Below are 115343 nucleotides of genomic sequence, written 5' to 3'. Positions count from 1 at the left end.
ACGCCGTTCGTATAACCGAACTGTTTGGCACATTCAAGTAATTGTCCAATGAGAACCCCGCTATCTAATCCTTGAAGGCGATATGAAAAGTTATTGTATTTAAAGAAGTTTTTCCAAAACATAGTGGATACGAATGCGGCACCGAAACAATCATGTATATTACAGCGGTTACCGAGTGCGTCTGCTAAATAAGAATCGAAATTTCCTTCGCGAAGTAAAATAAGCCGGTGATGCGCGGCGTCATAATGGTAAATGCCGTCTGGATAATCGTCAATCTTTAAATAGATATACAATTCATTCGGGTATAAGGCACCGCCTGAAGGAATGGATCTACGTAATACATTTCTCCCGCTATTTAGCTGACATAATTGTGTTACACCAAATGAATACCAAAGGTAGTGACCAATCTCATTTAGAGTAGGTGTAGTAGAAGAGTTCGATAAAGATAACGGGATTTCTAAGGAGAGCGGGATGGTAGGTACATTTCGATATAATTTATAAGGAAGCGGTGCGTCTTTCCAGTCCACCTCATGATTTGGCATAATTTCATCGATAGAGAAATGGAGATGATGTAAAAAAGTATTTAGCTGCATGAAATCCCTCCTTTACTATGGAAACGGATGTGGATGTGGATTTAATCTTTCATTTGTTAAAGGTTCGTCTGTATATCCAAGTGTCATCGGTACGGTATATATCCGGTCCAGTCCTGTAACCCGAGTAAGATGGTGTCCGAACGTCATCGGTAACATACCTGGAATAATAACTTTTACACAGTGTAGTCCGTTCTTTTCTATAAGGGGAACGGTTTGATCTACAACGATTACTTCAAGGTCAGATTGATGCAAACGATTTAAAAGTTGGTGGAGATCGGATGTTAAATCCATATCAAATGATTGTGATACATTTATTTCTTGGAACGTTTGCACCGGTGCATCTTCTCGTAAAAGGAAGTGAAGACGTTCTTCCGTTTCTTTCAATCCGTACAGCATACTATGGTCTTCCATTTTATTAACGAAATAAGGATCTTGTAAGCACTTTTCGTAGTATTCTCTTTTGTGCTCGAGCTCATCGTCTGTTATAAGTAACATGCCTGCTATTTCTTGAATGGCACTTTTTAAAGCTCGAATAGGATCTAAATGAGCGCCTCCCGCACAAACAAAGTTCATTCCATTTTCACGCGTATTTTTTGCAATTACCCATAAGCTCGGGATGCCGTGTTCCATCGTCGCGTTAAAAGCGTGTAATTCATATCCGGTAATCGTACGTAACCGCTGGATCATTAATTGTAATTCTGTATCATTTGCTGAATTAAGATCAAGGCGGGGAAGAGGTAATTCGGCATACCAAGTGAGTAAGAAGGCATCACGCTCTACAATTTCTAAAATGCCGTGAAAAATCGCTTCTTCTAAACTACCGCCAATTGCACATCCATTTGATGTTTCATACACGAAAGCGTCTCGATGACCGAGGCTATAATAAGCAATTGATTCAGGAACTAAAAGCGGTCTGTTTTGTGATAAAGAATATCCCCATACCCAGTTTTGCTCATAATCAGGATCAAACGGCTTAAATGGAAAATTATCACGATTGTAATGTTCATTTGTATGTACACCGAGTGTGAGGGGATTTAGTGCATGTTCCTCTAAATCATGGAAACTACCATGCACATTTGTCTTTTTCCCGCGAGGCGACATACCGCAATATCGTTCTAAACCTTCTAAAATAGCAGTTGCTTCACTTACTGCAAATGAATGAGTTCGGCCTGCAACACCTTCATTTCCAAACATTAATGGCATGTTTATAATGACGTCAGCGAATGGTAATACAGAATGCTGCATTTTGCCGTTCAACATACCGACCCGATAATCTAAATAGTCTCTCGTTAAAAATGTGTTTAATTCATGAATGGAACGGCAGCGATACGTTTCGGTGCTTACTTTTAAACTCGGTTGTAAAGAAACTTCCGCCGCATCCGCAGTATCATCAGGTAAATTACTACATACAGGACAGAGAGGATCTGGAAGAAAAGAATGCCGCGTACATTGTAATGTTTGTAAGTTTAGTAAAATAAGTTTATTTTCTAAAGAAGAATGGTTATGAGTTAATATTTTTTCTGTTTCTGCGCAAATAAGATGGCACATTTGTAACATTCCATTTTGGGTGGCACGTACATCACGCCTCGTTACATTATCTGCTTTAAAGGCATATTTCCGCTGTAGTTCCCACATTTCTTTTTGATCAAAACCAGCGATAAAACGGCGTCCATCAGAACAATGGGAACATCCAGGCGCAAGAGGATGAATGTAAGGACCGATAATACCTTCGCCAAATGAAGTAAAACCACGTAGCCACGGAATATGATTTGACCGAAAAATTAGCTCAGCATCATGATGAATAGTAGAAGGAGATCCGTCATGTAATACGAGAGCGAGATGAATATTTTCAGGAAGTTCTTCTGGAAGGGTATGCTGACGAATGATGGAATATTGTTTGCATAAATGATCGTGTACATAGTCTGCAAGAAGGCCATCCCCTATAAGCAATATATTTTGTGTCATAGACCGTCCTCCTTTGCAATTAATACTCCGTATACACCATCTAAGTTTTCTTTCAAAAATGATTCAATTGCTAAATCAAATACGAATGGATAAAAATTATGTTCTTCTAAATGCTGTAAGGCAAGCTGTAAAGATTGCACACTTGGAATTTCTTCTTCCGCTTGTATTTCCACTCTAAAAGAATCCGTGTCATATAAAATAATAGATGATTCAGGCAAGATATTAGCTCTGTAAGGAGTCTCTTCACTTTGAATGTGGAGCAGTGATAGTTGTAGTGCGTTCCGTAAGGCTAATGTCATATTAATATTAGATGCACCGTACCATCTATCATTTATACCAACCCAAATGACTGGAAAACTGAGAATCTCTTCACTCATTGCGATTTTAGGTGTTTCATGAATTGTAGCAAGAGCATCGTAATAAAATCTACAATGTTTATCGTGAATATCAGTTAAATCAATCGTTGTAAGTTCTTCTAGCATATGTGACTGCCGTTCATACAATTTATTGTTTAAATGTTGTTGTAGTGCCCGGTAAAATCCTTCTGTCATCGTTTCTCCAGCACCGATACCGATATCGTTATGTTCAGGAATAAGGCGGTGAATGATTTCTGCTACATATGTTTCAATCCCTGTTAAACCAGCTTCTCGGCGTGCTTCATTATGAGTCAATCCACTGCAAGTCATAAGAGGCAGAAGGGGAGCTGGGCCATCTGATAATGGAGTGGCTACTTGAATATAGCATTGTGATAACGGTAATTGATATGAATCTTGTTCATCCCATACATGGAATATACCGGCTTCTTTAGAAGTTAATGAATCAAAAAATCGGAATACATCAGTTGAAGTATGTTGGCCATACCGATGCTCAAGTTTTTCAGAAAGATTTTCTATCGTATCAATTGTAAAACTTTCATCAGTTGCAAGAGGGTGTTTTATAAAAGGATGCCACGTTCCTTCAAGTGTTTCATAGTTTAATAAAAAGAATTGTGATTCTTTTTCACGATAAGAATCATCCGCGACATGTTTAAACAATTCAAAAACGATTACATTTGCTAACATGGCAGATGTAATTTGTGAGAAGGAATTCGATGAATTTTCATTTTGCAAAGTCGTTTCATGTAGCCGATGCCATGCGGATTCCCAGCATTCATCACGGTTTTCCATTACGACAGGTCCAGCTATACCGAGTGTTGATAAACAAATAGCTGGTATAAAATTCTTTTTCGTTTCTCTACAAATAGTGTGAACTGTTTTTAAACCGTCAATGTCTCCATTTTGAGAAACATATAAAATCCAATCAAAAGGTTCGAATACTTCATGTAAGGGACGGTCAATTGTAGTATCGATTTCTTGAAGGAGTACACTGTTATCAACTTCATATGCACGTTCTATTAGCTCATGTATTCTGTCATAGTTTGTTTTATCTCGATCTGTAACGAGGTAATGAAATGTAGGTAAACCAGATTCTAATAAAGAAGAAACTAAGGAAGTGAGCATATCCCCAGAACCAAGTACAAGGACATTTGCTCCGCGGTACGTTTCGAATTTTAAAGCACCTGAATGAGAATCGGCTTCTAAAAATTCAATTTGCGAAGCATATCTGTCGAGTAATGTACTGTTTAATTCATGAGGTGCATCTTGATTTGCATCGCGAACGAAACCATTTTCATATAAAATCTCTCCAATTTCAAATACCCGATTTTGATAGGGGAGAGGGAGGCCATCGGTTATTTCTGCTAAAGAATAATTTCCGTTAAACATTGGCATTAATTTTTCAATCCAGTCATAAATTCCATCACCGTCCATGCGAAATGAACTGGCGTTATTTCGAAAATAGACACCCCCGTTTGAATCGGGGAGGAAGAAAGTATCCTTATTTACTTTAAGTTTTGCATGAATTGGAAGGTTATTCATTTTAATCCTCCTTACGTTTAGGCATACATTATTAGCTTATGTCATGACATTTGTCCCGTATGAACGCAAAAAAAGGCTGTAGAATGATGTATTCTACAGCCTTTATATATTAGATTATTAATCCATCAACCTTCTAATAATAATGATTTTGGATCTTCAAGCATATCTTTAACAGCAACAAGGAAGCTAACTGCTTCTTTACCATCAACAATACGGTGATCGTAAGATAAAGCAATGTACATCATTGGGCGGTTTTCCATACGCTCGTTATCAATTGCAACTGGGCGTACTTGGATTTTATGCATTCCTAAAATACCAACTTGAGGGCTATTTAGGATCGGTGTTGACATTAGAGAACCGAATACACCACCGTTTGTAATTGTAAATGTACCACCTTGTAGTTCTTTTAATGAAAGTTTGTTATCGCGTGCTTTTTTACCTAATTCACGAATTTCGCTTTCGATTTCAGCGAAGTTTAATTGGTTAGCATCGCGTACAACTGGAACAACTAATCCATCTGGAGCTGCTACTGCAATACCGATATCATAGAATTTTTTAATGATAAGCTCGTCACCTTGAATTTCAGCATTTAATAATGGGAATTGTTTTAATGCTGCAACAACTGCTTTTGTGAAGAATGACATGAAGCCAAGACGTACATCATGTTTTTTCTCGAAAGCATCTTTGCGTTCTTTACGTAATTCCATGATCGCACTCATATCAACTTCGTTAAATGTTGTTAACATTGCAGATGTTTGTTGAACTTCTACAAGACGTTTTGCAATTGTTTGACGGCGGCGGGACATTTTCACGCGCTCAACTGGTTTTTCGAATTCCGTTTTTGCAACTGGAGCAGGAGCTGGACTCTTTGGAGCAGCTGGTGCTTCTTTTGGTGCTGCAGCATGAGCTTGTACATCATGTGGTCTCACGCGTCCAAGTGGATCTGTACTACGTACGTCGTTTAAGTCGATTCCTAATTCACGAGCCATCTTTCTAGCAGCTGGTGATGCGATAGGACGGTTTGTATTTGGTAACCCTTGTAGTGTTGCAGTTTGCTCAGCACTTGGTGCCGCAGCTTTCGGTGTTTCAGCTGTTTCTTGTTTTGGTTGCTCAGCAGCCGGTGCAGGTGTACTTACTGCAACTGGTGCTCCATTAGCATCTAAAATTGCGATAGTTGCGCCAACTTCAACTGTATCCCCAGGTTCGCCTAGTAACTTCGATACAATACCTGAATCTTCTGCAATGATTTCTACATTGACTTTATCAGTTTCAAGCTCAACAACGCTGCCACCTTTCTCAACTTTGTCGCCTACGTTGATAAGCCATTGTGAAATAGTTCCTTCAGTAATAGATTCTGCAAGCTCAGGTACTTTAATTTCGATCATTTTAAATGTCCTCCCCTTATTTGCCTAACGGTGTGTTTTTTCTTCTTTTGTCTTCGGTAATCTCCATTTGTTAGCCTGGCCTTGGGCAGAATATCTGCCCAAGGAACAAGCTAGAAACATTCATTGTTACTTTTTAGTTGCTGTAAACTTCAATTTCTTGTTTATCTTGACGGAAGTTATACTTCACATCTAAAGCGTGTGCAACAATTAGTTCTTGCTCAGCTTTGTGAGCGAATGGATCGCCGCCAGATGGACTAGAGCGATCAGGACGTCCAATGTAGCCTGTTTTCACTTTATCTCCAGCAAGTTCGAACAGAATTGGAGCCATGTAATGCCATGCACCCATATTACGAGGTTCTTCTTGAACCCAAATGATTTCTTCTAAGTTTTTAAAGCGTTTAATAATAGATTGAACTTTCTCAGCAGGGAATGGGTACAATTGCTCAATACGAACGACATGAACTTCGTCTAAGTTGTACTCATGTTTACCAGACTCGATTTCTGCTGCTAAGTCAATCGCCATTTTACCTGTGCTTAAAACAAGACGTTTTACTTTATTTGGTTTCATGCCAAGGTTTTCTTGTTCTAAAGCAGGTTGGAAACGTCCTTCGCTTAACTGACTAGCAGTTGAAAGCGTAAGTGGGTGACGTAATAAACTCTTCGGCGTCATCAGTACTAATGGTCGAACAGCTTCTGTTCCTAAGATAGATGCTTGACGACGCAGGATATGGAAGTATTGAGCCGCGCTCGTTAAGTTTGCAACTGTCCAGTTATTCTCAGCAGCTAACTGTAAGAAACGCTCTGGACGTGCACTAGAGTGTTCTGGCCCTTGACCTTCATAACCGTGTGGTAATAGAAGAACTAAGCCAGATTTTTGACCCCATTTTGCTCTTCCAGCTGACACATATTGATCAAATAATGCTTGCGCAGTATTTGAGAAGTCACCGTATTGCGCTTCCCACATAACGAGAGTTTCTGGAGCGAATACGTTATAACCATATTCGTAACCAACAACAGCAGCCTCTGATAACGGACTGTTATGAACAGAGAACGATGCATTAATGTTTGGTAAGCGATGTAACGGTGAATATGTTTCGTTTGTATCAGTATCGTGTAATACGATATGACGGTGTGCGAATGTACCACGCTGTGAATCTTGACCAGTTAAACGAATTGGCGTACCTTCTTGTAAAATAGAAGCGAATGCTAACGATTCAGCAAGTGCCCATTCAATTTTACCGTTCTCTTCAAGAGCATCTTTACGGCGCTCAAGAATTTTCTTCACTTTCGGATATACGTTAAATCTTTCTGGCCAAGATAGTAGACCTTCATTAATTGCACGAAGTGAGTCAATCTCAACACCAGTATCAATTGGTTGAATACCTTTTGCAACAACATCTGGTACTTTAACGTGAATTGTTGCGTCGCTCGTATCAGCTGGTGGTACTTGTGCATAGTCGGATTTTAATTGCTCTTGTGTAAACTGTGTAATTGTTTCAACCTCATCTGCATTTAGAACACCAGCAGCTTGTAATTGATCTGCATAAATTGCCCTTACAGTTGGATGGTTTTTAATTTTTTTGTACACTTGTGGTTGCGTAACTGCTGGATCATCCATTTCGTTATGACCGTAGCGGCGGTAACCAATTAAATCGATTAAGAAATCTTTTTTGAACAACATGCGATATTGAATCGCAAGGTTAGCAGCTGCAAGACAAGCTTCCGGATCATCAGCGTTCACGTGAACAATCGGAATATCGAAACCTTTTGCAAGGTCACTAGAATATTTCGTAGAACGAGAATCATAGCTATCAGTTGTAAAACCAACTGCATTGTTTGCGATAACATGAATCGTTCCGCCTGTTTGATACGCGTTCAATCTGCTTAAGTTGAGTGTCTCAGATACAATACCTTGACCAGGGAATGCAGCATCACCATGAACTAAAATTACGAATGATTTTGAAGTATCTTGATCTGGAAGACCAGATTTTTTACGATTCTCTTGAGCAGCACGTGCGAAACCTTCTACTACAGGATTCACGAACTCAAGATGACTCGGGTTATTTGCTAATGTCACGCGAGTGCTAACTTCTTCGTTACTAACGACTTGTTCTCTACCTAGGTGGTATTTCACATCGCCAGTCCAGCCAGAATTAGCCACTGCGCCTTCTATTTTTGCATGTTTGAACTCAGCAAACATGTGGCTATATGGTTTTTCTAATACGTGAGCAAGTACGCTTAGGCGACCGCGGTGAGCCATACCAATCATGACATCCTCTACGCCGTTCTTAGCACCTTCTAGAACAATTTCATCTAAAACAGGTACAAGCATATCAACGCCCTCGATAGAGAAACGTTTTTGCCCAACGAATGTTTTATGCAAGAATTGCTCGAAACCTTCAACAGCTGTTAAACGTTTTAAAAGAGCAGTTCGTTTTTTATTTGATAGTGGTTGACGCAATGAATTTGATTCCACCATTTGATGCAACCACGCGCGTTCTTCACTATCTTGTATATGAGAAAATTCATAAGCTAAAGATTTTGTATAAACGTCTTTTAATCTATGAATTACATCAAGTGCAGTGTGAATACCTTCTGGTGCATCTGGCCATACTGTTTTCGCTGGAATCGCTTTCAAGTCAGCATCGCTCAGTTCGTTCAATGCTTTCTCAAGAAGAGATTGTCCATTTGCAGCATCTTCCATCGGGTTGATGTGAGCCAACGTGTGCCCGAAAGAACGAATCTGCTCAACAAGTTGAACGACTTTAAGAATTTTTTCAATGTTACCTGTGTTTTGAGGAGAAAAATGTGTTGCTGTGTTGTCCCCTGTTACGACATCATCTTGAAACGAAGGAGCTCCAAAAATTTCAAAAAGCTCTTGTAATTCCGGATCAACAGAACCTGCTCCAGTTACGTAAAGATCATACTGCTCAATAACATAACCAAGGTTCGGACCGTGGAACTTGGCCCAAGGGTTTGTCGTTGTATTCTTCCTCGTCATTTGTTTAAACCTCCCAATGCATATAATCCTTTTCCATACAAAGGTGCATTTTGCTCTTTTTCAATAAGTAATAAATCAATAATCAATGTAAATGTTTTCTTTACTCTTATGTTATTACAATAATTTACATAATACCAAACACTATTACTTATCTGTTTTGTAAAAAAACATTCACAATAACTTATCACCCAAGTTAATCTTTCATGTTATAAAGTAATTTTACAGAAAAATGGGGTGGATATATTTGGTATGCCTATACTAATAGCTATAATTGGTGCATTTAAATATAGGTATAATAGTTAGAATGTTTCGATAAAATTAGTTTGAATTATGTATATTGAAATAATAAGCGCTTTCATAGATATTATACAACAATATAACGGAATATAGTATAAAAAATAAAAAATTATGAATTTATCGTAAACTTTATTTAGATAGTGTTAAATATTGAAAGGAAAGTGAAGGATTTCTACAAAAAAAGTTGCTAAACATAAAAAATGCTCCATAAACAGTTAGTTTCTATAAATATGACGAAAAACACCGTAAAACAAATAACGTATTTCGTGAAATAAAGAAATAAATGAAATGTTTTAAAAGGATAAAACAAATATGGAGATATTAAATTTTAAAAAAAGAAGTGAGGAGATATAGTAACATTTATTTACAGTGTTCCGTGTTTCGCTTCAAAATAGACGTGCTGAAATTGAAAAAAGTTTCTTCTATATTATTGAATATACTTATGGCACTTACAATGAGTACCGTCTTTATCTCATTTGTTGTTTTGGCAAAAAGATATTAAGATGGAAGAGAGAAAGGAAGATTAACATATGCAAATGATGTATGCTTTTGGCATTGGGCTTGTATTATTTTTAGCTGTATTCTTATTTATTCGTAAAGACGTTCAAGGCGGGACGTTAACGAAACGAGGATTTTATAAAATGATCGGCTGTTTAGTTGTTATGTTTATAGCGATTATTGTAATGATCGTTTTAATAAGTCAGTCACTATAGAATGAAAAAACGGAACCTTACTTCGGTAAGGTTTTTCTTTATTATTCAACCTAAAAATTACCACTAAATCCATTTACTATAAATGACTTATATTATATAATCCAATGAAATGATAGATAAGGAGTGTAGTATATGAATAAAAAAACTATCTTCTATTTATTAACTTGTCTACTACTTGTAGCTAGTACTACTTATATAATATGTAACAAAAGAGAACAAGTGCCACCTATATTAGTATGGGACAAACAAGAATACTATGTTACGAATGAACCAGCCAAAGTAAAAGAAGTTGGGCAAAAACTTGGCGAAGTAACAAAGAAAATTAAAACAAGTAGAAAACCTACTAAAAATAGAGAATCTAATACATTACAAGAGAAAACAGAAGTATTTACAATGATTGAGGAAGAAAAAAGTGATTACCCGCCTTTAATCATAAAGGAAGCTTATAGTGATGAATATAGGGTAGTGAGGCCGATGTTGAAGCAAGTATTGTGATGAAAAGGGGATTCATATGCAGACAGTAATTTCGTATCCGTGGGTGTTAAGAAAAATATTTGTCTTTTTCCTCCTATCGGTGCTGTTTACATTTTGATGAATAGAGGAGCGATACAAAAGAGAGATTTTATATTTATTATTTGCTGCTATGAATATATCACTTTGGTTATTGCTTATGATTTTTGATTGGAGTATGTGGATGGTAGTAGGGCATTATTTGTTTGGAGCAGTTGTTATTGTTTTTTCGAATATGAATAAGAGCTAAGCCAGCAACCTTAAAGTTGCTGGTTTTTATTTTGCTATTTATAATGAAGAAACAAATTTTTAATAGAGAGTAGTGGGCGTTATGAGATGGAAAGAGGGAACGTTTGAAAAAATAGACACGAATAACTCATCTGTTGAGCAACTTATAAACACGTTTAAGGAACAAAACTTAATTGGTGGAGCAATAATAAGCTGTTTTAAAGTGCATAACGAAAATTTTTTAAAGAAATACCACATTCGAAAGATGGACATGAGCACTTCTTTAGAAGAATCTTCAACTCTTTAGATATAATCAATAACTTAGAAGAGTTAAAAATACATACATCAGACAAATATAAGTTTCGTTTTAAAGAGCAGCTGGCAGTTATGCTTGATGGTAGCATTGCTGCGCAAATTTTGTGGGGCGGAGCATATGAAGGGTTTAAGGAACGACCAGTTATCGCAAAACAATTAGCAGTCAATGTATGTCAATATATGTTCCAAAATCGATACGAAGATATTAAAGTGTTCGAAAGCTATCGCCCTTGGACAGATTGGTTTTACGATGTTGCGTGGGATGTTACTTGGATGGTGTTAGATAGTAGGGAACAGAAAATGTGGTTCATTTGTGCTATGGATACAGATTGATAGAAGAGGGACCTTGTAGGAATGCTGCAAGGCCCTTTATCTTTTGGGAATTAATAGAAAACGAATCATATAAATGCTATACTAAAAAATGTTTGTAATGTCAGTTTCATAATATTGTATGATGCTGACTTACTAGAAAAGATAAGAGGAGAATGAGCGTGCAAAAGATAAAGAGATTATTGCTATTAATGATGGTAGTAGGATTAACAGCAGGTGTTTTAGCAGGGTGTGCAAATCCGAAAGATACTACAGAAGAATTTTTAACAGCGATACAAAAAGGTGATGTAGAAAAGGCTCGTACATTTGTTGAGAGTGACAAGGAATTTAATAAGCTAAATGAAAAAACAGATGATGCTGAGGCAAAAGCAATGCTAAGTGCAATTACAAAGAACTTTAAATTTGAAAAGCTAGAAGAAGTATCGAAAAAGGATGACAAAGCAGAAGTGAAAGTGAAAATTACATCTGCTGATCTATCCGTTGCTGTAACAAAAGCAGTGGGAGAAGTTATGCCAATGGCCTTCGCTAGCGCATTTAGTGAAGACAAAGAACAATCTGAAAAAGCAATCGAAAAAACAATGACCTCAACTATCATCAAAAACTTAACGGATAAAGATGCAGCAATGGCAACTCGCGAAGTTACATTGAACTTAAAGAAAGACAAAGATGGCGACTATAAAATCGTTGCTGACGATAACTTGAAAGAAGTATTGTTTGCAAATGCGAAATCTTTGGAGAAGATGTTTGGTGGGAAGTAATTGAATTAGATAAAAAAGAGACACTATATCACGTAGAAGGTTGATATGGTGTCTCTTTTTTATATGACCCCGGAGAGGCTCGAACTCACGACCTCCACCCTGTCAAGGTGGCGCTCTCCCTGCTGAGCTACGGGATCCCAACTATAAATGTTACCATCAGCAATGTATTTTCATTTCATTCGTGTAATCGGAGGATTTGTACAATTTGTTGAGTATTGTAACATTTGATGTATTCCTATAATAGCAACAAACTTTAATGGTGTAAAGATGTAATTTTCTGAATATTTATATTCTAATTTTTGTATAAAAAAATAAGCCCCGAAGAGCTTATTTTAATAATAATATCAACGCAATTATCAATGATATTTTCAAAAATACAATCATAAATAATGGAGCTTGTTCATAAGCTATCGTCCTGTAACTGTCATTCCTGCTGTGTAAATTGTATCAATAGAACCGTCAGCGCCTTTTATTTCGACTTTATAACGATATGTTCCATCCTCATAAATATCATCGCCATATCCTGTGAAAGTTGCAATTTCATCATTGCTTCCAGCTGGGACCCATTGATTTTGCCAACGGAAGTTGGTTTCAAATTCTCCCCATCTATCGCCATATTTCTTTTCAAGGCTGACATTGTAATGAATTTCTTCAGCTCGGTCATTTGTAATTCTTGCAATTACGCTGTTACCAAAAGTAACTTGTGTAGAGTGTACCTGAACTGTAACACCGTTCACCGTTTCACCAGGACCACAAATGTAATGACAACCATCCCATTCGTCAGCATGTGCTTTTGGTGTTTCAATGTTCATAACCGTTAAACCGCCTAAAGCTAATGCGCCAGTTAATAATACTTTACTAAATGCCTTCACTTGAAATTCCCCCTAAGTATATTCTCAATTCGTTCGATAGGCGTCACATTAAATAGTTTTATAAGATTAATCTAATCGAACACTTTTTTCCTCGAGTGCATTCGCTATGAATCTTTCATCTTGTAGTAATCTAATCCCTACATAAAATTTCATAGTTTTGATTTCATATATGTATCATGATTTACATAGAACAAATCTGTTAATACGTTTTGGTTATTTGCTTATCCCACTACTCTTTATTACCTTTTATTGGTAAAACGTTGGTTTTATTATATACCATTATTATCTATTTACAAGAGAAAACAATACTGTATGCAAAAATGCATAATAAAAAACACTACTTGTATTCTGAATTACAGAATACAAGTAGTGTTGGGTTTCAATTAATATTTAATTGGAACCTAATGCTAATTTTTTATGTTTAACAGTATACATATATCACTGTTTTTTTAGTCATAATTGATAAAATTTGTTCAGGGGACGCTCTTCCTGTTGAGCTATGGGATCTTTAAAAGGGAAAGTATAAGCGATTATGAGAGTAATGTATGAAGGGATAATGATGAGAAGCGAATTTAGTAGAAAGTAGTCTTTGGATGTAGAGGTTATATTACTTCCGATACCAATCCAAAGGACCTTCATCACTCAAATCAACAAGAAAAGGGAACAAGAAGTGTAAAGGTAAGCTTATAAGTTCTGGCATAGCGTTCACTGTTTTCTTTGATAGATATTGCCTCCCAAAACAATACGGACAATCTTTTTCAAATGTCAAGAGTATTGACCATACATCTTTTACTTTCCACTTCGTTTTACAATACGTACAACGCGCCATTGAGTTCCTCCTCAGTTTAAGGTGTTTTCTAATATATTCTACTTTATTGTACGAAAGTCATTTGAATTTGATGTGGTAAAATGCAAAACAAGCCTAACCTCGTTCTACATTCAGGGAGGGGTTAAGCTTGTTTTAATTCCGTTCAATGTCTCTTTGTATCAGGCTGTTTATACATTGCCTAGATAGCTTCGTGTTAAATTCGGGAGAATAATTTTTCCATCTTTACTGTATTTTTCGAATAGCTCTGATAGGAGAAAAATAAAGTTTTTATACTGTTCGTCATTTTCTTTCGGAGCATAAGATGCTGATAAATTCCTTCCCAAAAACCCTTCATAATCAAAAAGTAAATCATTTTGATATTCTTTAAAATCATACTTTCCATCTTTAAAAAAGTTGTTAAATACTTCTGGAGTTTCATCTATTCCACCGCTAAAGCCTTTAAAGTTTGGACAGGTTTTCTGGCAAATTTCTGCATTCTCTTTAATAAGTGGACTAGTTAAATCTCTACTATTCCAAACAAGTGCAACATTTGCTTTTTGTTTTAAAATTCGTTGGCATTCGATTTTGAAAGCCTCTTTATTAAACCAATGAAATGCTTGGGCAACAGTTACTAAATCTACACTATTTTCTTTTAAAGTGGTATTTTCAGCAGTTGCTTTTATGGATTGAAAACGAGAATATAGTTTTAATGATTGATCAGCCATCTTTCTCATATCATCATTTGGCTCAACTCCAATAACATGTAAACCACTTTCAAGCAGCTGGTGGCTAAATATCCCCGTACCTGAACCAATATCAGCCACAATCCGATTCCCTTTCAGTTGGTTAGCTGAAAGCAAGTAATCAATATATTCATTAGGATAACTAGGGCGATATTTTGCATATATATCGGCCCTGTCAGTAAAATTTTCTGTTGTTTTCACAGTACTACCTTCTTTCTTACGATATGATGTACAGAAATAGAAATTAAATATGAATTCCGGCATCAGTCTCTAAGTCTACAACTTAAGAGTCCAGCTAAATAGAAAGCCTCAGTTTCTTTATTCAAATATCCTTTATCCGTTTAGTATACTATTTTAGATAATATCTTCCAAAAGACTAGAATGGCTTACTCAATTATGTTTTAAAGTGTATATTTTTATGGATTTATTTAATAATTTATGAGCAATTGTATGCCGTATTACGTTTACGTAGGTAAGAGATTTTCATTTTTGCTATTTAAATTGGCCAATATATCCTTTTTACAATTTACTGAAAATCATGTATAACAGAGATACATGATTATTTTATCTCGCTATTTGCGGGCAGTAAGATCCCTTACCTCGAAATTCAGCAAAAGTAAAGAAGTTAGGTTCGGGTCGGAATGCCCGTAAAAGTCCGATTCGTGAGGGTTGATGAAAGTTTCACTTTATAAATATTCAGAAGTAGAGGGAGAAAAGTTGTAATGGTAAGAAAAACGTTCAAGATGCGCGTGTCTAAAAATAGAACGATTTTGATTAATGGATCGATTCTTGATGTGGATGTTACACATGATGAATTTTTACAAGAGTTTGTTGAGTGGGTTGATTCTAAAGGTTGGTCGTTTATGGGAATAACAGATGAGATTACGCCCGAGGAAGCTAGTCAAAAGTTAATAGATTCGTTGATTGATGAGAAGGATAAGAAAGAGTAATTCCTTCTTATTTTTATTGTATATTTATGTTCTTTATCGTAAAAGTATGATATAGTAAAAAATAGTGAAATTTCTTCCAATATAATACAAATTACATATGATTGGTAGATTTATTATTTTGTTAAGGAGTAAATGGAAAAGGGAGAGTCATATGGTAAATTTTAAGAAAATTTTGGTTTTTATTACAGTTATTTGTTCGTTTTTTTTGACGCCCATAACATTGCGTGCTGAGACGAATATTGGAGTAAATCCAGAACAAGTTGCACCACCACCTGCGGAAGGACCGAATGTTTTTAGTCAGTTTGCAACGACAATTGATGCGAAAACAGGAGATGTTTTGTATGATAAAAACGCATATCACCGAGCATATCCTGCTAGTACGACGAAGGTGTTAACAGCGATTTTACTCATGGAGCATACAAAGCCAGAGGATCAATTTACATTTTCACAATTAGCATTAGATCAAGAGAAGAGTAATTATCAAATTGAGTTTCAACCTGGAGAGACAATTAATAGAAATACTGCGCTTATGATTTTAATGGTGCTGAGTGCGAATGATGTGTCGTATGCGATTGCGGAGCGGATTGGCGGGAGTGTTGAGAATTTCGCTAATATGATGAATGAGAAAGCGAAGCAATTAGGAGCGAAAGATAGCCACTTTGTAACACCGAATGGATTGCATGATCCGAACCATTATACGACGCCGTATGATATGGCTATGATTACGAAGGGTGTGCAAAAGTATCCTGAAATTTTACAAGCGATGAATACGAAAAGAACGACAGTTACGACGTCTAGGCAGACGGTGTCTATTTTTAATAAATCTAATTTTTTTGAAAATCCATATAGCATTGGCGGTAAGACAGGGTTTACGAATGAAGCACGTAATACACTTGTTTTATTAAATGAGAAAGATGGAAATCGTATTATAAGCGTAGTAATGGCTTCTCAAAGACCTGAAATTTATGAAGATTTGAAGCAGATGGCGGAATATTCTTTCGGTCAATTTACGAAGCAAATGGTGCTTGATAAACATAATTGGCATCAAAAAACAACATATTTAAATAAAGATGTTAATTCTGAGTTGGAACAAAGTGCGGAGCTTATGCTTAAGAAAGATGAAGGGAAAAATGTGAAAACTATTTTCCGGGCGGCTTCATTAGATAAAGAATCTTTATATCATAAAGGAATACATCGTGGTGAGGTAGTTGGTGCAGTTGATATTACGAAAAATAATCAAACAATTGCGACGGTAAATGTTCTTTCAACAGAAGATGTCACTTTTACGATGCCTAAAAAAGATACAACTATGCCTGAAGTAAAAGACTCAAATGTGAAAGTAATAAGTGTTGGGATAGGTGCGATTATATTATTTGGAGCAATTTTATATGTAGTGTTGCGCCGAAATACAAAAGGAATGAAATCAGAAGATAAATAAATTACTAATAAAAAGACTGTGTAAAATTTTGGCACAGTCTTTTTTCTATATTTTAAATAACTAATAATTGTAAATTTTCTTATTGCAATAACTTAAAGTTCGTTATATCATTTACTTGTGTTCTTGTTAAAGAACAAAGTGGATGTTGCATACTTCAAATAATATAAAACAACGGAGAGGGAGAGAGACGATGAAATTAATATGGAAGATAATTAGCAACGCGATCTCATTTGTTTTATTTGCATTGATGGTTTTTTTAGCTTTTGTAGTTATTTCTTCAAAAGCAAGCGGTGGTGATCCGACAGTGATGGGATATCAATTTAAGAGCGTTCTTTCAGGATCAATGGAGCCGACGTTTTTAACAGGATCAATCATTGCAATAGAACCAAACAAAGATGGTTCTAAATATCAAAAAGGTGATGTTATTACCTTTAAAGAGAAAGATCAAAAAATTATCACTCACCGTATTATCGGTGTGAAAGATACAAATGGAAAAGTAATGTATGAAACAAAAGGGGATAACAACAACGGACCAGATTTAGAGCCAGTACTTGCAGAAAATGTAGTTGGAAAGTATGCAGATATTACAGTTCCGTATGTTGGTTATTTACTGAATTATGCGAATTCAAAAGCGGGAGCAGCATTGCTTCTTATTATTCCAGGAGTCTTTTTGCTTGGTTATTCCGCTATTTCTATTTTTGGTGCTATTCGTAGCATTGACGGAGAAAAGAAAGATAAAAAAGTAGAACAATCCGTCTAGTTCGTTTGGTTATACTTTCCGTTTAGGAAGTTAACAAATATATATTAAGGGGATATGGACATGACTTTAAAGAAAAAATTAGGAATGGGTATTACATCAGCAGTATTAGGAGCAGCTTTAGTTGGTGGAGGAACATTTGCATTTTTCAGTGATAAAGAAGTGTCAAACAATACATTTGCGGCTGGAACACTGGATTTAGCATTAAATCCATCAACAGTTGTTAACGTATCGAATTTAAAACCTGGGGATACAATTGAAAAAGAATTTAAACTAGAAAATAAAGGTTCTTTAGATATTAAAAAGGTTCTACTGAAAACAGATTATAATGTAGAAGATGTAAAGAAAGATAATAAAGATGATTTTGGTAAACATATTAAAGTAACATTCTTAAAAAATGTAGATAAGCATGAGACAATTGTGAAACAAACTACTTTAGATAAATTAAAAGGTGACACACTTACAGCTGTAGATAATGATTTATCGGCTTGGTTCTGGGATGAAAAAGGTATTTCAGCAGGTAAATCTGATAAATTCAAAGTGAAATTTGAGTTCGTTGATAATGGAAAAGATCAAAATCAATTCCAAGGCGATAAGTTACAATTAAATTGGACGTTTGATGCACAACAAACAGCAGGTGAAGAAAGATAATAATAAAAAGGGCTATCACATGGATAGCCCTTTTTCTATTTTTCTAGTATTTGTCTATCAATTTTAATAGTTCTTTACTATAATATAGATAATGTTCTGTATAAAGAACGTAATGTTCGATGGGAGAGATTAAGATGCTGAAAAGACCGCGTAATTTTAAAAAGATGCTTATATTGCCGTGTATGTGTTCTATTACGTTTTATTTAGGATCTCAAATTATGACGCATACAGAAGCGGCGTTCATTCATGAAACGAAAGTAGAAGCGACGCTTTCTACAGCAATTATATTTCCGAAAACAGTTAATACGTTAAAAGAGCAATCTGAGAAACATAAACAGTTTATTGAGCGTGAGTATGGAACGATGAAGGGGAAATCGAAAGCAACTTCTATTGAAGAAATAAAACAGGCGATTTCTGTATGGCAACAAGGGCGTGAGAAAATTGTTGCTGAGAAGGAAGCTCTGCAAAATGTATATACTGAAATAGAAGCTCCTTACAATCAAATACAAGAAGAATTAAAGGTAAATAAAGATGAGTCGATGCAGCAAGTGTCCATATATGTAAATGAAGGCTTTCGCAGTATCAAAGAGAAGCGTGACTATATTGAGAAAGAAATTAGCTTGAAAGCTATTGATGAGCAAATTCAGGCTCTTCAGCAACAATTAAACGTTGCAATTGAAGCGGAAGGACAAAAGAAAGTAGAAGAACAAAAGAAAGCAGAGGAACAGAAGAAAGTAGAAGAACAAAAGAAAGCCGAAGAACAAAAGAAAGCCGAAGAACAAAAGAAAGTAGAAGAACAGAAGAAAGCCGAAGAACAAAAGAAAGCCGAAGAACAGAAGGAAGTAGAAGAACAGAAGAAAGTAGAAGAACAGAAAAAAGTAGAAGAGCAAAAGAAAGCGGAAGAACAGAAAAAAGTAGAAGAGCAGAAGAAAGCGGAGTAACTGCTTTAGTGAAACAGCCAGAAAACAAGAATGTGGTGTAAGAGAGAGTGAACGAATAAGCAAGACTAGTAATATTTATACGAGTGTGAGGGAACGTTAGCCCTCACCTCTTTGTTTTTCTTTTTTCTTATAGTATTAAGTGATTTGAGTGTGAAAAAAGTTATAAATTATCATTATTTTTTCCGAAAAGTCTAAAAAATATTGAGAAATAAAAATAACTGAAAATATTAATAAATATGTGTTGTGTTTATATAGGGTTGTTCGTTATAATGAACATAAGGTTTTTAAAAAAGAACGCATATTAGCTAAGCTAATATAGTTTTCTTTACATCTCTTATTGAAAAATAAGTGATAAAAATATAAAAAAAAGCTAGGGGGAATTGATTGTGAGTCTGAAAAAGAAATTAGGTATGGGAGTTGCATCAGCAGCATTGGGGTTAGCTTTAATTGGTGGAGGAACATTTGCATTCTTTAGCGATAAAGAAGTATCAAACAATACATTTGCAGCTGGGACGTTAGACCTTACATTAAACCCTAAGACGCTTGTAGATATTAAAGATTTAAAACCAGGGGATTCTGTTAAGAAAGAGTTCTTATTACAAAACAGCGGTTCGTTAACTATTAAAGACGTTAAATTAGCAACAAAGTATACTGTTAAAGATGCAAAAGGTGATAATGCTGGTGAAGACTTTGGTAAGCACGTTAAAGTAAAATTCCTTTGGAACTGGGATAAACAAAGTGAGCCTGTATATGAAACAACTTTAGCAGACTTACAAAAAGTTGATCCAGATCTTTTAGCTAAAGATATCTTTGCTCCTGAGTGGGGAGAAAAGGGTGGATTAGCAGCTGGTACAGAGGATTATCTATGGGTACAATTTGAATTCGTAGATGATGGAAAAGACCAAAATATCTTCCAAGGTGATACATTGAATTTAGAATGGACATTCAATGCCAACCAAGAAGCTGGGGAAGAAAAATAATAAAAAAGCGGGTATTCCCGCTTTTTTTTATAAAGAAAAAGAAGTGCTGGTTGTAAGCACTTCTTTCTATTATTATTTTTGATTTTGCTTCCACTTTGTAAATTCAAGAAATTCACGAAATTGTTCTTTGGAGACACCAGAGTTCATTGCATCTTTAACGAGTTGTGTCCATTCGGAGTCTAGGTTAGTTTCCTTTGTTGTTTCATCATGAAGTAAAGTATCAACTGGAATTTGTAGAACTGCTGCGATCTTTTCAAGAAACTGAATGGAAGGGTTTTTTTGTAAATTTCGTTCTATAGAACTAATGTAAGATTTAGCAACGCCAGCTTTTTCGGCAAGTTCAGTTAATGAAATCCCTTTTTGTAAACGAAGGCGTTTTATACGTTCTCCAATCATATTTGCGCACCTTTCTATCAATATGTAGTTGTCTTATGATGTCATTATTATAACATAAACTTCGTTAAAAAGAACAAACCTATTGAGCCTGACTGGATGGCTTCATACGTTGGAAAAATTGCTCGATGTCTTGCATGGCGATACCAGCATCTAGAGCTTCAAGTATTAAATCAATCCATTCTTGATCCAGTGCGTCTGTCTTATCTTTGTACAAATGTAATTCCTCCCTAATTATCGGTCATAATTGCTGCTACAGAATACATGATAATGCAATCGGATTTTGTGTTTTATATAGTGAATTATCAAATATTGTGTAGATGAAACAAAGATAAAATCCCCATTAAACTCCCTCTATGGAAATTATAAATTGTTCGATAAAAACTTTCAATATTTTCAGAAAACATTGTTGAATTGTGATATATTCGTATGCTAACTATGAAATTTTTACAAATATATTAAAAATATTACATAATATGACTAAATATTGAAAAAATATTGAATTTTTAATAAAATTCAATTTGTAATACATATTATTTATTAGGGGAGGAAATAAGGGATGAACAAGAAACCGTTCAAAGTTTTGTCATCAATCGCTTTAACAGCTGTATTAGGCCTTTCATTCGGAGCTGGTACTCAATCTGCATATGCTGAAACGCCTGCGAATAAAACAGCTACGAGCCCAGTTGATGATCACTTAATTCCGGAAGAACGTTTAGCAGATGCGCTAAAAAAACGTGGGGTAATTGATTCGTCAGCTTCAGAGAAAGAAACAAAGAAAGCTGTCGAAAAGTATGTAGAGAACAAAAAGGGTGAAAATCCTGGGAAAGAAGTACCAAATGGGGATCAACTTACGAAAGAAGCATCTGATTTTTTAAAGAAAGTGAAAGATGCGAAAGCAGACACGAAAGAAAAATTAGATAACCCTGCAACAGGAACACCTGCAGCGACAGGCCCAGTTAAAGGCGGTCTAAATGGTAAAGTACCAACTTCTCCAGCGAAACAAAAAGACTATAACGGTGATGTACGTAAAGATAAAGTACTCGTTTTACTTGTAGAGTACGCTGACTTTAAACATAATAATATCGACAAAGAGCCTGGATATATGTATTCTAACGATTTTAATAAAGAACATTATGAAAAAATGTTATTCGGCAACGAGCCGTTTACATTAGATGATGGAAGTAAAATTGAAACGTTTAAACAATATTACGAAGAGCAATCTGGTGGTAGTTACACAGTGGACGGAACAGTTACAAAATGGTTAACAGTTCCTGGTAAAGCTGCTGATTACGGTGCAGATGCTGCTAGCGGCGGTCATGATAATAAAGGACCAAAAGGCCCACGTGATTTAGTAAAAGATGCATTAAAAGCAGCTGTAGATAGCGGTCTTGATCTATCAGAGTTTGATCAATTTGATCAATATGATGTAAATGGTGATGGAAATAAAAATCAACCGGATGGTTTAATTGATCACTTAATGATTATTCATGCAGGTGTTGGACAAGAAGCAGGTGGTGGTAAATTAGGTGATGATGCAATTTGGTCACATCGCTGGACAGTTGGACCAAAACCATTCGCAATTGAAGGTACACAAGCGAAAGTTCCATATTGGGGTGGAAAGATGGCAGCGTTCGACTACACAATTGAACCAGAAGATGGAGCAGTTGGTGTATTCGCACATGAATATGGTCATGATTTAGGTCTTCCAGATGAGTACGATACACAATATAGTGGTCAAGGTGAGCCGATTGAAGCTTGGTCTATTATGAGTGGCGGAAGCTGGGCTGGTAAAATCGCTGGAACGACGCCAACGAGTTTCTCACCACAAAATAAAGAGTTTTTCCAAAAAACAATCGGTGGTAACTGGGCAAATATCGTAGAAGTAGATTACGAGAAATTAAATAAAGGTATCGGTCTAGCGACATATTTGGATCAAAGTGTTACGAAATCAGCAAGACCAGGTATGATCCGTGTTAACTTACCAGATAAAGATGTTAAAACAATTGAGCCAGCATTTGGTAAACAATATTATTACAGCACAAAAGGTGACGATCTTCATACGAAGATGGAAACACCGTTGTTCGATTTAACGAATGCAACGAATGCAAAATTTGATTTCAAGTCATTATATGAGATTGAAGCAGGTTATGATTTTCTTGAAGTACACGCTGTAACAGAAGATGGTCAACAAACGTTAATTGAAAGACTTGGTGAGAAAGCAAATAGTGGAAATGCAGATTCGACAAATGGAAAATGGATTGACAAATCATATGATTTAAGTCAATTCAAAGGCAAGAAAGTAAAATTAACATTTGATTACATTACTGATGGTGGTTTAGCATTAAATGGATTCGCTCTTGATAATGCTTCATTAACAGTAGATGGTAAAGTAGTATTCTCTGATGACGCAGAAGGTACACCACAATTAAAATTAGATGGTTTCGCTGTTTCTAACGGAACAGAGAAGAAAAGCCATAACTACTATGTTGAGTGGAGAAACTATGCTGGGGCAGATAACGCGTTGAAATTTGCTCGCGGTCCAGTATTTAACACTGGTATGGTTGTATGGTATGCAGATTCAGCTTATACAGATAACTGGGTTGGTGTACATCCAGGACACGGTTTCCTTGGTGTAGTTGATTCTCATCCAGAAGCAATTGTTGGTACTTTAAATGGTAAACCGACAGTTAAGAGTAGTACACGATTCCAAATCGCTGATGCAGCGTTCTCATTCGACAAAACGCCAGCTTGGAAAGTCGTATCTCCAACGCGTGGAACATTTACGTATGATGGCTTAGCAGGCGTACCGAAGTTTGATGATTCTAAAACGTATATTAATCAACAGATTCCAGATGCAGGACGTATTTTACCGAAGCTTGGTCTGAAGTTTGAAGTAGTAGGACAAGCTGATGATAATTCTGCAGGTGCTGTTCGTTTATATCGTTAATACTGTAAAACTACCGGGAGATTTTCTTTCGGTAGTTTTTTTGTGAGCAATGAATTTTATATAGCTGAAAAAGTCATATATAATGTAACCTTAAGAATAGAAATTTGTTATATATGAAGTCTATATAAATAATGAAAGAATTGGATAAAAATAGTGGGAGAAGGTGAGTGAATGAGTATTTCCTCTATTGTAAGTAGGCAAAAGGAATATTTTTTAAAAGGGCATACGAGAAGCATCGAAATGAGAAAGAATAATTTGAAGAAGCTTTATGAAGGCATTCAGCGTTTTGAAGAAGAAATATTTCAGGCATTGAAATTAGATTTAAATAAGTCAGTTCACGAGTCGTTTACAACGGAGGTTGGATATGTATTAAAAGAAATTTCCTTTCAATTGAAACATATGTCATCGTGGAGTAAACCGAAACGAGTTCGAACAGCGCTTACTCATTTTGGATCAAAAGGAAAAGTAGTGCCAGAACCGTATGGTGTGACGCTTATTATTGCACCGTGGAACTATCCTTTTCAATTAGCAACTGCACCACTTGTAGGAGCACTGGCAGCTGGAAATACAATCGTTTTAAAGCCATCAGAGTTAACACCAAGCGTTTCAAAAGTGCTTAAGAGAATGTTAGATGAATTATTCCCAGAAGAGCTTGTAGCGGTAGTAGAAGGTGGCGTTGAAGAGAGTACATCTTTGCTGAAGGAACCGTTTGATTATATTTTCTTTACTGGTAGTGTTGGCGTTGGAAAAGTTGTAATGGAAGCAGCAGCGAAGCAGTTGACGCCGCTCACTTTAGAACTTGGCGGGAAAAGTCCTTGTATTGTACATAAAGATGCAAAGATAGAGATGACAGCAAGAAGAATTGTTTGGGGTAAGTTTTTAAATGCAGGGCAGACGTGTGTAGCGCCTGATTATATGTACGTGCATTCTTCCGTGAAAGAAAAGCTAATTGAGGCACTGCGACATGAAATTACAGAGCAGTATAGTAAAGAACCTTTGCAAAATGAAAATTATGTGCGTATTGTAAGTGAGCGTCATTTTGAACGATTATGTGGATTTTTACAAGATGGTCAAGTCGTAATTGGTGGAAACTATAAGAAAGATACATTACATATTGAACCGACAGTACTAGCGGATATTACATGGAAAGATACTGTTATGGAAGATGAAATTTTTGGTCCGATTTTACCAATCATAGAGTACGACAACATAGAAGATGTAATTGGCAAAATCCAGCAACATCCGAAGCCGTTAGCGTTATATGTATTTTCTGAAGATAAAGAAGTACAAAAGAAAGTGACGAGTAATATTTCATATGGTGGAGGCTGTATTAATGATGTTGTCTATCATCTTGCCACGCCATATTTACCTTTTGGGGGTGTTGGAAGTAGTGGATTAGGGGGTTATCATGGGAAAGAAAGTTTTCGGACTTTTTCACATTATAAAAGCATTTTAGCCCAATCTACAGCATTCGACATGAAAATTCGTTACTCTTCTACAAAAAGTGCTTTAAAATTTATACGAAAGTTGTTAAAATGATGATGGTGTTTATCAGTAGGCGTAGCCGTATGATAATAGCCCCTTCGCAATGGAAGGGGTTTTTCTGTTCGACGTTATGTATCATGCGAAAATGAATCAAACATACTACATAAAGAATAGAAACGAACGCTTGTTAAATAACCATTTTTGTTTGGATCGAAACAAAAAATAGTCTATAGAACATAAATATTTATTCATGAATATAAAAATTTAAAATTTAAGGTAGATAGGACGGGAAAATGAAAAAGATTATTAAAGTTGAAGCAGTTGAAAAACATTTTGGAAATCAAGTGATTATCCCACCTCTTTCTTTAGATATTAAAGAGGGAGAGTTTTTAACAATTTTAGGGCCGAGTGGCTGCGGGAAAACGACTTTACTTCGTATGATCGCAGGATTTGAAACTCCAACTAAAGGGAATCTTTTATTAGATGATGAAAGAATTAACGATTTGCCGCCATATAAGCGTCATATGAACCTAGTGTTCCAACATTACGCACTATTCCCACATATGACAGTAGAGAAGAATATTTGTTTTGGTATGAAAATGCAGAAAGTATCAGCAGCAGAGCAGAAAGAGCGTGCTGAAGAGGCAATGCGTTTAACGCAGTTACTTGAGTTCCGTAATCGTAAACCTGCGAAGCTTTCTGGTGGACAACAGCAGCGTGTTGCAATTGCAAGAGCGATTGTAAATAATCCGCGTGTATTACTATTAGATGAGCCACTTGGAGCGCTTGACTTTAAGTTACGAAAAGACTTGCAACGTGAATTGAAAAACTTACAACGTAATTTAGGAATTACGTTCATATACGTAACGCACGATCAAGAAGAAGCAATGAGCATGAGCGATCGTATTGTCGTTATGAATAAAGGACATATCGAACAAATCGGAACGCCGAAAGAAATTTATAATAAGCCGAAAACATTGTTCGTTGCGACATTCATCGGTGAAAATAATATTGTGAAGAACGGGGAAGGCTATGTAGCAATTCGCCCTGAAAATGTAAAAGTACGTTCGGTTGAAGAACCAATTTTAAAAGAATACCATCTTGGACATATTGAAGATATTGAGTTTGTCGGAAATATGGAGAAGCTTTATGTACGTGATGAGAAAACATCAGAATTACTAATGGCATATCAAACTGCTGAAGAGGCAGCGCAGTGGAGCATTGGAGATAATGTATATGTAGGCTGGGAGCAAGAGGACGAGGTGACCTTAAATTGAAAAAAGGGAAATTACTCGCACTACCTACAGTCGCGTGGCTGCTAATTTTCTTCCTAATCCCGCTCGTATTCGTATTAGGATTCGCCTTCATGCAGCGCGGAGCTTACGGGACAGTAGAAATGCAATTTACGCTGGAGAATATATCCCGTGTATTTGATCCATTGTACTTAGGAACGTTATGGGAAACTGTTAAGATCGCAGTTATTACAACAGTAATATGTTTATTAATTGGTTATCCGTTTGCGTATACAATTACAATTGTTGACCGCAAATACCGCTCTATTCTTTTATTATTGGCAACGATCCCGTTTTGGATTAACTTTCTTGTTCGTTCATACGCATGGATTGTTATTTTACGTTCACAAGGTCTTGTGAATACGTTGTTATTAAAGCTTGGCATTATTAGTGAACCGTTAAATTTATTATATAATACTCCTTCTGTAATACTCGGAATGGTCTATTCTTTATTACCATTTATGATTTTACCAGTGTATGCAGCAATTGAGCAGCTGGATAAGCGTAAGCTAGAAGCGGCTTATGATTTAGGAGCAACACCAATAAAGGCATTTTGGAATATAACAGTGCCGATGACGATGTCAGGAATTGCGACTGGTTCTATTTTAGTATTCGTTTCTTCTATCGGAATGTTTGTTGTATCAGACGTGATGGGCGGATCGAAAGTAGCATTAATCGGAAACGTTATTCAAAATCAATTCTTAGGTGCACGTGACTGGCCGTTTGGATCTGCGTTATCGATTATCGTTGTTCTATTCTCTGTTCTGTTAATTTACTTATATTATCGTGCAACGAAAGTATATAAATATAATGAGAACGGAGGGGAATAGGCAAAGATGAAGAAGTTTTTAGTTTCTTATTCTTGGTTAATTTTGTTATTCTTGTATTTTCCAATGATGGTTTTAATGGTCTATTCTTTCAACGACTCTCGCATTAATGCGGAGTGGGAAGGTTTTACATTCCATTGGTATACAGATTTATTTCAAAAACAAGATGTTATTGATGCATTTGTAAATAGTATTACGATTGCAGTTATAACAACGATTGTGACAACGGTACTTGGTGTATTCTTTGCAATTGCTTTACATCGTTATAAATATCGTTTCGAAGGGGCTATTAATGGCCTTGTATATTTACCAATTTTAATTCCTGATATTTTAATGGGATTATCTTTACTAATTCTTTTCAGTCAGTTAGGAATGGAACTTGGACAAACAACGATTATTATTGCACATATTACATTTAGCATTTCGTTTGTTGTTGTTATTTTAGCTGCGCGTCTTTCAAGTATGGGACGTGACTTAGAAGAAGCTGCAAATGATCTAGGAGCAACGCCTTGGCAAACGTTTCGTTATGTAACGTTCCCAGCAATTGCACCGGGAGTTATTTCGGCAGCATTATTAACATTCACATTATCAATTGATGATTTTGTAATTAGTTTCTTCGTATCAGGACCAGGATCAACAACATTGCCACTATACATTTACAGTATGGTTAAGCGCGGAGTATCACCAGAAATTAATGCTCTTTCTACAATTTTAATTGTTGCTATCGTAGGATTAATGGTTCTATCTGAAATCTTCCGAAACAAAGGTGCAGATGGTGAAGAAAACTCTGGAGGACACCTTCCTTTATAATACGAACGATATAGAAAGTACAAGGGGGTAATAAACCGATGAAATTAATGAAAAGAATAGCTGGCGCAGCAATTAGCTTTAGCCTTGTTGCTGGTGTGCTTGCTGGTTGTGGTGAAAAGAAAGAAGAATTAAATATTTATAGTTGGGCTGACAATTTTGATGAGCAAGTGCTAAAAGATTTTGAAAAGAAGTATAATGTGAAAATTAACTATGACAAGTACGCAAGTAATGAAGAAATGCTTGCGAAATTACAAGCTGGTGGCGCAAAGTATGACTTAATTCAGCCGTCGGATTACATGGTTAAAACAATGGCGAAAATGGACTTATTAGCGCCGTTAGATAAAAAGAATATCCCGAATATCGAAAATATGGTTTCTAATTTTAAAACACCTGCGTTTGATCCAGAGAATAAATATTCTTTAGTGTACACTTGGGGTGTAACAGGGATTGCATACAATAAAAAGTATGTGAAAGAAGCACCTACAAGCTGGGCGGACTTATGGAATGAGAAATATAAAGGACATGTAACGTTACTGAACGATTCTCGTGAAGTATTAGGAGTGGGTCTTAAGAAGCACGGGTTCTCAAACAGTACGAAAGACGATGCACAATTAAAGACAGCAGCAGATGATTTAAAGAAGCTGCTTCCAAACTTATTAGCATTTGATACAGATAACATTAAACAAAAATTCATTACAGAAGATGCTTGGATCGGAACAGTTTGGTCTGGAGATGCAGCATTTATCGCAAAAGATAATAAAGATGTAGAATATGTTGTACCAAAAGAAGGCGGCACAATTTGGGCTGATACGTTAGCAATTCCAAAAGGTGCAAAACATAAAGAGCTTGCTGAGAAATTTATGAACTACTTACTAGATGAAAAAGTAAGTGTGAAAAACTACGAGTCAATTGGTTACAGTAATCCAAATGAAAAAGCTCATCCTCTTCATAGTAAAGAATACCGTGATAATCACATGATTTTCTTAACGAAAGAAGAGTTAGATCGTACAGAATGGCTTGTTGATGTAGACGATAAGTTAAAAGACTATGATCGTTACTGGACAGAGCTAAAAACAAAAGGTAAATAAGCAAGGAAATGCGGTTTCTAAAGTAGAAATCGCATTTTTTCATAGTAGGAGGAAATCGTTTGAAGAAGAAGTTACATCAGTATGAGGTAATGTGTATCGGTTTGTTATTTGCTGTATTTGGTATTGTTGCTTGGCGCGTACATGCAGGTGGCGTTACAGTGATGGATACATATGTCCGTGGATTAGTAAGAGGGCTACAAACGGAAAGTTCTCTTACATTTTTCTCGTACTTTACAAAATTGGGATCAGCAATTGGGATAGTCGCTACGCTCGTTATAAGTTTGCTTGTTTTTTGGAAGAAGCGTTATTATGCTGCGATGATTGTATATCCAATGGGAATTTTAATAACACATCTTGTGAATAAAGGGATAAAAGAGATTGTAAAGAGAGAACGTCCGTCATTAAATGGAGCGCTAGATGCACTTGGATATAGTTTTCCTAGTGGACATGCAATGCTATCAATTATGACATTTGGATTTCTTACTTATATCATTGCTGCTAATTTGAAAAGCGTAGCTGGGAAATGTGTCACAACGATTTTGATGGGTATAGTAATTCTATCGATTGGATTAAGTAGAGTCATTTTAAATGTACATTACCCAACTGATATTTTAGCTGGTTACTGCGTAGGTGGTATTTTGTTAATTATCGCGATTTACTACCATCGTTTACTTACTGAGAGATTAGGGCTTAATAAAGAGAGATAGAAAAACGTCTGGAAAAACTATTATTATAGTTTTTCCAGACGTTTTTTGTTTATATCAAGATGTGATACAGTATAAGTGACAATTGAATTATGTAAAGTAGGTGAAAATGTGTGAAGACAAATGTACATAAAGTTGATAAGTGGGGGAAGTTAGGAGCCTTTTTGTATCAGTTTCGTTATACAGTAATTGTAGCGTTACTGTTGCTCGCAATCGCACTTGGGATTTTTGCTCCAAAGCTACCGGGAGTATTAGGTGGTGACGGTTTCCAAACCGAAGGCGACTATCAAAAAACGAAAGAAATTTTAGATAAAGATTTTAAGAAGTCTCAAGATACGCTGCTGCTCGTTTTTGAGAAAAATAAAGATGCTTCGCATGAGGAATTTAAAAAGCGAATAAATGAAATTGTAAAGAATGTTCAAGAGAAAGAGAACTATGAATCTTTCCATCACCCAATCCAAAATAAAGAAATGCTACAAGATGACATCGGCTATGCGACAATTTTATTTTCCGGGAAAACAAATAAGGAACGAATGGAAAAGACATTACAATTTGCTGATGAGATTGAGAAAGAAAGTAATATAGCATTAAAAGTAACACCTACAGGGTTTCCGAAAATTAATAAAGAGATTAATGAAAGAACGCAAAATGATTTAAAAGTAGCAGAGATGATTGGATTACCAATTGCGTTTCTTGTATTACTATTTTCGTTTGGTAGTCTTTTGGCATCAATTTTACCGATTTTGAATGGGGCGCTTAGTGTTATTAGTACGATGGGTATATTGTATTTCATCGGTGTTGATAAAGAACTATCTATTTTCGTGTTAAACGTTGCACCGATGATTGGACTTGCATTATCTATTGATTTTGCGCTATTATTTGTGAACCGTTTTCGAGAGGAAGTTACTAAACGAACGGTAAAAGAAGCGATAGCAATTACATATCAAACGGCAGGACGTGCGATTGTATTTTCAGGATTATGCGTATTTGTTGGGTTATCCGGTTTGTTTTTCTTTAAGATAGATTATATTCAATCTGTCGCGATTAGCGGAATGATTGTTGTCATTATGAGTATTTTATTCTCACTCACACTTCTTCCAGCACTATTATCGTTAATCGGTAAAAGAATATTAAAAAAGAATCAAGTAGCACATACGCCGGCAAAAGCATGGCGTAAATTTGCAAAATTTGTGATGAAACATCCAATTGCAATGATTATTGTTGTTACAACATTTATTGTTATTTGCTTATTACCGTTACGTACAGCTAATTTGCAGTTCCCTGGTGTTGAAGCTTTACCTGAAAAGAGTGATACAAGGATTGCATATGAAAAGTATGAAGAAGCATTTAATGAAACTGTCAAAACACACGCTGATGTTACGTTAGTTGTAGAGACGAAAAAAGATATGAAAGAAAAAGAAAGTCTACAAAAGATAGAAGAAGTCGTTCAAAAGTTAAAAGGTGATAAGAAAGTACATGAAGTAAGAAGTTTATACGACGGGTTAACTGGAATGAAAGCAGATCAAGTTGTTGGAATGTTGCAGTCGCCAGAATCAGCGAAACTAACTCCTGTATTTGAAGCATACACGCAAGGGAATAAGACGACGATAGAAATATTTTTGAAAACAAAACCACGTACAGAGACTGCAAAACAGTGGGTACGTGACTTTAAAAAGAACTATAAAGAAACGGATGTTACGTATTATCTAGGCGGAATGACGACGTTTCAACAAGAATTAGAAGATGAAATTAAAGATAAAGTTGTAATTGGTATGTCTGTTATATTTGGATCGACCTTTGTTATATTATTATTTGCATTCCGATCTATACTCATTCCAATTAAGGCAATTGTTATGAATATACTTAGTTTAAGTGCAACCATTGGAATTGTTGTTTGGTTATTTGAAGGTGGTCATTTCGGTTTAGAAGCAAGTCCGGTTCTGTTTGTCTTACCAATCTTCATTTTTGGCCTCGTATTTGGGCTTAGTATGGATTATGAAGTATTTCTTATTTCACGTATTCATGAGCTCTATGAAGAAACAGGAGATAACGATCAAGCAACGTTAGAAGGGCTCGTTTCAACAAGTAGAATCATTACATCAGCTGCTTTAATAATGATTGTTGTAACTGGTGCATTCGCATTTACTGATATTTTACCAGTAAAGCAGATGGGTCTTGGCGTTGCATTAGCAATATTTCTTGATGCAACAATTATTCGTCTTATGCTCGTACCAAGCTTAATGAAGTTATTTGGAGACTGGAACTGGTGGTTACCATTTCGAAAAAAACGAGAAAAATCATCGTAAAAAATGCTCATCAATATGATGAGCATTTTTTATGAATAGCAAAGCCTACATTTTGCAAATAGTATGTGATAAGAACATTACATAATAAGTAGGTGAAGGCAATGTTTCGTTATTTTAAGTTTAAGTTAAATGATACAGTACAGTTTGCCGAGAACGATGGGCATATGTATCGCATTGTCGGTTATCGGTTAGAAAAAGGATTTTATCCAAAAGATGAATGGACTCATATCATTTATGAACTACTTAGAGAATTTGACGGGTATACGATGGATGCAGAAGAGGAAGAACTTGTAAAGGTCGTTCAAGTAGAGGATGAGTATTACAAAATACAAGAAGTATCAGGTTATCGCTATCCAGTAAAAATGAAACAAAAACAACAAGTGATGAAAATAGAAAAGATGGACGATTTATTAGATGCTTACAATGATTATAAAAGGTTGGCGGATTTCTTTAAGGATTTATCGTATGAACAAAAAGCTGAAGAAGTATTGTTAGAAATGAAAAGACTTAGAGCTTGAGGGGCAGTCTATTATAAGACTGTCCTCTATTTTTGACGGTGCATCAAAGTGTGTTTTCCGTTACAATGAGAGAATCAATAGAAATAAGGTGATAAACAGTATGGAAACAAACAAAAAGGGTGAATGGTGTGAAATTACCGTTCCAGCTAAATGGAATGGTATAAGTATTGAATCGGTATTAAAAGTAGAATGGGAAATACCGAAAAAGCTATTACATCAGCTTCGTATGGAAAAAGGTGTTACGGTTAACGGGGAACAAAGAAGATGGAATGAGCTTTTAAAAGAGAACGATAAGTTACAAGTCCATATGTTTGCGGAGGAAGAGTACGGTGTAGATCCAGAATATGGTGAATTACATGTAGTATACGAAGATGATCACGTACTTATCGTAAATAAACCAGAGCAAATGGACACACACCCTGCTGAAAAAGGTGGAACCGGGACGCTTGCAAATCTTGTTGCTTTTCATTTTCAAATGCAAGGTTTAGAGACGAAGGTGCGTCATATTCATCGTTTAGATAAAGATACGACAGGTGGTGTCGTGTTTGCTAAGCATAGAATTGCTGGTTCAATTATGGATCGCTTATTAATGGAAAGAAAAATTAAAAGAACGTACGCAGCGCTCGTTGAAGGGAAAGTAAAGAAGAAACAAGGAAAGATTGATGCTGCTATCGGAAGGGATCGCCATCATGCTACAAGGCGTCGTATTTCTCCAAAAGGTGACCAAGCTATCACATATTATAAAGTAGAAAAGTATTTTAAGAAGCAAAACACGACTCTCGTAACGTTACAATTAGAAACGGGTAGAACACATCAAATTCGTGTTCATATGAGTCATAATGGTAATCCATTAGTTGGGGATGTATTATATGGTGGACAAACAAAATATATGTCCAGTCAAGCATTGCATGCGATGAAGATACATTTCTTGCATCCAATTACGAAAGAAGCGATTGAAGTTGATGTGCCGTTTCCTACAAAGTTAAATAATAAAATAAAAGAATTTCAAAAAGAAAATGCGTAAAGTATAAGTTTTAACTTGAAAAAAGTAGATTTTTGCAGGGATTTCTCTAAAAGAAGCGAAGCCGTTAAGAGAAAAGAGAGGTGAGAATCACTTGATTAAATATAAGTATGTACTGGGAATATTTTTCGCTTGTCTTTTACTTACTCTATTTCTCTATCCCTATTTACCAAATCGTATGGCAGTACATTGGAATGTAAATGGTCAGCCAAACGAGTTTATGAGTAAACAAGTCGTTGTAGCATTTATTCCCTGTTTTATTATTTTTTCATATGGATTTTTGTATATTATTTCACATAATATATTTAAGTTTAATGAAAGAGAGCATGGTATTATAGGCGGATTTATAAAGAAAATTACGTTATTTATGTTGTTTATTCATACGCTTATCCTCTTTATTAATTTTGGGGATTTGATATCCTTTCAAACAGGATTAACGATTGGGATTAGTATGTTTCTTTTTATGCTGAGTAAAGAATTTAAGAAAATAAAAGGCAAAGAAAAAGAAAAAGATCCAATTAAATTACAAAAAATTTGTTTAGTGAGTAGACGGATTTTTCAAGTGATGGCATGTGGCATATTGTTTTCATTGTTTTTGAACTTAGAGTGGGGATTTTATGTATTGCTTAGTGTAATAAGCTGTGGATCTATGTTGTTTATGTTATATATTTTCTATTCATACATAATAGAAAGCTATGGAACTTAAAAAAGAGTCTTCTCATTATGAGAAGACTCTTTTAATCTATTTACTTCGTAATAAATTGTTGTGTCCAGTAGTTGCCGCTTTCTACATAACCAACACCGATGTGAGTGAAGCCGTTATTTAAGATGTTTGCACGGTGTCCAGCGCTGTTCATCCAAGCTTGTACTACTTCTTCAGGTGTACGTTGACCTTGAGCGATGTTTTCACCTGCAGATGTATAAGAAATACCAAATTTCTTCATCATGTCAAACGGAGACCCGTATGTAGGGCTGTTATGATCAAAGTAGTTGTTTTTTTGCATATCTTCAGACTTAATACGTGCTACTTTGCTTAATTCAGTATCGATTTTTAGTGCTGGTAAGCCTTGTTTTGCACGCTCAGCGTTTGTTAATTCAACAACACGTTGTTCAAACTCGCTTAAAGATTTTGCTTCTTCAGCAGGCTTTTGCTCAGCTGGTTTTTGTTCAGCAGGTTTTTGAGTATTGTTGTTTTCAGCAGGCTTTTGAGTTTCTGGTTTTTGAACTTCTTCAGCAGGCTTTTGCTCGGCAGGTTTTTGCTCAACTGGCTTTTGAGTTTCTGGCTTAGCTGTTGGTTGCTCAGTTACAACATTTTCAGTAGGTTGTTGACCAGGAATGAAGCAGTTTGGTTGGAAGTTTCCTTGTTGCCATTGTGCTAACGATTCAACTCCCATAGATTGTAAGAATGCTTGTAATTCTTGTTGGCTCATTTGTTTCATCATTACTTTTGAATGCTGAATATTTTGAACCTTTATGTTAGATGGTTGTACTGTTGCAGCTTGTGCATCTAGAGAAGATACTCCTAAAGTAAGAGCTGTTGCAGCAGCTACAGATAATAAAACACGCTTTTTCATGATGTGTGTCCCCCTATATAAAGTTTTAATTTGTTTTCACACGATTTGTTTTTGACAGCCTGTCTGACTGACAAATTCATCGTAGCATACAATTTGCGAGAAAAAAGATGGAAAAAAATTCATAGACTTTAAAATTACCTAATTTATCCTAAGAGAAGAAGGGAGCAAAAATAAGAGAAATATAGAGTATAAAAGGAATTTATAGTGTTTTTATACTTGGTTTTAAGAGGGGGTTTTTGGATAAAGTTACCTAAATAGAAAATGAAGAATCCTATTGTATCAATGGTTTGAACGTTTTTTTGAGGAATATAATGGATTGATTTTTACAAAACTGTAATGTTTCTGTTGTTCTTTTTTATAATAAAGTAACATATTTTTAATGTTGTAGCAGACAAAAAAGCGGCTATCTCTTTACATAGACGAAGGAGATAGCCGTTTTCCTATTATTACGTATGTTACGAGTTAGTTTCAATTGCTTCTAATAATAAATCCACAATGTGAATTCCTCTCATTTTATGAGAAAGCCCTTCTCGCTCAATACCCAATTTCATTTGTAATAAACAACCTGGATTTGCAGTAACAATGGTTGCTGCTTCTGTTTCATGCACACGGTCCATTTTGTAATCTAGAAATTCCATTGATAACTCTGAATGAACAATATTGTAAATACCAGCAGAGCCACAGCAGCGGTCGGCATCTTTCATTTCTCGATATGTTGCACCTTGGATAGCCTCTAGTAACATACGAGGTTCAGAAGATGTGCGCATAACATTGCGTAAATGACAAGAGTCTTGATACGTAATAACTTGCGGCGTGAGTCGTAAGTCAGTTCGCTTATGGAAGTCTAGTTCTACTAGTATAGCAGTAATATCTTTAATTTTAGAAACAAACTGCTTAGCACGTTCAGCCCAATCCGGATCATCTTTTAAAAGATAATCATAGTCTACGAGATAAGCCCCGCAACCACCTGCATTCGTAATAATATAGTCGATGTTTAAATCTTCGAATGCTTTTATATTTCGCTTTGCTAATTCTTTTGCTCCACTCTTTTCACCAGCATGTCCATGCAATGCACCGCAGCAACTTTGTGTTTTTGGAATAACGATATCACAACCAGCTAATTGAAGAAGTTTCATCGTTGCGTTATTTGTTTCTAAAAACATCGTATCCATTAAGCAGCCTGTGAAGAATGCAACTTGTTTTTTCTTTGTACTTTCTGCAGGTAAAAATGAAGGACGATCTTTCATGGCTTTCATTTTAGGGACTTTTGGTAAAACGAGATCCATCGTTGCAAGTGTTTCAGGGAATAACTTCATAATCCCTGTTTTATGTGTTAGCGTTTGTAAACCAGAACGTTGATAAAATCCGATTAGTCCAGTTAATGTTCTCATTCGATTTTGATGGGGGAATAATCCTTCAAAAACGACTTTTCGAACAGCTTTTACTGGCACTGAGAATTTTTTATTTTGATTAATAATATCACGAGCTTCTTCTAATAAATGTCCATAATTTACACCAGATGGACAAACAGGTTCACAAGCACGGCAACCAAGACAAACGTTTAATGTATGTTCAACATCTTCATCTGGTTCGATTAAACCATCAACGACTGCTTTCATTAATGCGATACGTCCGCGTGGTGAATGTGACTCTTTATATCCGGATTGAATGTAGGTAGGACAAGTAGGTAAACAAAAACCGCATCGCATACAGTTTAGTAATTCATCTTCACTTAATCGTTCTTTAAATTCTTTTTGAATATTTTCTTTATTTAATGTGGTCATTGCTCAACCACCACTCTTTTTCGAGTGTCTTTCGCGAACATTTTTCCAGGATTCATAATGTTATTTGGATCGAAAGCTTGCTTTATTCCTTGCATAGCTGCAATACCTTCTTTACCTAATTTCATTTCTAAATATGGAGCTTTCATTGCACCAACACCATGTTCACCAGTAATTGTGCCACCAAGTTCAATTGCTTTCGCAAATATTTCAGCAAAAGCTTGTTCAGCTCGGTGCATTTCTTCTGCATTACGAGCGTCTGTCATACAAGTTGGATGTAAATTACCATCACCAGCGTGTCCAAACGTACAAATAGGAATATTATATTTTTTTGCAATGGCATTAATAGCTTCAACCATCGGAGCGATTTGTGAACGTGGTACAGTCGCATCTTCTAATATTGTAGTAGGTTTTAATCGTGCGAGCGCTGATAGAGCACTACGGCGAGCGGTACGAAGCGCATCTGCTTCTGTTTCGTCTTTTGCAATGCGAACATCAACTGCATTCATAGAGCGGCAAACATTAGCCATGTTTTCAATATCTCGATTGACTACTTCGGGAGGGCCGTCTTGTTCAATTAATAAAATTGCTTTTACATCTGTAGGTAAACCGATTTGCGCAAACTCTTCTACTACTTCAATTGTCGGTTGGTCTAAAAACTCCAGTGTTGCTGGAATGATTTTATTTGCAATAATAGAAGAAACAGCACGTGCAGCTTCATTAATATCTTCATATAGTGCAAGCATTGTTTTCTTTGTTTCAGGCATAGGAACAAGTTTTAATATAGCTTCTGTTACCACGCCAAGTGTTCCTTCAGAACCGATAAATAAACGAGTTAAATCGTAACCAGCTACATCTTTTGCTAATTTACCACCAGTGCGAATAATATCGCCATTTGGTAAGACAAGTTCAAGCCCCATTACATAATCACGTGTTACGCCGTATTTCAAACCGCGTAATCCACCTGAGTTTTCATTAATATTACCGCCGATTGTAGAAATTTTCATCGAGCTTGGATCTGGTGGATAAAATAAACCTTTTTCTTCTACCGCTTTAATAATATCAAGTGTAATGACACCAGCTTGTACAGTAATTGTTAAGTTTTCTTCATCAATTTCTAAAATATTGTTCATATGGCGGAAAATAAGGACGATACCGCCTTCAAGTGGACATGTTCCTGCGCAAAGATTTGTTCCAGACCCGCGCACATACACAGGAATTTTGTGAGTGTTACATACCTTTAACACTTCAGCTACTTCATTTGTATTACGAGGAGCAATGACTGCATCAGGCATTGCTTGGAAGTTTGGAGTGGCATCATAACTATAAGTTAAACGCCCCATATTGGATGTATCTACATTATCTTCGCCAACAATAGATACGAATGAATGAATAATTTGTTTTTCTAACATTGGAAATCCCCCTCAAACTGTTAACGTGTTTAGTTATAATAAACAACGTGGTAACAGTGCTTTCATTATAATGATAAAAAAGTCGAGGGATTCTTTCTATGTATAATCATCTAAAGATTAATCTGTTTTATCGTTCTTTTTTGTATGATCATCTAATAGGAGGAGTGCGAAGTATAAAACGTTTAAGTCTTTGAATTGTTTTGGATCAAGTCCTGTATGTTCTTCAATCTTTTTTAGCCTGTAATGTAATGTGTTAATGTGTATATGTAATTGTTTAGCCGTCTGTTTATAAGATTGGTTATAATCGATAAATAAGCGCAAAGTATGCATAAGCTCAGGAAATGATAATAAGTTTTCAATGGTACGCTCTAGAAATTGTTCACGCGTTTCGGCAGAAATATCTTGTAAACACATTTCTAAACGTAAATCTTCATTAAATACAATTTTTTTCGTTTCCAATGATACAGAAAGAGCGCGTAATGCTTGTTCGTAACATATGTTCATATTGTTTGAGGTAACTGTTTGTCCAATCCCGATATATAAAGAAATAGAAAATAAAGTTTCGCAGTCGTGTTTTAACCGTTTTAAAAATTGATAAGTTTGCTCTTTGGAGCTCGTTGCTGTAAATAAAATAAAACGATCATTTCCCCAACGAACAAATAGATGCTCTTTTGTTAAAATATTACGTATGTGTTGCCATATTTTACGCTGGAGCATCGTGTCATTTTTGCCAATAGAAAACAAAATAAGTTGTTTTTTCTTATATAAATCAATGCCAAGTGTTTTGGCGCGATCAAGAAAACTCGGGGACCACTCTGTATTTTGAAGCCAATCAAAGACAAAAGCTTCATAAGAACGGTGCTCAAGTTCTAGTTGCTCTAAAAAGTAGTTTTCATGAATTAATAATTCGGTCATCTTACGCAATATTTCTCCGTAGCGTGAAATATTTTCAGGTTCTCCTGTAATCCCAATGACACCAATTACTTCATCATGAAATAATAAAGGAAGATTCATCCCAGCCTTTACACCTTGTAATCGCCTTTCATCTTCTTTTGTAATGATGACGGTTTTCTTTTGTTTGGCGCAGCGGAGTGCACCTTCATGAAATTGACCAATTCTTTCTGTATCTGTACTTGCGATAATAACGCCTTCTATATTAATGATAATAATATTTTCTGTAATTAGTCTGCGTACTTCTCGTACAATTTTATTCGCTAAATCAGGAAATAGCATAATTGACACACCTCAAATTCTATTTGTTGTACATTATATATGTAAATTGAGTAAGAAAGGGAAATTTCACACTTTCCACACATTTATTTGTTATTTTACAATTATAACGAAATCATCCGAAGATGGAGGGAATCTTTTGAGAAAGTATGTTTTTCTTCTCTGTTTTTTATTTCTACTAGTAGGGTGTCAAGGAAGTTCATATACACCAATTGCTAAAGATAAAAATGTTATTATAACTACGAATATAAAAGAAGGCAGCATTAGTTTTATTGATAAAAAAGATAAAAAGTTAATTACGACATGGGAACTAAATGAGCCAATGGCCGGAATCACACTGCTTCCAAATGGCGATGAAATACTTGTATACGGTAAGCAATTAGAATATATGTATGTATATTCACTAGCGGAAGGAAGGCAAGTGGGAAAATATAAAACTGGAAAGGGCATTGTAAATGTGGTGGTATCAGCAGATAAAAAACAATTATTTGCTGCTGATCAAAATGTTCAAAAGGTAAGGTTCTTTACGATAAATGGGAAAGAGACAGGAAGTGTTTCAACAGGAAAAGGGCCTATAACGATGGTAGAGTATCAGAATCGGTTATCTGTACTAAACTTTTATGATACGAAACTAACGACAATTGATACGAAGAAAAAAGAAGTTATTCAATCCTTTATGATTCCGCCAGCATCAACAGGAGCGACGATTAGTCCTGATGGGAAAGAAATATGGATTGGCGGACATGGTGATGGAAATCAAGTAAATGAGAAAGTGTTAGTGTATTCTTTACAGAGTGGAGAAATGGTGCGTTCTTTACACGCTCCATTTATGCCTGTGAATATAACGAAGGATAGTAAGTACGTATATGCACTCAGTCATGGATCGAATACACTTAGAAAGTTTGATATTAGCACATATAAAGAAATAGCTTCTGTAGAAGTAGGGTCGAATCCATTTGCATTTTTTGAGAGCGGAGCAGAAGGGTATGTAGCCAGTTATGATAGTGATGAAGTGTGCGTTATAGATATGAAGAATTTGAAAATAAAACAAACAATTAAAGTCGGAAAAGGACCGTTTCAACTCATAGAGAGGGAAGGGAAGGACAATGAATAAATATAGAGTGCTAGTTGTAGATGATGAAAGTGATATGAGACAGCTTGTTGGAATGTATTTGGATAACTTTGGATATGAGTGGGGAGAAGCTGAGAATGGAAAAGAGGCTCTTAAAAAACTAGAAACGGATCATTATGATTTCGTTGTATTAGATATAATGATGCCAGAAATGGATGGACTTTCAGTTTGTAAAGAAATTAGAAAAACGTCAGATGTGCCGATTATATTTTTAACGGCAAAAGGTGAAGAGTGGAATAGGGTGAACGGCTTACGTATGGGAGCAGATGACTATATTGTAAAACCGTTTAGTCCTGGTGAATTGGTTGCCCGTATGGAAGCTGTGCTAAGAAGATATACAAAGCAAGAACAGCAAGAAGAGATTCAATTTGGACCAATTCTTATCAATGAAAAAAGTAGACGAATAGAGGCGGGTGGTGAGCCGATTTCTCTTACTGTAAAAGAGTTTGATTTATTATATTTTCTTTGCCAACATACAGGACAAGTATTTAGCCGGGAGCAATTACTTGAAAAGGTATGGGGATATGATTATGCCGGAAGTACAAGAACGGTAGATACGCATGTGAAAACGATGCGCTTGAAGCTTGGAGAAAGTGGAAACTACATTCAAACTGTTTGGGGTGTAGGCTATAAATTTGAGGTGTAACGTATGTTTACGATGGTACAAAAACTTTGGCTTACAGTAGTATGTGCAGTATGTGTAACAGTGTCCTTTCTTTATTTCGTATCTTTATACTCGTATGAAAAATTATACGTTGATAATTTAAAAGCTTCGTTAGTAATGGAAGGAAAAAGTCTTGCTGCTCAATATGATAAGCGTGAAGGAATATCAACTTTTGAAGAGAAAGTAAGATCGTTTGATCAAATATCTAGTTCAGACGTTATTTTCGTGTCTAATCCGCGTGATTTAAGTGCATGTTTGCCTTTTGATGTGCATCATCATTCTCTTATAAGTGAAGGAGATAGGCAAACGCTATTAGACGGGAAAACTGTGACAAAAATAGGATATGAAGAACATTTTGACCGTAATATTATGGGGGTTGTCATCCCTGTATTGGAAAATAAAAAATTAGTCGGAATTGTCTATTCGTATATTCCTTTAAAAAGTATAAAAGATTTAATCTATGATATGGGTCTTATTTTAGCACCGTTAGCAATTGCTATGATTTTAATTACGATATGGGTTGGAAGGAAAATTATAATTGCAATTACGAAGCCACTTTCGCAAATGGAGCGGGTTGCAAATCATTTGGCTACGGGAGATTTTTCGGAGCGGATTACAGTTTCTTCAGAGGATGAAATTGGACGATTAGGAAAAGCATTTAATAAAATGGCAAATTCATTAGAAACAGAAGATGTAAAGCGTAAGGAATTTTTAGCAAATGTTTCGCATGAACTTAGAACACCACTTAGTTATATAAAAGGGTATAGCGAGGCTATTTTAGATGGTGTTGCAAAGGGACCGCAGCAGGAAAAAGTAACGCAGCTAATTCATAAAGAAGCAGGTCGTATGCAGCGTCTCGTTCATGACTTGTTAGACTTAGCACAATTAGAAGGTGAGCACTTTCCGTTAAAGAAGCAACCTATCGTTTTTTCACAGCTGATTGAAGACGTATTAGATACGTATGAGATTAAGTTTATAGAAAAGGAAATTCATATTTCAACCAATTTAAATCCAGAGGTCATTGTCATGATTGATGAGGATCGTATGCAACAAGTGCTTCATAATGTGTTAGATAATGCGATACGGTATACAAATCAAAAAGGAAATATCGTTATAACTTTAGAGCAAATCGATGATTACTGTGAATTAAAAATAAAAGATACAGGAATTGGTATTGATATAGAACATTTGGAGAATCTTGGAGAACGCTTTTACCGAGTTGATAAAGCGAGAAGTCGTCAACACGGTGGAACAGGTTTAGGCCTTGCTATTGTGAAACAAATTGTTCATATACATGGTGGACAGTGGAAAATTGAAAGTGAAAAAGATAAGGGAACAACGGTTATTATTAAACTGAATGTACAGGATGAGGGGAGCATGTTCTAATTTTTAGGACATGTTCTTTATATTGAAGAAAATATTTATCCCGCTATTCGCCGGGCAGTAAGACCCTCACCTCAAAATTCAACGGAAGCAAAGAAGTTAGGTGGAGGCCCTGCTGCCCGTAAAAGCCCGATTGGTGAGAGCTAATAATCAGTGGGCGATGAACAAAACCCCACTGATTAAAGTTTCACTTTACACGTAAAATATAAATTAATATGTAATAAATATCGAAAATTTGACTATTTTATGAACAAAACATTTGTACTTCTTATCAATTCGGTCTAAAATAGTTATGATGCAAAGTTCTTATAAATCGTTTCAATTGTTGTTTGGAAGATACTGAGGTGATTTAACTGGAGTACAAATCTATTAAACCGAAAAAAATTTACGAAGAAGTATCTGAAGCTATTTTAACAATGATTAAAAATGGTACGTTAAAACCTGGTGACAAACTACTCCCTGTGCATCAATTAGCTGAGCAGTTTCAAGTTGGCAGATCTGCTGTTCGTGAAGCGCTAAGTGCGCTAAGAGCGATGGGCTTAATTGAGATGAAACAAGGAGAAGGTACATATGTGAAGAACTTCGATTCTTCTTCATTAACGAAATCATTAAACAATAGATTATTAATGAAGAAAGAAGATATTTTGAATTTATTAGAAGTACGAAAGGTGCTTGAAGTGGGGGCAGTTCGAGTAGCGGCGGCAAAACGTACGGAAGATAATTTACAAAATATGAAACATTGGTTAGATGAAATGGCAAAGAGCATTGGAGATGAAAAGGCTGGTGAAAAAGCCGATTTTCAATTTCATATGGGAATTGCAGAGTCTTCGCATAATAACATTTTGCTTGAACTCATGAATCATGTTTCAGAGATGATTGCTGAAACAATTGGTGAATCAAGACGCATTATTTTATATGGTGAACAAACGACATCAGAACGACTTATAGAAGAGCATCAAGTTATATATGATGCGGTGTTAAAACAAGATGTAGAATTAGCGCAGCAAGCAATGCTAGATCATTTAACAAATGTAGAACATATTGTCACAGGTAAAAACGATATAAATTCGTAATTTAATCTTTTAAAAATTTAATTTTCTGATAAAATAGAGAAAGATTAAGTAAGCGTTTTCTTTAGAAGAGGGAGAGGATAGGCCATGGTTGAGCCTATTTCTTCTCTACTAAGTCATCTGATGACCATATGTTTGTTGGTGAAGTTGTAAAAAGGGGGAGTAATAGTTATGAAAGTTACTTTATTTGTTACTTGTTTAGTCGATATGTTTGAAACAAATGTCGGCAAAGCAACAGTTGAAGTGTTGGAGCGTTTAGGTTGTGAAATTGAATTTCCAGAAGCACAAGTTTGTTGTGGGCAGCCTGCTTATAATAGCGGCCATGTAGAAGCAGCAAAAGAAGCGATGAAACATATGATTGAAACTTTCGAAGATGCAGAATATATTGTTACGCCATCTGGTTCTTGTGCGACAATGTTTCATGAGTATCCGCATGTTTTCAAAGATGATCCAAAGTGGGCTAAACGTGCACAAAAAGTTGCTGATAAAACTTATGAATTTACACAGTTTATTGTAGATGTTTTAAAAGTTACAGATGTTGGTGCAAGTTTACCAGGGATAGCTACTATTCATAAATCATGTCATATGACGCGTATGCTTGGAGTAAAAGAAGCACCAGGAATTTTATTATCAAATGTAAAAGGATTAACTGTGAGAGATTTACCAAACGTGCAAAATTGTTGCGGGTTTGGGGGAACGTTTTCAGTTAAGATGACTCCAATTTCTGAGCAAATGGTAGACGAAAAAGTAGATAGTGTCATGGAAACAGGTGCAGATTATTTAATCGGTGCAGATTGTGGGTGTTTGTTAAACATTGGCGGACGTATTGAGCGTTTAGGAAAAGAAGTAAAAGTAATGCATATTGCTGAGGTACTGAATAGTCGCTCATGAAGGGGGAACATAAGCTATGTCTATGAAAATCAGTGAGAAAAAATTTAATGATCGCGTTGGTGATGGAATTCAAGATTCGTTTATGCGCGGAGCAGTATCTTCTGCACAAACGCGTTTATATACGAATCGCTTAAAAGCTGCAGATGAATTAGGAAACTGGGAAGAGTGGCGTGAACTAGGTGAACAAATTCGTCAACATACGTTAGAAAATCTGGATTATTACTTAATGCAGTTAAGTGAAAATGTATCAAAAAGAGGCGGACACGTGTACTTTGCGAAGACGAAAGAGGAAGCTGCAAAGTATATTCAAGACGTTGCCAAAAAGAAACAAGCGAAAAAAGTAGTAAAATCAAAGTCGATGGTAACAGAAGAAATTAGTATGAATCATGCGCTTGAAGAGATTGGCTGTGAAGTATTAGAGAGTGACTTAGGAGAGTATATCTTGCAAGTAGATAATGATCCACCTTCACATATTATTGCACCTGCACTTCATAAAAATAGAACGCAAATTCGCGATGTATTTAAAGAAAAGCTAGGCTATGAAAATTCTGATGACCCATATGAAATGACAAAGTTTGTTCGTAAACAACTTCGTGAGAAATTTATGGATGCAGAAATTGGTGTAACTGGTTGTAACTTTGCTGTTGCCAATACTGGATCTCTTTGTTTAGTAACGAATGAAGGTAATGCAGATCTTGTTATGTCAATTCCTAAAACACAAATTGCGGTAATGGGTATGGAACGTATGGTTCCGACAATGGAAGAATTAGATGTTTTAGTTGGTTTACTATGTCGTAGTGCAGTAGGTCAAAAATTAACAAGTTATGTAACAGTAGCAGGACCAATTCAAGAAGAGGAAGTTGATGGACCTGAAGAATTCCATTTAGTGGTTGTTGATAATGGTCGCTCTCAAATTCTTGGATCTGAATTCCGTTCCGTATTACAATGTATTCGTTGCGCTGCTTGTGTTAACGTATGTCCTGTATATCGTCACGTTGGTGGACATTCATATGGATCGATTTACTCAGGACCAATCGGTGCGGTATTAACACCGCTTCTAGGTGGATATGATGATTACAAAGAGCTTCCTTATGCATCTAGTTTATGCGGAGCATGTACAGAAGCTTGTCCAGTAAAAATTCCATTGCATGATTTATTATTAAAACATCGTCAAGTCATCGTTGAGCAAGAAGGTCGTGCACCACTTGCAGAAAAACTAGCGATGAAAATGTTTAGTATGGGTGCTTCTTCAGCTGCTTTATATAAAATGGGTTCAAAAATGGCACCAGCGGCAATGAGTCCATTTACATCTGGTAATCGTGTATCAAAAGGTGTTGGACCACTTAAAAACTGGACGGATATTCGTGAATTCCCAGCTCCAAGTAAAGAACGATTCCGTGATTGGTATAAAGATCATAAGAAAGGCGGGGATAAATAATGACAGGATTAATTCAAAACCGTGATGCCTTTCTAGATAACATTGCAAAAGAACTTGGGCGCGCACGTAAAACAGAAGGTGTAGAGCGTCCAGTATGGAAAAGTAATGTGAATATAGAAACGTTAAAAGATTATTCACAAGAAGAATTACTAGAAGTGTTTAAAAAGCAATGTACAAACATTCATACAACTGTAGTAGAAACGACAAATGACCGTTTAGGTGAAGACCTTCAAAAAGTAATCATGGAAAACGGCGGGGGACCTATTTTATTATCAGCAGATGATCGTTTTGATGCATATGGTTTAACATCTTTATTTAAAGAAGAACTTCCAAAGCGAGACGTTGAAGTAAACGTATGGGATCCAGAGAGAAAAGACGAAAATATGCGTTTAGCTGAAAAAGCGAATATTGGTATTGCATTTAGTGATTATACATTAGCCGAATCTGGTACAATTGTTGTACAAAGTCATAAAGGGCAGGGACGTTCTTTACACTTTTTACCGACTGTATATTTTGCTATTATTCCACGTGAAACACTTGTGCCTCGTATTACACAAGCAGTTCAGGATATGAACTCACGCGTAGAAAATGGGGAGACAGCGGCATCTTGTATTAACTTTATTACAGGGCCAAGTAACTCGGCTGACATTGAGATGAATCTTGTTGTCGGAGTACATGGACCATTAAAAGCAGTATATTTCATCGTATAAAAGAGGGGAAAGCAGGCCGGAAAATGGCCTGCTTTTTTAGTAGAATAAAGGATAATATGAAGTAGAAGTTCTCTCCTTTTTTTGCTATGTTTTTTGGGAAAGGAGAGGAAGGGATGTTCACTTATTTATATGCACTGTTAGCAGGGATGGTGTTTGGTTCTTTTTTTATGTTAGTTGCGGTGAGGGTTCCATTAGGTGCGTCTATTATTACCCCGCGTTCACATTGTTATTATTGCAAATATGTGCTAAGGCCAAAAGAACTAATCCCCATCATTTCATTTTATATACAAAGAGGCTGTTGTACGAATTGTAAGAGGAAAATTCCAATTATATATGTAGCATTTGAATGTATAACAGGAAGTATATTTCTTCTTACCGTGTATATGATTGGAATAGAACGAGAACTTATTATCATTTTATCCCTTTTTTCGCTACTTCTTATTATTTCAGTTACAGATTACTTATATATGTTAATTCCTGATTGTATTTTAATTTCGTTTGCGGTTTTACTCATTCTCGAAAGTGTTTTTGTACAATTAGTTACTTGGACAGATAGTATAGTTGGTAGTGGTGTTATATTCCTTTTGTTATATTGCATGCAAAAGATATATCCAGAAGGGCTTGGCGGAGGAGATATAAAACTACTTTCGTTACTTGGTTTTATAGTAGGAGTGAAGGGAGTTTTTATCGTTTTATTTTTAGCATCTTGTTTTAGTCTTTGTTTTTTCGGGATTGGTATCGGATTAAAACGTATAGAAGTACGAAAGCCAATTCCATTTGGTCCTTTTATTAGTCTTGGGGCAATGTGCTATGTATTAGCTGTTTATTCAAATTAGAGAGGGAATCGAAAATGAACGTATATATGGATGATCAAAGAAGTTGCCCGTTCGGGTATGTGTCCGCAACTACAGTAGAATGTGCCTTGCAAATGGTTCGGGATTATGATGTGAATATTCTTTCTCTTGATTATAATATGGGCTGGGGAGCAAAAAATGGACTAGATTTTGTAGAAGCTTTTTGTACAGAGGGATTATATGTAAATGAAATTCACCTTCATACGAATGATGTCATCGGTATGCACAAGATGAAACAGAGAATGGATAAGGGAAAGGAAGAAGGAGAAATTAATCCTCACCTTGTTGTTAAATACGTGGGAAGCTAAAAACTCCAAAGTAAAACTTTGGAGTTTTTAGTGTTTCATATGTGCTTGTAAAGGAATAATCTCTTCTTGTTGAGCTACTGCGATTTCAGTTTCTTCCTGTTGAACTTCAGGTGTTTTCTTTGTTAAGTAGTGGTATACCATACCGACAAATACTGATCCGCCAATAATGTTACCGATTGTAACAGGAATTAAGTTATGAATAGCACCTGAAAAAGAAATTGTCTCAGGATGCGGTGAAACTAAAGATAAAGCAAAGAGTGATAAGTTTGCAATACTATGTTCGTAACCAGATAAGAAGAATGTGAAAACAAGTAGCATCATGACTATTATTTTTGCTGTGTCACCTTTAACCTGAGAAGGTAAGAAACAAGCAAGACATACGAGCCAGTTACATAAAATGGCTTTAAAGAATAACTGCATTGTAGGTGTGTTCATCTTTCCTTCAACGACTTTATTCATTAAGTGACCGTGATCAATTGCTTCAAAAATTCCAGTTGCGTAAAATAGTAAGGCAAAGAATAACGCGCCGGCTAAGTTACCTGCATAACAAGCAACCCAGTTACGTAGTGTATCAGAAATCGTTGTTTCTTTTCTTAAAGTTGCTACAGTAAAGTACATTGTGTTCCCAGTAAACAATTCAGCACCGCCATATATAATAAGTACGAGAGCAATCCCGAAAAACATAGAAGCAGCTAAATAAGTTGCTGGTGAATCTGCAATGTGAAAAAAGTTACCTAATTTAAAACATAGTACAATAATAAAACCGATATAAATACCCGCAAGTGCAGCACGAATGAAATATTGCATTGGGTTTGTATCTAGTATTTTCTTTTTGCTTTTAGCCAGTTTGACAACATAATCTAGTCCTTGTTCTAGCATGAGTAATACGCTCCTTTAGTAAATCTTCTATAAATACTCCTTATATGAATAAAGTACATGGAATTGTTCTCACTTTCAATAAGTTTGTGCAATGTTTCACAAAAAGGACATACATACATTAAGAAAACGTTTACAAAAGGTAGTATAATGGAATTTTTTCTGGACATTGAGAGGAAGAAAGAAAAAAGAAAAAGCGCTGTAATTACAGCGCTTTTTCGTCTAAATTCTTTTCTACTTTTACTTCTACTTCTTTTGAGAAGAACCAACCACCAACTGCGATTCCGACTAATACAATCCAGAATGTAAGCTTCCACGGAGTGGATTCTGGGAATGAATGTGGAATTACATTTAATGCAGGGTGTGCTAATGTATAAACTGCTAGCTTCACACCAACCCAACCTACAATTAAGAATGCTGCGGTTTCAAGTCCTGGTTTACGTTTTAAGATTTGTACGAAAGCAGTTGCTGCAAATCGCATAATGATTAATCCGATAAGTCCACCTACAAAGATAACAGCGAATTGCCCAGTATCAAGACTACCAATTGTACCTAATCCTGTTTTTGGTAAAGTCATTGCTAGTGCAACAGCAGCTAAAATTGAATCAACTGCGAAGGCGATATCAGCAACCTCAACTTTAAATACAGTCCACCAAAAGTTCTCTTGTTTTTTCTTTGCTTCTTTTTCTTCTGTTTCTTCATCTGTATTCTTTTTAACATATGTTTTAAATAAGTGATTACCAGCGATAAACATAAGGTAGATGGCACCGATTGCTTGCACTTGCCATACATCGACTAAGAACGAAATCATAAATAACGATCCAAATCGGAAAACAAATGCCCCCGCTAATCCATAAAATAGTGCTTTCTTTCGTTTTTCTTCTGGTAAATGTTTTACCATAATTGCAAGAACAAGAGCGTTATCAGCCGCTAAAATCCCTTCAAGTGCAATTAGGATGAGTAATACCCAACCATACTCCAATAATAATGATACATCCATGTACATTCTCCTCTCATTTCTATAAGTTCTAAATAAGTGAAGAATTTCCCCACTATTTAGTTTCCCCATACTCCTGCCTATTAACTTTGGAAAAATCTGGAAGTGAATGCAAAAAAGACCTCTGCCGTTAATAGGCAAAGGTCTTGCTAGACATATGTAATAAAAAATGCCAACAAAGCCGGAAGAACTAAGTTCTACGTAATGACGACTTTGTTTCCAAGAAATATTCTTGGACGCTACTCCCCTTTGGAGATATGTTATTGTATTCTCATTATATGGATAATTTATACGGTTGTCAACCTGTTAAAATATCTTCATTCGGATATTTTATTTTCAGGTTCTTTTTACGAGCAAATGAAAAAGCCAATGTTAAAGGACCCATTTTCCCGAAAAACATCATAAAGATAATAATAGCTTTTCCGATTATAGTTAAGTGGGGTGTTAAATTCATACTGAGGCCAACAGTCCCAAATGCTGAAAATACTTCGAAAGCACTCATCAATAGAGGAACTCGCTCAGTAATACTCAAAATTAAAATAGCAAAAAAGATAAATGAAATGGAAATAATAGTAATGGTTAATGATTTGACAATGAGAGTATCTTTAATGGATTTTTTAAATACGACAATATCCTCTTGTTCTTGTAAAAATTTAAATACGCCAAAAAATATGATTAAAAATGTTGTTAACTTAATCCCACCACCAGTTGAAGCGCTACCAGCACCAATAAACATAAGGAGCATCATTAATAGGAGAGAAGGTTTTGACAATGTAGAAATATCAACAGTATTAAACCCGGCAGTTCGCGTTGAAATTGCTTGAAAATAAGAGGCCAATCCTTCTTCAAATGGGGTAAAACCTCTCATAGAAAGGGAGTTATGGAACTCGAATATAAAAATAAAAAGGGTAGCAATAATGTTGACGATTAGAGTAGAAGAGAGCATAAGTTTTGAATGTAGTGTAAGGTTTTTAAAGTTTTTCTTTCTTTTTATGTCTACGATTACTGTAAAACCAATTCCACCTAAGATGATGAGAGAGGAAATGACGAGATTGACAAGAATGCTATGAGAATGGGACATTAAATTATCGCTCCACACAGAAAAGCCAGCATTGTTAAAGGCTGAGATTGAATGGAAAAAACTATAATAGATCCCTTTCATAACCCCATATTTTGGTACCCATTCAAAAGAAAGAATTATAGTAGCGATACATTCGACTGTAAAAGAGAATAAAAATAATGCTTTGGCAAGACGGATGATGCCGCCGATATTCGTTTGATTTAATGCTTGTTGCAGTAAAATTCGATTTTGAAGACCGATTTTTCTTCCGAGCATAATCGCAATTAAGACAGCAAAGCTCATAATGCCAAGCCCGCCAACTTGTATAAGCGTTAAAATGACACATTGTCCAAACAAAGTAAATACTTTTCCAGTATCTACAACACCAAGTCCAGTAACAGTACAAGCGGAAACGGTTGTAAATAAGGCATCGAGCCATGAAATGGAAGTTGTCGTAGCAATGGGTAGTTTTAATAAACATGTGCCGACAACTGATAATACAAGAAAAGACAAAGTAAGAACGCGGGGAGGGCTCATGCTAATATTAATCCGTTTCATTTTACAGATCGCTCCTTTCGTTTTGATTAGTATGTGAAAAAGCACCATTATGTATGTTGAAAATAGAAAGAGGCAGAGAATATCTGCCTCTAAGCCATATGTTATATTATTATCCACGTAATTGTTGTTGAGCTAAAGCAACAAGACGTTTTGTTACTTCACCGCCAACTGAACCGTTAGAACGAGATGCTGTATTAGATCCTAAGCTTACACCAAATTCTTGTGCAATTTCATATTTAAATTGTTCAAGTGCTTGTTCTGCACCTGGAACTAATAATTTGTTTGTTTTTACCATGTTGATACACATCCTTATGAGTAGTCCAGTTCAGCTAAGTTCTTATCTAAACTGGTAACGTTATTTTATGTGGAAACGACGTACTCATACGCGGAAGTAATCGGTGCGATTAGAAGTTCTTGGATAGAAAAAAGAGTAGCAAATTTGCTACTCTTTTTTTAGTATTGTCGCTGTTCCTTCCACGACAATATCATCTGATTGATTATATATGTTTGTTTGAAGCGTAATGATTTTTTTATCATCACGCTTCTTAATAACCTCTGCCACAACGCGAAGTGTATCACCGATTTTGACAGGGGCACGGAATGAAACATTTTGGGATAAATAAATCGTATTTTTGCCTGGGAGTTTCGTTCCAAGGATGGTAGAAATAAAACTCGAAACGAGCATACCGTGAGCAATACGTTCTTTAAACATTGTCGTTTTTGCAAAAGAATCTAAAATGTGAATAGGATTCACATCCCCAGTCAATTTTGCAAAATTGATAACATCTTCATCTGTAATTGTTTTTGTAAGGGATGCTTGATCACCGACTTGAATCTCATCATAGCGAAGCTCCGGAACAGTTTGTGCTTCTTGAAATGGATTCATTTTGTCCTCCTTCTTTTCCATATCGAAAAATGTTAGCCATCTTGATGTAGTAGGAGGAAGAAAGAGTTTTGTTTGTGCTGCGGTTAGCTCCCACATTTTTCTTACTTGATGGAAGTAAATAGATTTTTTGAGTTTTCCTCGAACTTTTTTGCGAGTTCCAACTGTTTTGACTTGAACTCTTCCAAAAAACCCTCTAACTGTTTTTGAGCCTCTTCACGTTGTAATTGTTGTTGCTCAATAAATTGTTTTGTTGTTTCTTCAAATTGGCCGCTTGTTTGGGTAAGAATTGACAATGATGTTTTTGTAGGAGAAACAGTAAGCTGATGCATATGAGCAGAAAGTTCCTTCCATTTGTCCTGCCACTCGTTAATTTGATCATTTAAGGAGTTTCCAGTTAATTGTTTCACGTAATCTGTATATTGGTTATTGAACTGAGCAGTGAGTTGTTGTAGTTCTTTTTCTAGTTCATCTACTCCTGATGTTAATTTATGCAAAGCGTCTTGTTGTTGTTTTAATGTTTCTAAAGTAAGTTGCTCTAATTGCTTCCCAGCTGAAGAGAAAAGGGAAAGTGATTGAGACCAGTTTTTCCAAAATGCATCGACTAATTCGTATGGTTTAGTTTCCATTGTTTGACCCCCAAATGTTTTTTTGCATATTGTGAACGCAGATTACTCTGCTGTACCACCAGGTGAAGATGAAGAATCCTTTTCATCCTTTTCTGGAGAAGTAGAAAATGGAAAGAATGCATTGGTGTATAACGTGAAAAACGTTCGCAACATATTTTGATAATGTTCAAAAGAAGTCGCACATGTTGTTAAATATTGCTCTCCATATTCAGTTAAAGAATAAATTCTTTTTGCCGGCCCTCCATCGCTTGTATCCCAAGTAGAAGAAATAAGGTTTTCTTTTTCTAATTTGCGTAGTGTTCTATAAACATTACCTTGGTCAACAGAAGAAAAGCCGATATCCATTAGCATTTGAATAAGTTTGTAACCATGAAGACTCCAGTCTTTTAGACAGAGAAGTAAGAAGGGAACTAAGAAGTTTTTTGGCATGGAGTTTGGTTGTTTCGCTTGGTTGCTCTCCAAACTTTCGCGTTGTTCTGGTTCATTTTGTAGCATGATTGTGCATCACCTCATGAATCAGTTAGATGGAATTTTTTGCTTATAAGTGCAATTTACACCTATCTGTTTTTAAAGTCAACACATTTGTTAGAAAATAGAAAAAAATAAAATATAGACTTGAAGTTTTATTCAGAATATTAGAAAATAGTGAATAGGTTGAATTGTTTCAAAAACGAAAAAGGGAGTGTAGGTAAAGTGATTGATCAAAAATTCGATCCACTACAAGCATGGAAAAATGCTTATGAACAAACCGAAACATTTTGGGGAAAAGCGCTCAATGAAACAATTAAAACAGAAGAATATTCTGCTTGGATGGGCAGCGTTCTAGATTTGAATTTGTTTTATCAAAAAGCATTAAATGATACGACAAAAAACTATTTAGAACAAGTAAATGTGCCGACGAAAGAGGATATCGCAAGAGTGGCTACGCTTGTTATTAACTTAGAAAATAAAGTAGATAACATTGAGGAGTTTCTAGAGGAGAAAGTAGATTCTTTAGGGCAAGCTCCTACATTAAAGCGTGATGTAACGAAAGTAAAACAAGATATTCGTACGCTTGAAACAAAAATAGATCAAATTTTAGAATTGCTAGAAAAGCAAAATGCAGTACTAGCTAAACTACAAGTACCTGTAAAAGAAGAGGTAAAGCCTGCGAATAAACCAGAAAATAAAAAATGATAAAAGCGCTTGTTTATAACAGATAAAAGAGAGAGGGAGAATCTCTTTTCACGTATAAACAGCGAAACATAATTATATATGGACTCTATAGTATGAGTACCAAAATGATTCATAACAATCGTTCACAAATTCATTTAAGGGGGAAAAGAAATGGTTCAATTAAATGGAAAAGTAGCAATCGTAACAGGTGGAGCAAAAGGAATTGGAAAAGCAATTACAGTAGCATTAGCACAAGAGGGAGCGAAAGTAGTTATTAACTATAATAGCAGTAAAGAAGCAGCTGAAAATTTAGTAAATGAATTAGGAAAAGACGGACATGACGTTTATGCAGTGCAAGCGGATGTTTCTAAAGTAGAAGATGCAAACCGACTTGTAGAAGAAACTGTGAATCATTTTGGTAAAGTTGATATTCTTGTTAATAATGCTGGTATTACAAGAGACCGTACATTCAAAAAGTTAAATCGTGAAGATTGGGAGCGCGTAATTGACGTGAATTTAAGCAGCGTATTTAATACGACAAGTGCGGTTCTTCCATACATAACGGAAGCAGAAGAAGGAAGAATTATTAGCATTTCTTCTATTATTGGTCAAGCAGGTGGATTTGGCCAAACAAACTACTCAGCAGCAAAAGCGGGTATGTTAGGATTTACAAAATCATTAGCGTTAGAACTTGCAAAAACAAATGTCACTGTAAATGCTATTTGCCCAGGATTTATTGATACTGAAATGGTAGCAGAAGTACCAGAAGAAGTACGTCAAAAAATCGTTGCAAAAATCCCGAAAAAACGTTTTGGTCAAGCTGATGAAATTGCAAAAGGTGTAGTATACCTATGCCGTGACGGTGCGTATATCACAGGTCAACAATTAAACATTAACGGCGGATTATATATGTAATGAAGTAAGAAAAAAGTGCATATCCATAGCAGGAATGCACTTCTTTTTTTTTAAGAAGGAAATCGACCAAAAAGGAGATAGAAAAATGACTACATTCGCAACAGAATGGGAAAAGCAATTAGAGCTATACCCAGAAGAGTACCGAAAAGCATACCGCCGAGTGAAAAGGGCGAGTGAAATTTTATTACGTGAACCAGAGCCGCAAGTCGGATTAACGCCGAAAGAGGTTATTTGGACGAAGAATAAGACGAAGCTTTATCGCTACATTCCAAAACAAGAAAAAACACAAAGAGTTCCAATTCTGTTAATATATGCTCTTATTAATAAACCATATATTATGGATTTAACTCCTGGAAATAGTTTAGTGGAATATCTAGTGGATCGTGGTTTTGATGTATATATGCTTGATTGGGGCACATTTGGTTTAGAAGATAGTCATTTGAAATTTGATGATTTCGTGTTTGATTATATTGCAAAAGCAGTAAAAAAAGTAATGCGAACTGCAAAATCGGACGAGATTTCTTTACTTGGTTATTGCATGGGTGGAACGCTAACTTCTATTTATGCAGCGCTTCATCCGCACATGCCAATTCGTAATTTAATTTTCATGACAAGTCCTTTTGATTTCTCTGAAACAGGATTGTATGGTCCTTTATTAGATGAGAAATACTTCAATTTAGATAAAGCGGTTGATACATTTGGAAATATTCCGCCAGAAATGATTGATTTCGGAAACAAAATGTTAAAGCCAATTACGAACTTTGTTGGTCCATATGTTGCTCTAGTAGATCGTTCAGAGAATGAACGCTTCGTCGAAAGCTGGAGATTGGTTCAAAAGTGGGTTGGTGATGGTATTCCGTTCCCAGGTGAATCATACAGACAGTGGATTCGTGATTTTTATCAAAATAATAAATTGGTTAAGGGTGAACTCGTTATTCGCGGACAAAAGGTAGATCTTGCAAATATTAAGGCGAATGTCTTAAATATTTCCGGGAAACGTGATCATATCGCTTTGCCATGTCAAGTAGAAGCATTACTAGACCATATTTCTAGCACAGATAAACAATATGTATGTTTACCAACAGGGCATATGTCTATCGTTTACGGTGGAACAGCTGTAAAACAAACATATCCGACGATTGGAAATTGGCTTGAAGAGCGTTCTAATTAAAAATAAAAAATCCAACTAGCCTATGTTAGTTGGATTTTTTTATGAAAAATAACAAAACATAGAAAGGAGAAATTTATATTTTAGGAGTATAATTATGAAACTTATGACAGGTAAGTTGTTTTGGAATACAGGAGTTTCAGTACCTTGTTATCCACCGTTAGGAAGTGATATGATATGTGATGTGCTTGTAGTCGGAAGTGGCGAAGCAGGTGCCCATATAGCGTATTCTTTAGCGAAAATAGGTATGAGTGTAATGCTTATTGAAAAAAGAGAAATTGCATGTGGTAGTACATTTGCAAATGTAGGTGTATTACAGTTTCTTCATGATAAATCGTTAACCTCACTTATCCATACATTTGGTGAAGAAAAAGGGGTACGAGCATATAAACTGTGTTACGAAGCGTTACGGACAATGGAGAAAGTGGTACCTACTCTCGATATTGATCCCTATTTTATTCCGAGAAGTAGTTTATATTATGCAAGTAAAAGTGAGGATGTCTCATTTTTACAAGAGGAGTACAATACGTTACAGAATTATGGATTTCCTGTTGAGTATTTTACAGAATCTGATATTAAGAAACGTTATCCTTTCATAAAACAAGCGGCATTATATACACACGGTGATGCCGAGGTGAATCCGTATTTATTAGCGCACAGTCTTTTGCATAAAGCAAATCAAATGGGAGCTAATATATATGAACATACAGAGGCAATACATATAAAAAAACGTAAAAATGATTTAATTTGTTACACGAAAATAGGAAATCAAATTGTAGCAAAGAATATTATTATGGCGACAGGTTATGAAGCGCTTTTTGGAAAGAAAGAAAGAAAAAATACAACAGTAGACACCTCTTATGCAATTGTAACAAATGAAATAGATCAGTTTGAAGGCTGGCATGAGCGATCGTTAATTTGGGAAACGGCACGGCCCTACTTATATTTTCGAACGTATCGAAGCCGCATTATAGTAGGCGGATTAGATGAAGCGCTGCAAATTCAAACAATTGGTGATACGAAATTATTGCATAAGCGTGATATCCTTATTAATATTGTAAAAGAGATGTTCCCGCAGTATAAAAATATACAGGCAGACTACTATTGGGCAGCCGCATTTGGTGGTACTCATGATGGTCTCCCCATTTTAAAAGAAGACGAAAAGATACATAATTTGTTTTACGCATTGCCGTATGGAGGTAATGGAACTGTATATGGAATGGTCTTTGCCAAATTATTTGAGCAGTTATTTACAAATAAAGAAAGTAAAGATTTTTCTTTATTTAATCGATAGAAAAAAGGTAGCGAAGTGATGGAATGAGAGATATAAAAAAGTTTTTACAAAAATTACGTCCTGTACAACTCATCGTTTTGTTTTATTTGTTAGCAGTAGTTGTATCGGTGATATTGCTTAGTTTACCGTTTGTTACGAAGCCTGGTGTGAAATGGACATTTATAGATGCGCTTTTTACATCGGTTAGTGCGGTAAGCGTTACGGGACTGTCTGTTATTACGATTTCAGATACGTTTACTACAGCAGGAATTATTGTTTTAGCCCTTATTCTACAATTAGGCGGCTTAGGAATTATGGCGCTTGGTACATTTGTTTGGATCATTACGGGGAAAAAGATTGGTTTGCAAAGAAGAAGATTAATTATGGCAGACCATAATCAAGGGAATTTATCGGGTCTTGTAGAATTGATGCGTTCTATTTTGATTGTAATTATTTCAATAGAACTTATTGGAGCAATCCTATTAGGTACAAGATTTTTACTTTACTTTCCGACTTGGAAAGAAGCTTATTTTCACGGTTTCTTTGCAGCTGTTAGTGCGACTACGAACGGCGGATTTGATTTAACAGGACAATCATTAATTCCTTATAAAAAAGATTATATTGTTCAAATGATTCATATGTTACTAATTATTTTAGGAGCGATTGGTTTCCCTGTGCTAATGGAAGTGAAACAATTCCTTAGTAAAAGGAGACAACAATTATTCCGTTTTTCATTATTTACAAAACTGACGACAACAACATTTTTTGCACTCGTTGTTGTTGGTACAATTATGATTTTTTTACTGGAGAGAAATCATTTTTTAGTAGGAAAGTCATGGCATGAAACTGTATTTTATACATTATTCCAATCTGTGACGACGAGAAGTGGTGGACTTGCTACGATGGATATACGTGAATTGTCACAACCGACGCTTTTATTTATGAGTATATTAATGTTTATAGGGGCATCTCCAAGTTCGGTTGGGGGCGGAATACGTACAACAACATTTGCTGTTAGTATATTGTCACTATATACCTTTGCAAGGGGTGGTAGAACAGTTAGAGTCTTCAAACGTCAGCTACATGAAGAGGATGTACTGAAAGCATCTGTCGTTATGACGATGGGGATTTTGTTATGTGCTACTGCGCTATTCATTTTATCTATTACGGAAAATGTACCGCTTATGAGCTTAATTGTTGAAGTTTGTTCTGCTTTCGGAACGACGGGACTATCAACAGGTGTTACGCCTGATTTAACAACTGTTGGGAAACTTGTACTTATTGTGCTTATGTTTATCGGACGCGTTGGTATTTTAACATTTATTTTAGCTAGTGGTGGAAGGGAACAACCACCTCGCTATAAATACCCGAAAGAGCGGATTATTATTGGATAGTATGAAACCATTCTACCTACGTTAGGTAGAATGGTTTTTTAGTCGTTAATTCCAAATTGTGGATGCATAAAAGCTTCATTTTTATTATCCGCTTCGTTTTTTAGCAACTCTTGATTTTCTTCTGAAATCCACCCAATATCATTTGTAGGATGGATCCACTCATCGCCAGCCATAATGGCAGGATCTATTTTATCACTCCAATTGTTAAGTGGACTGTTCTCGGAATTATATTTACTGTCTCCAATTACAACATCATATTGATTCACAAAAGGTTGTTGCATCGTTTTTCCTGTTCCTTTAAAAGATGGAAAATTCATTTGATGCGGGAGCGTTTCGTCTAAAATTGGTGATTGAATCTTTTCTTTTTTCTTCAAAATTATCGCTCCTTTTTATAATGATTTCTTCATACGTAGTATTTCCATCTAACGCCTCTTATGTACTTGTTAACACTTGCCAGTAATAATTATTTTAAGTTGTTTCAAACTAGAGTAGAAAGTGATTTCTTGAGAGCAGGTGAATGTATTGGTAAAAAGAAAAGTGAAACAAAATGCGGCAATCAATAATAATAAAACTCCGAAAGAAAGCTTACCAGATGCAGAATTTGCATTAGAGTATGAAGGAGAAAATAGCGCAAAGTATGCTAATCGTAATTCAAAAAAAGGGAAATAAAAATGAGGCGTTTTTTACAAACGCCTCATTTTTTTGTGGGATTATAAAGGTTTTTTTAATTATTTGTAAATTTAGTGTTTTCTATTAGCAGAAAAATGCGAAAAAACATAGAAGTAGCAACGTATTACACAAAAACAAACAACAAACAAAAGATTAATGTTGGTTTAATACTGCTTTTACACTAGTTGTTTATATTTGAGTTGTACATAAGATTTGTAAAAGGAGAGAGAAACAGTGAAAAAAACAATCTTTAAAGCTGTAGCGACTGGAATGGTATTTTCGTTATTAATGGGGTGTGGTGCAAAGAAGGAAGAAAGTGCTGGAGCGAAAGTGAAAGATGACAAATTATCTGGATCATTAACTGTTTACACAGCAATTGAAGAAGAGCTTGTACCAATTTATCTTGATTCCTTTAAAAAGAAATATCCTGATGTGAAATTGAACATTGTACGTGATTCAACAGGAGTTATTACTGCGAAATTGCTAGCTGAAGGGAAAAATACACAAGCAGATGTTGTATGGGGAACTGCGGCATCAAGTCTATTAGCTTTAGATAAAAAAGATATGTTAAAAGGATACTCTCCAAAAGGAGCAGATCGTGTTCTTCCACAATTTAAAGATGATAAGCAACCTGAAAAATGGGTAGGAAATACTGCATTTATGACGGGGATTGCTGTAAATAAAGAAGAGTTAAAGAAGAAAAATTTACCGATGCCAGAATCATATGAAGATTTAACGAAACCAGAGTATAAAGGAACACTTGTTATGCCACATCCAGCATCATCTGGAACAGGATTTTTAACAGTTTCTGCATGGCTACAAATCATGGGTGAAGATAAAGGCTGGGATTACATGAAGAAACTTCATGATAATATGGCAAGTTATACGCATTCAGGATCAAAACCAGCGAAATTAGCAGGAGCAGGTGAATATCCAGTCGGTGTATCAATGGTTTATAGTGCTTTAAAAGAGAAACAAAAAGGTGCACCAGTTGAAGTTGTACTGCCGAAAGAAGGATTAGGGTGGGAAGTAGAAGCGAACGCACTTATTAAGAAAGATAATGCGAAAAATGATAAATTAGCACAAGCATTTTTAGATTGGGCAATTACTGATGATGTAATGAAGTTATACTTTGAGAAAAATGGATTTGCGACAATTAAAAATGATTATAAACTTCCAGAGGGATTCCCGAAAGATGTTACTGAAAAATTATATAAAAAGAATGACTTTAAATGGGCAGCAGAAAATCGTGACAAAATTTTAGAAAAATGGGAAAAAGAGTTTGGCCAAAAAGCAGAACCGAAAAAGTAAGTGAGTGGGAGAGAGAAAAATGAGCGAATATTTATCAATTCAACACATTCAAAAACAGTTTGATGCATTTACAGCATTAAAAGATATTTCTTTTACTGTGAACAAAAATGAGTTTGTTTGTTTATTAGGCCCGAGTGGCTGTGGGAAAACGACGTTGCTTCGCATTTTAGCGGGACTAGAGGAACCAACGACTGGCAGTATAGCTGTGAATGGAAAAGATATTACAGCATTGCCTCCTGGAAAGAGAAACTTCGGAATGGTTTTCCAATCGTATGCTTTATTTCCGAATTTAACAGCACTTGAAAATATTGAATACGGCTTAAAGACAAAAAAATATGGGAAAGCAGAAGTGAAAGAGAAAGCGCTAGATGCGTTAAAACTTGTAGATTTGCTGAATGTAAAAGATAAATATCCTGCTCAAATGTCTGGTGGACAACAGCAGCGAGTAGCACTTGCACGTGCGCTCGCTCTGTCTCCAGATATTTTGTTACTCGATGAGCCGTTATCAGCTTTAGATGCAAAAGTGCGTGAAAAATTACGTAGGGAAATGCGTGATTTGCAAGAGAAAATAGGAGTAACGACGATTATGGTAACGCATGATCAAGAAGAGGCATTAACGATGGCTGATAAAATTGTTGTAATGAATCATGCGGAAATTATGCAGATTGGAACACCAGAGGAGATTTATCAAAGACCAGCCAATCCGTTTGTGGCAGATTTTATTGGTTCTATTAATTTCTTTTCGAAAAATAACGAAGAACATGCAATTCGTCCTGAACATGTAACAATTGTACAAAAGGACGGTATTAAAACAGTTGTGGAAAGTATGGAATTTCGCGGATCTGTATATCGGACGGAAGTGCGAGTCTTAGAAGAAAACACACACCTTTATAATGAGAAAATTGTAGTGGATATATTAGCATCAGAAGTAGAAGCAACGGCTATTAGAAAAGGAAAGCCGATTCAAATCTCTTTCTCAGAAAATCATATGTTGTCATATGGAAAGAAGGTCATTGTATAGATGGAGATGTTAGAAAACTATAAGGTAGAAAGTACGAAAAAAAAGATTAAGAGAAGTATAGGGAAAGAGGAATGGATCCAAAGGCTCGTAATTATCGTTATGATTTTTTCTTTCCTTATCATACTTGTATTACCGCTATTACAACTATTTACACAAGCTTTTTATAATAAAGATGGAGTTTTCGTTGGTTTAGCGAATTTCAGTAAATATTTCACAACACCAACTTTAGTTCAGTCTTTACAAAATACAGTATGGATTTCTGGCGCAACAACAATTATTTCAGTTGCAATCGCATTCGTTTACGCATATGCAATTGCCCGTACGAATGTTTTTGGAAAGCGTGTATTTCAGTATGTAGCGTTATTACCATTGTTCGCACCAACGATGATGCACGGTATAGCACTTACATATTTATTTGGTAATCAAGGGCTAGTAACGAAAGGAATGTTTGGTTTATTTGAAGGTATACAAATCCCTTTATATGGACCAGTAGGAATTGTAATAGCTGAAGTTATGTATACATTTCCACAAGCCTTTCTTATATTGCTAATTGCCTTCCAAGGATCTGATTATCGTTTATATGAAGCTTCTAATATGTTAGGGGCGAGTAAAACAAAGCAATTTTTCACGGTTACTTTACCTAGTGTAAAGTACGGATTAATTAGTGCAATGTTTGTTGTGTTTACACTTAGTTTTACTGATTTTGGGGCACCAAAAATTGTTGGTGGTCAATATAATGTGCTTGCTACTGACGTATACAAACAAGTAATTGGACAGCAAAATATGCCGATGGGTGCAACTGTCGGAATGATTTTATTAATCCCAGCTATATTCGCATTTGTAGTTGATCGTATTACGCAAAGAAAGCAGGCGAATTTCTTATCTTCAAAAGCAGTACCATACAGAATAATAGCTAATAAGAAAAGAGATGTAATCTCATTCATATATTGTAGTGTGATTACACTTATGATCATTCTATTATTTGTTGCAGTTGGTATTGCTGCAAGTGTGAAAGTATGGCCATATAATATGAGTTTTACATTTGAGCATTTTAATTTTTCAAGTTTAACAGGAGATGGACTTGAAGCATTTAAAAATAGCGTAATTGTTTCAGCAGTTACAGCAGTTATTGGGGCGATTTTAACATTTGTATTCGCATATGCAATTGAGAAAATAGACCAGCTACAATTTTTCAGAAAAACAGGTTACTTTTTCTCTATAGTGCCGTTAGCGATACCAGGTTTAGTACTCGGATTAGGATATGTCTTTTTCTTTAGTCAACCAACGATTCAAATTCTTGGACTATCAGTAACGAATCCGTTTCATTCTTTATACGGAACAATCGCTGTATTAGTACTAGTAAATATCATTCATTTTTATTCTGTAACATTTGTCACGGCAACGACTGCCTTAAAGAAATTAGACCGAGAGTTTGAGCTTGTTTCGCAGTCGATGGGTATTCCGTTTTATAAAACATTCTTCCGAGTAACAGTACCAATGTGTTTACCAGCAATTTTAGAAATGGTAATGTACTACTTCGTAAATTCAATGGTAACTGTATCGGCAGTTGTATTCCTATATGCAGCTGATTTTAAACTAGCTGCCGTATCAATCGTAAATATGGATGATGCAGGAAATGTAGCACCAGCAGCTGCAATGAGTGTACTTATTGTTGTTACAAATATTGTAGTGAGAGTTGTATATGAATGGGGAACGAAAGCACTTCGTAACCGAACTTCACAATGGCAAAAAAGATAAGTAAGAAGGGTGATGGACAGAATGAAAATTGAAGCAGTTATTTTTGATTGGGCAGGTACGACGGTTGATTACGGATGTTTTGCACCGCTAGAAGTATTCATGAAGATTTTTCAAAAACGTGGCGTTGAAATTACAGCAGAAGAAGCACGTAAGCCAATGGGATTATTAAAAATAGATCATGTAAGGGCACTAACAGAAATGCCTCGTATTGCGGATGAGTGGAAGCGTGTCTTCGGTCAATTACCAACAGAAGCAGACATTCATGAGATGTATGAAGAGTTTGAAGAAATTCTCTTTTCTATTTTACCAAGTTATGCTACGCCGATTGATGAGGTAAAAGAAGTAATCGCTTCTTTACGTGAGAGAGGCATTAAAATCGGTTCAACAACGGGCTATACGAGAGAAATGATGGAAATTGTAGCAAAGGAAGCAGCGTTACAAGGATATAAACCTGATTTTCTTGTTACGCCAGATGATGTTCCAGCAGGCCGCCCATACCCATGGATGTGCTATAAAAATGCAATGGAACTTGGTGTGTATCCGATGAACCATATGATAAAAGTAGGGGACACAGTATCAGATATGAAAGAAGGTAGAAATGCTGGAATGTGGGCAGTTGGTGTAATTCTTGGAAGTAGTGAGCTCGGTTTAACGGAAGAGGAAGTGGAGAGTATGGATTCGGTAGAGCTTCGTGAAAAAATAGAAATAGTTCGTAATCGGTTTGTTGAAAATGGGGCTCATTTTACGATTGAAACGATGCAGGAGCTTGAAAACGTAATGGAACATATCGAGAAACAAGAACTTATTATTTCATAAAAGGGGTACGGGATCATGAATGAAAATCACTACTTATTATTAACACCAGGACCATTAACGACAACAAAATCAGTAAAAGAAGTTATGCTATACGATTGGTGTACGTGGGATGTTGAATATAATACGATGGTGCAAGAAGTAAGAGCTAAACTTGTATCGTTAGCGACGAAGGAAGAAGAGAAATATACAACAGTGTTAATGCAAGGAAGCGGTACGTTTTCAGTTGAAGCAGTAATTGGCTCTGTTATTCCGGGAAATGGGAAGCTTCTCGTTTGTACAAATGGTGCGTACGGTAAGCGCATTGTACAAATGGCAGAGATGTTACAGATTGATGTAGTGGTCAGCCAAACAGAAGAGTGGGAACCTACTAATATTGTAGAAGTAGAAAAGTTATTGGAAGAAGATAAAGAGATTACGCATATTGCAGTTATTCATTGTGAAACAACGACAGGCATTATAAATCCAATTGTAGATGTATGTAAATTAGGAAAGCAGTATGGAAAGGTTACAATTGTTGATGCGATGAGTAGTTTCGGCGGGATTGAAATAGACATTGCTGATTTACAAATTGATTTTTTAATTAGTAGTGCAAATAAGTGTATTCAAGGGGTTCCTGGATTCGGATTTATAATCGCAAAACGTGATGAATTATTGAAGTGTAAAGGGCAAGGACGCTCTTTATCTCTTGATTTATATGATCAGTGGGAAACGATGGAAAAACAAAATGGGAAATGGCGTTTTACTTCACCTACACATGTTGTACATGCTTTTTATCAAGCGCTACTTGAGCTAGAAAAAGAAGGTGGAGTAAGAGCACGTTACAATCGATATTACAACAATCAAAAACTACTAGTGAATAGAATGGGAGAAATCGGATTTAAGCCACTAGTAGATAAGAAATATCAATCTCCTATTATTACATCTTTCATTTATCCAAAAGAGGGGTTTGAGTTTCAACAGTTATATAACGAATTAAAGCGTTATGGATTTGTTATTTACCCTGGGAAAATTTCGAAAGTAGATACGTTCCGCATTGGAAATATCGGTGATGTACATGAAGAAGATATTAATCGCTTAGTTGATAGTATTGCTAAAGGAGTTGTTATTGGGTGAAAGTATTTTGCTTAGGTGGAGCAGGTAAAATTTGTCGTGAAGCTATTTTGGATTTAGTTCAATTTTCATCTTTTGAGACGATTACTGTAGCCGATTTTAACGAGGAAGAGGGCCGTAAAGTAGTAGAATGGCTCAACGATCCTCGTGTTGATTTTGTAAAAGTAGATGTAACAAATCACGAGGATACGGTTGCAAAAATGAAAGGTTATGACATTGTAATGGACGGTACGACGATAAAGCTAAATGGATTGTCGACTCGCTGTATTGCAGAAGCAGGCTGTCATGGTGTGAACTTAAATGGATTTGGTGAAGAAAATGAATCGCATGCTATATTTGTTCAAAATGAAAAAACATGTTTGCCTGGGTTTGGTATGACGCCAGGTGTAACGCAAATGATGGCAATGCATGCAGCAAATCAACTGGATACTGTAGAGTCTGTCCGCGTAAGTCACGGTTCGTATCGTCCGATTGCTTTTTCTGCTTCAATTACAGAGACAACGACATATGAATATGATCCACATTTACCATCGCGTACAGTGTATGAAGATGGTGAATTTAAACAAGTACTTCCGTTTGCGCGTCCGAGAGAAATAGAATTGCCAGCGCCTTATGGTAAGGAAACGCAGTATATCATTCCGCATTCTGAAACGATTACGTTAGCAAAGGCACTAGAAAATAAAGGTGTCAAACTGATAGAGACGAGAGGAACTTGGCCGAAGCAAAATATGCAACTTGTACGTGCTTTATATGATTACGGCATATTGCGTAATGATCAGATTGAAATAAACGGGAAAGAAATAGGCATTATGGATTGTATTTCGCAGTATTTATTGCAATCGAAAGAAGGACAAGAAACAGAGCTTTATGGTTATGCACTTCATGTAGAAGTAATAGGTATGAAAAATAATGAGAAGCAAAGACATGTGTTATATCATACACACCCGTTATCTGATGGTTCTGTTGTAGGATGGGAAAAATTAAGGGCGTATACGAGAAACGTCGGTATTCCATTTGGGATTGCTGCAGAGTTAATTGCAACTGGAAATGTAAGTAGGGTGGGTGTTGTTACGCCTGAAGAAGCTTTTGAAAATCCACAATTAATTTTTGATGAACTAGCAAAGCGCGGTATTCATATTCATGAAGAAGTTTCTACTTACAAAGAAAATTATAACTTTGTATAAGTAAGGAAGCTTATGAGGGAGATATAAATGAGGTGAATCTATGTCTGTAGTAGGAGAAGAAAGAAAGCGAACCATTCTTGAAAAGGTAGAATTTAAAGGAAAAGTAAAGGTTTCAGAATTAGCGAGAGAATTTGCTGTATCAACAGAAACGATTCGTCGATATTTAGAAGAATTAGATCGTGAAAAGAAGCTGAAAAAAGTGTATGGTGGAGCTGTTCAACTTCCAGGCGCTGGGGTAGAGGCGCCAATGTTAGAAAGAGAAATGCTACATATAGAAGAGAAGAAAAGAATTGGTTATAAAGCAGCGACATTTGTAGAAGATGGTGATGTCATTGCAATTGATGATGGAAGTACACCGCTTCAAATGGTTCCATACCTTGTTCATCGTAAAAACTTAACGATTGTAACAAGTTCATTTCCAGTCGCAACACAATTAATTTCTTCTATTAATAAAAAGATGTTTCACGGTGAAGTTTTATTTATAGGTGGAAAAGTATCTCCAAAGCATTCGCGTGTATCAGGGTCTATTTCTCAGCAAGTAATACAGCAATTCCATTTTCATAAAGCGTTCGTTTCGATTGATGGGTTATTACCTAGTTTTGGAGTTTCCAGCTTTGAATTAGAGAAAGCGAAATTGTCAGAGGCGATGATGAAATTAGCTGAGAAGACATATATTTTATGTGATCATACGAAGGTAGGCGTGAAAGGGAATTATCGTATAGCAGCATTTTCACGTATTCAACATGTAATTTGTGATAAAAAAATGCCATATAGTTTTGAAGAAGAACTTATGAAGCATAATATTCAGTGGACAGTTTGTTAAATAAAGTGAAAGTACCTAAACTCCCGCCTAATTTTTAGGAGGGAGTTTTATTGTCTGCAAATCGTAAAATAAAAGATTTGCATTTATGCAAAAAGTGGACACATTTTCTCATCTCTTTCATATAATTTACCAATACAAAAAAAGTTGGTCGAAGGAAAGAAGGGAGAACATGTCAGAACGAATATATAATAAACTTGTATTGTACGCGAATATTTTGCAAAAAATTGGTGTCATCAATGAGAAGGAAAAAAGTGAAATTCTTCATACGATAGGTAAAAAAGCCCTTTGAATAAAGGGCTTTTTATTTTTTATCTTTAAAAATATAAATTTAATGTAATATTCTCATTGACAATGATAATGATATTCATTATCATTTATTTGTGGGTAATTGATAAGGGTTATCAATTATAAAAATTGTATATGATAGGGGATATTATTTTGAAAAAAAATTATATGAAGGCGCTAGTAGTAGCGACAACATTAGCAATTCCATTTGCTACGTATTCTACTCCAGCATTAGCGGCATTAAAAGTTGAAGCAAATCAATCGGTAGCAGCAGCGAGTGATCGCACGTATGATACTGAGATTAAAATATATAAGGACCAAAAAGATGAGCCATCTATGGTTTCTCAATATATAAAAGATCCTAAAGTAACGATTGCAGCTGGCAAAAAAATTGTCACTGTAACAATGCAAGATAGCGATTATTTTCAATATCTTAGAATAGAAGATAAAAACCAGCCTGGTGTATTTCATGATGTGAAGGTTTTGTCAGAAGATAAGAGGAAGAATGGAACGAAGGTAGTTCAATTTGAAATTGGCGAGTTTGAGAAGAAGCACAATATGCAAATGCATATACTTATTCCAGCTATTGGATATGATCACAAATATCAAGTTCAATTTGAAATTAAAGATCCAACTGTAGGTAACAAAGAAACAGAGAAACCAGATGATAACTCTAATTCAGGAAATACGGAAACGGATAATCCAGTTGATAATCAAAATATGATAACAGATAACAAATTAAGAGAACTTGTGAATAAAAAAGTATTTAATAGAAAAGATTTAAATACACCAATTACGAAAGAAGAGTTATTACAAGTAAAGGATTTATTTTTAAATACAAATGAGATACTTGATTATAGTGCATTAAAATATATGCCAAATTTAAAATCTTTAACAGTTGCGAATGCGAAGATAAAAGACCCGTCGTTCTTTGCGAACTTAAAGCAATTAAATCATTTAGCTTTGCGTGGTAATGAATTTGCAGATGTAACGCCACTTGTTAAGATGGATAATTTAGAATCTCTTGATTTAAGTAATAATAAAATTACAAACGTTGCACCACTAACTGAAATGAAAAATGTAAAAAGTTTATATCTATCAGGCAACCAAATAGAAGATGTAACAGCATTAGCGAAAATGGAACAACTAGATTACTTGAATTTAGCAAATAATAAAATTACGAACGTTGCTCCATTAAGCGCTTTGAAAAATGTAACATACTTAACTTTAGCAGGTAATCAAATTGAAGATATTAAAGCGTTATATTCATTACCTTTAACAGACTTAGTATTAACACGTAATAAAGTTAAAGATTTATCCGGCATTGAGCAAATGAAGCAATTAGAAGAATTGTGGATCGGGAAAAATGAAATAAAAGATGTTACTCCTCTAAGTAAGATGACACAGTTAAAACAATTACACTTACCTAACAATGAGTTAAAGGATATTACTCCATTATCAAGTTTAGTAAACTTACAAAAGCTTGATTTAGAAGCGAATTATATTTCAGACTTATCACCAGTTAGTAATTTAAAAAAATTAGTATTTCTAAGTTTTGTTGCAAATGAAATCCGTGATGTCCGACCAGTTATAGAACTAAGTAAGACGGCTTATATTAATGTCCAAAATCAAAAAGTATTTTTAGAGGAAACAGAAGTAAATAAAGAAGTAAAAGTACCTATATATGAAAAAGATGGTGAGATTTCTACGAAAATCCGTCTGAAGAGCGATAATGGTACGTATAGTAATGGTGTAGTGAAATGGAGTACACCAGGTGAGAAAGTATATGAATTTGGTGTGAAAGATCCATTCGCGGATACAGGAATCTTCTTTACAGGATCTGTTATTCAAAATGTAGTAGAAAGTAAAGACGGTAATACATCTAAAGAAGATGAGAAAACAGAAGTGGTAGAATTTAAAGATGTACCAAAGGGACATTGGTCAGAAGAAGCAATTAATTACTTAGCGAAAGAAAAATTATTTATAGGCTATGGAAATGGTGAATTTGGATTTGGTGATAACATTACTCGTGGACAAGTAGCACTTCTAATACAAAGGTATTTAAAATTAGAAAATAATCTAGAACAAAAAACGGCATTTATAGATACGAAAGGAAATATGTATGAAACGGCTATTGATGCAGTGGTTCAAGCTGGAATTATGACAGGCTATGGAAATGGTATGTTCCGTCCGGATGGAGTATTAACTCGATATGAAATGTCAGTAGTACTACAAAGAGTATTTCAGTTAAAAGAAAATGAAAATAGTGCAGAGAATTTTAAAGATGTACCAAATGGCCATTGGGCGAAAGGATATGTGAAAGCTTTAGTGGATAATAAAATATCAAAAGGCGACGGGGAAGGGAATTTTTTAGGAGATAATTTCGTAACACGTGAACAATACGCGCAGTTTTTGTATAATGCAATAAAGAAATAAAGTGAAACTTTATTCAGTGGGGGTTTTGTTCATTCCCCACTGATTAGTAGCCCTCACCAATCGGGCTGCCCGTTAATGCGGAATAAAAAATGAGGAAAATACGCTATTCTTTAATTAAAGAATAGCGTATTTTTTATGTGCAAAATGAAATAGATAGGAGTATAGACATATGAATAGCCTATTTTAAAGAAGAACCACGAAACTATATTGACAAAAAAGCGTTCTCATGTGATAATTCAATTAAATTTTTAGAATAATCAAAAAATATTCCTTTTACATAGAAAGGATTCGAACCTTATATGAATATTATGCCGGGGGTGACGAAATGTTATTTTTTCTGAAGAAATGGAATGAATTAAAAGATGTGAAATCTGAATTGGCACTTCGTGATTGGTTTTATGGTACCAAAATTAGCTTATCGCTATGTACGTCAAAAGAGCCGTTAACATTTTTAGTAAATGTTGAGGGAAGAGATAAAGGGCTATTTTCGGAAGAAGATTTTATTGTCGTAAATTGCATGTGCGAGTCAGTATTTGAAAATGAAGAAAAACCAGCTGCAGAGTCATTTATGCATGCGGATATTTATAAAAAAAGTAGTGCAGGATGTATTTTACAAGTGCAGACTGTAGATAGTCATTTAATATCAGAGTTATATGGGGAAGAAGGAGAAGTAACGTTCGATAAACGCAGTGTGGAGCGTGTTTTCGGAAAAGAAGGTATAACAGAAATGACAATTCCAATTGTAGAAGATGAAAAAAAATTCGCTGATTTATTAGAAAGCAATGTTCCGAATTTCATTGAAGGTGGAGGAGTAGTTCTTGTTCATAATTACGGCATGATTGTGTGGGGAAAAACGCCAGAAGAAGCGAAAAAATGGCTAGAGGGTATAGAATATTTAATGAACTATCATGTAAAGTTATTAATGATTAAGGGTGCAAGGAGCTCTGTTATATAAAAATGGATGTGATATGGATACAAGTTAATAAACAAATGAAAGCGTTTTAAAAATAATTTCACTCATAAAATATAGGTCTCCTTATTATATATAGATTACATGTTGACATGTAAGGAGGAACATATTTTGCGAGTTAAATATCATTTTCTGCCAAAGCAGCAAGTAACATTTTGCAAGATAAATGATTCTGGTGAAGAGGCACTGCAAATGATGAACGAAACGGGATTTCGAGCCATCCCGGTATTAGCAGAAGATGAGAAGAAATTCACGGGGATTATTTATAAAGTAGATTTATTAGAAAAAAAATGCAATAGCGGATTAGAGCATGTAAGTGCAGGGGATATGCTTGATGATTCCAATGCATTTATTTTTGAAAAGGATTCATTCTTCAGAGCTTTTTATGTAATTCGTCGGCTTCCGTTTTTAGCCGTGCTAAATGATTATAATGAATTTGTCGGTATGTTAACGCATTCGAATATATTTGATGTTATTGAAGATTCATTTGGTATGCGAACAGGTGGTTATATATTAACAATTGCAACACAAGATTGTAAGGGAACGATTAAAGAGCTTGGGACATTGTTAAAAGCATATAATATCGGTGGCCTATTTACGTTAGATAACGGTGATCAATATATCCGCCGCGTTATTGTAAATATATCAGATGAGTTAGATGAAACAAGATTAAAGCAATTAATCGGAAAAATAGAGAAAAAAGGATTCAGAGTGAGTCATGTAGATTATATTTAAGTTAAAAAAAGTACCTATCTGTTATATATAGATAGGTACTTTTTTGTCCCGCCATTTGTGGGCAGTAAAATCCGAGCCTCAAAATTCAGCGCAAGTAAAGAAGTTAAGTGGGGGGACGGATTGCCCATAAAAGCCCAATTGGTGAGGGCTGATTAAAGTTTCACTTTATGTGAGTAATGAACTTTATTTTGAAACAGGAGGCGGGGATAATGCTAGATCAGATAAGAAAATAAAGTCTGCATGCTCACGAATTTTAGGGATAGAAGTTTCAATAACGCGTGATGTAATTTCACCTGGAGGGCCCACATGCCCGATAGCTACCATAATAGGTTTTTCTTGAATTTTTTTGATGAGTAATTGGGCTTGTTTTGAAATATGTCCTGCTGTATACACATCATCAAAAAATAGTTGGTTTTCAATAATAGGAACTCCTAATTCTTTTCCGATTTTTGGGACGACACTATTAGGATTCGTTTTACTATCTAAGTAAAATAAACCGTGTTTTTTACAAGCAGCAAGTATAAGGCGAACAATTCTTTCATCCGCTGTTACTTTTGACCCCATATGATTGTTCATTCCAATTGCATGCGGTACTTCTTGAATCGCTTGTTCAAGTCGGTTGTTTATTTCTTCATCGCTTAAATCAGTTGTAATTGCTTTCGGCCCAAGCCATTCTTTTTTACCTTTTATAGGTTCCATTGGCATATGTATAATAACTTCATGGCCTTTCTTATGGGCAGCTATTGCATCTTCTTTTGTGGAAGGAAGAAAAGGCATAACAGCAACAGTGAGTGGAATGGGAAGTGATAACATTTGATTAGTCCCCTTCATATTATTTCCGAAATCATCAATGACAATAGCAACTTTATTCGTATGAGCATTTGCTTGAATAGGAAATAAGAAGGACGGTAAAAACAAAACAATGATGAATAATGCAATCGTATATTTTCGCATATAAATATTTCCTTTCTATTGTTATCCCGCTATTTGTGGGGAGTAAGACTCCCACCTCAACATTGGGCTGGATAGGTGGGAGATTCACTGCCTACCCGATTGGTGAATGCTAATAATCAGTGGGGGCTGAACAAAAAACACTGATTAAAGTTTCACTTTATCAATCATCATTATGTTTTGCTTTTTTATATAAATTAAACAAAAAATGTCGAAGAAAAGTAGGTGGAAAATTAAGAATCCCCGGTTTACGTAGCATTTATAAAAAAACAAGATGAAAAAAATGTCTATTATTGCGAATGTATTTACAAAGATAGAATAATTTGTAATAATTCTCAAAGTGAGGGTAAAGATTTGTAAATTACAGGGAGAAAATGTTAAAATTTCTGATTCTTCAAATTTGCATATGATTAAGTAGTTAAAAAAGTCAATGGAGAAGTGAAGTTAAGAGCATGGAAGTATAATAAGGGGGATATGGATGTTTACTGTAAAAAGGAAGTACACATTAGAAAAGCTTTCACGTGATATTCATATGAAACGTGAAGAAATGATTCAACTAGGATTAACAAGTGGGCTAAATAGTAGGGAGACAATTCAAGTTAGTCAAGAATTGGACAAGCTTATTTTACAATATCAATGTTATAAAGAAAAACAAACACCGAAATGGTTTTCAATTATAAAAATACCTATTTTCCAAATCGGGTATGAAGGAAAATCAAATAATTTTTGGCGAATGCTTGTGGCTGGTTTTATGAAATAAGTATAATTACCCTTATAGGATAAGGATAATTATACTATGTGTAACGGAATTTCGATATGAACTGTTGTTCCTTCGTTTTCTGTACTGTCAATAAAAATATGCCCATTATACATCTCTACAATTCGTTTACATATGACAAGTCCAAGACCTGTTCCAGTATCTTTATTAGTAAAGAACGGATGAAAGAGGTGTTTTTGAATATGTTGCGGAATCCCTTTTCCAGTATCTATAATCTGCAATTGTGCGTGTGTTTCATTGTTTTTTACTACAATGGTTAGTGTATCACTAGAAGTCATGGCCTCAATTGCATTTTTTGTAATGTTTAAAACCACTTGTTTCATATGGTCTTTCGAACAACGGATATGAACAGGATGGTCTGGCAGATGTAAATGGAATACAATGTTATGTAAATTCGCCTCAGATTGAATAATTAATGCTACCTCATTTAGAATTTTTCTTACATCATACGTTTGTTCGATGATGGCGGTTGGCTTTCCGAGAATAAGAAATTCACTTACAATTTCATTGATTCGCTCTATTTCTTGTTCAATTACGGAAAAGTAGAACTGATCTTGCTCATCTTTATATTTCTCTTTTAATAGAGCGACGAGTCCTTTAATTCCAGTAAGAGGATTACGGATTTCGTGTGCTGTACTCGCTGCAAAAGTTCCAACTAATTCAATTTTTTGTAGTTCATTTTGTTGCCTTTCAATTTTTGTTTGACGTTTTAACAACATATATTGAGCAAGTAAAAATAAAATAGACATTAAAAATAAAGTAGCTATACACTCTATTGCAACCCACTGGTATAAGGTTTTTTGATGAATAGGTAATGGAGAAACAGAGACCTTCCAATTTAATCTTTGGAGTGGGGTAGTAAGCATATTAGAATGCGTATCACTTGTGTCGTTATTATCATCGGTTAGAAAAACTACATCATGTTTATCAGTTACCTCAAAATGGTATTGTGGTTTAATGGCATTTAAAGAAGATGAAATGTAATCAAAGCGTAAACTAGCTAATAATAATCCTGAGAGCTCCTTCTGTTTATTAAATATGGGGGCAGCAATCATAATAGCTTTATGTCCAAGAACGCGATCAGTAATGACTGATGATACAGTGGTTTTTTTAGTTTGGAGCGCGTCTTGAATATATTTACGGTCTGAAACATCTATAGGCTTTGATTCATCTTCAGATGCGATTGTAATGACTCCTTCTGGTGTAGCGTAATATAGACCAGAAAAGCGTGCATCGTTTCCATCTGTATCATGTACAATTTGTTTAATACCATTTATATTACCAGTCTCGGTGCCTACAACTTTTGCAAGCATGTCTAAAGCAGAAATTGCTTCACCAAGATGATGATCCAAATAATCTCTATATAAAAAGAGAACTGTATGAGCAGATAATTTGTTTTCCTGTTTCATTTTATATGTATGATACGAATAAAATGTAGCACCAATCCCTATTGTCGGTAGGATAACAAGCAATATATATACAATTATGCTTTGGAATTTGACTTTCAAATGTGGTACTCCTTCTTTTTTTATTATCATTATATATAAACTATGTTAAAATTGTCATGTTTTTATTCAAGAATGATCCTTAATATATTAGGGGAGAGGAAATGGATGAGTGAATGCTCATTCGGAATTCACAGGAAGTATGAACTGGCATTTTCTTTTTATTGCTGAGAATTTAAGTGAAGGGTTGAAAGTTGTATGACATCAAATAATGAACGAGAAGATATTTCTCAATCTTTAAAAGTATTTATTGCATTATCTCGTGTACATCGTTCTGTTATGGATACTACAAATAAATCTATACAAAGTAACGGGTTAAATCCAACTGAATTTGCTGTATTAGAACTGCTATATCATAAAGGCGGTCAACCACTTCAGCAAATTGGTGAGCGTATTTTAATAGCTAGTGGCAGCATTACATATGTTGTAGATAAGCTGGAGAAAAAGGGATTAGTAAAGAGAATTCCATGTCCGAATGACAGACGTGTTATTTACGCGCAATTAACTGAGTCTGGCGAGAACTTTATTGCTTCTATTTTTCCGGGGCATGAGAAAGTTATACATCAGTCTTTTGAAATGTTAACGAAAGATGAAAAAGATGAATTACTTGATTTATTAAAAAAAATTGGGAAGTATGAAAAATAATATGTTCCAAAGGAGCTTTGGATAAATAAATCCAAGGCTTTTTTATTTGTAATGAGCTCAGGGCAATCACTGCCGAAATTTGTTGAAAATTAAGAGGGAATTCAAGAATACGTATTGAATTATAATAAAGGTATGTAATGGAGAGGAGGCCCGTTCATGTCATTTAAAGACTATGAATATAAACGCCCAAATATTGAAGAGTTAAAAGAGAAATTTACTGTTGCTTTAGAGAAGTTTGATAACGCAAAAACTGTAGAAGAACAAAAACAAGTCATTCATTCAATTAATGAGATTCGCAACGATTTTGGTACAATGGGAAACCTTTGTTACATTCGCCATTCTGTTGATACGACGGATACTTTTTATAAGGAGGAGCAGGATTTCTTTGATGAATTCTCTCCAGTTGTACAAGGATATGGTACAAAATATTATAAGGCACTCATTAATTCTCCATTTCGTGAAGAATTAGAGGCGTATTATGGAAAACAATTATTTGCTCTAGCAGAATGTGATTTAAAAACATATTCAGATGAAGTCGTGAAAGATTTACAATTAGAAAATAAATTATCATCGCAATATACACAGTTATTAGCATCTGCAAAAATTGACTTTGCTGGAGAAGAAAGAACGTTATCGCAACTGATTCCGTTTATGCAAGGAAAAGAAAGAAGCGAACGTAAAGCAGCAAGTGAAGCATACTACGGATTTTTAGCTGGAAATGAGGAAGAACTAGATCGTATTTATGATGAGCTTGTTAAAGTGAGAACGAAAATCGCAAAATCTTTAGGTTTCAAAAACTTTGTTGAACTTGGATATGCAAGAATGTACCGTACAGATTATAATGCGGAGATGGTGGCTAATTACCGTCAGCAAGTGCTAGATTATATCGTTCCCGTTACAACGGAATTAAGAAAGCGACAACAAGCACGTATCGGTGTAGAGAAGTTAGCTTATTACGACGAAAACTTTGAGTTTGCTACAGGTAACCCAACTCCAAAAGGAGATGCGGATTGGATTGTTGATCATGGAAAGACAATGTATAAAGAGTTATCGGCTGAAACAGATGAATTTTTCAATTTCATGCTAGATAATGATTTATTAGATTTAGTTGCGAAAAAAGGAAAAGCTGGTGGCGGATATTGTACATATATTGAGAATTATAAAGCGCCATTTATTTTCTCAAACTTCAATGGAACATCTGGTGACATTGATGTATTAACACATGAAGCAGGTCATGCTTTCCAAGTATATGAAAGTCGTAAATTTGAAATTCCAGAATATAATTGGCCAACATATGAGGCGTGTGAAATCCACTCTATGAGTATGGAATTCTTTACATGGCCATGGATGAAGCTATTCTTTGAAGAAGATGCAGATAAATATTACTTCTCTCACTTAAGTTCAGCACTTCTGTTTTTACCTTATGGTGTATCTGTTGATGAATATCAACATTATGTATATGAAAATCCTGAAGCATCACCTGAAGAGCGTAAGACAGCATGGCGTAACATAGAGAAGAAATATTTACCACATCGTGATTATGAGGAGAATGATTATTTAGAGCGCGGTGGTTTTTGGCAACGTCAAGGGCATATTTATAGCTCACCGTTCTATTATATTGATTACACGCTTGCTCAAATTTGTGCGCTACAATTTTGGAAACGTGCAAGAGATAATAGACAAGAGGCGTGGGAAGATTATGTGAATCTGTGCCAACAAGGTGGAAGTAAATCGTTCTTAGAATTAGTAGAGGTTGCAAATTTAACATCACCATTTGCTGAAGGCTGTGTGAAAAGTGTTATTACAGAAATTGAAGCATGGTTACATGCGATTGACGACACAAAATTGTAAAAAACATGCGCTTTTTTTCACATGTTTAACATCGACATAATGGGAAAATGATGAGATAATAAAAGAAAATTCAGAATACTAAAGGGGTGTTTCTAATAAGGAGCACCTCTTTTCACCAACAAAAGGGGGGAACAAGTATGCTTCAATCTAATATGGATGTAAGTTTAGAAAGTTTAGTAAACTCATTACAGGCTACTCGAAGCACGCTATTATCAGAAATTGAAATGTTAAATGACACAGAAGTGAATGTAAAGCCACGCCGTGATAAATGGAGTATTATTCAAATTTTACACCACTTGCATTTAGTTGAACAATCTGTCACGTCTGCCCTTGTATATGCTTTACAAAAAAATGAAAGAAACATGACTCCATTTAAAGACCTCCAACTTACGCTTGATCGCACACATAAACGAGAAGCTCCTCAGCAAATGCAACCAACAGAAACTTTAATGAAAAAACAGCAAGGAATTCAATTGCTAGAACATTCACGCCAAGAACTATTACACGCGCTTCATAGTGTTATAGATGAAAAAGATTTATTTGAAAATGGATTAAAGCATCCTGTTTTTAATGATCTGAATTTGTATCAATGGGTTCAATTTCTTGATTTGCATGAACAAAGACATCTTACGCAGTTAAAAGAGGCGAAACATGCAATTTTGCAACGCTAAAGTGGAAGAAGTGGGAAACCACTTCTTTTTTGATACGTGCATAGTTTTCTTTCTTATTTTGGAATACTACATGGAGAAATAAGAAAGAAAAGAAGGAGTTGAAAAAACATGTCTAAGAAGAAGCGAGAAGAAGAGCGCGCCTGGAAAGCACGTAAAGAAAATCAACAACCGCACGGAAAAGTGAAAGCTTTTGCTGAATTAGTTGAAGGAACAGAAAAAACGTGATGAGTATTTCATCACGTTTTTTGTATGAGTGGAAAAGTTAATAAAAAGGTTGTACCGATTCCTTTTTCACTTATAATATCAATTTTTCCATTCATAGCTTGAACAACACTGAATACGACCATCATTCCAAGTCCAGTACCTTTTTCTTTCGTTGAATAAAAGGGCGAACCAAGACGTTTTACTTGTTCTGAATCCATACCGACTCCTGTATCTTTTATATATAACTGAATATGCTTATGATCAGGAACTAATGTGAAATAAAGATCACCGCCTTTTGGCATAGCCTCAATGCAATTTTTTAAAATATTTAATAAACATTGATTTAGTTTTTGCTTTTCTCCAGCGATAAAAAAAGAAGTGCTTTGCTTTATATAATGAGTACGTACATTTGTTAAATTAGCGAGCGGTGTAATTAACGACAATGCATGTAGTAACTCTTCTTCTAGCTGTAATGTTTGTTCTTTTTCAATGCTTGGTTTAGCAAAGGTTAAATAATCTGTAAGAACATGATTTGCTTGTTCGATGCCGTTAATGGCAATGTCGATATATAATTTTCGTTCCTGCTCAGTGCATGTATCTGATTGTAACAGTTGTAAAAAACCTTTCGTTGAAGTTAATGGATTGCGAATTTCATGAGAGATAGACGCTGCCATTTCACCAATTAAATGAAACTTTTCAGCATTTATAAGTTCGTTTTGGAGACGAACTTGAGTTTGTAATATGTGTAGTAAATATAAAATTAGAATCGTACCAAGCATTGAACATAATTCATACACAATAATATGCGGTATATAATCAGTCTTATTTGTAACCTTTGAAAGAAAGAAGGGTATCCAACTAAATCCGTATGTGAGACTGTAGATAATAGCAAGTGTTATTTTTATACGATTAGAAGTTCGATTGAAAAATTTATATGTTAATAGTAGAACAATAAATAGAAGAACAGAACCGATAAGAGATGGGAAAACACCTATCCCACCTAATAATAAGCGATATATGTTTAATACAACTAAGATAGAACCACCAGCAATAGGCCCTCCCGTTAATGTACCGACAATTAATACAATATGGCGCATATCAAATTGAAAACCATTATTTGTTTTTGCTGCAAATGTAATACAGAGTACGGTAGCGAGGCAACAGAGTACAATGAATATAGCTGAATTTAATTTAGGAGAGCGTTTCCCTTTTTGATTCCAAAATAAATGATATACGAGCATTGTAATCAGGATGAATAATATATTTAAAAAGAGATAAATAATAAAGGATTTCAGTGGGATGCCTCCTCTCTTCTTATATTAAATTAATCATACTATAAAATGAAAGAAATGAAATAATAAATAGCGGAAAAATCAGAAATTTTTACGCTAGTATACAATATGTTACAATAAGCTATGTCAATGAAAGAAGAAATTCCGTGCACTGCGCGGGAGAGGTTCGCGAACTCCCTCTATAAAAAACTATGGAAACAACAATATCCTTAGGTATTGTTTTGTTTTTTTATTGTGACAGTTCAAGAACGTTCTTTCTTCTTATTTATAGTAGAGAAGGAGAATGAGTGAAATGAAAAAAGAAAAAGCAGTTGTTGTTTTTAGTGGAGGACAAGATAGTACGACATGTTTATTTTGGGCAATAGAGCAGTTTGCAGAGGTAGAAGCTGTAACGTTTAATTACAATCAACGTCATAAGCTAGAAATTGATTGTGCAGCGGAAATTGCAAAAGAACTAGGAATAAAGCATACGGTACTAGATATGAGTCTATTAAATCAACTTGCTCCAAATGCGTTAACGAGAACGGATATGGAGATTACACATGAAGAAGGTGAATTGCCATCGACATTTGTAGATGGACGAAATTTACTCTTCTTATCATTTGCTGCTGTATTAGCAAAACAAGTTGGAGCACGTCATATTGTAACGGGTGTATGTGAAACTGATTTCAGTGGTTATCCAGACTGCCGTGACGTGTTTGTGAAATCGTTAAATGTTACTTTAAATTTATCTATGGATTACCCGTTTGTCATTCACACGCCACTTATGTGGATTGATAAGGCTGAAACATGGAAATTATCAGATGAACTTGGAGCATTTGAGTTTGTTCGAGAAAAAACATTAACATGTTATAACGGAATCATTGGTGATGGTTGCGGTGAATGTCCAGCATGTCAACTTCGTAAAGCAGGATTAGATACGTACCTACAAGAACGCGAAGGAGCGAACAACTAATGGATAACTTTTTTGGATTTCGCATCGTAGAGAATTTGCAAAAAATGGACAAGGATATTCAGCGTAAACAACTCAAATACCATAATAAAAGAGTAATGGTCAGCAAGGAATTTACATTTGATGCAGCACACCATTTACACTGTTATGAAGGGAAATGTAAAAACTTACATGGTCACACATATAAAGTTGTATTTGGAATTAGTGGATATGTAAATGAAATAGGTCTTGCAATTGACTTTGGAGATATAAAAGAAATTTGGAAGAATGAAATAGAAATTTATCTAGATCATCGTTATTTAAACGAAACGTTACCTGCAATGAATACGACTGCTGAAAATATGGTCGTTTGGATTTATGAAAAGATGGCAGAAGCACTAACAAAAGAGAATAGAGTGAACGAATATAAAGGAGCTCGCGTTGAATTTGTTCGTTTATTTGAGACGCCGACTAGTTATGCGGAAGTAAGACGGGAGTGGATGCTTGATGAGTAAAATCCCTGTCTTAGAAATATTCGGTCCGACTATTCAAGGTGAAGGAATGGTTGTAGGGCAAAAGACAATGTTTATCCGTACAGCTGGTTGTGATTATAGCTGTGCTTGGTGTGATTCTGCTTTTACGTGGGATGGATCAGCTAAAGATCAAATTAGACAGATGACACCAGAAGATATTTGGGATGAGCTTGTTGCAATTGGAGGAGAAAATTTTTCTCATGTTACGATTTCAGGTGGAAATCCGGCATTATTGAAAAATATTGAGTTTCTTCTTTCTATATTAAAAGAAAATGGAATGCGAACGGCAATTGAAACGCAAGGGAGTAAATGGCAAGATTGGTTACTTCAAATTGATGAGATAACAATTTCTCCAAAACCACCAAGTTCAACGATGAAAACAGATTTTCAGAGGTTAGATGCTATTATTCAGAAACTAGCAGGAAAAGATATTAGTTTAAAAGTAGTAGTATTCGATGATCATGATTTTGAATATGCAGTTAAGATGCACGAACGTTATCCAAAGGTACCATTTTTCTTACAAGTAGGAAACGATGATACAAAAACAGTGGATGATGCGATGCTTATAAAAAAATTATTAGATAAGTATGAATGGCTGATTGATAAAGCTGTAAATTGTAAAGAGATGAATGATGCAAAAGTATTGCCTCAGCTTCATGCGTTAGTATGGGGAAATAAGCGCGGCGTATAACGAGAAGGGATGTTTAAAATGACAGGAAGATTAGATGAAGATTTAAAAGATGTAACATTACTAGGGAATCAAAATACAAAATATTTATTTGAATATAGCCCAGAAATATTAGAGGTATTTGATAATAATCATCCAAACCGTGATTATTTTGTAAAATTCAATTGTCCTGAATTTACAAGTTTATGCCCGAAAACAGGACAACCAGATTTTGCAACAATTTATATTAGCTATATTCCAGAGCAAAAAATGGTAGAGAGTAAATCTTTAAAGTTGTATTTATTTAGTTTCCGCAATCATGGTGATTTCCATGAAGATTGCATGAACGTTATTATGAACGATTTAATTAAATTAATGGATCCACGTTATATTGAGGTATGGGGGAAATTCACACCACGTGGTGGCATTTCAATTGATCCATACTGCAACTACGGGCGCCCAGGGACGAAGTATGAACAAATGGCTGATTACCGCATGATGAACCACGATCTATATCCGGAAACAATTGATAATCGTTAATAGAAAGAAAGGGCCTGTATAGTATACAGGCCCTTTCTTTCTATTATATTATGCATTTTGATTAATGACAGTATAGTTTTTATGACTTACAACTGTAAGAGGTTCCATATCTAGTTCTCTAAAATTCTTCATAATTGTTATATCAACAATAACAGAGTTTTGATTTACTTTTTGAACACGGCCTTGCATTCCACCTTTAAATTCGATGATATCTCCAGTTTCTGCGATCTGCATAAGCAACTCTCCTTGTTACAGTTTTCCCAAAAAAAGAATAAATTTGGGTTTTTTTATTTCCTCCTATTTTGAACCATATTTCCTACTTTGTAAATGTTTCCAAAGTAAAAATTCGAAAAATATTCACTTTTTGTAAGAAAATATGTAGAAAATCCATGTTTTTTGAAAAAAATAGCAAAAATGCGAGAATCTTTATATCGAGGTATAATGAAAAAGTAGAATAACCTGCTGAAGTGGGAGAAATTAGAGGCGGTAAAATGATGTTTGAATTTGTGGGGAGTGTTATAGCTTTAATTTTATTTTTATTTTCTTATATGCATTTAAAAAAGATTCGTCAATATGATACGAGTACATATTTTGATGGGATGGATGGTATCCATGCTTCGATAACACATGATAGTGGTGGGGAGATGTAAAGGTATATAACTTTATTTTCTTGCGTGGTATGATGTTTAGAACTAGTGCATAATAGAGTTCATAAGTGATGAATGGAGAGTGAAAAGAATGAAGATTTCTTTTATTCGTCATGGTCGCTTAGATTGTACTATAGAACCAATGACGGTTACATCCTTTCATGAATGGATAAAAGGATATGACTTACATACTATAACAGAAAAACAACCTATACCATTGGAAACAAGAGAAGCGGTTGAAGTAGCGAAATTGATTGTAACGAGTGATCAAAAGTGTGCTGTACAGTCAGCAGCTGAATTAATGGATTCTTTATCTTTTATACAAAATTCTCTTTTTAGGGAAGCGGCAGTTCCGGCGAGCTTTTATGCGCCAAAATGGTTGAAGTGTAAACTTAACGTATGGATGTGTATTGGACGAGCATTATGGATACTTGGTTACCATAAAAATGTTGAATCTTATAAGGAAGTAAGAGAGAGGGCAAGGCAAGCAGCTTACGTATTACATCGTTATGCTCTCGTACATGGAAGTATTGCTCTTGTAGGTCATAATTATTTTAATTCGATGATTGGAACGGAGCTGAGGGCAATGGGATGGTCTGGTTCGCCTATTTTGCATAGAAAGCCATGGGGATGTACAACATATACGTTTCACGAGGCGATGGATGGAAATATATTAAATACGAATTTAACATAAAAGCACACGATTTATATAAATCGTGTGCTTTCTTTTTAAGATACAGAAATTTTGACGTTTAATGGTTTTACGAGATGAGCATAAGGTTCGCCTACTAGCATAACAATTTCATCTTTTTTATAACCTAACTTTTCGTATAGTGAATAGGCGCGTGTGTTTTCTAAATTAACAAGTAAAGCGATTTTTTCATGCCCTTTTTCAGTTGCATAGATTTCGGCAGCTTCAATTAATTTAGAACCGATACCTTTTCCGCCGTGTGCACTTGAAACTGATAGTGTATCAATGTAATACTCATCAAGCTCAGCTTCTTTTTCTAACGTAATTGATTCATCTTTATGTAATTCTCTTAAGTGATGTACAATTGGTGCGTCAAGCTGTGTTGCTTCACTACCGTGATAAGCGACAATAACTCCAACTGCACTCTCGTCTTGTTCATAGACAAAACAGTTTTCGTAGCTCAGACGGTTATTTTCTTTTGAGAACCATGTCTCAAGTCCTAGTAATACTTCTGCTTCATCTGTGCTACCTGTGATTTTTTCAGCAATTTCATGCAGAGCATTATACAATAAAGGAGCTATTGCCATTGCATCTGTCTTTTTTGCTTTCCGAATCATAGTATCCCTCCTAGTTCTATTTGTATATTGTAGCATAGTGGTATGGAACTTTGCATAATTGAATGCCGAAATGTTTGATATAGAGAAGTAGCTATGTTAGTATATGATATTTAGTGGACATATAGTAAAACGATATTGTTTGCGAAATAACGAAAATAAAATCATGGCATAACAACGAGATAAAGTGAAACGTTAATCAGTAAGATTTTTTGTTCATTCCACGACTGATTAGTAGTCAACACCAATCGCACTACCTGCAAATAGCGGGATAAATTTACAGTTGTTGACCTATAGAATATACGATAAAATAAAATATTGCAGAGAGGTGAAATACATGGATAAAGAATTAGCAAATACAATTTTAGATCAGCTAAAAAATGGTGAAATAAAGGAGTATGTTGTTACGAAAGATGTATTTTATACGTTCAGAGAAGTTGTTGTAAATAGAGAAGACTTTAAGCATTTCATTGGTAACGCACAGCGAGGCGGGCAAGTGATTTATACATATTCAGAAACGCCACGTTCATAAAGAGGAATTTTGATCAGCAGGGCATCTCTCACTGATTAGTAGCCTTTCACCAATCGGACGTTTAATGCGGGATAAATAAAAGATAAAGGAGAGGGGAATTATGGGCGATTTTAAACAAGGCATTTTACCACATTGGGATTATATGTGGAAAGATAGAGCCGGCAATCGATTTATGGGAATGGTTATGTATCCAGAGAAACGAAAATGTTCAGCAAAAATGCTTCAGAAAATAAAAAGAGCATATGAAGAAGCAGTAGAAATTAAAGTAACTGTACAAGTTCGACATACATATCAGTACGTAGAAGGAATGATTGTATACTTTGATGAAGAGGCTCCGGTATGTACAATGATTGATAAAGATGAAAATCCGCATCATATATTTGTAAAAGATATTTTGCGCATTGAGCACTCTGAATAAACTTTTCATAAATAAATTGAAGTTCCATAATAATAATCTTTTTCTATAATAGTTATCTTTTAGTATGTAACGAGAAACGAAAGTATATGTATAATATATTTAATAAGGTAAATTTGATAAATGTAATCGTTTTTTAGAGCAGATTATAGTTTCATATCTGTTCTTTTTTGCGTGATGCTGGAGAAATATATTTCTTCAGCATCTACCGTTTTATGACAAAATATATTGTTAACTTTTTTAAAAATAAGGTTAAATTCGTTGACAACTTTTTTGAAAAGCACTTTATTGACATGAGTTTTAGAATGTTGTTTCATAGTCATTGTATTGAAAAAAAACGGCTATCATGTCGAAAAGTAAAAGTTAAAAAAAGAAAGAATTTATACATATATCTTGTGTCTTATTTTGAAACGTAATACAATATATAGAGAAATCAAGAACAACATATAGAGAATATAGATTTGAGAGGGAGGGTCGGAAATGTTAGTTGCATATGATTCTATGACAGGAAACGTGAAGCGTTTCATTCACAAATTAAATATGCCGGCCGTTCAAATTGATGAAGATCTAGTAATAGATGAAGACTTTATTCTTATTACGTATACAACAGGTTTTGGCAATGTACCAGAACGTGTTTTAGACTTTTTAGAGCGCAATAATGAAAAATTAAAAGGCGTATCTGCAAGCGGCAATCGTAACTGGGGAGACATGTTCGGTGCAAGTGCTGACAAGATTTCTACTAAATATGAAGTGCCTATTGTATCAAAATTTGAGTTATCTGGAACAAATAACGATGTAGAATATTTTAAGGAAAGGGTGCGGGAGATTGCGACACATTGAACTGAATAATGAAATCACGCAAATGCAGGACGGTTTTTATCAGCTTCATAAAGATAAAGAGGCATTAGAAGTCTTTATGGAAGAAGCTAGAGAGAATACCGTTCCTTTTAATAGCGTGGCAGAGCGAATGGAGTATATGAAAGAACATGATTACTATTACAACGTTCTGGACGAGTATAGCTTGGAGGAAGTAGAGGAAGTATATAACATCGCTTATGGTGAAAACTTCGAGTTCCAATCTTATATGGCAGCATCTAAGTTCTACAAAGATTATGCGTTAAAAACGAATGATCAAAAACAATACTTAGAAAGCTATGAAGATCGTGTAGCAATTGTTTCATTATACTTAGGACGCGGTGATGTTTCGAAGGCAAGACAATTCGCAAGCATGATTGTAAAACAAAACTACCAACCAGCGACACCAACCTTTTTAAATGCGGGAAGAAGCAGAAGAGGAGAAATGGTGTCTTGTTTCTTGTTAGAGATGGACGATAGCTTAAATTCGATCGGCTTTAACATTAATACTGCGATGCAATTATCGAAAATCGGCGGGGGAGTAGCTTTAAACTTATCTAAACTACGCGCACGCGGTGAGCAAATTAAAGGTATCGACAACGCTGCAAGTGGCGTAGTACCTGTTATGAAATTGCTTGAAGATTCGTTTTCATATGCGAATCAGCTTGGCCAACGAAAAGGTGCCGGTGCAGTATATTTAAACATTTTCCATTGGGATATTATTGAATTCCTTGATACAAAAAAAATAAATGCCGATGAGAAGAGCCGTATTCAGTCTCTATCAATCGGAATTATCGTTCCAAGTAAGTTCTTTGAGCTTGCTGAGAAAAACGAACCTTTCCATGTTTTCGCGCCTTATACGGTTTATAAAGAATATGGCAAGCATTTAGATGATATTGACATTGATGAAATGTACGATGAATTAATGAGCAATCCGAAAGTGAAGAAGAAGCCACTAGATATTAGTGCACGTGATATGCTTATTAAAATCGCTATGATTCAGCTTGAGTCTGGTTACCCATACTTAATGTTTAAATCAAATGCAAATAATCAACATCCATTGAAGGATATTGGAACTGTGAAGATGTCGAACTTATGTACAGAAATCTTCCAGCTTCAAGAAACTTCAGAAATAAATGATTACGGTACAGATGACATTATCCGTCGTGATATTAACTGTAACTTAGGATCGTTAAATATCGTAAACGTAATGGAAAATAAAGAAATTCGTGAAGCAGTTCATGCGGGAATGGAAGCTTTAACAGCTGTTTCTGATATGACGATTATTCCGAATGCACCAACTGTGAAAAAAGCAAATGACGAGCTTCATTCAGTTGGACTTGGAGCAATGAACTTACACGGATATTTAGCAAAAAATAAAATCGCTTATGAAAGTGCAGAAGCGAAAGAATTCGCTCGTACATTCTTTATGATGTTAAATTACTACTCTATTGAGAAAAGTATGGAAATCGCTACAGAAAAAGGCGAGACATTTAAGGACTTCGATAAATCTGATTATGCGAATGGCACATACTTCGAAAAGTATGAAACGACAGATTACAGCCCAGTAACTGAAAAAGTTCAGCAACTATTTGAAGGAATTCATATTCCAACAAAAGAAGATTGGACAAGTTTAAAAGAGCAAGTGCAGAAGAATGGTTTATACAACTCATATCGTCTTGCCATTGCTCCAACACAATCAATCAGTTACGTTCAAAATGCAACTTCAAGCGTAATGCCGATCGTAAGTCAAATCGAATCAAGAACATATGCGAATGCGACAACATATTATCCAATGCCGTATTTATCAAAAGATACGTTCTGGTACTATAAATCTTCTTACGATATGAATCAGTTTAAATTAATTGATTTAATCGCAGAAATTCAAGAACATATTGACCAAGGAATTAGTACAATTCTTTACGTTAATAGTGATATTTCAACACGTGAATTAGCACGTTACTACATCTATGCACATAAAAAAGGCTTAAAGAGTCTGTATTATACGAGAACACGTAAATTAAGCGTGGAAGAGTGTGTGGCTTGTACCGTTTAATGGCATATTGCCATACTAAATGAATAACCCAATAGTATGAGCAGGGTTATGAACCCTGCTCATACTTGGTTTGTTCTACTAAACGGTTAGCTTTTCATTGTTAGATGGAAATTTAACCGTTCAGTAGAACAATAATAGATATAGGGGTGATTCAATGCGCGCTGTTAACTGGAATAAAAAGGAAGATGATTTCAGTTTAATGTTTTGGAAGCAAAACATCGCTCAGTTTTGGACAGAAGAAGAAATCGCGGTTTCGTCTGACAAAAATACTTGGGTGCAATTATCGAAAGAAGAGCAAATTGCTTATAAGCGTGTATTAGGTGGTTTAACACTTTTAGATACGAAACAAGGTGGCGAAGGAATGCCACTTGTACTTGTTCATCTTGAAAATTTACAAGCGAAAAGTGTATTAGCTTTCATGGGAGCTATGGAAGAAGTACATGCGAAAAGTTATAGTCACATTTTCACAACATTAGCTACAGAAGAAGAAATTGATGATATTTTTGACTGGGTAGACAATCATCCGTTACTTGAGAAAAAAGCTGGTATTATTACTAGTTACTATCGTCGTTTATTAAAGCCTGAAGTAACGAAAAAAGAGTTATACATGGCAATGGTAGCAAGTGTGTTCTTAGAAAGTTACTTATTCTATAGTGGATTTTTCTATCCACTTTACTTAGCTGGTCAAGGTAAACTGACGGCAAGTGGTGAAATTATTAACCTTATTATCCGTTAACTTATGGCGGCTTTTGGTAGAGATACCAATTGAAAAACCCTTTTAATTGCTGGGACCCCCTATTGTAAATTTATCTGTATTATTATTGATGAATATATGCATTCAGGTTATTCTCTAACTATCAATAGATGGAAAGGAGAATAGCTGATAGGGCAATCAGCAGCGAAGCCTTTATCTAGCGATAACATGTACGGAAGTATCAGACATCGAAAACTGTATAAACAGTGGTGGGTGCGATACGTAGATAAAGGAACGTTCAACGACTATCCCAATGGCGGTGAAATTCCGCAAGAGGAGTAGGGCCAAGCGGTGGGTGAGAATCCCTTAAATCGAAATGGAGGGCTACCTGAGAAGGTAGATGATATAGTCTCTTCTTACAGGAAACTGTAAGCTGTATAAACGGCATAGGAGTAGCGAACTTATGTGAAGGTAAAGGATGAGTCAATTCACGGCGTATTCGTCGGTATTTTAGCACAACAAATCTTCGCAGAACTTTCTGCAGAAGAGCAACAAGAAGTGCAAAAAGAAACACAAGAGTTATTAATGGAACTATATGAAATTGAAATGGCCTATACAGAAGAAATTTACACTTCTATCGGTCTTGTAGAAGATGTAAATCGTTTCGTTCGTTACAATGCAAATAAAGGGCTTATGAACTTAGGACTTGAGCCGAAGTTTGAAGAAGAAGAAATTAACCCAATTGTTTTAAATGGTTTACGTACAGATACGAAAAATCATGATTTCTTCTCTGTAAAAGGAAATGGTTACGTAAAAGCAACAAACGTTGAAAAGTTAGCTGACGATGACTTCGTGTTTAACTTTTAATATAGGATTATAAGGAAAAGCTGTCTTATTGATTGATAAGACAGCTTTTCTTTATAATTTTGTTTACATAACACTATTATTTTTGTATAGCGATTTATATTTGGGAAGTTCTATTCGTTTAACGGATAGAACTTTTTTGTAATTAAATGGGTATTTACAAACTTTTTGTATCGGTGTATTATTTAACTAGTACACTGATACAAAAGGAGGGAAGAAATGAAAATAGAGTTTTCTCCAAATACACCAATTTACATTCAGGTAATGGAATACATAAAAAAAGAGATCGTAACAGGACATTTATTACCTGGTGATAAAATTCCCTCTGTCCGTGAATTAGCGAGTGAATTACAAGTGAATCCAAATACGATTCAGCGTACATTTCAAGAGCTAGAACGGGATGGAGTTGTTGTCACACGTAGAGGAATGGGACGGTATGTAACGAATGAAGGGGAGAAAATTATGGAGCTGCGAAAAGAGATGGCGAAAGAATTACTTCATTCTTTTATAGATGGAATGGACAATTTAGGTTTTTCAGAAGAAGAAATTCTTACAATTCTTCGTTCTTCATTACATGATAAGAGGGAGGAGAGCCAATGACAGAGCTATTGAAAATAGAAAACTTATGGAAGAGATACGGATTAAAAGCAGTGATCCGTGAATTAAACATAGAGATTACGGAAGGGAAAATCGTTGGGCTTGTTGGAGATAACGGGAGCGGGAAAACGACGTTATTGAAAATGATTGCAGGCTTGCAACACCCTTCTGAAGGTAGTATTACAATAGACGGTAAAAAGGTAGGGTTACAGACGAAAGAAATTGTTTCATTTATGTCCGATAAGCCAATCTTTGATGATTGGATGACTGTAAAAAACGCTTTATTTTTCTATCGAGATTTTTATAAAGACTTCGATATTCAAAAAGCGGTAGATACGATTGCAGAATTTAAAATACCGTTAGAAGAAAAAATTACAGCATTGTCAAAAGGTATGGTTGAGAAGCTGCAGATTATTTTAACGTTTTCTCGAAAAGCGAAGCTATATGTACTGGATGAGCCATTGGGCGGGATTGATCTTGTTTCTAGAGAACATGTACTTGAGTTAATACTTAAATTTTATCGTGAAGATTGTACGCTACTTATATCGACTCATTTAATAAGAGAAATCGAAAATATATTCGATGAAGTAATCTTTTTGAAAGATGGAGAAATAATATTGCATGAAAATGTGGAAGAACTACGATTTCAAAAGGGTAAAGCAGTACATGAGCTGTTTAAGGAGGCCTATGAGAAATGAGTCAGCTTTTTCTTTATCTATATAATTGTAATAAGAGAAAGATAGCCATTATTTACTTTGGTTTTATTACAGTTTCATTAATTCTTTTATTTAATATGAAAGGAGTTTCAGGAGTTAGAATTTCAGGTAGGCAAGATATAATTATTATTATATTCTTTATCGTACTAGGTATAAATGGATTTGCAATTCTTTTAACAGGTATATCGTCTTTTCGGAAAATTTTAAAAAACTCTATGCTACGTTATACTTCTATTTCAGCAAAAAAGTATATATGTGCAAATAGTTTATTCTGTGTACTACTCTTTATGATTTTGCTAGGAATAGGAATCATTTTTCTATACTATTTTTCTTTAAATATTTACAATGGAAAAACTAATTTAGGTATTCAGCAAGCAATACACAGTTTATATAATTATGGAATATTACATCATATGTTATCTATTTTCTTATGGGGACTAGATTTTCTTAATATGCTAGTTTCTATTTATTTCATTATAGTAATTGTAAAACTATTAAATGTGAAATCATCGATGAATAAAGTTGCTTGTTTAGTTTTATTCGTCATTTTTACCGCATTTAATGGAGGAATAACGTATATTTTTCAGCAAATAGAAAAGTATGTGTTTGCTATAAATAATATTGGATTTATAGATCAAAATGGTTTTTTAAATACATCATTTTATTCTGGTACAGAGGTTACAATTTTAAATCTATTTTTTAATTGTTTATTAACAATTATATTACTAGTAGTTACAGGTCACATAGTCGATAAAAAACTAGAAGTCTAAAGGAGGAATCAGCATTGGGAAACGTAGTAGTAAAGTTAGAGAATGTTCGAAAAAAGATTGGTGGAACGGAAATTATTCGTGGTTTATCATTTGAGGTTCGTGAAGGAGAAGTATACGGATTCCTTGGACCGAACGGTAGCGGTAAGACGACGACAATCCGTATGATGACAGGTCTTATTTCAATGACAGAGGGCGATATTACAATTTGTGGACATAGTATTCGCTCGGAGCGTGAAAAGGCACTAGAGCAAATTGGAGCGATTGTAGAAAATCCTGAACTATATGATTATATGACAGGAATGCAAAACTTAAAGCATTTTGCGAACATGGCCATTACACCAATTAGTAAAGAGCGCATTGCTGAGATTGTAAAGCTTGTTGAGTTAGAGCATGCGATTCATAAAAAGGTGAAAACATATTCACTTGGTATGAAACAACGTTTAGGAATTGCACAGGCATTACTGCATCAGCCGAAAATCTTAATTTTAGATGAACCGACAAATGGATTAGATCCAGCTGGTATTCGCCAAATTCGTGATTATTTACAACGTTTAGCGAAAGAAGAGAATATTGCTGTAATCGTATCAAGTCACTTATTGAGTGAAATTGAATTAATGTGTGATCGCGTCGTTATTATTAAACAAGGTAAATTTGTACAAGAGTACAACTTACATGAAAAAGTGAAACATGATGAGGCAGTCGTTGTAGCGTTTGAAGTAGATGAAGTTCAGAAAGCAAATGAAATCATTAAAGGTAAAGCAAAAGGGAATGTAATTGTAGCATCTGTAACAAAAGACAACATTCCGCAACTTGTAAAAAAACTTGTTCATGCTGATGTGCTTGTATACGGAGTTACTGTTCAAAATAAAACGTTAGAGGATGAGTTCTTAGCGATTACTGGGGGAGTGAAAGCGTAATGTTTAAATTAATTCAAAATGAATTTTTAAAGTTGCATGCGAAAAAAGGTATGTATATTTTAATGGGTGTCATTGCGGCACTCGAAATTTTAGGTACTTTAGCAATGTTGAAGTGGGGAAAAGGTGATGAGTTTAAGGGATCATATTTAGATTATGCAAACTCAGAGATTGGCTTAATTGTTTTATTTACAACGATTTTTGGGATTACACTTGCTGCCCGTACTCTTACTGATGAGTTCCAAAAAGGTACAATTAAACAATTGTTAATCCGTCCAAGAAAAAGACTTGCAGTTTTATTTTCTAAATATATTACAGTGTTATTAGCAATGTTATTTATCGTATTAGCTGGTATGCTAATTGCAATGATTATTGGCGGTATTGTAATGGATGGTAGTAAAACAGAATTAACATTAGGAATCGTTATGAAGTCCACTTTATATCAACTACTTTCACCGTTCTTTTTTGCAACACTTGCATTTTTCCTAGCAAATGTCTTTAGAAAATCTGTATTACCATTAATTATTACGATGTTCCTATTCTTCTTACAAGGTGCAATTAATATGGTATTAATAATGTTTGCAAAAGGTGTAGCGAAGTTTGTAGTATTCAACCATTTGGATTTAAGAGCTTACGATAGTAATAAATTAATCAATGGTGGAATGGAACCAACATTTACAGAATTTACGTTTACAACTTCATTATTACTTGTAGCTGCATACTTTGTTGTGTTACTTGTAGCATCAAGTGCATTATTCCAAAAACGTGACGTATTATAATAAAAGAAATCCCCGCTTGTAAAAACGGGGATTTTTATTACATAAATTTCACTTGGATTGCAACTTGAAGAACAGCGATATGGTATTTTAAGAGCTATGTTGTTTGAAAGTAATTGAGAAAAATAGGAAGGGTTTCAACTATATTCATATTATAATGTAGTTATCCGACCATTTACTTTTACTATCTTTGGAGGTGTTCTATATGCACTATGCATTTTCACGTATAAGGCTACGCAGCTTTTTTGGATGGATGATTATAGGGGTGTTCCTTATAATGATACCATTAGGTCTAGCAAATGTTTCTGAGAATACGATGGAGGTTATTTCACAAATAACTGTATTTTTTGTATTTCCATTACTTTGGCTATACGTAAAAACAAATAAAAATAATATTGTATTTAACAGTTTTTTTGATAAGCCAGGACGTTTATCTTGGGGATTAATTGTATTAGCAACGATAATGGGGATGATTTTTTCAGTTGGCATATCTCAGATTCAATTTTACATATTAGCACATACGTTACCGAATTTCTTAGTTACTATGCTAGAAGACGGAAATGTTATTAATACGAGTAACGTATATATGACGATATTTACTTTCATTTCAGCATGTGTGTTAGCACCTATTATGGAAGAGGTTATTTTTAGGGGATTTTTCTTACAGCGAATGGCTCATAAATGGGGAATTAAAAAAGCTGTAATTATATCTTCAATTATTTTTGGCCTAGGACATTTTGATGTTATTGGTGCGTTCATGTTTGGTGTCGTTATGTGTCTTTTATACATAAAGACAAAAAATATATGGACGAATATAGCTGTGCACGCTCTAAATAATTTGATTGCAACAAGTATGCAATTTTTCGGTGGAGAAGAAAGTGGTACAATCTCAATTACTGAATTACAAGCGCAAAGTAATTTATGGATTGGTATCGGTCTTACAGTTGTTGGATTACTATGGTTAATTCCGTATGTTTGGAAACAATGGCGTACAGTAAAAGAAGTTGGCGTGCCACCAGTACGTTTTATAAATGAGCAAAAAGTAGTGAATTCATCACAAGAAAATGAAGTGTATAGTCAAGTGATCGTAACCGATAGATTGATGGCCATAGAGTTACCAGATGAGGCTGTAAATAAGCTTCGGTTAGAAGAAAATGATTATGTAACAGTAGCTGTAGAAGAAGATAAAATCGTTATAAAGAAAGCACATAATAGATAATTAAAAAGTAGCTCTTAGGAGCTACTTTTTAATTTGTAATAATTTCTACACGAAAATTATTACCGTTCTTGACATATTTAATATCTGTAACAGTGCGGACTGTCTTTAAAATCTCCACTTTTTCACCAATTCGCGGGATGGTCGGAACATTGTCCCAAATACCAAGCAAGTCATCTAATTGTGCCGTTTTTTCATAAAACCAGATTTTCAATGTAAAGCCCCTTTCTCGAATTTTATGTATTTTAATACATAATATATTATTTTTATTCTTATTGTAAGGGGTTTTTTTATAATTTATGAATAAAAATAAATTAATCTTCTGGGAAGATATGTTCAATATCAGGAGTAAGAGATACTTCTGATAATACGATATGAGAAACTGTCGTTGCATATGAAGAAACATCATTGATAAATTCTTCAAGTTCAACGAGTGAAGGAACAGAAATTTTTACAATGTAGCATAAGCTTCCTGTTACTCGGTAACAAAAACTTGCAGATGGATAAGACTGAATAAACTGTTGCATACGTGTTGTATCACCATTTTTTAAAGTGATTTCTAAAATACAATCTAAAACTAGTCCTGCTTTTTTATAGTCGATATCGATTGTATATTTTTGAATAACCCCTTCACTTTCAAGTTTACGAACACGTTCTGCAGTAGACGGAGCAGATAAGTTTACTCGTTTCGCCAATTCACGCATAGAAAGGCGACTATCATTATATAATTCATTTAAAATTTTTCGATCAACACGGTCTAGTTGCATTTGTAAATATACCTCCAGTAAAATAATGATTTTTGTAAAGGAAAAATATAAATTAAGATTCATATGAAATGTAAAGTGAACGTTATTTATTTTACAATAAAACAGAAGGAAATAGGAGGGGAAATGATGGAGAGAATTTCATTATCAAATGTAGGAGATACAAAGTTTCAAAAGTTATTAGGGCATAATTCGGATATATTACACTCGTGGAGTACGTTAGAAGATACACTGTACAATAAAGGGACTCTTTCAGCAGAGTTGAAGGAGCAAGTGAGAAGAACATTAGCGTATGGGAATGAATGTCCGTACTGTATGGCAAAGGGAAGACCTGATGATGTGCAAAAGGCAGAGGAGATTGGTGTAGCCGTTACTTTTGCGCATACATTTGTTCATGACCGAAAAGCAATAGATGATACTATGTTTCACGCTTTAAAACAATATTGGACAGAAAAAGAAATTGTAGAGCTTTGCGCCTATGTTTGCTTTATTACTGCGTCACAACAACTTGGTTTTCTATTTCAATTACAGCCAAATTAAGGGGGAAATGATGACAAATCAAATAGCACTTATCATAATCGATGTACAAAAGGCATTTCAATTACCAGATTGGGGCGAGAGAAATAATATTTTTGCTGAAGAAAACATGAGAATTTTGTTAGAAGAATGGAGAAAAAGGAAACGACCAGTTTTTCATATTCAACATGTAAATAAAGAAAATGCTCAGTCAATGTTTTATGAGAGAGCGGAAACGGTAAACTTTAAAGAAGAAGTGCAACCACTACTTGGTGAAGTGGTTATTCAGAAATTCGTTAACAGCGCGTTCATTGGGACAAATTTAGAAGAGCAATTAAGAAAGAACAAATGTAATGCAGTAGTGGTTGTAGGATTAACGACAAATCATTGCGTGGAAACTACGACACGAATGGCAGGGAATTTAGGATTTACAACATATTTAGTGAGTGATGCAACGGCTACTTTTAACCGTATAGGTTTAGATGGTAAAGAGTATAGTGCAGAAGATATTCACAATATGACACTTGTAAATTTACATGAAGAGTTTGCTACGATTGTGACGACAAAAGAAGTGTTAAAATTATTTTAAGAAAATAATTGCGAATTATGTAGAAAAAAATAAGAATATTTCGTATAATCTAAGTACAATCATTTTGAAAATAGGGGTGGCATCATATGGAGCAAATTTCAGTAAAGAAATTAGAAGAGGTACTTGTTGTAGCAGGGGATGATAAACAGAAGCAAAAGGAATTTTATGAATTGCTCTTATCTACTGAGTTTTATGTTGCTGGTTCACTAGAAGCAGAGGACGGGGCAACAGAAGGAATACTTCGTTTGCGTCATTTCCAAGGAGAAGGTAGATGGATCGTTCCGTTCTTTACACAAATGGAATTTGTAAAAGATGTGTTGCCAGAAGGAACGCCCCTTATTACGATACGTGGGAAAGAGTTATTTGGTAGCATTGAGAAAGATGCTACAGCTGTATTAAATGTTGGCACTGATATAAGTAAAACATTTATTCCAGAAGAAATTGCAGATATCGCATCTGGACGAATTTTTAATTATTATAAGTAAAAGGAAAAGCGTAATCGCTTTTCCTTTTACTTTTTAATTTGAATATGAAGTGGCTATACCAGAAGAAATAGAGACTGTTTTATTATTCGTGTTTATTGTCGCTGTAGCTCCAAGTGGAATACCGATGTTTGGACTTATATGTCCAATTGGTAAATCGAATAGGACAGGTATATGATATGGCGCGAAATATTCATATAATATTGTTTGCAATGATTGAGAGGGCTTTGAAGGAGTGCAGTCGTGACAACTTGTGAAAATAACGCCCCTGCATTCATTAAACTTTCCAGATAAAAGTAGCTGATTTAACATACGGTCAATGCGGTACGGTTCTTCACCAATGTCTTCAAGTAATAAAAGTGTATTGTTCGTAATTATCTCGTAGGGCGAGCCAATTATACTTGTTAACACAGCTAAATTTCCTCCAACTAACGTACTTGTAACTGTACTGTGAGAGCTAGGTACGATACATTCTGATGCAGATAAAATGGTTGAATACGGATGGAATAGCTGATTAAAAGAGGATAAAGATAGGGAATCAATGCCTTTTCCTAGTTCTTCAATCATCGGACCATGAAATGTTATAAGCTTTGCATAACGTGAAACAGCAGTATGTAAAGCTGTAATATCGCTATATCCCCAAAAGATTTTTGGATTTTGCCTAATAACTTCATATTGAATGTGAGGAAGAAGACGAGCACTTCCATAACCACCTCGTGCACAAAAAATTGCCTTCACTTCATTATTTGTAAATGCTTCATGTATATCGTCAAGCCGAACTTGATCACTTCCGGCTAAAAATCCATATTTCTCGTAAACACTCTTCCCGATTATTACGGATAACCCCATCTCTTGTAATACATTCACACCTTTTAATACACTTTCGATTGTAGGTGGACCAGATGGTGCAATAATCATTACTGTATCACCTTGTTTTAATGCATTTGGATAAATCATTAAGCTCAGCCTCCTTCTCTTTCAATATATTCGCTTCATATGAAGTTCAACCCTTGCAAAAGCAGGGGAAAGCTTATCAAATAAAGAAGATATAAAGGAAATAGGAGGGAAAATGATGTTTACAAGTCGAGTAACAGACATATTAAAAATTGAGTATCCCGTTGTTCAAGCCGGTATGGCAGGCGCGATTACGACGCCAGAACTTGTTGCAGCAGTAAGTAATAGTGGAGGATTAGGGACGCTTGGAGCCGGCTATATGAGCCCAGAACAAATTCGTGAAGCGATTTATAGAATAAGAGAACTAACAGATAAACCTTTCGGTGTTAATTTACTTGTAACGAAAGAGATAGAAATAGAAGAAGAGAAGGTAAATGAGGCGAAAGTATTACTAAGCGGAGTGAATAGAGAATTAGGTATAGAAGTAGAAGGAACGTTAAAGCTTCCAAAAAGCTATAAGGAACAATTACAAGTGCTATTAGATGAAAAAGTACCGGTCGTTAGCTTTGCATTTCAAACGTTAGAAAAAGAAGAAATAAATGATTTAAAAAGAAGTGGAATAAAAGTTATCGGAACAGCTACCCATGTGAAGGAAGCGAAAGTACTTGCTGAGCTAGGAGTAGATATTATTATTGGGCAAGGTAGCGAAGCAGGAGGGCATAGAGGAACGTTTATTGGGAAAGAACGAGATGCTATGATTGGTACTTTTGCGTTAATACCTCAGTTAGTAGGGGTTATTCCGCATATCCCAATTGTCGCAGCAGGTGGTGTAATGAACGGACAAGGGCTTGTTGCGGCATTGGCACTAGGAGCAGAAGGTGTTCAAATGGGATCAGCCTTTTTAACAAGTGAAGAGAGTATTACGCACGATGTGTATAAAGAAGCGGTTTTACATAGTACAGATACGAGCACAACTGTAACTCGTGCGTTTTCCGGGAAATATGCACGCGGTATTCGGAATGAATTTATAGAAAGGCATGAAGGAAAAGAAGAAGGGCTTCCGGTATATCCAGTGCAAAACGTATTAACTTCTAAAATACGCCAAGAGGCAGCGAAGCAAAATAAGGAAGAATATATGTCACTTTGGGCAGGACAGGCAGCATCATTGGCACGAATCGAATCAGCTCAGCATGTAGTGGAGCGAGTTATGAAAGAAGCGGCGAATGCAATCGAGCAATTACAAAATATATACAAAAAGACCACTTGAGTAATTCAAGCGGTCTTTTCCTTAGTTTGCTTTATAAAATTGTTGGATGGCTTCGTCGATGTAAACCCAGCCTTTCCAACCTAAGTGCATATGATCTTTTAAGAAGTATTTATCGTATTCATGATTTGAGAAGTCGGCAATTGGATAACCAGCTTTTTCAATTTGCTCATGAACTTTCTTATAGTATGCTTCGCGGCGTTCTTTCGGGAAGCCAGCGTAGTCGTACCAAGGACCTTTGACAGGAACAGAAATGAAGAGTGGTTTTGCACCAGATTGTTTTAATAAATCAAGTACAATTTGTAAATCTTCATATTCTGGCGATTGGTCATAAGCATCATTTTTTAAGTAACCTTCACGTTGCTTTAATTTTTTCTTAATTTTGCTATTGAAGTAACCATCTTCGATACCATATTCATTAGATCCAGATTCTGCTGCACCTGTTTGATCCGCATGTTTACGAGCCTCTTCCCAGTTCATTTGTTTTAATGAAGGATCGAGCTTCTCTTTGTGCGGTTTAATATTAAACATAGCTGTAAATAAATCTTTACGATCTAAAATGTTACGATAAATATAAGCGAAAGGTTTAGCAGCAAGTGCTTTTACTTTATACTTCGTATCATCATAAGCGATACCTTCAAGCGAAATTTTTAATAAAGTTTCTTTTTTTACAATCTCAAAGTTTAATAAACGCTTTGCAATTTGTTTTTTCATTTCAGGTTTTAAATCATTGTTGAAAATGAAGTGGTAACCTTGTTGTTTTGAAAAGTTAGGTGCAAAGTGCGTTTCGTCAATACCTTGTGGTACAAACCATTGCGGAGAAAGAACGAATACCATTTTCTTATCTTTCAATTGATCCATTGTAGATGCGAAGTTTAATACATGTACAAGGTCTTGTGTTCCGCCGCGTCCAAGAAGGAATGGCGTAAATCCTTCAGGCTTTACTTTAAAATAATTAGATGGATGGAAAGCATCCATACGTGCGAATTCCGATGAACCGTACATCGGAAGATATTTTGGATCTGCTAACATCTTTTGCTGTAAAATCATACTTTGAATTTTTTCTTCTTTTAAAGAAGTAGCAGCTTGTTCTACTTTTTCATCACTTAAAAGTGGAAGTAGGAAGCGCGTTGGAATAAGTAAGAATACAGCAAAAAGGGCCAATGCTAAAAGCATCGGACCAAATTTTGCTTTGTTCATCGGATTTCTTCCAACTTTTTAATAACCATGTTTGGTGTAGCCCACTCGTCACGGTCAAAATCAGAAATAGAAACTTCAATATCTAAACGCTCTTGGAATTCAACTAATAAAGATACTACAGCGAAAGAATCAAGGATACCTTCTTCAAATAATTGAACATCTAAGTTTTCTTTCACAATATCGTTTTCACATACTTCTTCTAAAATATCTAATACTTGCTCTTTGAATTCTGCCATTTTTAAAATCTCCTTTATATCCGAAATATATTATATGTGCAACTTCTTAATGGAATAAGAAGGGTGCATTAAAAGTATCTGTTAAGGTGTCCAGAGAAGATTAGGAAACCGAAACATACAACGTGGAACGTAATTACAATCGCAAGGATGTGTGTAAATTTATTGTTTGGCCAAAACTTATGCTTCTTGTTTTTTCGTTCAAAAATATCGAATAAAATAAACAGTGCGGCATGGTATAGACCATAAATAACATACTGCGCAACAGCGCTTCCTTGGATGTGCCAAATTCCCATAATGAAGAAGTTTAAAAATGCACCGATATACGAAATAGTGTAACGGTTCTTAATTAACTTTTTCTTCGTTGCAAAAAAGACGAAACGCATGTAAATAAAATCACGGAACCAGAATGATAAACTCATGTGCCAGCGGTTCCAGAAGTCTTTAATATTACGACTAAGGAATGGCTTATTGAAGTTTTCTGGCGTTTTAATTCCCATCATATAACTTACACCAATTACAAAAGAGCTATAACCAGCAAAATCAAAGAATAGATATAAGCTATAGCTATACATGTAAATCATATTTGAAAATATTGTATCGTGTTGAGCGAATGCTGGATCCATACAATATTGCTTTATTAAGTAAGCAATAATAAATTTATACAAGAAACCTTGGAAAATACGATTTAGTCCTGTATATAGTAAATTTTGATATTCTTCAGCGCTAGGTGGCTTTTGAATATCTTTTTGGAATCTTCGGTAACGATCGATAGGTCCTGTTGAAATCGCAGGGAAGAATAAAACGAATTCCCAGAAGTTAAAGAAAGAAAGCTCTTTAATTAAACCATCACGAACTTCAAATACCATTTGAACTGCTCTGAATGTTACGTAAGATATACCTAGGAAAACAACAAGTTTTAACTCAGGTAAAAACGATGCAAACGGCGCGATTTTTGCCAAAATAAGAGGCAAAATCGATAAAATAACAGCTATGCAAAATGTGAATGTACTATTATTTTGTTTTCTTAAAATTAAATAGCCTTTAATAAGGACATATTGCCAAATAATAAATGCAGCTAGCATCATTGCTTGCTTTGGTTTATCTGAGAAGATAATAGCAATCATGACTAATGTTAAAACGGCATTATATTTGCGCAACATTTTACCTTTTAATCCAGCTATGATAGTAGGTATTAATAAAATGCCCACTATAGCGAAAAAATAAAATGATCCATATGCGGTCATGCTGTAACCTCACTCAATAATTTTTTGCGATCTACCTTTCCATTTGGTGTCATTGGAATAGAAGATTGATACATGAATTTACGTGGAATCATGTAGTTTGGTAATCGCTCATTGAGTTCTTTTTTGATTGCAGATGTTAATTTGAATTCTTTTTCAAATGAATGTTCTCCAGGAACAACAACCGCTAATAAATAATCGTATTTCTCACCTTTTTTAATTGGAACGATAACTGCTCCTTCTACGTAAGAACACGCACGAAGGTGATGCTCAATTTCTTCTAATTCCATTCGATAACCATGCAGCTTAATTTGGAAATCAAGACGACCATTATAGAATAGAAGACCATTTTTAACATAGCCAGCATCGCCTGTTTTATAGGCGCGCTCACCGTCAATCATAGTAAATGCTTTTTCTGTTAATTCAGGGCTTCCTAAATATCCAACGCTTACGCTTGGACCGACAATTACGATTTCACCTTTTTCACCATCAGGTGCGATCGTGCCATCTTCTTTCATAATAAGAAGGCGACAGTCTGATTTACAATAGCCAACTGGAAGTGATTTGTATTGATCAAGCACTTCTTCTGTAACGTGAATACCTGTTACAGCGACAGTAGCTTCTGTTGGACCATACGTATTCATAATTGTTGCTTTAGGGAAACGTTCAATTAATTTTCTAGCCACTTCATTTGGTAACACTTCGCCGCAGAATAAGAATGTTTTCATGTTCGGTAGCATACTCTCAGAGAAAGATGCTTCCATTAAACACATTTCAGCGAAAGAAGGTGTGGAAGTCCATACTTGAATATCCGATTGCTCTAAAGAAGCAAACAAGTCTTTTGGACGCGCAATCATATCTTTATCGATTGCCCAAAGTGTACCACCTGTTACTAATGATGGGTAAATATCCATTACAGATAAATCGAATGAGAAAGGTGCTTGGTTTAAGAATACTTGCCCTGTTTGTAAGTTGAAATCTTCTACAGCCCATTTTGTAAAGCTAACAAGGCAGTTATAAGTAATCTGAACCCCTTTCGGATTACCTGTGCTTCCTGATGTGTAAATAATGTAGAAATTCTCATCACCTTTTACCGCATGTTCAGGATTTGGAGTGTTCCCTTTATGAGTAAAGAAAATATCTTTTAAGTTGTCTTCACTTACGATGCGAACTGGTAAATCAGTTACAGTTACTGCTGTTGCCGATAAAAGTAATTTCGCACCAGAATTTTCAGCAATACGTTGTACACGATCAGCTGGGATAGATAAATCTACAGGAATGTAAGCATGTCCAGCTTTTACACATCCTAAAAAGTTAATAATCATTTCAGGTTGCATATGGCCATACACCATAATTGGTGAACGATCGTCTGGATACTCAGAAGAAATCCAATGTGCTAACGCATCAGAATCTTCCTTTAATTGTTTGTACGTAATTTTCGCATCTCGCCAAACAAAAGCGGTTTGATCAGGCGTTTCTGCAGCCCACTTTTCAATTTGTTCTAATAACTTCATAACGTTCCCACCCTAGAATTCATTGTAAATAAATGTACTTGTGTTTGTATCATGGAATCCATACAACCAAAGTAATGCAAATAAAATTGCAAGATAATAAACCGTCTTTGCAACCCATTGTGTGAGTGGTCGAGACCATATCTCTTTTAATCTTTCCATGTCTTTCCCTCTCTTAATGAAATAATAGCTCTTTGTAGGTATCATGTCCTACATTATTGTGAAAAAAACAAAATCCCACATTTTAGGTAAAAATAAGTCAAAAGGCTCTTTTCTGATATTAGCACTAAATACTAAAAAAGAAAATCCCTAACTTAGCAATTATATTACATTCAGCATGAATTTGTAATGGGTTTGACATGTAAATAGAAAGTGGATTGTGTGAATACATAAAAGTGGACTATAAGAATACGTAAAAATACAGTGTTTGTTTTTATTAATCATTTAAGACGGAGTAAACTTTTAAATTTCTAGTTCTTTTGAAAAGGAGGAAATTATCATGAATAGAGTGTGGAAGAATCTAATTTCGGAAGAAAATATCGTGAAATGGAGAAGGCATTTCCATAAGTATCCGGAATTATCATTTCATGAAAAAGAAACTTCGCAATTTATATATGATACATTATGCTCATTTTCTTCTTTTGAAGTAACGAGACCGACGAAATATAGTGTACTAGCAATTAAAAGAGGTGTGAAGCAAGGGAAAGTAATTGCGATTCGAGCTGATATAGACGCTTTGCCAATTCAAGAGGAGACAAGTAAATCTTATACATCTGTGAATAAAGGAATGATGCATGCATGTGGGCACGATGCTCACGCAGCTATTTTATTAAGCACAGCAGAGGTGTTATCAAATATAAAGGAAGATTTTGCAGGTGAGATTCGTCTATTCTTTCAGCACGCAGAAGAGGTGTATCCAGGCGGGGGACAAGAAATGGTTGAGGCAGGTGTAATGGACGGTGTTGATTATGTAATAGGTTTACATGTTATGTCAGGACTTGAGAGTGGAAAGATAGGAATTGCATATGGACCGATGATGGCAGCTCCAGACGTATTTACAGTTGAGATTCAAGGCAAAGGAGGACATGCGGCGCGACCAGAAGAAACGATAGATCCTATTGCTATCGGAGCACAGATTATTACAAATCTACAACATATCGTATCAAGAAATACAAGTGCTTTTATGCAAAGGGTTGTTTCAGTTACACAATTTCATGGGGGAACGGCTGACAATATTATTCCTAGTACAGCAACTTTAATGGGAACTGTTCGTTCATTTAATCAAGCATTGAGGGTGGAAGCAGAAGGGAAAATCGAGAAAATTGTGAAAGGAATTACAGAAGCACATGGAGGATCGTATACATATACGTATCGATATGGATATGATCCGGTTATTAATGATGAATATATTACGAAAATAGTAGAAGAAAGTGCACTACATTTGTTTGGGAATGAGCGTGTTGTGAAGCTTGAACCTTCTATGGGTGGAGAAGATTTTTCAGCATATTTAAGAAAAGCACCTGGTTGTTTCATTAAATTAGGAACAGGTAATGAAAATATATATACTTGTTATCCACATCATCATCCGAAATTTGACTTGGATGAATCAGCATTAATTTGTGGAGTGGAGCTATTTTTAGAGACGACTATAAGATTACTAAAATCATAGAAAAACAAAAAAAGGCAACTGCACTCTATTGCAGTTGCTTTTATTTCTTTCCGTCAGAGAGGGCTGAGAAAGAACTATGCTCATTCATAGTATATGAATAGCTAACGGACAAGCTTGTACATTTTAATCATTTTTTTAAAAATAGTTATTGACATTGATAATCAATGTCAATTAATCTAAATATAGTTGGAATTGATAATTATTATCAATAGAATGGATGCGACATGTTAATGAGAAAGAATTTTCACCTTCTGCGGAGGGGATTAAAAGATAAAAATAAAGATGTTGATCAGCATATGGAATGGCAAAGAAATGTAATTCGGTCTGAATATGTAGATGAGAAGAAGAGCATTCAAACAGAAAAAGAGATACAAAGTAAAGGGAGAGGTTCAGTTGAGTAAGTTAGTAATGATTTTTGCAAGTATGAGTGGAAATACAGAGGAAATGGCTGACCATATTGCCGGCGTAATTCGTGAAACAGAAAATGAAATTGAAGTTATTGATATTATGGATTCACCAGAAGCTTCTATATTAGAACAGTATGATGGAATTATTTTAGGTGCATACACTTGGGGAGATGGCGATCTTCCTGATGATTTCTTAGATTTTTATGATGCAATGGATTCTATTGATTTAACTGGGAAAAAAGCGGCAGTATTCGGATCATGTGATTCGGCTTATCCGAAATACGGAGTGGCAGTTGACATTTTAATAGAAAAGCTACAAGAGCGCGGGGCAGCAGTTGTGTTAGAAGGACTAAAAGTAGAATTAACGCCAGAAGATGAAGATGTAGAAAAATGTTTACAGTTTGGAGCTGAATTTGTAAAACACCTTTCTTAATGGCAGAAGGGAGATGAAGAGCAAGTGCATGAGAAAATCTCAATCAAAACGATGACAGATTATCATTTGTATGATTTTATGCGTTGTCCGCATAAATTTTATTTTCGTCACATAAAAAGAAGAGAACCTTCTTCATTTGAATGGCAACAAATAGCACAAATGATTGTCAATCAAATTATTAACGAGTATTACACGCTACCTGCGGGTCAACAAACGAAAATTGTACTTTTAATATTAATAGAAAAGTATTGGAAAAAAGTAAGGATTAATATGTTTGCTTCGAAGACGGAGTACTATATTGTATTAGCGAAGCTAACGGATCACTTATTACAGTTCGTTGAAAAGGATGATAGTCAGACACCACCATTGTTTTTATACGAGAAGTTTCAAACATATATGGAAGAGTTAGGTGTCCACATGTCATTGACATTTGAAGTTGGTGAGTGGAGTGCTGAGTCGTTTGTAATTAAAAAGTATGTTGTCGATGCAGATGAGGAAATGCTTGCTCTTTGTCAGAAGCTAATGACAGTATTCAGTTATAAAGCTTTCGGAGTTCTTCCAGGAAAAATTGAAGTTATTAATTTAATAGAAGGAACTAAGTATGAGTACATTCCGAAACAGGAAGATATTATAACTGGAATGGCTGATTTATCTAGAATGAAAGAAATGTTAGAGCAACCTGAGCATTATACAGAGCGTCATTTTCGTTCTGAGTGTATAAGTTGTGCGTTTCGTAGTGAATGCCAAGGGGAAGAAGTAAAGACAGAAGCGAAACAGAAGAAAAATATAGTTCATTAAAGGATGCAACTTTGCATCCTTTTTTGTTATTGACATGAAAAGCTTTTCATCATTTACGGTATATTTGTAGCAGATTTTAATAAAGTGAAACTTTAATCAGTGGGGGTTTTGTCAATCACCCACTGATTATCAGCCCTCATTAATCGGGCTACCCACAAATAGCAGAATAAAGGGAGGAATAATCAATGAAAGATGAAACAAAAGTATTTCAATGGTTAAAAGAACAAAATGCTCCTTTTGAAATTCAACTGCAAATTTTACAGGCGTTTCAATTGTATAAAGTTATTGTTGAAATGGATAAAAAGTTAATGATGTACGAGGAGAGAGTATATAGGGAGAGAATGTAATCTCATCCCTGTAATATCGTTTTTAGCTGTTCTGTGCCTGTAATGAATTCGAGTTCATTCTCTGACTCAAAGTTATAAATAATATTATGTAGTAAAGGACTGTATTGATAAAAGGTAGTAATACGATGAATGAGTAATGGATCATGATGAGAAATAAGTGTACTGTACTGTTCATATACAGATGTAGTAAACTCATCTCCGAAATCATAATATAGTCCTGCAAAATCAAAAGCAGGATCGCCAATTTGCGCATCACCAAAATCGATAACACCTGAAATGCTTTTGTTATGCTTGTTAAATAAAATGTGATGATGAGTAAAATCAGCGTGAATGATTGTGTTTTGAAAAGTGGATGTAGCTAAACATGCAAAGAAATTTTCAAATAAGCGATTTAAGGCTAGTTTCTGTAATGAAGTAAGGCTAGTAGTGAGATATTGGTTTAATTTTGTTTGTAGCTCTTTCCAGTAGGTACATGTTTTTTCAATAGGGAAACATAGCGTTGTAACTTGGTGTAAAGGAATACTATGTAGTACCGCAAGGAAAGTAGCTAATTGTGTAATAATTGCTTTCAGCTCTGTATCCTCCAGCGTGGCAACTGTTTCTGTTTTTAATGGTTCACCATGAATGAGAGTATAGTAACTACAAAGAGGAACCTCATCAGATTCATTTTTATAAATTAGGTGATATTGTGGAACTTCGATTTCTTGTAGTGATTGAGTGAGAATTGCGCATAGTTCTTTTTCTAACGGAATTCGCATCGCATATTCCTGTTTTCGCGGGAAACGAAACAGTAGCTCATCATTTACTATAACTGCTACATTATCCCATCCTTCTTCATTTTGTTTATATGAATGTATAGAAAGATTAGGCAAAGCTTCTTTTATATAATGTTTGTAAGAGTCCATAATTGTTCCTCGTTTCTGAGTTAAGTTATTCTATTTTATGATATCAGAATTTTCTTTCTATATGTTAAAATATATCTATTATTATGAAGAAGGGCGGGAGTATTACGAAAAAAAGACTGTTAATCATTTCTCTATGTATCGCTTTTGTATTGTTTTGGTCATATAAAGAGGAGGTTTTTGCTACCTTTAAACCGATTGATCAGTACGAGTTAAATAAGGAATTAAAGAACAAAAGTATAGAAAATTTAACTCATAATGAAATGAAAAAGGTAGGAGAGCATTTTGTGACTGAACAACTATCAGTGTTTGAGTTTAATAATAAAGAAGATGTGAAACGAAAAGGTGAAGAAATATTTTTAAATAGAGGGTATGAACAATTAATGGAAAATTATTATCCAAATCGTTTTCGAGATTTAGAGTATAAATTTACAAGCGAGGAGATACGTGAAGAGACCGATGAGAGTTTTCTTTATCAAGCTGTAGCGTACGTTGCGGGTACTGAAAATGGTAAGAGAAGCGAAATGAAATTGAATTATGAAGTGAAAATTGTAAAGGTTAATAATATTTTTATGGTGCTAGAACAAAAGCAGCGCGTACAATAAAGGAAATTCATTGCTCAATAGAACATTTGAGGGTGTATTACTTAATGCGGAATAAAAAGGCCCTCAAGGAATAAAGGGCCTTTAAAGATTTTCATTTTGTTGACCAAGTTCTTTTTGAGCAATATATAAATTCCCTTGCTCGACTTGTTTAAGAGTATGAACAGAATCTCCTGCATATCCTTTTTGTGTTTTAACAGTTCTTTTTGAACGATTGGAATCTTGTTTCTTCATATAATAGGCCACCTTTCATCAAAAATAAACGAAAATGATAAGTATGAGTAATACAGCAGCGAAAATGGTAATGCCCATTAAAAACGAAGTGTTTTTATATTTAGGTGGCTTATGTACATCTTGCCGATATCCAGGTGAAATTTCAGGGGCAAATTCTTCATCGAATGATTGCTTTTTTTCTTTGTCGTCCATATGTACCCACCTTTCTTTTTCATTATATTATACGTTACAAGAAAAAATATGCATAAAGAAAACAGCCGCTTTATTATTAGCGGCTGTTTTGTGTTGTATATTTTCGTTGTACTTGAAAGAGACGGATAAGTAGGAAGGCAGCGCCAAATGCTAGACCGATAATAAGACCGATCCAATAGCCTTTCGCGGCCCATTCTGTATACGTCGCTAATATGTAACCTAGTGGTAGACCTATTATCCAATAAGCAATTAAAGTCATAATTAGAGCAACATTTACATCTTTATAACCACGCAAAGCTCCTTGTACAGGGGTTGCAATTGCATCTGAAATTTGAAATAAAATTGCAAAGATAAGAAATTCTTTTGCTAAATGATGAACTTTTGCATCTGTCGTATAAATAGAAGCAATTTGATCATCAAAGAAGTAGAGAAGAATCGAATATAATAAAGCAAAGGCAAGGGCTAATCCAATTCCAATCAATCCGTATTGTTTTGCATTATCGTAACGTTTTGCTCCAACTTCGAATCCGACCGCAATAGTCATTGCCATTGCTAAACTTAGCGGAGTCATATATAACAAGGAAGCAAAGTTCATAGCTGCTTGGTGAGCTGCAATAGTTGTCGTACTAAAATTACTCATCATGAGCGTTACCGCAGCGAAAATACTCGTTTCAAAAAAGATAGCAAATCCGATAGGGACGCCAAGTTTTAAGAATGCTTTCCAACTCGAAAGAGAAGGTCGGTATAATTGTTTGAAAATGTTGAAAGAGGCAAAAGGCTCTTTCGTCTGAATAATAATGACTGTAATAATTAAAATGCACCAATATGTTGCAGTGGAAGCAATTGCTGCTCCGACACCACCAAGCTTTGGGAAACCGAAGTTACCAAAAATTAATAGGTAATTTAATATTACGTTAATTGGTAATGATAATAATGTAATAATCATCGTTGTTCGAGTTTTTCCTAATGCATCAATAAATCCACGTAAAACAGTGTAAGTGAATAAAGGTATAATTCCTATTGCGATAATACTTAAAAATTGCGCTGCAATACGTTCCACAGGTTCTTCTAAGCGCATGCCATTTAAAATAGGTGAAACGACGAAAAAACCGATGAGGATAACAACGAAGCTAGCACAAATTGCTAAATAAACTGCTTGTATGACAACGTGGGGAACGTCCTCTTTTTTCTTGGATCCAACGAGCTGTGCAACAATGGGAGTAGTAGCCATTAAAATTCCTGTTAACCCCGTACTAACTGGAATCCATATACTTGTTCCAATTGCAACACCTGCTAAATCAGTTGGACTTGCATGTCCTGACATCGTTGTATCAAAAAAACTCATCGCAAATAATGACATTTGTGTTACGAAAATCGGAAAAAATAGTAATACAAATTGCTTTAACTTTTGTGAGAATGAAGTAGTTTCTTTCATAAAATCCCCTTTCCGTATAAAAAAACAAACTCTTACTATCATACAATTTAATCAAAGATTAGAAAAGAAATACGCGCCTATAACATATGAAGCCAATAAAAAAAGGATGCACTTTGAAAAGGGATAAGGTATTATGGTAAGGTGTGAAAAAATTACATATTATTTGTTATTAAGGAGGCACTACTTGTGGCTGATTGGTTAATTGGTTTAATCATGGGTGCTGTTGAAGGGTTAACAGAGTTTCTACCAGTATCATCAACAGGACATATGATTTTAACAGGACATTTAATTGGATTTGACGATGAGAGAGCGAAAGTTTTTGAAGTTGTTATCCAATTGGGATCGATTTTAGCAGTTGTTGTTATATTTTGGAAGCGTCTATGGTCGTTAGTTGGAATAGGTAAAGTAACAGACGGACCATCGTTAAATTTATTACATATTATTATCGGGATGATTCCTGCTGGGATACTTGGCGTGTTATTCCATAGCACTATTAAAGAGGTTTTATTTGGTCCAGGACCAGTTGTTATTAGCTTAGTAGCCGGTGGTATTTTAATGATTGTTGCTGAGAAGTTTTCGAAACCAAGTACAGCAAGAACGTTAGATGAAATCACATATAAACAGGCATTTACAATTGGAATGTTTCAATGTTTAGCTCTTTGGCCAGGATTTTCTCGTTCTGGTTCTACAATCAGTGGTGGTTTATTAGCTCGCGTGTCGCATACAGCGGCAGCTGAATATACGTTCATTTTAGCGGTACCGATGATGGTAGCTGCAAGTGGATTAGATTTAATTAAAAGCTGGGATGTATTAAGCTCAGCAGATATAACGCTATTTGTAACAGGATTTGTAACTGCATTCGTTGTTGCGATGCTTGCAATTGTTTCATTCTTGAAATTATTATCTCGTGTGAAACTAACACCGTTCGCTTATTATCGTTTTATTTTAGCTGCGGTATTCTATTTCTTCATTATGTAATAAAAAAACCTGCCGAGCTCGGCAGGTTTTTTTATTTTACTATTTTTTCCACCATATTTTCCATTACATGCTCCCAAAGAGAAGTATCATCAGCTAATGTAGCACGGAAATTAGCATACATTTCTTTTTGTTTTTCTTCGAATGTTGGATCTTCTTTTTCGGGTAATGTAGCGCGCATTGAAGTTACTAATTCTTGTACTTTTGGAGCGCGTGGTCCAAAGACGGCTTGTTCATTTCCATCTTTATCAATGAAAATAAAGATTGGAATCGCACGTGCTGTTCCATTTGTTAAATATTGATCCATTAATTCTAAGTTTTCGTCGCGAATTAATAAACTCATTTCAATATTTGCAACTTCAGAAATTCGTTTCATAACAGGTACGCATAAAAGAGCATCGCCACACCAATCAGCAGTTAATACGATAACACGCCAGCCGTCATTTTGACGTTCTTCTAATACAGGAAGTAATTCATTTGGAATTAAAAAGTTATTGTAAATGTGTAGTAGCTCGTATTGGTTTACTTGCATTTCATTCACATATGTATCAAAGGACATACCTTTATCAGCCCATTGTTGTAAGTTCATAATTAACACCTCTTTAGTAAGATTTGCTTTCATTGTACCAATTTTTATATAGAAAAGCTTGTATTCTTACTCTTTCTCGTCACTTAATAATTTATTTAAGAGGAAAAAGAATAGTACGACACATAATTCAGCTATGTTGGACATTTGTACGCTTTCTATCCAATCATCAGCAGTATGAATGACGAACCAATCTAGTGTAATTTCAATGAATGAGAAAAGAGTAATAGAAATCCAATTTGGCATGTTTTGTGTCAGTGGATATAGCAGCGCTTTGAAGAAACTGAAGATGAAAAATGTAATACTGTCTAAGAAAGTGATTAATAAAAAAAAGAGAAGTAACGCAATACGTGAACTATACTCTATACCTGTAATTTGAAAGATTCCTACATATACAAAAAATATAAATGCAAAAATTATAATGAGAAAAAGAGCAATAATACTAATGATAATCGTTTTATCTTTTAGGCTGAGATTTGAGAATTTCTCCTCCTCATGCATTAAGATACCCCTTTTTTCTGGAAGTTAACTTCATTTTATCATGAAATACATATTAAAAAACTACGAATTATGGGAAAATAAGGTGACAAAAAGTAAGATTTCATGTAAAATTATTAATAAGGTTTTTATTTAACTAAATGAAATAAAAGGAGCTGTCAAAGTTGTCTCAAAATCGAGAGCAATTAATGGAAGAACTATCGACAAATGTGTTTGCTATGTTTCGCACATTGCGTAATGATATCGGAAAAATATTTGGTGGTTACATACCGTGGAATGAATTCATCGTCCTGAGAATATTAAATCGTACGAATAAAGAAATGGTATCGCGTGTAGCAAATGAATTAAATGTGTCGAATAGTCATATTACAGCTGTTACAGAAAAATTAATTAATAAAGGTTTTGTAACTCGTTCACGTTCTACATCAGATCGCCGAGTTGTGTATTTAGAGATTACAGAACAAGGGAAAGATTTAGTTGCGAAAATGGAAGATGCGAAAAAACAATATTTACAAGAAAGATTCTCTGCACTTTCAGAAGATGAAATGAATGTAATGATTTCAATTTCCAAAAAACTTATTTAAGTGATTATAAACAAGAAAACGCTTACGTGATGAAATAGAAGATCTTCCTTATATATGGGAGGTCTTCTTTCATGTGTAATAGATGTTAAAAAATAAAATGTGTATGAAAAAAGATAGAGCGCCATACTACTAATACAAGGAAGGGAGGGAGAAATATGACGAATCGTAACGGTAGTAAAGGGAGCGGTAATCAAGGATCACCAAAGTCTGGCCAGTTTAATCAGGAATTTAGCACTGAATTTGAAACTGGTAATGATAATAAAGGGAAAGAATATCGTTCTAAAAAAGGGAGTAAATCAAAAAAGGAGTGAAATTCATCACTCCTTTTTTGATTTAAGATGCTGCCGATTGATCCGTATTATATTTTTCTTCTGATTTTGCGACAATCATTGCGCAAATTGCATCACCAGAAATGTTTACAGCTGTTCTAGACATATCTAAAATACGGTCAATACCGATAATTAAAGCGATACCTTCTACTGGTAGATTTACTTGATTTAAAACCATTGTAAGCATTACAAGTCCAACACCAGGTACACCAGCAGTACCGATACTAGCTAGTACAGCAGTTAATACGACCATAGCTAATTGCGGTAATGTAAGTTCAACTCCGTATACTTGAGCGATAAATACAGTGGCTACCCCTTGCATAATGGCAGTACCATCCATATTAATAGTTGCCCCTAGTGGTTGTACAAATGAGCTTATCGCTTTTGGAACGCCAAGCTTATCTTGTGCTGTTTTCATTGCAAATGGAAGCGATGCATTAGAGCTAGATGTACTAAATCCAATTGCCATTACTGGTCCGAAATGTTTAAAGAAACGAACAATACTTTCTTTTGCTAATACCTTTAATAAGCCGCCATATACAAAGACCCCGTGAATAATGAGTACTAACATAACGACAATCATATACTTGAACATCGCAGCGACGCCTGCAAGCCCCATTTTACCAACGGATGAAGCGAGCAAACCGAATGTTCCAATTGGGGCTAATTTCATAACGAGATTAACAAGATACATCATTAATTCGTTGCCCTGTTCAAGTAATGAATGGATACCTTGAACTCGTTTTCCTAAAATAGCTATACCGAGTCCAATCAATACGGCAAAGGCAATGATTTGTAACATGTTTCCGTCAGCCATCGCTTTTGCTGGGTTATCTGGTACGATATTTAGCAATGTGTCGACGAAAGATGTTTCAGTTTTTGCACCTTCATACTTAAGACCTTCTGTTTTAAAATTACCGCCAGCTCCTGGTTTTATAATAAGTGCAAATGTAACCGCTATAGAGATGGCAACCGCAGTTGTTACGAGAAAGAATGAAATTGATTTTAAACCGATTCTTCCAAGTTGTTTCGGATCTCCAAGGCCGGCAGCACCAAGTACGATAGAAATGAACACAACAGGAACAACTAGCATTTTAATAAGTCGAATAAACAATTGACCAATTGGGTTGAACACAAATTGATTTAGTGGCTCAAAGATAGATGGAGCAGCTAAATTTAGAGTGAGTCCAACAACTAGACCTAGAAATAATGCGATTAAGATTGCTTTTGTTTGTTTCAATAAAATCCCCCCTTTTGTTTTTGCGAAATTTCTTTCTAAAGTAATTATACCGAAAAAATACCTGATTTGACAATATTTTCTGAATTTTTCGTTTTTGTTTAAGTCTAGATAGACTGATTTTGTGTTTGGAAAATAAAATAGACCATCACATAGGATGGTCAAGGGAAGGGGACAATTTATGTCAATTTAATTAGGGATGGAAGTTGCTTTAAGACACTGGGGAATGTCTTATAAATTAGGGAGGAACAACTTCGATACATATACTATAAAAGGTAGGTGTGACTCTCATGTGAACATAGGGTGAAAGAGAGGGGGAGTTTTAAATAAAAGATAGAAAGACAAAAAATAAGACCATCATATATAAGATGGTCAAGGAAGGGGACAATTTATGTCAATTTAATTAGGGATGGAAGCTGCTTTAAGACACTGGGGAATGTCTTATAAATTAGGGAGGAACAACTTCGATACATAT

Annotated in this window: 122 protein-coding genes, 1 tRNA gene, 5 pseudogenes and 1 riboswitch (1 of these 129 running past the window's edge); of the genes and pseudogenes, 85 read left to right on the top strand and 43 right to left on the bottom strand. The window is 35.1% G+C overall.

From position 1 onward, the window contains the following. The 5 genes from ACTFR3_RS13480 to odhA all read right to left on the bottom strand — a co-directional run. Window positions 1-593 carry the 5' portion of a SagB family peptide dehydrogenase gene (locus ACTFR3_RS13480; RefSeq protein WP_088345326.1) on the bottom strand. 949 nt of this gene lie to the left of the window's left edge, so only the first 593 of its 1542 coding nucleotides appear in the window; it begins with the start codon at window positions 591-593; its stop codon lies beyond the left edge, outside the window. Window positions 594-608: 15 nt separating this feature from the next. Next, window positions 609-2558 carry a TOMM precursor leader peptide-binding protein gene (locus ACTFR3_RS13475; protein ID WP_440044477.1) on the bottom strand — a complete coding sequence of 650 codons (1950 nt, stop codon included), beginning with the start codon at window positions 2556-2558 and terminating at the stop codon, window positions 609-611. Continuing rightward, on the bottom strand, window positions 2555-4474 hold the full coding sequence (locus ACTFR3_RS13470) for a putative thiazole-containing bacteriocin maturation protein (protein WP_440044476.1): 1920 nt from the start codon (window positions 4472-4474) through the stop codon (window positions 2555-2557). The genes ACTFR3_RS13475 and ACTFR3_RS13470 overlap by 4 nt, the downstream gene beginning before the upstream one ends. 125 nt (window positions 4475-4599) lie before the next feature. Next, entirely contained in the window at window positions 4600-5859 is a 1260-nt protein-coding gene (odhB, locus tag ACTFR3_RS13465; RefSeq protein ID WP_000569903.1) for a 2-oxoglutarate dehydrogenase complex dihydrolipoyllysine-residue succinyltransferase, read from the bottom strand. Window positions 5860-5992: 133 nt separating this feature from the next. Continuing rightward, window positions 5993-8860, bottom strand: a complete 2868-nt coding sequence (gene odhA, locus ACTFR3_RS13460; protein ID WP_440044475.1) for a 2-oxoglutarate dehydrogenase E1 component — start codon at window positions 8858-8860, stop codon at window positions 5993-5995. Between the two features lie 721 nt (window positions 8861-9581). Between odhA and ACTFR3_RS13455 the strand changes: the two are divergent. The 6 genes and pseudogenes from ACTFR3_RS13455 to ACTFR3_RS13430 all read left to right on the top strand — a co-directional run. Then, window positions 9582-9659, top strand: a pseudogene (locus ACTFR3_RS13455) (permease); the annotation flags it as partial. Window positions 9660-9687: 28 nt separating this feature from the next. Continuing rightward, on the top strand, window positions 9688-9870 hold the full coding sequence (locus tag ACTFR3_RS13450; RefSeq protein ID WP_001178302.1) for a DUF3976 domain-containing protein: 183 nt from the start codon (window positions 9688-9690) through the stop codon (window positions 9868-9870). Between the two features lie 132 nt (window positions 9871-10002). After that, window positions 10003-10365, top strand: coding sequence for a hypothetical protein (locus ACTFR3_RS13445; RefSeq protein ID WP_001036584.1), 363 nt, complete (start codon window positions 10003-10005; stop codon window positions 10363-10365). A gap of 16 nt (window positions 10366-10381) precedes the next feature. Next, window positions 10382-10630: pseudogene (locus ACTFR3_RS13440) on the top strand (hypothetical protein). Window positions 10631-10711: 81 nt separating this feature from the next. Next, a pseudogene (locus tag ACTFR3_RS13435) lies at window positions 10712-11256 on the top strand (hypothetical protein). 158 nt (window positions 11257-11414) lie between these two features. Continuing rightward, on the top strand, window positions 11415-12011 hold the full coding sequence (locus ACTFR3_RS13430; protein ID WP_001169495.1) for a DUF4878 domain-containing protein: 597 nt from the start codon (window positions 11415-11417) through the stop codon (window positions 12009-12011). 64 nt (window positions 12012-12075) lie between these two features. Here ACTFR3_RS13430 and ACTFR3_RS13425 read toward each other — a convergent pair. The 4 genes from ACTFR3_RS13425 to ACTFR3_RS13410 form a co-directional block, all read right to left on the bottom strand. After that, window positions 12076-12148, bottom strand: a tRNA-Val gene (locus ACTFR3_RS13425). 270 nt (window positions 12149-12418) lie between these two features. After that, on the bottom strand, window positions 12419-12883 hold the full coding sequence (locus ACTFR3_RS13420) for a hypothetical protein (RefSeq protein ID WP_000643273.1): 465 nt from the start codon (window positions 12881-12883) through the stop codon (window positions 12419-12421). 607 nt (window positions 12884-13490) lie between these two features. Continuing rightward, the gene (locus tag ACTFR3_RS13415) at window positions 13491-13712 is read right to left on the bottom strand and encodes a hypothetical protein (RefSeq protein ID WP_023521452.1); all 222 of its coding nucleotides are present in this window, start codon (window positions 13710-13712) and stop codon (window positions 13491-13493) included. A 167-nt stretch (window positions 13713-13879) separates the two neighbouring features. Beyond that, window positions 13880-14635, bottom strand: a complete 756-nt coding sequence (locus ACTFR3_RS13410) for a class I SAM-dependent methyltransferase (RefSeq protein WP_440044474.1) — start codon at window positions 14633-14635, stop codon at window positions 13880-13882. Window positions 14636-15156: 521 nt separating this feature from the next. Here ACTFR3_RS13410 and ACTFR3_RS13405 point away from each other — a divergent pair. The 6 genes from ACTFR3_RS13405 to calY all read left to right on the top strand — a co-directional run bounded on the left by ACTFR3_RS13405 (window position 15157) and on the right by calY (window position 20151). Beyond that, window positions 15157-15384 carry a hypothetical protein gene (locus ACTFR3_RS13405; protein ID WP_420953566.1) on the top strand — a complete coding sequence of 76 codons (228 nt, stop codon included), beginning with the start codon at window positions 15157-15159 and terminating at the stop codon, window positions 15382-15384. 151 nt (window positions 15385-15535) lie between these two features. After that, window positions 15536-16822: a D-alanyl-D-alanine carboxypeptidase family protein gene (locus ACTFR3_RS13400; protein ID WP_000247030.1), complete on the top strand. Its 1287-nt coding sequence runs from the start codon at window positions 15536-15538 to the stop codon at window positions 16820-16822. A gap of 190 nt (window positions 16823-17012) precedes the next feature. After that, window positions 17013-17582 carry a signal peptidase I SipW gene (gene sipW, locus ACTFR3_RS13395; protein ID WP_000767792.1) on the top strand — a complete coding sequence of 190 codons (570 nt, stop codon included), beginning with the start codon at window positions 17013-17015 and terminating at the stop codon, window positions 17580-17582. Window positions 17583-17642: 60 nt separating this feature from the next. Beyond that, a complete protein-coding gene (locus ACTFR3_RS13390) occupies window positions 17643-18230 on the top strand; it encodes a CalY family protein (protein ID WP_000172852.1) in 588 nt (195 codons plus the stop codon). Window positions 18231-18364: 134 nt separating this feature from the next. After that, window positions 18365-19171, top strand: a complete 807-nt coding sequence (locus ACTFR3_RS13385) for a DUF4047 domain-containing protein (RefSeq protein ID WP_440044473.1) — start codon at window positions 18365-18367, stop codon at window positions 19169-19171. A gap of 386 nt (window positions 19172-19557) precedes the next feature. Continuing rightward, the gene (gene calY, locus ACTFR3_RS13380; protein WP_000053713.1) at window positions 19558-20151 is read left to right on the top strand and encodes a biofilm matrix protein CalY; all 594 of its coding nucleotides are present in this window, start codon (window positions 19558-19560) and stop codon (window positions 20149-20151) included. 72 nt (window positions 20152-20223) lie between these two features. On the opposite strand, the gene ACTFR3_RS13375 is transcribed toward calY, so the two are convergent. Then, window positions 20224-20547 (bottom strand): helix-turn-helix domain-containing protein, encoded by a 324-nt coding sequence (locus tag ACTFR3_RS13375; protein WP_000578885.1) that lies wholly within the window; start codon window positions 20545-20547, stop codon window positions 20224-20226. Window positions 20548-20626: 79 nt separating this feature from the next. Continuing rightward, window positions 20627-20761, bottom strand: coding sequence for an anti-repressor SinI family protein (locus ACTFR3_RS13370; protein WP_000276219.1), 135 nt, complete (start codon window positions 20759-20761; stop codon window positions 20627-20629). Between the two features lie 342 nt (window positions 20762-21103). Here ACTFR3_RS13370 and inhA1 point away from each other — a divergent pair, with 342 nt between their 5' ends. The 11 genes from inhA1 (at window position 21104) to ACTFR3_RS13315 (ending at window position 34251) form a co-directional block, all read left to right on the top strand. After that, window positions 21104-23494 carry a M6 family metalloprotease immune inhibitor InhA1 gene (inhA1, locus tag ACTFR3_RS13365; protein ID WP_440044472.1) on the top strand — a complete coding sequence of 797 codons (2391 nt, stop codon included), beginning with the start codon at window positions 21104-21106 and terminating at the stop codon, window positions 23492-23494. Between the two features lie 171 nt (window positions 23495-23665). Beyond that, a complete protein-coding gene (locus ACTFR3_RS13360; protein WP_440044471.1) occupies window positions 23666-25033 on the top strand; it encodes an aldehyde dehydrogenase in 1368 nt (455 codons plus the stop codon). Window positions 25034-25272: 239 nt separating this feature from the next. After that, window positions 25273-26256: a spermidine/putrescine ABC transporter ATP-binding protein PotA gene (potA, locus tag ACTFR3_RS13355; protein WP_000720333.1), complete on the top strand. Its 984-nt coding sequence runs from the start codon at window positions 25273-25275 to the stop codon at window positions 26254-26256. After that, a complete protein-coding gene (gene potB, locus ACTFR3_RS13350) occupies window positions 26253-27101 on the top strand; it encodes a spermidine/putrescine ABC transporter permease PotB (RefSeq protein WP_000715500.1) in 849 nt (282 codons plus the stop codon). Before potA ends, potB begins: the two co-directional genes overlap by 4 nt. A gap of 6 nt (window positions 27102-27107) precedes the next feature. Further along, window positions 27108-27908, top strand: a complete 801-nt coding sequence (potC, locus tag ACTFR3_RS13345; protein ID WP_000714192.1) for a spermidine/putrescine ABC transporter permease PotC — start codon at window positions 27108-27110, stop codon at window positions 27906-27908. Window positions 27909-27946: 38 nt separating this feature from the next. Next, window positions 27947-28996, top strand: coding sequence for a spermidine/putrescine ABC transporter substrate-binding protein PotD (gene potD / locus ACTFR3_RS13340; RefSeq protein WP_000772485.1), 1050 nt, complete (start codon window positions 27947-27949; stop codon window positions 28994-28996). Window positions 28997-29055: 59 nt separating this feature from the next. Next, entirely contained in the window at window positions 29056-29703 is a 648-nt protein-coding gene (locus ACTFR3_RS13335; protein WP_440044469.1) for a phosphatase PAP2 family protein, read from the top strand. A gap of 110 nt (window positions 29704-29813) precedes the next feature. Then, a complete protein-coding gene (locus ACTFR3_RS13330; protein WP_071741060.1) occupies window positions 29814-32006 on the top strand; it encodes an MMPL family transporter in 2193 nt (730 codons plus the stop codon). 101 nt (window positions 32007-32107) lie between these two features. Beyond that, on the top strand, window positions 32108-32524 hold the full coding sequence (locus ACTFR3_RS13325) for a hypothetical protein (protein ID WP_000490301.1): 417 nt from the start codon (window positions 32108-32110) through the stop codon (window positions 32522-32524). 100 nt (window positions 32525-32624) lie between these two features. Next, the gene (locus ACTFR3_RS13320; protein ID WP_088345348.1) at window positions 32625-33548 is read left to right on the top strand and encodes an RluA family pseudouridine synthase; all 924 of its coding nucleotides are present in this window, start codon (window positions 32625-32627) and stop codon (window positions 33546-33548) included. A gap of 91 nt (window positions 33549-33639) precedes the next feature. After that, on the top strand, window positions 33640-34251 hold the full coding sequence (locus ACTFR3_RS13315; RefSeq protein WP_071741062.1) for a DUF1648 domain-containing protein: 612 nt from the start codon (window positions 33640-33642) through the stop codon (window positions 34249-34251). Between the two features lie 40 nt (window positions 34252-34291). On the opposite strand, the gene ACTFR3_RS13310 is transcribed toward ACTFR3_RS13315, so the two are convergent. The 4 genes from ACTFR3_RS13310 to ACTFR3_RS13295 all read right to left on the bottom strand — a co-directional run bounded on the left by ACTFR3_RS13310 (window position 34292) and on the right by ACTFR3_RS13295 (window position 39545). Next, window positions 34292-35119, bottom strand: coding sequence for a CAP domain-containing protein (locus ACTFR3_RS13310; protein ID WP_048655970.1), 828 nt, complete (start codon window positions 35117-35119; stop codon window positions 34292-34294). 455 nt (window positions 35120-35574) lie between these two features. After that, the gene (locus tag ACTFR3_RS13305; RefSeq protein ID WP_000209620.1) at window positions 35575-36903 is read right to left on the bottom strand and encodes a (Fe-S)-binding protein; all 1329 of its coding nucleotides are present in this window, start codon (window positions 36901-36903) and stop codon (window positions 35575-35577) included. After that, window positions 36900-38312, bottom strand: a complete 1413-nt coding sequence (glcD, locus tag ACTFR3_RS13300) for a glycolate oxidase subunit GlcD (protein WP_000890755.1) — start codon at window positions 38310-38312, stop codon at window positions 36900-36902. Before glcD ends, ACTFR3_RS13305 begins: the two co-directional genes overlap by 4 nt. Before the next feature lie 117 nt (window positions 38313-38429). Beyond that, window positions 38430-39545: a CdaR family transcriptional regulator gene (locus ACTFR3_RS13295; protein WP_075677530.1), complete on the bottom strand. Its 1116-nt coding sequence runs from the start codon at window positions 39543-39545 to the stop codon at window positions 38430-38432. A gap of 136 nt (window positions 39546-39681) precedes the next feature. Between ACTFR3_RS13295 and ACTFR3_RS13290 the strand changes: the two genes are divergently transcribed. The 9 genes from ACTFR3_RS13290 (at window position 39682) to ACTFR3_RS13250 (ending at window position 47992) form a co-directional block, all read left to right on the top strand. After that, on the top strand, window positions 39682-40656 hold the full coding sequence (locus tag ACTFR3_RS13290) for a YncE family protein (protein ID WP_001234154.1): 975 nt from the start codon (window positions 39682-39684) through the stop codon (window positions 40654-40656). Continuing rightward, window positions 40649-41320 carry a response regulator transcription factor gene (locus ACTFR3_RS13285; RefSeq protein WP_001046398.1) on the top strand — a complete coding sequence of 224 codons (672 nt, stop codon included), beginning with the start codon at window positions 40649-40651 and terminating at the stop codon, window positions 41318-41320. The genes ACTFR3_RS13290 and ACTFR3_RS13285 overlap by 8 nt, the downstream gene beginning before the upstream one ends. Before the next feature lie 3 nt (window positions 41321-41323). Next, complete coding sequence (locus ACTFR3_RS13280) at window positions 41324-42724, top strand: sensor histidine kinase (RefSeq protein ID WP_000494796.1); 1401 nt, start codon at window positions 41324-41326, stop codon at window positions 42722-42724. Window positions 42725-43104: 380 nt separating this feature from the next. Next, a complete protein-coding gene (locus ACTFR3_RS13275) occupies window positions 43105-43794 on the top strand; it encodes a FadR/GntR family transcriptional regulator (protein ID WP_254904515.1) in 690 nt (229 codons plus the stop codon). 168 nt (window positions 43795-43962) lie between these two features. Continuing rightward, window positions 43963-44682: a (Fe-S)-binding protein gene (locus ACTFR3_RS13270; protein WP_000869148.1), complete on the top strand. Its 720-nt coding sequence runs from the start codon at window positions 43963-43965 to the stop codon at window positions 44680-44682. A gap of 16 nt (window positions 44683-44698) precedes the next feature. Further along, on the top strand, window positions 44699-46120 hold the full coding sequence (locus ACTFR3_RS13265; RefSeq protein WP_000061930.1) for a LutB/LldF family L-lactate oxidation iron-sulfur protein: 1422 nt from the start codon (window positions 44699-44701) through the stop codon (window positions 46118-46120). Beyond that, entirely contained in the window at window positions 46120-46830 is a 711-nt protein-coding gene (locus ACTFR3_RS13260) for a LutC/YkgG family protein (RefSeq protein ID WP_000147187.1), read from the top strand. The genes ACTFR3_RS13265 and ACTFR3_RS13260 overlap by 1 nt, the downstream gene beginning before the upstream one ends. A 113-nt stretch (window positions 46831-46943) precedes the next feature. Beyond that, window positions 46944-47666 (top strand): prepilin peptidase, encoded by a 723-nt coding sequence (locus ACTFR3_RS13255; RefSeq protein WP_000495726.1) that lies wholly within the window; start codon window positions 46944-46946, stop codon window positions 47664-47666. A 14-nt stretch (window positions 47667-47680) separates the two neighbouring features. Further along, window positions 47681-47992: a cyclic-phosphate processing receiver domain-containing protein gene (locus tag ACTFR3_RS13250; RefSeq protein ID WP_001103770.1), complete on the top strand. Its 312-nt coding sequence runs from the start codon at window positions 47681-47683 to the stop codon at window positions 47990-47992. Window positions 47993-48019: 27 nt separating this feature from the next. Here ACTFR3_RS13250 and ACTFR3_RS13245 read toward each other — a convergent pair whose 3' ends face one another. The 7 genes from ACTFR3_RS13245 to phaQ form a co-directional block, all read right to left on the bottom strand. Then, complete coding sequence (locus tag ACTFR3_RS13245) at window positions 48020-48871, bottom strand: formate/nitrite transporter family protein (protein WP_000893025.1); 852 nt, start codon at window positions 48869-48871, stop codon at window positions 48020-48022. A gap of 202 nt (window positions 48872-49073) precedes the next feature. Next, entirely contained in the window at window positions 49074-49868 is a 795-nt protein-coding gene (locus ACTFR3_RS13240) for a TerC family protein (RefSeq protein ID WP_000383314.1), read from the bottom strand. A 295-nt stretch (window positions 49869-50163) separates the two neighbouring features. Continuing rightward, window positions 50164-51483: a TrkH family potassium uptake protein gene (locus ACTFR3_RS13235; RefSeq protein WP_000822360.1), complete on the bottom strand. Its 1320-nt coding sequence runs from the start codon at window positions 51481-51483 to the stop codon at window positions 50164-50166. A gap of 109 nt (window positions 51484-51592) precedes the next feature. Next, entirely contained in the window at window positions 51593-51778 is a 186-nt protein-coding gene (locus tag ACTFR3_RS13230) for an alpha/beta-type small acid-soluble spore protein (RefSeq protein ID WP_000241212.1), read from the bottom strand. A gap of 147 nt (window positions 51779-51925) precedes the next feature. Next, window positions 51926-52369 (bottom strand): MaoC family dehydratase, encoded by a 444-nt coding sequence (locus ACTFR3_RS13225; protein WP_001067916.1) that lies wholly within the window; start codon window positions 52367-52369, stop codon window positions 51926-51928. 101 nt (window positions 52370-52470) lie between these two features. Next, window positions 52471-52995 carry a polyhydroxyalkanoic acid inclusion protein PhaP gene (gene phaP, locus ACTFR3_RS13220; protein ID WP_000448594.1) on the bottom strand — a complete coding sequence of 175 codons (525 nt, stop codon included), beginning with the start codon at window positions 52993-52995 and terminating at the stop codon, window positions 52471-52473. A 42-nt stretch (window positions 52996-53037) separates the two neighbouring features. Then, entirely contained in the window at window positions 53038-53490 is a 453-nt protein-coding gene (gene phaQ / locus ACTFR3_RS13215) for a poly-beta-hydroxybutyrate-responsive repressor (RefSeq protein WP_000939955.1), read from the bottom strand. Between the two features lie 198 nt (window positions 53491-53688). Between phaQ and phaR the strand changes: the two genes are divergently transcribed. The 5 genes from phaR to ACTFR3_RS13190 all read left to right on the top strand — a co-directional run bounded on the left by phaR (window position 53689) and on the right by ACTFR3_RS13190 (window position 58900). Then, the gene (phaR, locus tag ACTFR3_RS13210; protein ID WP_440044468.1) at window positions 53689-54171 is read left to right on the top strand and encodes a polyhydroxyalkanoic acid synthase subunit PhaR; all 483 of its coding nucleotides are present in this window, start codon (window positions 53689-53691) and stop codon (window positions 54169-54171) included. A 150-nt stretch (window positions 54172-54321) separates the two neighbouring features. Further along, on the top strand, window positions 54322-55065 hold the full coding sequence (locus tag ACTFR3_RS13205) for an acetoacetyl-CoA reductase (protein WP_000250409.1): 744 nt from the start codon (window positions 54322-54324) through the stop codon (window positions 55063-55065). 85 nt (window positions 55066-55150) lie between these two features. Beyond that, complete coding sequence (gene phaC, locus ACTFR3_RS13200; RefSeq protein WP_000206336.1) at window positions 55151-56236, top strand: class III poly(R)-hydroxyalkanoic acid synthase subunit PhaC; 1086 nt, start codon at window positions 55151-55153, stop codon at window positions 56234-56236. 94 nt (window positions 56237-56330) lie between these two features. Continuing rightward, window positions 56331-57527: an NAD(P)/FAD-dependent oxidoreductase gene (locus tag ACTFR3_RS13195; protein ID WP_000772577.1), complete on the top strand. Its 1197-nt coding sequence runs from the start codon at window positions 56331-56333 to the stop codon at window positions 57525-57527. A gap of 23 nt (window positions 57528-57550) precedes the next feature. After that, entirely contained in the window at window positions 57551-58900 is a 1350-nt protein-coding gene (locus ACTFR3_RS13190) for a TrkH family potassium uptake protein (protein ID WP_001204705.1), read from the top strand. Between the two features lie 38 nt (window positions 58901-58938). Here ACTFR3_RS13190 and ACTFR3_RS13185 read toward each other — a convergent pair whose 3' ends face one another. Further along, window positions 58939-59274, bottom strand: a complete 336-nt coding sequence (locus tag ACTFR3_RS13185) for a DUF3905 domain-containing protein (RefSeq protein WP_000726025.1) — start codon at window positions 59272-59274, stop codon at window positions 58939-58941. Between the two features lie 148 nt (window positions 59275-59422). Between ACTFR3_RS13185 and ACTFR3_RS13180 the strand changes: the two genes are divergently transcribed. The 11 genes from ACTFR3_RS13180 to cbpA all read left to right on the top strand — a co-directional run bounded on the left by ACTFR3_RS13180 (window position 59423) and on the right by cbpA (window position 72018). Then, window positions 59423-59569: a hypothetical protein gene (locus tag ACTFR3_RS13180; RefSeq protein ID WP_000240798.1), complete on the top strand. Its 147-nt coding sequence runs from the start codon at window positions 59423-59425 to the stop codon at window positions 59567-59569. A gap of 234 nt (window positions 59570-59803) precedes the next feature. Beyond that, complete coding sequence (locus tag ACTFR3_RS13175; protein ID WP_000750893.1) at window positions 59804-60880, top strand: putative 2-aminoethylphosphonate ABC transporter substrate-binding protein; 1077 nt, start codon at window positions 59804-59806, stop codon at window positions 60878-60880. 19 nt (window positions 60881-60899) lie between these two features. Beyond that, window positions 60900-61901: a putative 2-aminoethylphosphonate ABC transporter ATP-binding protein gene (locus ACTFR3_RS13170; RefSeq protein ID WP_000006197.1), complete on the top strand. Its 1002-nt coding sequence runs from the start codon at window positions 60900-60902 to the stop codon at window positions 61899-61901. Beyond that, a complete protein-coding gene (locus ACTFR3_RS13165; RefSeq protein WP_000425532.1) occupies window positions 61902-63659 on the top strand; it encodes a putative 2-aminoethylphosphonate ABC transporter permease subunit in 1758 nt (585 codons plus the stop codon). A 21-nt stretch (window positions 63660-63680) separates the two neighbouring features. Then, window positions 63681-64475: a phosphonoacetaldehyde hydrolase gene (phnX, locus tag ACTFR3_RS13160; protein WP_440044466.1), complete on the top strand. Its 795-nt coding sequence runs from the start codon at window positions 63681-63683 to the stop codon at window positions 64473-64475. A gap of 15 nt (window positions 64476-64490) precedes the next feature. Further along, window positions 64491-65588, top strand: coding sequence for a 2-aminoethylphosphonate--pyruvate transaminase (gene phnW, locus ACTFR3_RS13155; RefSeq protein ID WP_440044464.1), 1098 nt, complete (start codon window positions 64491-64493; stop codon window positions 65586-65588). Further along, entirely contained in the window at window positions 65585-66769 is a 1185-nt protein-coding gene (locus ACTFR3_RS13150) for a saccharopine dehydrogenase family protein (protein WP_000862163.1), read from the top strand. Before phnW ends, ACTFR3_RS13150 begins: the two co-directional genes overlap by 4 nt. Before the next feature lie 40 nt (window positions 66770-66809). Further along, window positions 66810-67592 carry a DeoR/GlpR family DNA-binding transcription regulator gene (locus tag ACTFR3_RS13145; protein WP_000117666.1) on the top strand — a complete coding sequence of 261 codons (783 nt, stop codon included), beginning with the start codon at window positions 66810-66812 and terminating at the stop codon, window positions 67590-67592. 420 nt (window positions 67593-68012) lie between these two features. Next, entirely contained in the window at window positions 68013-70313 is a 2301-nt protein-coding gene (locus ACTFR3_RS13140; RefSeq protein WP_078386599.1) for an NEAT domain-containing leucine-rich repeat protein, read from the top strand. A gap of 325 nt (window positions 70314-70638) precedes the next feature. Next, window positions 70639-71268: a class II aldolase/adducin family protein gene (locus ACTFR3_RS13135; RefSeq protein WP_000896006.1), complete on the top strand. Its 630-nt coding sequence runs from the start codon at window positions 70639-70641 to the stop codon at window positions 71266-71268. A gap of 126 nt (window positions 71269-71394) precedes the next feature. After that, window positions 71395-72018 carry a cyclic di-AMP binding protein CbpA gene (cbpA, locus tag ACTFR3_RS13130; RefSeq protein ID WP_001264208.1) on the top strand — a complete coding sequence of 208 codons (624 nt, stop codon included), beginning with the start codon at window positions 71395-71397 and terminating at the stop codon, window positions 72016-72018. Window positions 72019-72201: 183 nt separating this feature from the next. Here the strand turns inward: cbpA and ACTFR3_RS13125 are convergent, their stop codons facing one another. After that, complete coding sequence (locus ACTFR3_RS13125; RefSeq protein ID WP_001234107.1) at window positions 72202-72972, bottom strand: divergent polysaccharide deacetylase family protein; 771 nt, start codon at window positions 72970-72972, stop codon at window positions 72202-72204. 475 nt (window positions 72973-73447) lie between these two features. Here ACTFR3_RS13125 and ACTFR3_RS13120 point away from each other — a divergent pair, with 475 nt between their 5' ends. Further along, complete coding sequence (locus ACTFR3_RS13120) at window positions 73448-73729, top strand: aspartyl-phosphate phosphatase Spo0E family protein (RefSeq protein ID WP_000495536.1); 282 nt, start codon at window positions 73448-73450, stop codon at window positions 73727-73729. A gap of 29 nt (window positions 73730-73758) precedes the next feature. Here the strand turns inward: ACTFR3_RS13120 and ACTFR3_RS13115 are convergent, their stop codons facing one another. Beyond that, window positions 73759-75255, bottom strand: a complete 1497-nt coding sequence (locus ACTFR3_RS13115; RefSeq protein ID WP_000865068.1) for a DUF3149 domain-containing protein — start codon at window positions 75253-75255, stop codon at window positions 73759-73761. Between the two features lie 195 nt (window positions 75256-75450). On the opposite strand from ACTFR3_RS13115, the gene ACTFR3_RS13110 reads away from it, so the two are divergent. From ACTFR3_RS13110 to ACTFR3_RS13095, 4 genes are all read left to right on the top strand, one after another. After that, the gene (locus ACTFR3_RS13110) at window positions 75451-75897 is read left to right on the top strand and encodes a MarR family winged helix-turn-helix transcriptional regulator (RefSeq protein ID WP_000203336.1); all 447 of its coding nucleotides are present in this window, start codon (window positions 75451-75453) and stop codon (window positions 75895-75897) included. 156 nt (window positions 75898-76053) lie between these two features. Then, window positions 76054-77748, top strand: a complete 1695-nt coding sequence (locus ACTFR3_RS13105) for a M3 family oligoendopeptidase (protein ID WP_000008577.1) — start codon at window positions 76054-76056, stop codon at window positions 77746-77748. Between the two features lie 137 nt (window positions 77749-77885). Next, the gene (locus ACTFR3_RS13100; protein ID WP_000941961.1) at window positions 77886-78419 is read left to right on the top strand and encodes a DinB family protein; all 534 of its coding nucleotides are present in this window, start codon (window positions 77886-77888) and stop codon (window positions 78417-78419) included. Between the two features lie 108 nt (window positions 78420-78527). Then, window positions 78528-78644 carry a DUF6254 family protein gene (locus ACTFR3_RS13095; RefSeq protein ID WP_000038355.1) on the top strand — a complete coding sequence of 39 codons (117 nt, stop codon included), beginning with the start codon at window positions 78528-78530 and terminating at the stop codon, window positions 78642-78644. Window positions 78645-78655: 11 nt separating this feature from the next. On the opposite strand, the gene kinB is transcribed toward ACTFR3_RS13095, so the two are convergent. Next, window positions 78656-79864 carry a sporulation sensor histidine kinase KinB gene (gene kinB, locus ACTFR3_RS13090; RefSeq protein ID WP_000964151.1) on the bottom strand — a complete coding sequence of 403 codons (1209 nt, stop codon included), beginning with the start codon at window positions 79862-79864 and terminating at the stop codon, window positions 78656-78658. Between the two features lie 206 nt (window positions 79865-80070). Further along, window positions 80071-80114, top strand: a riboswitch (PreQ1 riboswitch). A gap of 93 nt (window positions 80115-80207) precedes the next feature. Here kinB and queC point away from each other — a divergent pair. From queC to queF, 4 genes are read left to right on the top strand one after another with little or no spacing between them, the layout of a single operon-like run. Then, window positions 80208-80870, top strand: coding sequence for a 7-cyano-7-deazaguanine synthase QueC (gene queC / locus ACTFR3_RS13085; protein WP_000711595.1), 663 nt, complete (start codon window positions 80208-80210; stop codon window positions 80868-80870). After that, window positions 80870-81361, top strand: a complete 492-nt coding sequence (gene queD, locus ACTFR3_RS13080) for a 6-carboxytetrahydropterin synthase QueD (protein ID WP_000368414.1) — start codon at window positions 80870-80872, stop codon at window positions 81359-81361. The genes queC and queD overlap by 1 nt, the downstream gene beginning before the upstream one ends. Further along, window positions 81354-82070 carry a 7-carboxy-7-deazaguanine synthase QueE gene (queE, locus tag ACTFR3_RS13075; RefSeq protein WP_000036294.1) on the top strand — a complete coding sequence of 239 codons (717 nt, stop codon included), beginning with the start codon at window positions 81354-81356 and terminating at the stop codon, window positions 82068-82070. The genes queD and queE overlap by 8 nt, the downstream gene beginning before the upstream one ends. Before the next feature lie 18 nt (window positions 82071-82088). After that, a complete protein-coding gene (queF, locus tag ACTFR3_RS13070) occupies window positions 82089-82586 on the top strand; it encodes a preQ(1) synthase (RefSeq protein ID WP_001986050.1) in 498 nt (165 codons plus the stop codon). 48 nt (window positions 82587-82634) lie between these two features. On the opposite strand, the gene ACTFR3_RS13065 is transcribed toward queF, so the two are convergent. After that, a complete protein-coding gene (locus ACTFR3_RS13065) occupies window positions 82635-82820 on the bottom strand; it encodes a YkvS family protein (RefSeq protein WP_001165082.1) in 186 nt (61 codons plus the stop codon). Between the two features lie 260 nt (window positions 82821-83080). Between ACTFR3_RS13065 and ACTFR3_RS13060 the strand changes: the two genes are divergently transcribed. Next, the gene (locus ACTFR3_RS13060; RefSeq protein ID WP_000461432.1) at window positions 83081-83236 is read left to right on the top strand and encodes a hypothetical protein; all 156 of its coding nucleotides are present in this window, start codon (window positions 83081-83083) and stop codon (window positions 83234-83236) included. Between the two features lie 88 nt (window positions 83237-83324). After that, complete coding sequence (locus ACTFR3_RS13055) at window positions 83325-83927, top strand: hypothetical protein (protein ID WP_000703104.1); 603 nt, start codon at window positions 83325-83327, stop codon at window positions 83925-83927. A gap of 35 nt (window positions 83928-83962) precedes the next feature. On the opposite strand, the gene ACTFR3_RS13050 is transcribed toward ACTFR3_RS13055, so the two are convergent. Beyond that, the gene (locus ACTFR3_RS13050; protein WP_000619542.1) at window positions 83963-84541 is read right to left on the bottom strand and encodes a GNAT family N-acetyltransferase; all 579 of its coding nucleotides are present in this window, start codon (window positions 84539-84541) and stop codon (window positions 83963-83965) included. A 334-nt stretch (window positions 84542-84875) separates the two neighbouring features. On the opposite strand from ACTFR3_RS13050, the gene ACTFR3_RS13045 reads away from it, so the two are divergent. The 13 genes and pseudogenes from ACTFR3_RS13045 to ACTFR3_RS12985 all read left to right on the top strand — a co-directional run bounded on the left by ACTFR3_RS13045 (window position 84876) and on the right by ACTFR3_RS12985 (window position 94946). After that, the gene (locus ACTFR3_RS13045) at window positions 84876-85070 is read left to right on the top strand and encodes a hypothetical protein (protein WP_000356684.1); all 195 of its coding nucleotides are present in this window, start codon (window positions 84876-84878) and stop codon (window positions 85068-85070) included. A 100-nt stretch (window positions 85071-85170) separates the two neighbouring features. Further along, a complete protein-coding gene (locus ACTFR3_RS13040) occupies window positions 85171-85488 on the top strand; it encodes a hypothetical protein (protein WP_000502205.1) in 318 nt (105 codons plus the stop codon). Window positions 85489-85965: 477 nt separating this feature from the next. Further along, window positions 85966-86325, top strand: coding sequence for a class Ib ribonucleoside-diphosphate reductase assembly flavoprotein NrdI (gene nrdI, locus ACTFR3_RS13035; RefSeq protein ID WP_000959447.1), 360 nt, complete (start codon window positions 85966-85968; stop codon window positions 86323-86325). After that, window positions 86312-88396, top strand: a complete 2085-nt coding sequence (nrdE, locus tag ACTFR3_RS13030) for a class 1b ribonucleoside-diphosphate reductase subunit alpha (protein WP_001215839.1) — start codon at window positions 86312-86314, stop codon at window positions 88394-88396. The genes nrdI and nrdE overlap by 14 nt, the downstream gene beginning before the upstream one ends. 154 nt (window positions 88397-88550) lie before the next feature. Further along, window positions 88551-89129 (top strand): annotated as a pseudogene (locus tag ACTFR3_RS13025) (ribonucleotide-diphosphate reductase subunit beta); the annotation flags it as partial. Window positions 89130-89330: 201 nt separating this feature from the next. Next, a pseudogene (locus ACTFR3_RS13020) lies at window positions 89331-89432 on the top strand (nuclease); the annotation flags it as partial. A 123-nt stretch (window positions 89433-89555) separates the two neighbouring features. Beyond that, on the top strand, window positions 89556-89957 hold the full coding sequence (locus tag ACTFR3_RS13015) for a ribonucleotide-diphosphate reductase subunit beta (RefSeq protein WP_000864956.1): 402 nt from the start codon (window positions 89556-89558) through the stop codon (window positions 89955-89957). A 216-nt stretch (window positions 89958-90173) separates the two neighbouring features. Then, window positions 90174-90554 (top strand): GntR family transcriptional regulator, encoded by a 381-nt coding sequence (locus ACTFR3_RS13010; RefSeq protein ID WP_000687512.1) that lies wholly within the window; start codon window positions 90174-90176, stop codon window positions 90552-90554. Beyond that, complete coding sequence (locus ACTFR3_RS13005) at window positions 90551-91249, top strand: ABC transporter ATP-binding protein (RefSeq protein WP_000137743.1); 699 nt, start codon at window positions 90551-90553, stop codon at window positions 91247-91249. The genes ACTFR3_RS13010 and ACTFR3_RS13005 overlap by 4 nt, the downstream gene beginning before the upstream one ends. Continuing rightward, on the top strand, window positions 91246-92037 hold the full coding sequence (locus ACTFR3_RS13000; RefSeq protein WP_440044463.1) for an ABC transporter permease: 792 nt from the start codon (window positions 91246-91248) through the stop codon (window positions 92035-92037). The genes ACTFR3_RS13005 and ACTFR3_RS13000 overlap by 4 nt, the downstream gene beginning before the upstream one ends. Before the next feature lie 14 nt (window positions 92038-92051). Continuing rightward, complete coding sequence (locus tag ACTFR3_RS12995) at window positions 92052-92954, top strand: ABC transporter ATP-binding protein (protein ID WP_440044462.1); 903 nt, start codon at window positions 92052-92054, stop codon at window positions 92952-92954. Continuing rightward, window positions 92954-93730, top strand: coding sequence for an ABC transporter permease (locus ACTFR3_RS12990; protein ID WP_000475456.1), 777 nt, complete (start codon window positions 92954-92956; stop codon window positions 93728-93730). Before ACTFR3_RS12995 ends, ACTFR3_RS12990 begins: the two co-directional genes overlap by 1 nt. 202 nt (window positions 93731-93932) lie before the next feature. Further along, window positions 93933-94946, top strand: coding sequence for a CPBP family intramembrane glutamic endopeptidase (locus ACTFR3_RS12985; RefSeq protein ID WP_000558808.1), 1014 nt, complete (start codon window positions 93933-93935; stop codon window positions 94944-94946). Between the two features lie 28 nt (window positions 94947-94974). On the opposite strand, the gene ACTFR3_RS12980 is transcribed toward ACTFR3_RS12985, so the two are convergent. Both ACTFR3_RS12980 and ACTFR3_RS12975 read right to left on the bottom strand, forming a co-directional pair. Beyond that, window positions 94975-95157, bottom strand: a complete 183-nt coding sequence (locus tag ACTFR3_RS12980) for a DUF3913 family protein (RefSeq protein ID WP_000707107.1) — start codon at window positions 95155-95157, stop codon at window positions 94975-94977. A gap of 100 nt (window positions 95158-95257) precedes the next feature. Then, the gene (locus ACTFR3_RS12975; RefSeq protein WP_001175498.1) at window positions 95258-95710 is read right to left on the bottom strand and encodes an Lrp/AsnC family transcriptional regulator; all 453 of its coding nucleotides are present in this window, start codon (window positions 95708-95710) and stop codon (window positions 95258-95260) included. Between the two features lie 126 nt (window positions 95711-95836). On the opposite strand from ACTFR3_RS12975, the gene ACTFR3_RS12970 reads away from it, so the two are divergent. The 3 genes from ACTFR3_RS12970 (at window position 95837) to ACTFR3_RS12960 (ending at window position 97297) form a co-directional block, all read left to right on the top strand. Next, window positions 95837-96247, top strand: coding sequence for a carboxymuconolactone decarboxylase family protein (locus tag ACTFR3_RS12970; protein WP_000439756.1), 411 nt, complete (start codon window positions 95837-95839; stop codon window positions 96245-96247). 10 nt (window positions 96248-96257) lie between these two features. After that, entirely contained in the window at window positions 96258-96812 is a 555-nt protein-coding gene (locus tag ACTFR3_RS12965) for a cysteine hydrolase family protein (RefSeq protein ID WP_000184436.1), read from the top strand. A gap of 86 nt (window positions 96813-96898) precedes the next feature. Beyond that, window positions 96899-97297, top strand: a complete 399-nt coding sequence (locus ACTFR3_RS12960) for an SseB family protein (RefSeq protein ID WP_000435265.1) — start codon at window positions 96899-96901, stop codon at window positions 97295-97297. A 33-nt stretch (window positions 97298-97330) separates the two neighbouring features. Here the strand turns inward: ACTFR3_RS12960 and ACTFR3_RS12955 are convergent, their stop codons facing one another. Further along, window positions 97331-98251, bottom strand: coding sequence for a S66 peptidase family protein (locus ACTFR3_RS12955; RefSeq protein WP_000640079.1), 921 nt, complete (start codon window positions 98249-98251; stop codon window positions 97331-97333). Between the two features lie 115 nt (window positions 98252-98366). Here ACTFR3_RS12955 and ACTFR3_RS12950 point away from each other — a divergent pair, with 115 nt between their 5' ends. After that, window positions 98367-99455 (top strand): NAD(P)H-dependent flavin oxidoreductase, encoded by a 1089-nt coding sequence (locus ACTFR3_RS12950; protein WP_000495279.1) that lies wholly within the window; start codon window positions 98367-98369, stop codon window positions 99453-99455. Between the two features lie 21 nt (window positions 99456-99476). Here the strand turns inward: ACTFR3_RS12950 and dltD are convergent, their stop codons facing one another. The 5 genes from dltD to ACTFR3_RS12925 form a co-directional block, all read right to left on the bottom strand. Beyond that, complete coding sequence (dltD, locus tag ACTFR3_RS12945) at window positions 99477-100652, bottom strand: D-alanyl-lipoteichoic acid biosynthesis protein DltD (protein WP_001030268.1); 1176 nt, start codon at window positions 100650-100652, stop codon at window positions 99477-99479. Continuing rightward, window positions 100649-100888, bottom strand: coding sequence for a D-alanine--poly(phosphoribitol) ligase subunit DltC (gene dltC / locus ACTFR3_RS12940; protein ID WP_000807310.1), 240 nt, complete (start codon window positions 100886-100888; stop codon window positions 100649-100651). The genes dltD and dltC overlap by 4 nt, the downstream gene beginning before the upstream one ends. Window positions 100889-100956: 68 nt before the next feature. Next, entirely contained in the window at window positions 100957-102132 is a 1176-nt protein-coding gene (gene dltB, locus ACTFR3_RS12935) for a D-alanyl-lipoteichoic acid biosynthesis protein DltB (RefSeq protein ID WP_000127933.1), read from the bottom strand. Then, window positions 102129-103643, bottom strand: a complete 1515-nt coding sequence (gene dltA / locus ACTFR3_RS12930) for a D-alanine--poly(phosphoribitol) ligase subunit DltA (protein ID WP_000770506.1) — start codon at window positions 103641-103643, stop codon at window positions 102129-102131. The genes dltB and dltA overlap by 4 nt, the downstream gene beginning before the upstream one ends. Before the next feature lie 12 nt (window positions 103644-103655). Continuing rightward, entirely contained in the window at window positions 103656-103802 is a 147-nt protein-coding gene (locus tag ACTFR3_RS12925) for a teichoic acid D-Ala incorporation-associated protein DltX (protein WP_000440293.1), read from the bottom strand. Window positions 103803-104139: 337 nt separating this feature from the next. Between ACTFR3_RS12925 and amaA the strand changes: the two genes are divergently transcribed. From amaA to ACTFR3_RS12900, 5 genes are all read left to right on the top strand, one after another. Further along, window positions 104140-105309, top strand: a complete 1170-nt coding sequence (gene amaA, locus ACTFR3_RS12920) for an N-acyl-aliphatic-L-amino acid amidohydrolase (protein WP_001082783.1) — start codon at window positions 104140-104142, stop codon at window positions 105307-105309. Window positions 105310-105539: 230 nt separating this feature from the next. Continuing rightward, window positions 105540-105710 (top strand): hypothetical protein, encoded by a 171-nt coding sequence (locus ACTFR3_RS12915; protein ID WP_163050904.1) that lies wholly within the window; start codon window positions 105540-105542, stop codon window positions 105708-105710. Next, window positions 105703-106149, top strand: a complete 447-nt coding sequence (locus tag ACTFR3_RS12910; RefSeq protein WP_000041153.1) for a flavodoxin — start codon at window positions 105703-105705, stop codon at window positions 106147-106149. Before ACTFR3_RS12915 ends, ACTFR3_RS12910 begins: the two co-directional genes overlap by 8 nt. 24 nt (window positions 106150-106173) lie before the next feature. Further along, window positions 106174-106947, top strand: coding sequence for a hypothetical protein (locus ACTFR3_RS12905; RefSeq protein ID WP_000544574.1), 774 nt, complete (start codon window positions 106174-106176; stop codon window positions 106945-106947). A gap of 185 nt (window positions 106948-107132) precedes the next feature. Then, window positions 107133-107294 (top strand): hypothetical protein, encoded by a 162-nt coding sequence (locus ACTFR3_RS12900; protein WP_000651086.1) that lies wholly within the window; start codon window positions 107133-107135, stop codon window positions 107292-107294. 2 nt (window positions 107295-107296) lie between these two features. On the opposite strand, the gene ACTFR3_RS12895 is transcribed toward ACTFR3_RS12900, so the two are convergent. Next, entirely contained in the window at window positions 107297-108199 is a 903-nt protein-coding gene (locus ACTFR3_RS12895; protein WP_000378985.1) for an aminoglycoside phosphotransferase family protein, read from the bottom strand. 83 nt (window positions 108200-108282) lie between these two features. On the opposite strand from ACTFR3_RS12895, the gene ACTFR3_RS12890 reads away from it, so the two are divergent. After that, window positions 108283-108801 (top strand): hypothetical protein, encoded by a 519-nt coding sequence (locus ACTFR3_RS12890; RefSeq protein WP_000715252.1) that lies wholly within the window; start codon window positions 108283-108285, stop codon window positions 108799-108801. Window positions 108802-108882: 81 nt separating this feature from the next. Here ACTFR3_RS12890 and ACTFR3_RS12885 read toward each other — a convergent pair whose 3' ends face one another. The 3 genes from ACTFR3_RS12885 to ACTFR3_RS12875 form a co-directional block, all read right to left on the bottom strand. Beyond that, entirely contained in the window at window positions 108883-109032 is a 150-nt protein-coding gene (locus tag ACTFR3_RS12885) for a hypothetical protein (RefSeq protein ID WP_000743742.1), read from the bottom strand. A gap of 18 nt (window positions 109033-109050) precedes the next feature. After that, the gene (locus ACTFR3_RS12880; RefSeq protein ID WP_000341062.1) at window positions 109051-109224 is read right to left on the bottom strand and encodes a hypothetical protein; all 174 of its coding nucleotides are present in this window, start codon (window positions 109222-109224) and stop codon (window positions 109051-109053) included. A gap of 76 nt (window positions 109225-109300) precedes the next feature. After that, window positions 109301-110659 carry an MATE family efflux transporter gene (locus tag ACTFR3_RS12875; protein ID WP_000665548.1) on the bottom strand — a complete coding sequence of 453 codons (1359 nt, stop codon included), beginning with the start codon at window positions 110657-110659 and terminating at the stop codon, window positions 109301-109303. Between the two features lie 186 nt (window positions 110660-110845). On the opposite strand from ACTFR3_RS12875, the gene uppP reads away from it, so the two are divergent. Beyond that, window positions 110846-111637, top strand: coding sequence for a bacitracin resistance undecaprenyl-diphosphatase (uppP, locus tag ACTFR3_RS12870; RefSeq protein WP_000796253.1), 792 nt, complete (start codon window positions 110846-110848; stop codon window positions 111635-111637). 31 nt (window positions 111638-111668) lie between these two features. On the opposite strand, the gene ACTFR3_RS12865 is transcribed toward uppP, so the two are convergent. After that, window positions 111669-112256: a thioredoxin family protein gene (locus tag ACTFR3_RS12865; RefSeq protein ID WP_002040836.1), complete on the bottom strand. Its 588-nt coding sequence runs from the start codon at window positions 112254-112256 to the stop codon at window positions 111669-111671. A 33-nt stretch (window positions 112257-112289) separates the two neighbouring features. Next, window positions 112290-112721 carry a YrvL family regulatory protein gene (locus ACTFR3_RS12860; protein WP_000544070.1) on the bottom strand — a complete coding sequence of 144 codons (432 nt, stop codon included), beginning with the start codon at window positions 112719-112721 and terminating at the stop codon, window positions 112290-112292. Between the two features lie 161 nt (window positions 112722-112882). On the opposite strand from ACTFR3_RS12860, the gene ACTFR3_RS12855 reads away from it, so the two are divergent. After that, on the top strand, window positions 112883-113302 hold the full coding sequence (locus ACTFR3_RS12855) for a MarR family winged helix-turn-helix transcriptional regulator (protein WP_000081432.1): 420 nt from the start codon (window positions 112883-112885) through the stop codon (window positions 113300-113302). Window positions 113303-113457: 155 nt separating this feature from the next. Next, a complete protein-coding gene (locus tag ACTFR3_RS12850; protein ID WP_000184928.1) occupies window positions 113458-113613 on the top strand; it encodes a hypothetical protein in 156 nt (51 codons plus the stop codon). Between the two features lie 22 nt (window positions 113614-113635). Here ACTFR3_RS12850 and ACTFR3_RS12845 read toward each other — a convergent pair whose 3' ends face one another. Then, entirely contained in the window at window positions 113636-114871 is a 1236-nt protein-coding gene (locus ACTFR3_RS12845) for a dicarboxylate/amino acid:cation symporter (protein WP_000814802.1), read from the bottom strand. Window positions 114872-115343 lie beyond the last annotated feature (472 nt).

It is taken from the genome of Bacillus cereus group sp. MYBK14-1, assembly GCF_051916885.1.
Classification (GTDB): Bacteria; Bacillota; Bacilli; order Bacillales; family Bacillaceae_G; genus Bacillus_A; species Bacillus_A cereus.
This window is presented reverse-complemented; position numbering and strand designations above follow the sequence as displayed.

Excerpts from the sequence above, each read along its gene's own strand:
- ACTFR3_RS13475 (WP_440044477.1), bottom strand. The coding sequence starts at position 2,558 with ATGACACAAAATATATTGCTTATAGGGGATGGCCTTCTTGCAGACTAT.
- ACTFR3_RS13470 (WP_440044476.1), bottom strand. The coding sequence starts at position 4,474 with ATGAATAACCTTCCAATTCATGCAAAACTTAAAGTAAATAAGGATACT.
- odhB (WP_000569903.1), bottom strand. The coding sequence starts at position 5,859 with ATGATCGAAATTAAAGTACCTGAGCTTGCAGAATCTATTACTGAAGGA.
- odhA (WP_440044475.1), bottom strand. The coding sequence starts at position 8,860 with ATGACGAGGAAGAATACAACGACAAACCCTTGGGCCAAGTTCCACGGT.
- ACTFR3_RS13450 (WP_001178302.1), top strand. The coding sequence starts at position 9,688 with ATGCAAATGATGTATGCTTTTGGCATTGGGCTTGTATTATTTTTAGCT.
- ACTFR3_RS13445 (WP_001036584.1), top strand. The coding sequence starts at position 10,003 with ATGAATAAAAAAACTATCTTCTATTTATTAACTTGTCTACTACTTGTA.
- ACTFR3_RS13415 (WP_023521452.1), bottom strand. The coding sequence starts at position 13,712 with ATGGCGCGTTGTACGTATTGTAAAACGAAGTGGAAAGTAAAAGATGTA.
- ACTFR3_RS13405 (WP_420953566.1), top strand. The coding sequence starts at position 15,157 with ATGGTAAGAAAAACGTTCAAGATGCGCGTGTCTAAAAATAGAACGATT.
- ACTFR3_RS13400 (WP_000247030.1), top strand. The coding sequence starts at position 15,536 with ATGGTAAATTTTAAGAAAATTTTGGTTTTTATTACAGTTATTTGTTCG.
- sipW (WP_000767792.1), top strand. The coding sequence starts at position 17,013 with ATGAAATTAATATGGAAGATAATTAGCAACGCGATCTCATTTGTTTTA.
- ACTFR3_RS13390 (WP_000172852.1), top strand. The coding sequence starts at position 17,643 with ATGACTTTAAAGAAAAAATTAGGAATGGGTATTACATCAGCAGTATTA.
- ACTFR3_RS13385 (WP_440044473.1), top strand. The coding sequence starts at position 18,365 with ATGCTGAAAAGACCGCGTAATTTTAAAAAGATGCTTATATTGCCGTGT.
- ACTFR3_RS13375 (WP_000578885.1), bottom strand. The coding sequence starts at position 20,547 with ATGATTGGAGAACGTATAAAACGCCTTCGTTTACAAAAAGGGATTTCA.
- inhA1 (WP_440044472.1), top strand. The coding sequence starts at position 21,104 with ATGAACAAGAAACCGTTCAAAGTTTTGTCATCAATCGCTTTAACAGCT.
- ACTFR3_RS13360 (WP_440044471.1), top strand. The coding sequence starts at position 23,666 with ATGAGTATTTCCTCTATTGTAAGTAGGCAAAAGGAATATTTTTTAAAA.
- potA (WP_000720333.1), top strand. The coding sequence starts at position 25,273 with ATGAAAAAGATTATTAAAGTTGAAGCAGTTGAAAAACATTTTGGAAAT.
- potC (WP_000714192.1), top strand. The coding sequence starts at position 27,108 with ATGAAGAAGTTTTTAGTTTCTTATTCTTGGTTAATTTTGTTATTCTTG.
- potD (WP_000772485.1), top strand. The coding sequence starts at position 27,947 with ATGAAATTAATGAAAAGAATAGCTGGCGCAGCAATTAGCTTTAGCCTT.
- ACTFR3_RS13325 (WP_000490301.1), top strand. The coding sequence starts at position 32,108 with ATGTTTCGTTATTTTAAGTTTAAGTTAAATGATACAGTACAGTTTGCC.
- ACTFR3_RS13320 (WP_088345348.1), top strand. The coding sequence starts at position 32,625 with ATGGAAACAAACAAAAAGGGTGAATGGTGTGAAATTACCGTTCCAGCT.
- ACTFR3_RS13310 (WP_048655970.1), bottom strand. The coding sequence starts at position 35,119 with ATGAAAAAGCGTGTTTTATTATCTGTAGCTGCTGCAACAGCTCTTACT.
- ACTFR3_RS13305 (WP_000209620.1), bottom strand. The coding sequence starts at position 36,903 with ATGACCACATTAAATAAAGAAAATATTCAAAAAGAATTTAAAGAACGA.
- glcD (WP_000890755.1), bottom strand. The coding sequence starts at position 38,312 with ATGTTAGAAAAACAAATTATTCATTCATTCGTATCTATTGTTGGCGAA.
- ACTFR3_RS13295 (WP_075677530.1), bottom strand. The coding sequence starts at position 39,545 with ATGCTATTTCCTGATTTAGCGAATAAAATTGTACGAGAAGTACGCAGA.
- ACTFR3_RS13285 (WP_001046398.1), top strand. The coding sequence starts at position 40,649 with ATGAATAAATATAGAGTGCTAGTTGTAGATGATGAAAGTGATATGAGA.
- ACTFR3_RS13280 (WP_000494796.1), top strand. The coding sequence starts at position 41,324 with ATGTTTACGATGGTACAAAAACTTTGGCTTACAGTAGTATGTGCAGTA.
- ACTFR3_RS13270 (WP_000869148.1), top strand. The coding sequence starts at position 43,963 with ATGAAAGTTACTTTATTTGTTACTTGTTTAGTCGATATGTTTGAAACA.
- ACTFR3_RS13265 (WP_000061930.1), top strand. The coding sequence starts at position 44,699 with ATGTCTATGAAAATCAGTGAGAAAAAATTTAATGATCGCGTTGGTGAT.
- ACTFR3_RS13260 (WP_000147187.1), top strand. The coding sequence starts at position 46,120 with ATGACAGGATTAATTCAAAACCGTGATGCCTTTCTAGATAACATTGCA.
- ACTFR3_RS13255 (WP_000495726.1), top strand. The coding sequence starts at position 46,944 with ATGTTCACTTATTTATATGCACTGTTAGCAGGGATGGTGTTTGGTTCT.
- ACTFR3_RS13250 (WP_001103770.1), top strand. The coding sequence starts at position 47,681 with ATGAACGTATATATGGATGATCAAAGAAGTTGCCCGTTCGGGTATGTG.
- ACTFR3_RS13245 (WP_000893025.1), bottom strand. The coding sequence starts at position 48,871 with ATGCTAGAACAAGGACTAGATTATGTTGTCAAACTGGCTAAAAGCAAA.
- ACTFR3_RS13240 (WP_000383314.1), bottom strand. The coding sequence starts at position 49,868 with ATGGATGTATCATTATTATTGGAGTATGGTTGGGTATTACTCATCCTA.
- ACTFR3_RS13235 (WP_000822360.1), bottom strand. The coding sequence starts at position 51,483 with ATGAAACGGATTAATATTAGCATGAGCCCTCCCCGCGTTCTTACTTTG.
- ACTFR3_RS13230 (WP_000241212.1), bottom strand. The coding sequence starts at position 51,778 with ATGGTAAAAACAAACAAATTATTAGTTCCAGGTGCAGAACAAGCACTT.
- ACTFR3_RS13225 (WP_001067916.1), bottom strand. The coding sequence starts at position 52,369 with ATGAATCCATTTCAAGAAGCACAAACTGTTCCGGAGCTTCGCTATGAT.
- phaP (WP_000448594.1), bottom strand. The coding sequence starts at position 52,995 with ATGGAAACTAAACCATACGAATTAGTCGATGCATTTTGGAAAAACTGG.
- phaQ (WP_000939955.1), bottom strand. The coding sequence starts at position 53,490 with ATGCTACAAAATGAACCAGAACAACGCGAAAGTTTGGAGAGCAACCAA.
- ACTFR3_RS13205 (WP_000250409.1), top strand. The coding sequence starts at position 54,322 with ATGGTTCAATTAAATGGAAAAGTAGCAATCGTAACAGGTGGAGCAAAA.
- phaC (WP_000206336.1), top strand. The coding sequence starts at position 55,151 with ATGACTACATTCGCAACAGAATGGGAAAAGCAATTAGAGCTATACCCA.
- ACTFR3_RS13195 (WP_000772577.1), top strand. The coding sequence starts at position 56,331 with ATGAAACTTATGACAGGTAAGTTGTTTTGGAATACAGGAGTTTCAGTA.
- ACTFR3_RS13190 (WP_001204705.1), top strand. The coding sequence starts at position 57,551 with ATGAGAGATATAAAAAAGTTTTTACAAAAATTACGTCCTGTACAACTC.
- ACTFR3_RS13170 (WP_000006197.1), top strand. The coding sequence starts at position 60,900 with ATGAGCGAATATTTATCAATTCAACACATTCAAAAACAGTTTGATGCA.
- ACTFR3_RS13165 (WP_000425532.1), top strand. The coding sequence starts at position 61,902 with ATGGAGATGTTAGAAAACTATAAGGTAGAAAGTACGAAAAAAAAGATT.
- phnX (WP_440044466.1), top strand. The coding sequence starts at position 63,681 with ATGAAAATTGAAGCAGTTATTTTTGATTGGGCAGGTACGACGGTTGAT.
- phnW (WP_440044464.1), top strand. The coding sequence starts at position 64,491 with ATGAATGAAAATCACTACTTATTATTAACACCAGGACCATTAACGACA.
- ACTFR3_RS13145 (WP_000117666.1), top strand. The coding sequence starts at position 66,810 with ATGTCTGTAGTAGGAGAAGAAAGAAAGCGAACCATTCTTGAAAAGGTA.
- ACTFR3_RS13140 (WP_078386599.1), top strand. The coding sequence starts at position 68,013 with ATGATAGGGGATATTATTTTGAAAAAAAATTATATGAAGGCGCTAGTA.
- ACTFR3_RS13135 (WP_000896006.1), top strand. The coding sequence starts at position 70,639 with ATGTTATTTTTTCTGAAGAAATGGAATGAATTAAAAGATGTGAAATCT.
- ACTFR3_RS13125 (WP_001234107.1), bottom strand. The coding sequence starts at position 72,972 with ATGCGAAAATATACGATTGCATTATTCATCATTGTTTTGTTTTTACCG.
- ACTFR3_RS13120 (WP_000495536.1), top strand. The coding sequence starts at position 73,448 with ATGTTTACTGTAAAAAGGAAGTACACATTAGAAAAGCTTTCACGTGAT.
- ACTFR3_RS13110 (WP_000203336.1), top strand. The coding sequence starts at position 75,451 with ATGACATCAAATAATGAACGAGAAGATATTTCTCAATCTTTAAAAGTA.
- ACTFR3_RS13105 (WP_000008577.1), top strand. The coding sequence starts at position 76,054 with ATGTCATTTAAAGACTATGAATATAAACGCCCAAATATTGAAGAGTTA.
- ACTFR3_RS13100 (WP_000941961.1), top strand. The coding sequence starts at position 77,886 with ATGCTTCAATCTAATATGGATGTAAGTTTAGAAAGTTTAGTAAACTCA.
- ACTFR3_RS13095 (WP_000038355.1), top strand. The coding sequence starts at position 78,528 with ATGTCTAAGAAGAAGCGAGAAGAAGAGCGCGCCTGGAAAGCACGTAAA.
- kinB (WP_000964151.1), bottom strand. The coding sequence starts at position 79,864 with ATGCTCGTATATCATTTATTTTGGAATCAAAAAGGGAAACGCTCTCCT.
- queC (WP_000711595.1), top strand. The coding sequence starts at position 80,208 with ATGAAAAAAGAAAAAGCAGTTGTTGTTTTTAGTGGAGGACAAGATAGT.
- queD (WP_000368414.1), top strand. The coding sequence starts at position 80,870 with ATGGATAACTTTTTTGGATTTCGCATCGTAGAGAATTTGCAAAAAATG.
- queE (WP_000036294.1), top strand. The coding sequence starts at position 81,354 with ATGAGTAAAATCCCTGTCTTAGAAATATTCGGTCCGACTATTCAAGGT.
- queF (WP_001986050.1), top strand. The coding sequence starts at position 82,089 with ATGACAGGAAGATTAGATGAAGATTTAAAAGATGTAACATTACTAGGG.
- ACTFR3_RS13065 (WP_001165082.1), bottom strand. The coding sequence starts at position 82,820 with ATGCAGATCGCAGAAACTGGAGATATCATCGAATTTAAAGGTGGAATG.
- ACTFR3_RS13060 (WP_000461432.1), top strand. The coding sequence starts at position 83,081 with ATGTTTGAATTTGTGGGGAGTGTTATAGCTTTAATTTTATTTTTATTT.
- ACTFR3_RS13055 (WP_000703104.1), top strand. The coding sequence starts at position 83,325 with ATGAAGATTTCTTTTATTCGTCATGGTCGCTTAGATTGTACTATAGAA.
- ACTFR3_RS13050 (WP_000619542.1), bottom strand. The coding sequence starts at position 84,541 with ATGATTCGGAAAGCAAAAAAGACAGATGCAATGGCAATAGCTCCTTTA.
- ACTFR3_RS13045 (WP_000356684.1), top strand. The coding sequence starts at position 84,876 with ATGGATAAAGAATTAGCAAATACAATTTTAGATCAGCTAAAAAATGGT.
- ACTFR3_RS13040 (WP_000502205.1), top strand. The coding sequence starts at position 85,171 with ATGGGCGATTTTAAACAAGGCATTTTACCACATTGGGATTATATGTGG.
- nrdI (WP_000959447.1), top strand. The coding sequence starts at position 85,966 with ATGTTAGTTGCATATGATTCTATGACAGGAAACGTGAAGCGTTTCATT.
- ACTFR3_RS13010 (WP_000687512.1), top strand. The coding sequence starts at position 90,174 with ATGAAAATAGAGTTTTCTCCAAATACACCAATTTACATTCAGGTAATG.
- ACTFR3_RS13005 (WP_000137743.1), top strand. The coding sequence starts at position 90,551 with ATGACAGAGCTATTGAAAATAGAAAACTTATGGAAGAGATACGGATTA.
- ACTFR3_RS13000 (WP_440044463.1), top strand. The coding sequence starts at position 91,246 with ATGAGTCAGCTTTTTCTTTATCTATATAATTGTAATAAGAGAAAGATA.
- ACTFR3_RS12990 (WP_000475456.1), top strand. The coding sequence starts at position 92,954 with ATGTTTAAATTAATTCAAAATGAATTTTTAAAGTTGCATGCGAAAAAA.
- ACTFR3_RS12985 (WP_000558808.1), top strand. The coding sequence starts at position 93,933 with ATGCACTATGCATTTTCACGTATAAGGCTACGCAGCTTTTTTGGATGG.
- ACTFR3_RS12975 (WP_001175498.1), bottom strand. The coding sequence starts at position 95,710 with ATGCAACTAGACCGTGTTGATCGAAAAATTTTAAATGAATTATATAAT.
- ACTFR3_RS12970 (WP_000439756.1), top strand. The coding sequence starts at position 95,837 with ATGGAGAGAATTTCATTATCAAATGTAGGAGATACAAAGTTTCAAAAG.
- ACTFR3_RS12965 (WP_000184436.1), top strand. The coding sequence starts at position 96,258 with ATGACAAATCAAATAGCACTTATCATAATCGATGTACAAAAGGCATTT.
- ACTFR3_RS12960 (WP_000435265.1), top strand. The coding sequence starts at position 96,899 with ATGGAGCAAATTTCAGTAAAGAAATTAGAAGAGGTACTTGTTGTAGCA.
- ACTFR3_RS12955 (WP_000640079.1), bottom strand. The coding sequence starts at position 98,251 with ATGATTTATCCAAATGCATTAAAACAAGGTGATACAGTAATGATTATT.
- ACTFR3_RS12950 (WP_000495279.1), top strand. The coding sequence starts at position 98,367 with ATGTTTACAAGTCGAGTAACAGACATATTAAAAATTGAGTATCCCGTT.
- dltD (WP_001030268.1), bottom strand. The coding sequence starts at position 100,652 with ATGAACAAAGCAAAATTTGGTCCGATGCTTTTAGCATTGGCCCTTTTT.
- dltC (WP_000807310.1), bottom strand. The coding sequence starts at position 100,888 with ATGGCAGAATTCAAAGAGCAAGTATTAGATATTTTAGAAGAAGTATGT.
- dltB (WP_000127933.1), bottom strand. The coding sequence starts at position 102,132 with ATGACCGCATATGGATCATTTTATTTTTTCGCTATAGTGGGCATTTTA.
- dltA (WP_000770506.1), bottom strand. The coding sequence starts at position 103,643 with ATGAAGTTATTAGAACAAATTGAAAAGTGGGCTGCAGAAACGCCTGAT.
- ACTFR3_RS12925 (WP_000440293.1), bottom strand. The coding sequence starts at position 103,802 with ATGGAAAGATTAAAAGAGATATGGTCTCGACCACTCACACAATGGGTT.
- amaA (WP_001082783.1), top strand. The coding sequence starts at position 104,140 with ATGAATAGAGTGTGGAAGAATCTAATTTCGGAAGAAAATATCGTGAAA.
- ACTFR3_RS12915 (WP_163050904.1), top strand. The coding sequence starts at position 105,540 with ATGAGAAAGAATTTTCACCTTCTGCGGAGGGGATTAAAAGATAAAAAT.
- ACTFR3_RS12900 (WP_000651086.1), top strand. The coding sequence starts at position 107,133 with ATGAAAGATGAAACAAAAGTATTTCAATGGTTAAAAGAACAAAATGCT.
- ACTFR3_RS12895 (WP_000378985.1), bottom strand. The coding sequence starts at position 108,199 with ATGGACTCTTACAAACATTATATAAAAGAAGCTTTGCCTAATCTTTCT.
- ACTFR3_RS12890 (WP_000715252.1), top strand. The coding sequence starts at position 108,283 with ATGAAGAAGGGCGGGAGTATTACGAAAAAAAGACTGTTAATCATTTCT.
- ACTFR3_RS12885 (WP_000743742.1), bottom strand. The coding sequence starts at position 109,032 with ATGAAGAAACAAGATTCCAATCGTTCAAAAAGAACTGTTAAAACACAA.
- ACTFR3_RS12880 (WP_000341062.1), bottom strand. The coding sequence starts at position 109,224 with ATGGACGACAAAGAAAAAAAGCAATCATTCGATGAAGAATTTGCCCCT.
- ACTFR3_RS12875 (WP_000665548.1), bottom strand. The coding sequence starts at position 110,659 with ATGAAAGAAACTACTTCATTCTCACAAAAGTTAAAGCAATTTGTATTA.
- ACTFR3_RS12865 (WP_002040836.1), bottom strand. The coding sequence starts at position 112,256 with ATGAAAGCAAATCTTACTAAAGAGGTGTTAATTATGAACTTACAACAA.
- ACTFR3_RS12860 (WP_000544070.1), bottom strand. The coding sequence starts at position 112,721 with ATGCATGAGGAGGAGAAATTCTCAAATCTCAGCCTAAAAGATAAAACG.
- ACTFR3_RS12850 (WP_000184928.1), top strand. The coding sequence starts at position 113,458 with ATGACGAATCGTAACGGTAGTAAAGGGAGCGGTAATCAAGGATCACCA.